This window comes from Aeromonas sp. 84A (assembly GCF_051919345.1).
In the GTDB taxonomy this organism is placed as follows: Bacteria; Pseudomonadota; Gammaproteobacteria; order Enterobacterales; family Aeromonadaceae; genus Aeromonas; species Aeromonas veronii.
On the sequence record NZ_JBQBEW010000001.1, the window covers coordinates 56,795 to 171,179 of the forward strand.

At 60.0% G+C, this 114,385-nt stretch carries 105 protein-coding genes, 1 tRNA gene and 2 pseudogenes (1 of these 108 only partly in view); 40 read left to right on the forward strand and 68 right to left on the reverse strand.

Annotated elements, in window-relative coordinates:
• Window positions 1-40: 40 nt before the first annotated feature.
• On the reverse strand, window positions 41-1,021 hold the full coding sequence (rluD, locus tag ACTG20_RS00290) for a 23S rRNA pseudouridine(1911/1915/1917) synthase RluD (protein ID WP_005339771.1): 981 nt from the start codon (window positions 1,019-1,021) through the stop codon (window positions 41-43).
• A 117-nt stretch (window positions 1,022-1,138) separates the two neighbouring features.
• Between rluD and ACTG20_RS00295 the strand changes: the two genes are divergently transcribed.
• Window positions 1,139-1,894, forward strand: a complete 756-nt coding sequence (locus ACTG20_RS00295; RefSeq protein WP_005339769.1) for an outer membrane protein assembly factor BamD — start codon at window positions 1,139-1,141, stop codon at window positions 1,892-1,894.
• A 144-nt stretch (window positions 1,895-2,038) separates the two neighbouring features.
• On the opposite strand, the gene ACTG20_RS00300 is transcribed toward ACTG20_RS00295, so the two are convergent.
• From ACTG20_RS00300 to yqhD, 7 genes are all read right to left on the reverse strand, one after another.
• A complete protein-coding gene (locus ACTG20_RS00300) occupies window positions 2,039-3,367 on the reverse strand; it encodes a CoA-disulfide reductase (RefSeq protein ID WP_194494710.1) in 1,329 nt (442 codons plus the stop codon).
• A 98-nt stretch (window positions 3,368-3,465) separates the two neighbouring features.
• Window positions 3,466-4,866 carry an L-cystine transporter gene (locus ACTG20_RS00305; RefSeq protein WP_005339766.1) on the reverse strand — a complete coding sequence of 467 codons (1,401 nt, stop codon included), beginning with the start codon at window positions 4,864-4,866 and terminating at the stop codon, window positions 3,466-3,468.
• 133 nt (window positions 4,867-4,999) lie between these two features.
• Window positions 5,000-6,286: an L-cysteine desulfidase family protein gene (locus ACTG20_RS00310; RefSeq protein WP_194494711.1), complete on the reverse strand. Its 1,287-nt coding sequence runs from the start codon at window positions 6,284-6,286 to the stop codon at window positions 5,000-5,002.
• A 278-nt stretch (window positions 6,287-6,564) separates the two neighbouring features.
• Window positions 6,565-7,344: a substrate-binding periplasmic protein gene (locus tag ACTG20_RS00315; RefSeq protein WP_194494712.1), complete on the reverse strand. Its 780-nt coding sequence runs from the start codon at window positions 7,342-7,344 to the stop codon at window positions 6,565-6,567.
• A 98-nt stretch (window positions 7,345-7,442) separates the two neighbouring features.
• Window positions 7,443-8,927 carry a Re/Si-specific NAD(P)(+) transhydrogenase subunit beta gene (gene pntB, locus ACTG20_RS00320; protein ID WP_005339759.1) on the reverse strand — a complete coding sequence of 495 codons (1,485 nt, stop codon included), beginning with the start codon at window positions 8,925-8,927 and terminating at the stop codon, window positions 7,443-7,445.
• Between the two features lie 11 nt (window positions 8,928-8,938).
• The gene (gene pntA, locus ACTG20_RS00325; protein ID WP_194494713.1) at window positions 8,939-10,465 is read right to left on the reverse strand and encodes a Re/Si-specific NAD(P)(+) transhydrogenase subunit alpha; all 1,527 of its coding nucleotides are present in this window, start codon (window positions 10,463-10,465) and stop codon (window positions 8,939-8,941) included.
• Window positions 10,466-10,972: 507 nt separating this feature from the next.
• Window positions 10,973-12,136 (reverse strand): alcohol dehydrogenase, encoded by a 1,164-nt coding sequence (yqhD, locus tag ACTG20_RS00330; RefSeq protein WP_194494714.1) that lies wholly within the window; start codon window positions 12,134-12,136, stop codon window positions 10,973-10,975.
• A gap of 157 nt (window positions 12,137-12,293) precedes the next feature.
• On the opposite strand from yqhD, the gene ACTG20_RS00335 reads away from it, so the two are divergent.
• The gene (locus tag ACTG20_RS00335) at window positions 12,294-13,196 is read left to right on the forward strand and encodes an AraC family transcriptional regulator (protein WP_005339751.1); all 903 of its coding nucleotides are present in this window, start codon (window positions 12,294-12,296) and stop codon (window positions 13,194-13,196) included.
• Window positions 13,197-13,213: 17 nt separating this feature from the next.
• Window positions 13,214-13,726 (forward strand): lipocalin family protein, encoded by a 513-nt coding sequence (locus tag ACTG20_RS00340; RefSeq protein ID WP_019446574.1) that lies wholly within the window; start codon window positions 13,214-13,216, stop codon window positions 13,724-13,726.
• A gap of 65 nt (window positions 13,727-13,791) precedes the next feature.
• On the opposite strand, the gene ACTG20_RS00345 is transcribed toward ACTG20_RS00340, so the two are convergent.
• Together ACTG20_RS00345 and ACTG20_RS00350 are read right to left on the reverse strand one after the other, a co-directional pair.
• On the reverse strand, window positions 13,792-15,684 hold the full coding sequence (locus ACTG20_RS00345; RefSeq protein WP_194494715.1) for a methyl-accepting chemotaxis protein: 1,893 nt from the start codon (window positions 15,682-15,684) through the stop codon (window positions 13,792-13,794).
• A 207-nt stretch (window positions 15,685-15,891) separates the two neighbouring features.
• The gene (locus ACTG20_RS00350) at window positions 15,892-16,389 is read right to left on the reverse strand and encodes a lactoylglutathione lyase family protein (protein ID WP_064338952.1); all 498 of its coding nucleotides are present in this window, start codon (window positions 16,387-16,389) and stop codon (window positions 15,892-15,894) included.
• A gap of 100 nt (window positions 16,390-16,489) precedes the next feature.
• Here ACTG20_RS00350 and ACTG20_RS00355 point away from each other — a divergent pair, with 100 nt between their 5' ends.
• Window positions 16,490-17,362, forward strand: coding sequence for a LysR family transcriptional regulator (locus ACTG20_RS00355; RefSeq protein WP_194494716.1), 873 nt, complete (start codon window positions 16,490-16,492; stop codon window positions 17,360-17,362).
• Window positions 17,363-17,506: 144 nt separating this feature from the next.
• Here the strand turns inward: ACTG20_RS00355 and ACTG20_RS00360 are convergent.
• Window positions 17,507-17,583 (reverse strand) — tRNA-Trp (locus ACTG20_RS00360).
• Window positions 17,584-17,784: 201 nt separating this feature from the next.
• Here ACTG20_RS00360 and ACTG20_RS00365 point away from each other — a divergent pair.
• The 5 genes from ACTG20_RS00365 (at window position 17,785) to ACTG20_RS00385 (ending at window position 20,694) form a co-directional block, all read left to right on the forward strand.
• Window positions 17,785-18,327 (forward strand): hypothetical protein, encoded by a 543-nt coding sequence (locus ACTG20_RS00365; RefSeq protein WP_194494717.1) that lies wholly within the window; start codon window positions 17,785-17,787, stop codon window positions 18,325-18,327.
• A gap of 99 nt (window positions 18,328-18,426) precedes the next feature.
• Window positions 18,427-18,621: a hypothetical protein gene (locus ACTG20_RS00370; RefSeq protein WP_133249581.1), complete on the forward strand. Its 195-nt coding sequence runs from the start codon at window positions 18,427-18,429 to the stop codon at window positions 18,619-18,621.
• On the forward strand, window positions 18,602-19,522 hold the full coding sequence (gene pyrB, locus ACTG20_RS00375) for an aspartate carbamoyltransferase (protein ID WP_005339735.1): 921 nt from the start codon (window positions 18,602-18,604) through the stop codon (window positions 19,520-19,522). The genes ACTG20_RS00370 and pyrB overlap by 20 nt, the downstream gene beginning before the upstream one ends.
• A gap of 15 nt (window positions 19,523-19,537) precedes the next feature.
• The gene (gene pyrI / locus ACTG20_RS00380) at window positions 19,538-20,002 is read left to right on the forward strand and encodes an aspartate carbamoyltransferase regulatory subunit (protein WP_005339730.1); all 465 of its coding nucleotides are present in this window, start codon (window positions 19,538-19,540) and stop codon (window positions 20,000-20,002) included.
• Between the two features lie 200 nt (window positions 20,003-20,202).
• The gene (locus ACTG20_RS00385) at window positions 20,203-20,694 is read left to right on the forward strand and encodes an arginine repressor (RefSeq protein ID WP_005339728.1); all 492 of its coding nucleotides are present in this window, start codon (window positions 20,203-20,205) and stop codon (window positions 20,692-20,694) included.
• 131 nt (window positions 20,695-20,825) lie between these two features.
• On the opposite strand, the gene ACTG20_RS00390 is transcribed toward ACTG20_RS00385, so the two are convergent.
• From ACTG20_RS00390 to arcA, 4 genes and pseudogenes are all read right to left on the reverse strand, one after another.
• Entirely contained in the window at window positions 20,826-22,232 is a 1,407-nt protein-coding gene (locus ACTG20_RS00390) for a YfcC family protein (protein ID WP_439987403.1), read from the reverse strand.
• A 123-nt stretch (window positions 22,233-22,355) separates the two neighbouring features.
• Window positions 22,356-23,360 (reverse strand): ornithine carbamoyltransferase, encoded by a 1,005-nt coding sequence (gene argF, locus ACTG20_RS00395; RefSeq protein ID WP_005339721.1) that lies wholly within the window; start codon window positions 23,358-23,360, stop codon window positions 22,356-22,358.
• Window positions 23,361-23,439: 79 nt separating this feature from the next.
• A pseudogene (gene arcC, locus ACTG20_RS00400) lies at window positions 23,440-24,365 on the reverse strand (carbamate kinase).
• Between the two features lie 62 nt (window positions 24,366-24,427).
• Window positions 24,428-25,648 carry an arginine deiminase gene (gene arcA, locus ACTG20_RS00405; RefSeq protein ID WP_005339718.1) on the reverse strand — a complete coding sequence of 407 codons (1,221 nt, stop codon included), beginning with the start codon at window positions 25,646-25,648 and terminating at the stop codon, window positions 24,428-24,430.
• Between the two features lie 747 nt (window positions 25,649-26,395).
• Between arcA and ACTG20_RS00410 the strand changes: the two genes are divergently transcribed.
• The 3 genes from ACTG20_RS00410 (at window position 26,396) to ACTG20_RS00420 (ending at window position 27,687) form a co-directional block, all read left to right on the forward strand.
• The gene (locus ACTG20_RS00410) at window positions 26,396-26,572 is read left to right on the forward strand and encodes a hypothetical protein (RefSeq protein WP_005339717.1); all 177 of its coding nucleotides are present in this window, start codon (window positions 26,396-26,398) and stop codon (window positions 26,570-26,572) included.
• 97 nt (window positions 26,573-26,669) lie between these two features.
• A complete protein-coding gene (locus ACTG20_RS00415) occupies window positions 26,670-27,317 on the forward strand; it encodes an AAA family ATPase (protein WP_005339716.1) in 648 nt (215 codons plus the stop codon).
• Window position 27,318: 1 nt separating this feature from the next.
• On the forward strand, window positions 27,319-27,687 hold the full coding sequence (locus ACTG20_RS00420) for a hypothetical protein (RefSeq protein WP_005339715.1): 369 nt from the start codon (window positions 27,319-27,321) through the stop codon (window positions 27,685-27,687).
• A gap of 738 nt (window positions 27,688-28,425) precedes the next feature.
• Here ACTG20_RS00420 and hemN read toward each other — a convergent pair.
• From hemN to ACTG20_RS00440, 4 genes are all read right to left on the reverse strand, one after another.
• Window positions 28,426-29,799 carry an oxygen-independent coproporphyrinogen III oxidase gene (gene hemN, locus ACTG20_RS00425; protein WP_100647075.1) on the reverse strand — a complete coding sequence of 458 codons (1,374 nt, stop codon included), beginning with the start codon at window positions 29,797-29,799 and terminating at the stop codon, window positions 28,426-28,428.
• 31 nt (window positions 29,800-29,830) lie between these two features.
• A complete protein-coding gene (locus ACTG20_RS00430) occupies window positions 29,831-30,271 on the reverse strand; it encodes a DUF2489 domain-containing protein (protein ID WP_005339712.1) in 441 nt (146 codons plus the stop codon).
• Between the two features lie 11 nt (window positions 30,272-30,282).
• Window positions 30,283-30,870 carry a Der GTPase-activating protein YihI gene (yihI, locus tag ACTG20_RS00435; RefSeq protein ID WP_194494719.1) on the reverse strand — a complete coding sequence of 196 codons (588 nt, stop codon included), beginning with the start codon at window positions 30,868-30,870 and terminating at the stop codon, window positions 30,283-30,285.
• A gap of 836 nt (window positions 30,871-31,706) precedes the next feature.
• Window positions 31,707-32,324, reverse strand: a complete 618-nt coding sequence (locus tag ACTG20_RS00440) for a c-type cytochrome (protein WP_005339710.1) — start codon at window positions 32,322-32,324, stop codon at window positions 31,707-31,709.
• A 142-nt stretch (window positions 32,325-32,466) separates the two neighbouring features.
• Here ACTG20_RS00440 and yihA point away from each other — a divergent pair, with 142 nt between their 5' ends.
• Complete coding sequence (gene yihA, locus ACTG20_RS00445) at window positions 32,467-33,123, forward strand: ribosome biogenesis GTP-binding protein YihA/YsxC (RefSeq protein WP_026034975.1); 657 nt, start codon at window positions 32,467-32,469, stop codon at window positions 33,121-33,123.
• 776 nt (window positions 33,124-33,899) lie between these two features.
• Here yihA and ACTG20_RS00450 read toward each other — a convergent pair.
• From ACTG20_RS00450 to ACTG20_RS00490, 9 genes are all read right to left on the reverse strand, one after another.
• Window positions 33,900-34,160: a DUF1488 domain-containing protein gene (locus tag ACTG20_RS00450; protein WP_019445781.1), complete on the reverse strand. Its 261-nt coding sequence runs from the start codon at window positions 34,158-34,160 to the stop codon at window positions 33,900-33,902.
• Window positions 34,157-34,978 carry a shikimate dehydrogenase gene (gene aroE / locus ACTG20_RS00455; RefSeq protein ID WP_194494720.1) on the reverse strand — a complete coding sequence of 274 codons (822 nt, stop codon included), beginning with the start codon at window positions 34,976-34,978 and terminating at the stop codon, window positions 34,157-34,159. The genes ACTG20_RS00450 and aroE overlap by 4 nt, the downstream gene beginning before the upstream one ends.
• A gap of 103 nt (window positions 34,979-35,081) precedes the next feature.
• A complete protein-coding gene (gene hemF, locus ACTG20_RS00460) occupies window positions 35,082-35,990 on the reverse strand; it encodes an oxygen-dependent coproporphyrinogen oxidase (RefSeq protein WP_194494721.1) in 909 nt (302 codons plus the stop codon).
• Between the two features lie 112 nt (window positions 35,991-36,102).
• Window positions 36,103-36,663 carry a Sua5/YciO/YrdC/YwlC family protein gene (locus tag ACTG20_RS00465; RefSeq protein WP_194494722.1) on the reverse strand — a complete coding sequence of 187 codons (561 nt, stop codon included), beginning with the start codon at window positions 36,661-36,663 and terminating at the stop codon, window positions 36,103-36,105.
• A 135-nt stretch (window positions 36,664-36,798) separates the two neighbouring features.
• Window positions 36,799-37,302 (reverse strand): 5-(carboxyamino)imidazole ribonucleotide mutase, encoded by a 504-nt coding sequence (gene purE, locus ACTG20_RS00470; RefSeq protein ID WP_005339704.1) that lies wholly within the window; start codon window positions 37,300-37,302, stop codon window positions 36,799-36,801.
• Window positions 37,303-37,376: 74 nt separating this feature from the next.
• Window positions 37,377-37,934, reverse strand: a complete 558-nt coding sequence (locus ACTG20_RS00475) for a DNA topoisomerase family protein (RefSeq protein ID WP_005339702.1) — start codon at window positions 37,932-37,934, stop codon at window positions 37,377-37,379.
• Window positions 37,935-37,989: 55 nt separating this feature from the next.
• The gene (locus ACTG20_RS00480) at window positions 37,990-38,463 is read right to left on the reverse strand and encodes a DUF494 family protein (RefSeq protein ID WP_194494723.1); all 474 of its coding nucleotides are present in this window, start codon (window positions 38,461-38,463) and stop codon (window positions 37,990-37,992) included.
• Window positions 38,456-39,571, reverse strand: a complete 1,116-nt coding sequence (dprA, locus tag ACTG20_RS00485; RefSeq protein WP_194494724.1) for a DNA-processing protein DprA — start codon at window positions 39,569-39,571, stop codon at window positions 38,456-38,458. Before dprA ends, ACTG20_RS00480 begins: the two co-directional genes overlap by 8 nt.
• A gap of 1 nt (window position 39,572) precedes the next feature.
• Window positions 39,573-40,664, reverse strand: coding sequence for a LysM peptidoglycan-binding domain-containing protein (locus ACTG20_RS00490; protein ID WP_005339696.1), 1,092 nt, complete (start codon window positions 40,662-40,664; stop codon window positions 39,573-39,575).
• A 108-nt stretch (window positions 40,665-40,772) separates the two neighbouring features.
• On the opposite strand from ACTG20_RS00490, the gene def reads away from it, so the two are divergent.
• From def to ACTG20_RS00515, 5 genes are all read left to right on the forward strand, one after another.
• Complete coding sequence (gene def / locus ACTG20_RS00495) at window positions 40,773-41,285, forward strand: peptide deformylase (protein ID WP_005357510.1); 513 nt, start codon at window positions 40,773-40,775, stop codon at window positions 41,283-41,285.
• Between the two features lie 12 nt (window positions 41,286-41,297).
• Window positions 41,298-42,242 carry a methionyl-tRNA formyltransferase gene (fmt, locus tag ACTG20_RS00500; RefSeq protein WP_194494725.1) on the forward strand — a complete coding sequence of 315 codons (945 nt, stop codon included), beginning with the start codon at window positions 41,298-41,300 and terminating at the stop codon, window positions 42,240-42,242.
• Window positions 42,243-42,302: 60 nt separating this feature from the next.
• Window positions 42,303-43,595: a 16S rRNA (cytosine(967)-C(5))-methyltransferase RsmB gene (gene rsmB / locus ACTG20_RS00505; RefSeq protein WP_005341964.1), complete on the forward strand. Its 1,293-nt coding sequence runs from the start codon at window positions 42,303-42,305 to the stop codon at window positions 43,593-43,595.
• Between the two features lie 79 nt (window positions 43,596-43,674).
• The gene (gene trkA / locus ACTG20_RS00510; protein WP_005339689.1) at window positions 43,675-45,051 is read left to right on the forward strand and encodes a Trk system potassium transporter TrkA; all 1,377 of its coding nucleotides are present in this window, start codon (window positions 43,675-43,677) and stop codon (window positions 45,049-45,051) included.
• A 96-nt stretch (window positions 45,052-45,147) separates the two neighbouring features.
• Window positions 45,148-46,590, forward strand: a complete 1,443-nt coding sequence (locus ACTG20_RS00515; RefSeq protein WP_042054858.1) for a TrkH family potassium uptake protein — start codon at window positions 45,148-45,150, stop codon at window positions 46,588-46,590.
• Between the two features lie 241 nt (window positions 46,591-46,831).
• Here the strand turns inward: ACTG20_RS00515 and typA are convergent, their stop codons facing one another.
• Window positions 46,832-48,643: a translational GTPase TypA gene (typA, locus tag ACTG20_RS00520; RefSeq protein WP_005339679.1), complete on the reverse strand. Its 1,812-nt coding sequence runs from the start codon at window positions 48,641-48,643 to the stop codon at window positions 46,832-46,834.
• A 351-nt stretch (window positions 48,644-48,994) separates the two neighbouring features.
• Between typA and glnA the strand changes: the two genes are divergently transcribed.
• The 5 genes from glnA to add all read left to right on the forward strand — a co-directional run bounded on the left by glnA (window position 48,995) and on the right by add (window position 54,808).
• Complete coding sequence (gene glnA, locus ACTG20_RS00525; protein WP_005339672.1) at window positions 48,995-50,404, forward strand: glutamate--ammonia ligase; 1,410 nt, start codon at window positions 48,995-48,997, stop codon at window positions 50,402-50,404.
• A 115-nt stretch (window positions 50,405-50,519) separates the two neighbouring features.
• A complete protein-coding gene (locus ACTG20_RS00530; protein WP_440007943.1) occupies window positions 50,520-51,095 on the forward strand; it encodes a DUF4124 domain-containing protein in 576 nt (191 codons plus the stop codon).
• 86 nt (window positions 51,096-51,181) lie between these two features.
• Complete coding sequence (gene glnL, locus ACTG20_RS00535) at window positions 51,182-52,237, forward strand: nitrogen regulation protein NR(II) (RefSeq protein WP_005356202.1); 1,056 nt, start codon at window positions 51,182-51,184, stop codon at window positions 52,235-52,237.
• 9 nt (window positions 52,238-52,246) lie between these two features.
• Entirely contained in the window at window positions 52,247-53,665 is a 1,419-nt protein-coding gene (glnG, locus tag ACTG20_RS00540) for a nitrogen regulation protein NR(I) (RefSeq protein ID WP_021231490.1), read from the forward strand.
• A 141-nt stretch (window positions 53,666-53,806) separates the two neighbouring features.
• A complete protein-coding gene (gene add / locus ACTG20_RS00545; RefSeq protein ID WP_075116081.1) occupies window positions 53,807-54,808 on the forward strand; it encodes an adenosine deaminase in 1,002 nt (333 codons plus the stop codon).
• 151 nt (window positions 54,809-54,959) lie between these two features.
• Here add and rmuC read toward each other — a convergent pair whose 3' ends face one another.
• Both rmuC and ACTG20_RS00555 read right to left on the reverse strand, forming a co-directional pair.
• A complete protein-coding gene (gene rmuC / locus ACTG20_RS00550) occupies window positions 54,960-56,300 on the reverse strand; it encodes a DNA recombination protein RmuC (protein ID WP_194494726.1) in 1,341 nt (446 codons plus the stop codon).
• Window positions 56,297-56,512, reverse strand: coding sequence for a hypothetical protein (locus tag ACTG20_RS00555; RefSeq protein WP_021231493.1), 216 nt, complete (start codon window positions 56,510-56,512; stop codon window positions 56,297-56,299). Before ACTG20_RS00555 ends, rmuC begins: the two co-directional genes overlap by 4 nt.
• 140 nt (window positions 56,513-56,652) lie before the next feature.
• Here ACTG20_RS00555 and ACTG20_RS00560 point away from each other — a divergent pair, with 140 nt between their 5' ends.
• On the forward strand, window positions 56,653-57,174 hold the full coding sequence (locus ACTG20_RS00560) for a ferredoxin-type protein NapF (RefSeq protein ID WP_194494727.1): 522 nt from the start codon (window positions 56,653-56,655) through the stop codon (window positions 57,172-57,174).
• 54 nt (window positions 57,175-57,228) lie between these two features.
• Here the strand turns inward: ACTG20_RS00560 and ACTG20_RS00565 are convergent, their stop codons facing one another.
• From ACTG20_RS00565 to ACTG20_RS00590, 6 genes are all read right to left on the reverse strand, one after another.
• Entirely contained in the window at window positions 57,229-57,681 is a 453-nt protein-coding gene (locus ACTG20_RS00565; protein ID WP_033114760.1) for an Rrf2 family transcriptional regulator, read from the reverse strand.
• A 344-nt stretch (window positions 57,682-58,025) separates the two neighbouring features.
• Window positions 58,026-58,865: a PfkB family carbohydrate kinase gene (locus ACTG20_RS00570; protein WP_042062429.1), complete on the reverse strand. Its 840-nt coding sequence runs from the start codon at window positions 58,863-58,865 to the stop codon at window positions 58,026-58,028.
• A gap of 106 nt (window positions 58,866-58,971) precedes the next feature.
• Entirely contained in the window at window positions 58,972-59,943 is a 972-nt protein-coding gene (locus ACTG20_RS00575) for a LysR substrate-binding domain-containing protein (RefSeq protein WP_005356189.1), read from the reverse strand.
• Between the two features lie 183 nt (window positions 59,944-60,126).
• Window positions 60,127-60,855: a glutamine amidotransferase-related protein gene (locus tag ACTG20_RS00580; RefSeq protein WP_150390114.1), complete on the reverse strand. Its 729-nt coding sequence runs from the start codon at window positions 60,853-60,855 to the stop codon at window positions 60,127-60,129.
• Between the two features lie 83 nt (window positions 60,856-60,938).
• Window positions 60,939-62,435 carry a CoA-acylating methylmalonate-semialdehyde dehydrogenase gene (locus ACTG20_RS00585; protein WP_194494728.1) on the reverse strand — a complete coding sequence of 499 codons (1,497 nt, stop codon included), beginning with the start codon at window positions 62,433-62,435 and terminating at the stop codon, window positions 60,939-60,941.
• A gap of 80 nt (window positions 62,436-62,515) precedes the next feature.
• Window positions 62,516-63,847, reverse strand: a complete 1,332-nt coding sequence (locus ACTG20_RS00590; RefSeq protein ID WP_194494729.1) for an aspartate aminotransferase family protein — start codon at window positions 63,845-63,847, stop codon at window positions 62,516-62,518.
• A gap of 186 nt (window positions 63,848-64,033) precedes the next feature.
• Between ACTG20_RS00590 and ACTG20_RS00595 the strand changes: the two genes are divergently transcribed.
• From ACTG20_RS00595 to ACTG20_RS00620, 6 genes are all read left to right on the forward strand, one after another.
• Entirely contained in the window at window positions 64,034-64,576 is a 543-nt protein-coding gene (locus ACTG20_RS00595) for a cupin domain-containing protein (protein WP_005339643.1), read from the forward strand.
• Window positions 64,577-64,699: 123 nt separating this feature from the next.
• Window positions 64,700-66,196 carry an aldehyde dehydrogenase gene (locus tag ACTG20_RS00600; RefSeq protein WP_042054867.1) on the forward strand — a complete coding sequence of 499 codons (1,497 nt, stop codon included), beginning with the start codon at window positions 64,700-64,702 and terminating at the stop codon, window positions 66,194-66,196.
• A 126-nt stretch (window positions 66,197-66,322) separates the two neighbouring features.
• Window positions 66,323-66,493 carry a hypothetical protein gene (locus ACTG20_RS00605; protein ID WP_005341999.1) on the forward strand — a complete coding sequence of 57 codons (171 nt, stop codon included), beginning with the start codon at window positions 66,323-66,325 and terminating at the stop codon, window positions 66,491-66,493.
• 125 nt (window positions 66,494-66,618) lie between these two features.
• Window positions 66,619-67,515 carry an EamA family transporter RarD gene (gene rarD / locus ACTG20_RS00610; protein WP_439987404.1) on the forward strand — a complete coding sequence of 299 codons (897 nt, stop codon included), beginning with the start codon at window positions 66,619-66,621 and terminating at the stop codon, window positions 67,513-67,515.
• Between the two features lie 180 nt (window positions 67,516-67,695).
• Complete coding sequence (locus ACTG20_RS00615; protein ID WP_439987405.1) at window positions 67,696-69,315, forward strand: methyl-accepting chemotaxis protein; 1,620 nt, start codon at window positions 67,696-67,698, stop codon at window positions 69,313-69,315.
• Window positions 69,316-69,437: 122 nt separating this feature from the next.
• Window positions 69,438-70,547 (forward strand): YeeE/YedE thiosulfate transporter family protein, encoded by a 1,110-nt coding sequence (locus tag ACTG20_RS00620; RefSeq protein WP_439987406.1) that lies wholly within the window; start codon window positions 69,438-69,440, stop codon window positions 70,545-70,547.
• 79 nt (window positions 70,548-70,626) lie between these two features.
• Here the strand turns inward: ACTG20_RS00620 and ompA are convergent, their stop codons facing one another.
• The 6 genes from ompA to ilvG form a co-directional block, all read right to left on the reverse strand.
• Window positions 70,627-71,721, reverse strand: coding sequence for a porin OmpA (gene ompA, locus ACTG20_RS00625; protein ID WP_111900973.1), 1,095 nt, complete (start codon window positions 71,719-71,721; stop codon window positions 70,627-70,629).
• A 289-nt stretch (window positions 71,722-72,010) separates the two neighbouring features.
• Window positions 72,011-73,531, reverse strand: a complete 1,521-nt coding sequence (ilvA, locus tag ACTG20_RS00630; protein WP_439987407.1) for a threonine ammonia-lyase, biosynthetic — start codon at window positions 73,529-73,531, stop codon at window positions 72,011-72,013.
• 3 nt (window positions 73,532-73,534) lie between these two features.
• Window positions 73,535-75,376, reverse strand: coding sequence for a dihydroxy-acid dehydratase (ilvD, locus tag ACTG20_RS00635; protein ID WP_194494735.1), 1,842 nt, complete (start codon window positions 75,374-75,376; stop codon window positions 73,535-73,537).
• Between the two features lie 143 nt (window positions 75,377-75,519).
• Window positions 75,520-76,464: a branched-chain amino acid transaminase gene (locus ACTG20_RS00640; protein WP_194494736.1), complete on the reverse strand. Its 945-nt coding sequence runs from the start codon at window positions 76,462-76,464 to the stop codon at window positions 75,520-75,522.
• A gap of 12 nt (window positions 76,465-76,476) precedes the next feature.
• On the reverse strand, window positions 76,477-76,755 hold the full coding sequence (gene ilvM, locus ACTG20_RS00645) for an acetolactate synthase 2 small subunit (protein ID WP_005342011.1): 279 nt from the start codon (window positions 76,753-76,755) through the stop codon (window positions 76,477-76,479).
• The gene (ilvG, locus tag ACTG20_RS00650) at window positions 76,752-78,398 is read right to left on the reverse strand and encodes an acetolactate synthase 2 catalytic subunit (protein ID WP_194494737.1); all 1,647 of its coding nucleotides are present in this window, start codon (window positions 78,396-78,398) and stop codon (window positions 76,752-76,754) included. Before ilvG ends, ilvM begins: the two co-directional genes overlap by 4 nt.
• 384 nt (window positions 78,399-78,782) lie before the next feature.
• On the opposite strand from ilvG, the gene ACTG20_RS00655 reads away from it, so the two are divergent.
• From ACTG20_RS00655 to ACTG20_RS00665, 3 genes are all read left to right on the forward strand, one after another.
• Window positions 78,783-80,297, forward strand: a complete 1,515-nt coding sequence (locus ACTG20_RS00655) for a YifB family Mg chelatase-like AAA ATPase (protein ID WP_194494738.1) — start codon at window positions 78,783-78,785, stop codon at window positions 80,295-80,297.
• 127 nt (window positions 80,298-80,424) lie between these two features.
• Window positions 80,425-81,324, forward strand: coding sequence for an acyltransferase (locus ACTG20_RS00660; RefSeq protein ID WP_139742472.1), 900 nt, complete (start codon window positions 80,425-80,427; stop codon window positions 81,322-81,324).
• 6 nt (window positions 81,325-81,330) lie between these two features.
• Window positions 81,331-82,296 (forward strand): acyltransferase, encoded by a 966-nt coding sequence (locus ACTG20_RS00665; RefSeq protein WP_194494739.1) that lies wholly within the window; start codon window positions 81,331-81,333, stop codon window positions 82,294-82,296.
• Here ACTG20_RS00665 and ACTG20_RS00670 read toward each other — a convergent pair.
• Complete coding sequence (locus ACTG20_RS00670) at window positions 82,221-82,727, reverse strand: DUF523 domain-containing protein (protein ID WP_194494740.1); 507 nt, start codon at window positions 82,725-82,727, stop codon at window positions 82,221-82,223. The two genes, ACTG20_RS00665 and ACTG20_RS00670, sit on opposite strands and share 76 nt — an antisense overlap.
• Complete coding sequence (locus tag ACTG20_RS00675; RefSeq protein ID WP_129504937.1) at window positions 82,724-83,374, reverse strand: NUDIX hydrolase; 651 nt, start codon at window positions 83,372-83,374, stop codon at window positions 82,724-82,726. The genes ACTG20_RS00670 and ACTG20_RS00675 overlap by 4 nt, the downstream gene beginning before the upstream one ends.
• Window positions 83,375-83,448: 74 nt before the next feature.
• Here ACTG20_RS00675 and ACTG20_RS00680 point away from each other — a divergent pair, with 74 nt between their 5' ends.
• Both ACTG20_RS00680 and pncB read left to right on the forward strand, forming a co-directional pair.
• The gene (locus ACTG20_RS00680) at window positions 83,449-84,084 is read left to right on the forward strand and encodes a nicotinamidase (protein WP_005357452.1); all 636 of its coding nucleotides are present in this window, start codon (window positions 83,449-83,451) and stop codon (window positions 84,082-84,084) included.
• Between the two features lie 101 nt (window positions 84,085-84,185).
• Window positions 84,186-85,364 carry a nicotinate phosphoribosyltransferase gene (gene pncB, locus ACTG20_RS00685; RefSeq protein ID WP_194494741.1) on the forward strand — a complete coding sequence of 393 codons (1,179 nt, stop codon included), beginning with the start codon at window positions 84,186-84,188 and terminating at the stop codon, window positions 85,362-85,364.
• A 71-nt stretch (window positions 85,365-85,435) separates the two neighbouring features.
• Here pncB and ACTG20_RS00690 read toward each other — a convergent pair whose 3' ends face one another.
• The 9 genes from ACTG20_RS00690 to rph all read right to left on the reverse strand — a co-directional run bounded on the left by ACTG20_RS00690 (window position 85,436) and on the right by rph (window position 95,260).
• The gene (locus ACTG20_RS00690) at window positions 85,436-86,044 is read right to left on the reverse strand and encodes a thiol:disulfide interchange protein DsbA/DsbL (RefSeq protein WP_005339604.1); all 609 of its coding nucleotides are present in this window, start codon (window positions 86,042-86,044) and stop codon (window positions 85,436-85,438) included.
• A gap of 229 nt (window positions 86,045-86,273) precedes the next feature.
• The gene (locus ACTG20_RS00695) at window positions 86,274-87,263 is read right to left on the reverse strand and encodes a serine/threonine protein kinase (RefSeq protein WP_194494742.1); all 990 of its coding nucleotides are present in this window, start codon (window positions 87,261-87,263) and stop codon (window positions 86,274-86,276) included.
• Between the two features lie 103 nt (window positions 87,264-87,366).
• Window positions 87,367-88,818 carry a cytochrome c oxidase accessory protein CcoG gene (gene ccoG / locus ACTG20_RS00700; RefSeq protein ID WP_005357450.1) on the reverse strand — a complete coding sequence of 484 codons (1,452 nt, stop codon included), beginning with the start codon at window positions 88,816-88,818 and terminating at the stop codon, window positions 87,367-87,369.
• Window positions 88,819-88,973: 155 nt separating this feature from the next.
• A complete protein-coding gene (locus tag ACTG20_RS00705) occupies window positions 88,974-89,237 on the reverse strand; it encodes a YihD family protein (protein WP_005339598.1) in 264 nt (87 codons plus the stop codon).
• A 30-nt stretch (window positions 89,238-89,267) separates the two neighbouring features.
• The gene (locus ACTG20_RS00710; protein WP_005339596.1) at window positions 89,268-90,422 is read right to left on the reverse strand and encodes a GGDEF domain-containing protein; all 1,155 of its coding nucleotides are present in this window, start codon (window positions 90,420-90,422) and stop codon (window positions 89,268-89,270) included.
• Between the two features lie 127 nt (window positions 90,423-90,549).
• Window positions 90,550-90,939: a Cu(I)-responsive transcriptional regulator gene (cueR, locus tag ACTG20_RS00715; RefSeq protein ID WP_005356117.1), complete on the reverse strand. Its 390-nt coding sequence runs from the start codon at window positions 90,937-90,939 to the stop codon at window positions 90,550-90,552.
• The gene (locus ACTG20_RS00720; RefSeq protein ID WP_439987409.1) at window positions 90,940-93,369 is read right to left on the reverse strand and encodes a heavy metal translocating P-type ATPase; all 2,430 of its coding nucleotides are present in this window, start codon (window positions 93,367-93,369) and stop codon (window positions 90,940-90,942) included.
• A gap of 179 nt (window positions 93,370-93,548) precedes the next feature.
• Window positions 93,549-94,202: an orotate phosphoribosyltransferase gene (pyrE, locus tag ACTG20_RS00725; protein WP_005356114.1), complete on the reverse strand. Its 654-nt coding sequence runs from the start codon at window positions 94,200-94,202 to the stop codon at window positions 93,549-93,551.
• 341 nt (window positions 94,203-94,543) lie between these two features.
• Complete coding sequence (rph, locus tag ACTG20_RS00730; protein WP_439987410.1) at window positions 94,544-95,260, reverse strand: ribonuclease PH; 717 nt, start codon at window positions 95,258-95,260, stop codon at window positions 94,544-94,546.
• 147 nt (window positions 95,261-95,407) lie between these two features.
• Between rph and ACTG20_RS00735 the strand changes: the two genes are divergently transcribed.
• Window positions 95,408-96,271 carry a YicC/YloC family endoribonuclease gene (locus tag ACTG20_RS00735; protein ID WP_194494744.1) on the forward strand — a complete coding sequence of 288 codons (864 nt, stop codon included), beginning with the start codon at window positions 95,408-95,410 and terminating at the stop codon, window positions 96,269-96,271.
• Window positions 96,272-96,384: 113 nt separating this feature from the next.
• Here the strand turns inward: ACTG20_RS00735 and ACTG20_RS00740 are convergent, their stop codons facing one another.
• The gene (locus ACTG20_RS00740) at window positions 96,385-97,290 is read right to left on the reverse strand and encodes a LysR substrate-binding domain-containing protein (RefSeq protein WP_019446199.1); all 906 of its coding nucleotides are present in this window, start codon (window positions 97,288-97,290) and stop codon (window positions 96,385-96,387) included.
• A gap of 120 nt (window positions 97,291-97,410) precedes the next feature.
• On the opposite strand from ACTG20_RS00740, the gene ACTG20_RS00745 reads away from it, so the two are divergent.
• The 3 genes from ACTG20_RS00745 (at window position 97,411) to ACTG20_RS00755 (ending at window position 100,539) form a co-directional block, all read left to right on the forward strand.
• A complete protein-coding gene (locus ACTG20_RS00745; protein ID WP_194494745.1) occupies window positions 97,411-98,538 on the forward strand; it encodes an S-(hydroxymethyl)glutathione dehydrogenase/class III alcohol dehydrogenase in 1,128 nt (375 codons plus the stop codon).
• Between the two features lie 48 nt (window positions 98,539-98,586).
• A complete protein-coding gene (fghA, locus tag ACTG20_RS00750; protein WP_042079752.1) occupies window positions 98,587-99,423 on the forward strand; it encodes an S-formylglutathione hydrolase in 837 nt (278 codons plus the stop codon).
• A gap of 186 nt (window positions 99,424-99,609) precedes the next feature.
• Complete coding sequence (locus ACTG20_RS00755) at window positions 99,610-100,539, forward strand: LysR family transcriptional regulator (protein WP_194494746.1); 930 nt, start codon at window positions 99,610-99,612, stop codon at window positions 100,537-100,539.
• Here ACTG20_RS00755 and ACTG20_RS00760 read toward each other — a convergent pair.
• The 7 genes from ACTG20_RS00760 to ACTG20_RS00790 all read right to left on the reverse strand — a co-directional run bounded on the left by ACTG20_RS00760 (window position 100,536) and on the right by ACTG20_RS00790 (window position 103,838).
• Window positions 100,536-100,751, reverse strand: coding sequence for a hypothetical protein (locus tag ACTG20_RS00760; RefSeq protein ID WP_033114723.1), 216 nt, complete (start codon window positions 100,749-100,751; stop codon window positions 100,536-100,538). The genes ACTG20_RS00755 and ACTG20_RS00760 overlap by 4 nt on opposite strands.
• A 69-nt stretch (window positions 100,752-100,820) precedes the next feature.
• On the reverse strand, window positions 100,821-101,150 hold the full coding sequence (locus ACTG20_RS00765; RefSeq protein ID WP_194494747.1) for a hypothetical protein: 330 nt from the start codon (window positions 101,148-101,150) through the stop codon (window positions 100,821-100,823).
• On the reverse strand, window positions 101,143-101,601 hold the full coding sequence (locus ACTG20_RS00770; protein WP_033114721.1) for a DMT family transporter: 459 nt from the start codon (window positions 101,599-101,601) through the stop codon (window positions 101,143-101,145). The genes ACTG20_RS00765 and ACTG20_RS00770 overlap by 8 nt, the downstream gene beginning before the upstream one ends.
• On the reverse strand, window positions 101,601-102,041 hold the full coding sequence (locus ACTG20_RS00775; protein WP_042010297.1) for a DMT family transporter: 441 nt from the start codon (window positions 102,039-102,041) through the stop codon (window positions 101,601-101,603). The genes ACTG20_RS00770 and ACTG20_RS00775 overlap by 1 nt, the downstream gene beginning before the upstream one ends.
• Entirely contained in the window at window positions 102,038-102,553 is a 516-nt protein-coding gene (locus ACTG20_RS00780) for a VOC family protein (RefSeq protein ID WP_042010294.1), read from the reverse strand. Before ACTG20_RS00780 ends, ACTG20_RS00775 begins: the two co-directional genes overlap by 4 nt.
• On the reverse strand, window positions 102,553-102,918 hold the full coding sequence (locus tag ACTG20_RS00785) for a carboxymuconolactone decarboxylase family protein (protein ID WP_042010292.1): 366 nt from the start codon (window positions 102,916-102,918) through the stop codon (window positions 102,553-102,555). Before ACTG20_RS00785 ends, ACTG20_RS00780 begins: the two co-directional genes overlap by 1 nt.
• A 197-nt stretch (window positions 102,919-103,115) precedes the next feature.
• Complete coding sequence (locus ACTG20_RS00790) at window positions 103,116-103,838, reverse strand: head GIN domain-containing protein (protein ID WP_194494748.1); 723 nt, start codon at window positions 103,836-103,838, stop codon at window positions 103,116-103,118.
• A gap of 363 nt (window positions 103,839-104,201) precedes the next feature.
• Here ACTG20_RS00790 and ovoA point away from each other — a divergent pair, with 363 nt between their 5' ends.
• Window positions 104,202-106,352 (forward strand): 5-histidylcysteine sulfoxide synthase, encoded by a 2,151-nt coding sequence (gene ovoA / locus ACTG20_RS00795; protein WP_194494749.1) that lies wholly within the window; start codon window positions 104,202-104,204, stop codon window positions 106,350-106,352.
• Window positions 106,353-106,431: 79 nt separating this feature from the next.
• Here ovoA and ACTG20_RS00800 read toward each other — a convergent pair whose 3' ends face one another.
• The 6 genes and pseudogenes from ACTG20_RS00800 to ebgA all read right to left on the reverse strand — a co-directional run.
• Entirely contained in the window at window positions 106,432-107,382 is a 951-nt protein-coding gene (locus ACTG20_RS00800; RefSeq protein ID WP_058056266.1) for a bile acid:sodium symporter family protein, read from the reverse strand.
• A gap of 293 nt (window positions 107,383-107,675) precedes the next feature.
• Entirely contained in the window at window positions 107,676-109,121 is a 1,446-nt protein-coding gene (locus ACTG20_RS00805; protein WP_194494750.1) for an amino acid permease, read from the reverse strand.
• 166 nt (window positions 109,122-109,287) lie between these two features.
• On the reverse strand, window positions 109,288-109,626 hold the full coding sequence (locus ACTG20_RS00810) for a tRNA-binding protein (RefSeq protein WP_005342042.1): 339 nt from the start codon (window positions 109,624-109,626) through the stop codon (window positions 109,288-109,290).
• Between the two features lie 76 nt (window positions 109,627-109,702).
• Window positions 109,703-111,148 carry an amino acid permease gene (locus ACTG20_RS00815; RefSeq protein ID WP_194494751.1) on the reverse strand — a complete coding sequence of 482 codons (1,446 nt, stop codon included), beginning with the start codon at window positions 111,146-111,148 and terminating at the stop codon, window positions 109,703-109,705.
• A 103-nt stretch (window positions 111,149-111,251) separates the two neighbouring features.
• On the reverse strand, window positions 111,252-111,707 hold the full coding sequence (locus ACTG20_RS00820) for a beta-galactosidase subunit beta (protein WP_194494752.1): 456 nt from the start codon (window positions 111,705-111,707) through the stop codon (window positions 111,252-111,254).
• Window positions 111,704-114,385 (reverse strand): annotated as a pseudogene (gene ebgA, locus ACTG20_RS00825) (beta-galactosidase subunit alpha) (it continues 391 nt past the right edge of the window). Before ebgA ends, ACTG20_RS00820 begins: the two are co-directional and overlap by 4 nt.

Sequence of the window (114,385 nt, forward strand, 5' to 3'; positions counted from 1 at the left end):
CCGGATGACGCCAGAAACCGACGCAGCAGGCCCGATCACATCAGTTCCAGACCAGATCGTCCGGATTGGCGAGAGTATCCGCGCGCAGCACTTCCATCAGCTCCACCATGTCTTGCGGTGTAGCTGAGTGCCACTGCATCACTTCCCCCGTGATGGGGTGAGCCAGTTGCAGCATGGTGGCATGCAGCGCCTGACGGTTGAAGTTGCGCAGTGCCTGAGTCAGCTCGGGGGTCGCGTTGCGCAGCGGGCGCAGACGGCCACCGTAAGCGGGATCTCCCACCAGCGGGTGTTTGATGTGCGCCATGTGGACACGGATCTGGTGGGTACGGCCGGTCTCCAGACGCAGACGCAGACGGGTATGGCCACGGAACTTCTCGTGAACCCGGTAGTGAGTTACGGAAGGACGACCATTGGGCACCACGGCCATGTGGGTACGCTGGGTCGGGTGACGGCCGATGGGCGCATCAACGGTGCCGCCGGCGGTCATGTGACCGATGGCGATCGCTTCGTACTCACGGGTGATCTGGCGCGCCTGCAGCGCTTCCACCAGATGGGTCTGGGCGGGTACGGTTTTGGCAACCACCATCAAGCCTGTGGTGTCTTTATCCAGACGGTGCACGATACCGGCGCGGGGCACCTCGGCAATGCCGGGGTAGCGGTGCAGCAGGGCGTTGAGGATGGTGCCATCCGGCGTACCTGCGCCCGGGTGAACCACCAGACCGGCCGGTTTGTCGATCACCAGAATGTGTTCATCTTCATAAACGATGTTGAGCTCGATATCCTGGGCATCCCAGCGGGTATCATCTTCCAGCTCGACATTCACATGCACCTGTTGCCCGGCCAGAATCTTCTCGCGCGGGGTGTTGGCAACCTGACCGTCCAGGGTCACTCTGTCCTGTAAAATCCACTCCTTGATGCGGGTGCGGGAGTAGTCTGGAAACAATTCGGCCAGGGCCTGGTCGAGTCGCTGCCCGAATTGGTGATCCTGGAATTCGCCTGTCAGTTCAATATGCTGGCTCATGTATGGTCTCTTGAGCGGGGGGTATCAATTCGAAATAATCCGGGTATTCTAGCTTTTCTTTTAGCCAAGCATAACGGATACTTTGCCAATTTCGTGGAAATGGACCGGATGTTGTTGATGGGAAAGAAGTCTCACCTGCTGATGTCGCTCGCCTTGGTCGCTACCTTGATCACAGGCTGTTCCAGCACCAAACCCAAGGTACCCGACGAACCGCCGGAGACCCTGTACCAGAAAGCACGCCTCAAACTGGACGTTGGCAATTACGTGCAAGCCACTGAATTGCTGGAGGCTTTGGACTCTCGCTACCCGTTCGGCGCCTACTCTAATCAGGTGCAGCTTGACCTCATCTATGCCTACTACAAGCAAGATGATACCGCTCAGGCGATCGCCAATATCGACCGTTTTATCCGCCTCAATCCGGCGCATAAAAATATCGATTACGTCTTCTATATGCGCGGCCTGACCAACATGGCGGCGGATTACAATTTCTTCCAGAGCCTGTTCGGTATCGGTCGTGACGACAAAGACCCGGCTTATGCCCGTCAGGCATTCCAGGACTTCAAGACCCTGCTGCAGAACTACCCCAACAGCGTCTATGCCGCCGATGCCCGCGCCCGCATGATTGGCCTGAAGAATCGTCTGGCCCGATATGACCTGAGCGTGGCCGAGTATTATGTGAAGCGTGATGCACTGGTTGCGGCCGCCAACCGGGCCAAGCTGATTGTCGAAACCTACCCCGACACAGCCGAAACCGAGAAGGCGCTGGAGATCATGGTCGAGTCTTACGACGCCCTGAAGATGCCGCAGTTGGCCAAGCATGCCCGCGAAGTGCTGGCCAAGAACTACCCGGAGAACCGCCTCGGCCGTGGCTGAGTGATACGGATAAACCGGTAATAAAAAACCGATGCCTTGGCATCGGTTTTTTTATCGCTGCAATTTAGCCACTGATATTACCCGCAGAGGCTCTGCAGACCAGGGCAGCGTAACGGCGCCTTCCCAACGCCGTCATCGCAACGCTTACTTCGCGACGTTACCCGCCACGTTCAGGGCATCCCAGGTGCGGGAGAAGGGCGGCGCGTAGGCAAAGTCCAGCATGCCGAGCTGCTCGGTGGTCACCCCCATGGTGATGGCCACTGCCAGCGCGTCGATGCGGTGGACCGCCCCCTTGCGACCGAGGATCTGGCCGCCCAGCAGCCGCTTGCTGCCCGCCTCATAGACCAGTTTGACGTGAATGTCGGACTGACCCGGGCAGTAGTTGGTGTGGCACTTGTCCTTGATCACCACGGTGCGATAGTCGATGCCCATCGCCCTGGCTTCCTGCTCGGAGAGGCCGGTTCGGCCCGCCTCCAGCCCCAACACCTTGAGCGCGGCAGAGCCGAGAGTGCCCGGGAACGTCTGCTCGGCACCGGCCAGGTTCTCACCCACCATGCGCCCCAGCTTGTTGGCGATGGTGGCGAGCGGCACATAGACCTGCTGCTGCTTCACGCTATGCCAGACGCTGGCACAATCACCGGCCGACCAGACGTTGGCCAGCGAGCTGCGCCCCTGACGATCCACCTTGATGGCGCCGTTGCCGAGTCGCTCGATGCCGGTATCGGCCAGAAACTCGGTGTTGGGCTTGACCCCGGTGCAGACCACCACGATATCGGCCTCGTACTCGCCCTGGCTGGTACGCACGCCGGTCACCCGGCCATCCCCCAGCAGTGCTTCAACTCGCTCACCCAGATGGAGGGAGACCCCCTGCTCGCGCAGTTCGATTTCGATGTGCTGGGTGATCTCGCCATCAAACGCGTCGGGGATGACTCGATCCGCCAGCTCGATGAGACGCACCTCTTTGCCCTGATGGACCAGCGCCTCGACCACCTCCAACCCGATAAAGCCGGAGCCGATCACCACAGCGCGGCGATTACTCTTGTCTTGCACCGCAGCTTTGAGCGCCAGCCCGTCGGCCATCCGGCGCAGACCGAATACCCCTTGCTGCTGCAGACCGGGGATGGGGGGCATCACTTCGCGGGCACCGGTGGCGATCATCAGCCGATCGTAGCGGTCGGTGAAGGTGTCGCCGTTGTGCTCCACCACCAGAGTCTGGGCAGCCGCGTCAACGCTCAGCACCCGATGACCTATCTTGACCTCGATCCCCTTGGCGGCGAACTGCTCGGGGGTGAACTCGGCCATGTAGCCGGGCTCCTGAAACTCATCGCCGACAAAGTAAGGCAGGCCGCAGGCACCGAAAGAGATCACCTCGGAGGCCTCATACACCACGATTTCGGCATCTTTGGCCAGACGGCGCGCCTTGGCGGCCGCACTCATACCGGCAGCTTCGCCACCGATGATCAGAATTCTCATTGTTTTTCCTCTCAATGGCGCAGGGAGGGCATGCCCTCCCTGCGGTCTATGACGGGAAAGAGTCACCCCTTTCCACGAGCAGATCAACCGACAGCAAATCAGACGGTGGACTCTTCGCCGTCCAGACTCACTTCGTGATCGCTGTTGAACACATGCATGTCGGTCTCGCCCATCAGGCGGCTGGTGACCGTCCCTGCGGTGATGGAGCCGGAGACGTTGAGCGCGGTACGGCCCATGTCGATCAGCGGCTCGATGGAGATGAGCAGACCGGCCAGCGCCACCGGGAAGTCAAGCGCGGAGAGCACGATCAGCGCAGCAAAGGTGGCGCCACCGCCAATGCCGGCCACCCCGAAGGAGCTGACGGTGATGATGGCGATCAGAGTCATGATAAAACCGGGATCCATCGGGTTAACCCCGACGGTCGGGGCAATCATCACGGCCAGCATGGCCGGATAGATACCGGCACAGCCGTTCTGGCCGATGGTGGAACCAAAGGAGGCGGCGAAGTTGGCGATCCCCTCAGGAATACCCAGCGACTTGGTCTGGGTCTGCACGTTCATCGGGATGGAGCCCGCACTGGTGCGCGAGGTGAAAGCAAACGCCAGCACCGGCGTGATCTTCTTGAGGAAGCGCAGCGGGTTGATGCCGACCATGCTCACCAGCAGCAGGTGCACGACAAACATGATGGCGATGGCGCCGTAAGAGGCCATCACAAAGCTGAGCAGGTTGAGGATGTCAGCATAGTTGGAACCGGAGACCACCTTGGTCATCAGCGCCAGCACGCCGAACGGGGTCAGGCGCAGCACCAGAGTCACCATTCGCATCACGATGGCATGAGCCACAGCCACGAAGTGGCTGAAGCTGGCGAAGATCTCCGGCTTCTTGCGGGCGATGCCGGTAGCGGAGAGGCCGATGAAGATGGAGAAGATCACCACAGCGATGGTGGAGGTCTTGCGCGCCCCGGTCATGTCGAGGAAGGGGTTGGCGGGAATGAACTCAAGCATCATCTTGGCGAACGACATGCTCTCGACGCTGCCGAGGGTGGTCTGCAGCGCGGCGCCACGAGCGCTCTCGGCGGCACCGGAGGTGAGCCCTTCAGCAGTCAGGCCAAACAGGTTGGACATCAGGATGCCCGCCCCGGCGGCGATGGCGGTGGTGAAGATCAGCACGCCTATGGTCATGGCGCTGATCTTGCCCAGCGCAGTGCCGCCATTGAGCTTGAGAATGGCGCTGATGATGGAGACCATGATCAGCGGGATGATGATCATCTGCAGCAGCTTCACATAGCCGCTACCCACAATATCCAGATAGTCGATGGTCTGAACAATGACGGACGAACCAGCACCGTAAAGCAGTTGCAACGCGGCGCCGAACAGAATACCGAGCCCCAGACCGGCAAATACCCGGCGGGTGAAGCTCACATGTTTTTCCTGTAACCGGTAGAGAAAGAACAGCAAGATGGCGGCGATGGCCAGATTGCCGATAACGCTAAATGTCATGGTATGACTCCCCAAAAAGCGGGCTTGGGCCCGAGAAACAAGAGCAAGCGCCATGCTTGCCCTGGCAACCGTGTCAGACGGTCTGCGCCGTCGTGACAAGAACAAGGGGGTCTATCGCCCCCTTGTCACAGATTCACTGCTTCTGCTGTTTCGCTCGCATGATGTTGATGATTTCGATGTCGGTATCCAGCATCCCCTCTTTGGAGAGGCGGCCCAGATTGGCGATGGTCTGATCCACGTCATCGGAGACGATCCCCTCGCTCTGGGGCACATGCAGGTTGTTGATGGCCATCAGCGAAGACTTAACCGCCGCCGAGGTGGAAGTGGAGACCTTCATGGAGCAGGCGCTGCCCGCGCCGTCGCAGATGATGCCGGAGACATCGCCAATCATGTTGTTGATGCAGTGGCTGATCTGCTGATACTGGCCGCCCAGCAGCCAAGTAATGGCGGCACCGGCACCCATGGCGGCGGTACTGGCGGCGCAGAGGGCCGACAGCTTGTTCTGATAGGTCTTGATGTAGATGGCCACCAGATGGCTCATCACCAGTGCCCGGGTCAGCTGCTCGTCGCTCGCCTTGAGGAAGCGGGCGGCCGCGACCACCGGCATGGTGGCGGCAATGCCCTGATTTCCGGAACCGGAGTTGGACATGGCGGGCAGCATGGCACCATCCATCCGCGCATCGGAGGCGGCGGAGGAGAGGCGCATAGCCAGGGTCATCAGGTCATCGGAGAGCAGCTTGCGCTCCACCTGCTCGGTGAGGATCTTACCGATCTTCAGGCCGTAACCCTGCAACCCTTCGTCCGCCAGCGCCTGATTCATGGTGGCGGCCTCGCGGATAAAGTCGATCTCCGCCAGCGGCACTTCCAATGCAAAATCGACGATCTCCCTCAGGGTCATGGCCGGTTTGGTGGATTTGGCCGGCTGGATCTGCACGCCGGGGGCACTGGCCTGCTCCATCAGCACCTCGCCATCCTTCTCCATCAGGATGATGCGGGTGTGGTCGGTGCAGATCACCACCCGGGCGCTATGGCCCTCCACTTCGGCCAGCACCTCGGCGTAGAGCACGTCCGGCACATCCTTCACATCCACCTTGATGACCGGCAGCAGCGCCTTGGCCGCTTCCACCTGTTCTGGTGTGAGGGTCTTGAGCACCTCCAGCCCGGCATCTGGGTTGCCCCCTGTGATGCCGACCGCAGCAGCGACCGGCAGACCGATCATGCCGGTGCCCGGCACCCCGACTCCCATGCCGTTCTTGAACAGATTGCCACTGACCCAGACGCTGATGCGGGTCGGGGTCACCCCCAGCAGCTTGCGGCAGTTGGCCGCCGCCAGCGCCACCGACATCGGCTCGGTACAGCCCAGGGCCGGCACCACTTCACGCTTGAGCAGGGTAACAAAGTCGGTCCATTGTGGTTTCATCTGTGCATTCTCATCTTGGTAGTGCAATACCTGTCATCGCCACAGGCAACAGCATGGTAAAAAAGGGTGACACTGGGTCAGCATCAAGCAGGAACGCGTCGCCGTGGCGTCGCGAGAGAGGTGGCCGTCTGATGACAGCCCATACCAATCAACTTAATTTGATTTTAATATCAATAAAATCAAATTAAGTTGCGCAACATCGCTTTTTCAGCGCCATTATGCCCATCTTTTAACAAAGCGCGACAAATTGTGATGTAACGCACAGACGGAGGGGCTGCCTAGAGATGGTAGCGGGCCAGTAGTTGCTTGTAGGCAGCAGTTTTTTTGAATGCCTTGAGGGTGGAAGAAAAGCGGATGGCCAGCTGGTCGTGGCCTGGCTTGTGGGTAAACGCGAGGAAATTGCGGTTGTCGTCGGTCAGCAGGCGCATGCCATGATCCACCTGATCCTGCAGCCCCTGAGTGTGCAGCAGATAGTGACCAACCCGTTCGTTGAGCACTACCCCGTCCAGCCGACCGGCCATCATCAGATGCAACTGCTTGACGGCATTCCCCTCACCGGTCATCGGTACCCGTATCACCTCGGGATCGGTCAGAAAATCGGAGCTGTAGGCATAGTCTTCCTGAATACCGATCCGCAGCCCTTTGAGATCGGAGAGCTGCCTGAAATCCACCGGGCGAGCTGCCGGATAGAAGAGCACTTCGCCGCTGTAAGAGAGCGGCTCTTCAGGGTAGTGAAGCCAGTGCTGACGGGAAGGCTCAAAGAAAACGTCTAGCACAGCATCCCCCTGCCTGAGACGGGCCTGCTGCAATACCCGCTTCCAGGGCAACACCCTTATTTCGGTGCGATAACCCATCTGGCGCAACACGGTACAGGCCAGATCGAGATCGGCGCCAGCCAGCTCGCCATTGTCACCACGCATCACATAAGGGGGCCACAGCTCGGTCAGCAGCGTCAGAGTCGGCGGCTCGTTCGTCGCCACGGCCGAACCAGCACCAAACAGGGAGGCCAGCAGCCAGCCGTACAACCCGATCCTTCGCCAACCCTGACACCACATCATGGAGATCCCTCATGGTCCGTATGGATTGAGGATATACAAGGGATGGGCAATAAAAAAGGAGGCCGAAGCCTCCTTGATATTCACTCTCTAAATGGCACTTACAGTGCTTTCAGGATTGCCTCGACGCTGGCCTTGGCATCGCCAAACAGCATCTGGGTATTTTCCTTGAAGAACAGCGGGTTCTGGACACCGGCGTAGCCAGTATTCATGGAACGCTTGAAGCCGATGACGTTCTGCGCTTTCCATACTTCCAGCACCGGCATACCGGCGATCGGGCTGCCCGGATCTTCCATCGCGGCTGGGTTAACGGTGTCGTTGGCACCGATCACCAGCACGGTGTCGGTGTCGGCGAAATCGTCGTTGATCTCGTCCATTTCCAGAACGATGTCATACGGGACTTTCGCTTCCGCCAGCAGCACGTTCATGTGGCCAGGCAGACGACCGGCAACCGGGTGGATACCGAAACGCACCTTGACGCCACGATCACGCAGCTTCTGGGTGATTTCAGCCACCGGATACTGGGCCTGCGCCACCGCCATGCCGTAGCCCGGGGTGATGATGACGGAGCTGGAGTTTTTCAGCAGGTCAGCCACTTCCTCGGCGCTGGTTTCGCGGTATTCGCCCATCTCCTGATCAGCCGTGGAGGCCACGCCATCGGAGCCGAAGCCACCGGCGATCACGGAGATGAAGGAGCGGTTCATCGCCTTGCACATGATGTAAGAGAGGATCGCACCGGAGGAGCCCACCAGGGCACCGGTGACGATCAGCAGGTCGTTGGAGAGCATGAAGCCCGCCGCTGCCGCCGCCCAACCGGAGTAGGAGTTCAGCATGGAAACTACCACCGGCATGTCGGCGCCACCGATGGAGGCAACCAGATGCCAGCCGAAGGCGAAGGCGATCAGGGTCATCACCAGCAGGGCGAAGGTAGAGCCGCCCGCGTTGACGAAGTAGACCATCAGCGCCAGAGAAGCGACCACGGCCAGCAGGTTCAGCTTGTGGCGGTGCGGCAGCATCAGCGGCTTGGAGGAGATGAGACCACGCAGTTTGCCGAAGGCAACCACGGAACCGGTAAAGGTTACGGCACCGATGAAGACGCCCAGGAAGATCTCGACCAAGTGGATGTTCAGCATGGCGCCGGTCAGGTGCTCGACCTGAGCAACGCTGTTGGCCTGCTCGAACGCCGCACGGGCGGCTGCCAGCGTGGCATCCAGATTGGAACCGACGGAGACGACAACCTCAGCAGGGGCAGAGGGGTGCAGATCGATGAAGCTGTTGAAGCCCACCAGCACTGCCGCCATACCCACGAAGCTGTGCAGCACGGCCACCAGCTCGGGCATCTCGGTCATTTCGACCTTGAGCGCCAGACGCACGCCGATGGCACCGCCGATCACCATGGCCAGGATGATCCAGTGAACGCCACTGGTCTCCGGGTTGAATACGGTGGCGAGCAGGGCGATAGCCATACCCGCGATACCGAACAAGTTGCCATGCTTGGCCGTTTCTTGCTTCGACAGTCCCGCGAGACTGAGGATGAAGAGCACGGCGGCAACGATATAGGATGCTGTTACCAGTCCTTGAGACACGTTAAACCCCCTTAATCCTTACGGAACATCTTCAGCATGCGCTGAGTGACGGTGAAGCCGCCGAAGATGTTGATACTGGCAATCAGCACGGCGATGAAGGCCAATGCGGTAACCAGAGTCGACCCTTGCCCGATCTGCAGCAGGGCACCGACCACGATAATGCCGGAGATGGCATTGGTGACCGACATCAGCGGCGTGTGCAGGGCGTGCGATACGTTCCACACCACGTAGTAACCGACCACACAGGCCAGGATGAATACGGTGAAGTGGGAGAGGAAGGCTGCCGGGGCAACGGAGGCGATCCAGCCGAAGGCGGCGATGCCGAGGGCACCGAACACGAACTTCTTGTTGGAAGGCTTGGCCTCTTCCTTCTTGGCGGCTGGTTTGGCGGCGGCCGGTTTCTGCGGGGCAGCAGAGACGGAGATGGCGGGCGGCGGGAAGGTCACTTCACCGGCCTGGATCACCGTCATGTTGCGCTGAACCACGTCCTCGAAGTCGATGGCGACGTTGCCGTCCTTCTCCTTGCACATCAGCTTCATCAGGTTGACCAGGTTGGTACCGTAGAGCTGGGAGGATTGGGCAGGCAGACGACCCGGCAGATCGGTGTAACCAATCACCTTGACGCCGTTGTCGGTGACATGCAGCTCACCCGGCACTGTGTATTCACAGTTACCGCCAGCCTGAGCGGCCATGTCCACGATGACGGAGCCCGGCTTCATGCTGTCGACCATCTCTTTGGTGATCAGCTTGGGAGCCGGCTTGCCCGGGATCAGGGCGGTGGTGATGATGATATCCACCTCTTTGGCCTGCTGGGCGAACAGCTCCATCTCGGCCTTGATGAACTCATCGGACATGACTTTGGCGTAACCATCGCTGGATGCGCCGTCTTCGCCACCGAAGTCCAGCTTGAGGAATTCCCCACCCATGGATTCGATCTGCTCGGCCACTTCCAGACGGGTATCGAACGCACGCACGATGGCGCCAAGGGAACCGGCCGTACCGATGGCAGCCAGACCGGCAACACCGGCACCGATCACCAGTACCTTGGCAGGCGGCACTTTACCGGCTGCGGTGATTTGACCGGTGAAGAAGCGACCGAACTGGTGCGCAGCTTCAACCACGGCGCGATAGCCACCGATGTTGGCCATGGAGGAGAGGGCATCGAGGGACTGGGCACGGGAGATCCGCGGCACCATATCCATCGCCATCACATTGATGTTGCGCTCGGACAGCTTCTTGACCAGCTCAGGGGTCTGGGCAGGCCAGATGAAGCTCACCAGAGTGGCGCCATCTTTAATTTGTGCGATCTCGGCATCGGTCGGCGCATTGACCTTGAAGATAAGGTCGGCTTGCCAGACATTCGGCACCACGCTGGCACCGGCAGCCTCGAAGGCGGCATCATCGAAGCTGGCCGACAGGCCTGCGCCGGTCTCGATGGCGACCTCGAAGCCGAGCTTTTTCAGCTGCTCGACGGTAGCCGGGGTCGCTGCGACCCGGGTCTCACCGGCGAGACTCTCTCTCGGTATTCCAATCTGCATGACTATTCCCTGATGGTTAATAAACAATCGCTGCCCAGTGTCTCACTTCTGACGAAACAAGACATGACCAAAGTGCAGGTCCAGGGCTCTTTGTTATGAAAATCAGTAGGCTTTACCTCAACCTCCTGTCATGGTCAGGCCCCCGCTTTTCAGGCGCGAAGGTGATTAGTATCAAATTTTGGAGTTTTATTACAACCGCAGTCCCGACGGCACTCGTACAGAATTCAGCCCATCCCTGGCTACGATTAAAAAAAACAAACCAAATTAGAGGCTTATACCAGTAAAAACGGCTGAAAAAAGTGATCCAACCAGTCAAAAAAAATGTTTTACCGGCCCTCTATCTTAGCGTTTTTTGTTCTTACGAAATCCGCTTTCGTCGCACTTCTCGCAGCGAAACGCCGAAAAGTAACATTTTCCCAACAAAAGCGGGGCCACTCAGCCGCCAGCTGGCGGGAGAGGACCCCGGCAATTCAATCGTTTCGCCCGTTTGGCACCGATTGGCGGCCCTTACCAGGCCGCTTCATAAATATGCTGACTCTGCACCAGATCGATGTCGCTGTGCTCGCCCAGACGGGTCATGCCGTGCTCACCCAGCTTGCCGATCAGGGTGTCGATACCCAGATCTTTCAGACCGTAGTCGCGCAGTCGGGTCTTGACCCCCATCCGCTCGAAGAAGTCGCGGGTCGCGGCGATGGCATCGTCGATGCGCTCCGCTTCGCTGCCGCTGTGCAGACCCCACACCCGCTCTGCGTATTGCAGCAGCTTGGCATGTTTCTGTTTGCGCTTGGCCTGCAGCAGGGCAGGCAGCACCACCGCCAGAGTCTGGGCGTGGTCGAGGCCGTGCAGGGCAGTCAGCTCGTGACCCAGCATGTGGGTGGCCCAATCCTGCGGCACACCGGCACCGATCAGGCCGTTCAACGCCATGGTGGCGCTCCACATGATGTTGGCGCGTACCTCGTAGTTCTGCGGCTCGGCCAGCGCCTTGGGGCCCTCTTCGATCAGGGTCAGCAGCAAGCCTTCAGCGAAGCGATCCTGCACCTTGGCATTAACCGGATAGGTGAGGTACTGCTCCACGATGTGGACGAACGCATCCACTACCCCGTTCGCCACCTGACGCTCGGGCAGGGTGTAGGTGAGCACCGGATCCAGCACGGCGAAACGCGGCATCACGAACGGCGAGAAGAAGTGCACCTTGTCGCCACTGCTGCGACGGGTGATGACGGCGCCCATGTTCATTTCGGAACCGGTCGCCGGCAGGGTCAGCACGGAACCGAGCGGGATGGCTGAACGCACTTCGCTGCCGACGGTCTCGAGAATGTGCCAGGGATCCTTGGCCAGATCGTAGTGCGCGGCAGCAGCGATAAACTTGGTGCCATCGAGCACGGAACCACCACCAACGGCGAGCAGGAAGTCGACCCGCTCGGCACGGGCCAGCTCCACGGCCCCCATCAGGGTCTCGTAGGCCGGGTTCGGTTCGATGCCGCCAAATTCAAACAGGGTCATGCCAGCCAGCTCGTTACGGATCTGTTCCAGCAAGCCGCTGCGTACCACGCTGCCGCCGCCATAGGTGATCATGACGCGGGCATCGCTCGGGAGCTGCTCCCGCAACTGGGCGATCTGCCCTTGGCCGAACAGGATTTTGGTCGGGGTATGGAGAGTAAAATTGTTCATCGACATTGCCTTCTTCTGATAGTCAGGGCGGCCTGGCCGCGAAATCGTGATTGCATTTTTCTCCAGAACCACCCTATCATCAAGACAACATCCTGCTTGATTCTTGCCTATTTCTACAAAGCAGCGAAAACCGGAACTGTCGAATCAAAGAGCCCCCATGCAAAACCGTTACAGCGACCTCGCAACCAGATTGACCCGCCACGTCACCGCCCCCGGCATCACCCCATCACCTGTGAAACAGGTCAACCTCATCTATACCACCGAACACCATGGCCGCACCCCGGTGCTCTACCAACCGCGAATGATCGTAATCCTGCAGGGGCACAAGGTGGGTTATCTGGCGGATCAGGTGTTTCGCTACGACCCCAACCACTATCTGCTGATGACCCTGCCGCTCCCCTGCGAGTGCGAGTGCTTCGCCTCCCCCGAGCAGCCGCTTATCGGTTTTACCATCGAGATCGATCTGGTCACCCTGCAAGAGCTGCTGCTGGAGCTTGGCGATGCCCTGCCCGCCCCCGCGCCGCAAAAGAGCGGCGTCCACTCGGTCCCCCTGTCGGAAACCATGTTCTGCGCTGCCGAGCGACTGATCGAGCTGATGGACAACCCGCTGCACGCCAGGGTGCTGGGACCGCAGACGGTGCGGGAGATGCTGTTCCACGCCCTCACCGAGGGGGGCGGCCCGGCGCTGCAAGCGCTCGCCAATCGCCACAACCATGTGGGCCAGATCGCCCGGGTGCTGCGTATGATAGAGTCCCGTTATGCCGACAACCTCACCATGGAGGAGCTGGCGCGGGAGGTGAACATGAGCGTCTCCGCCTTTCACCACCACTTCAAGGCGGTTACCGCTACCTCGCCGTTGCAGTACATCAAGTCGTTTCGCCTGCACAAGGCGCGGATGATGATGCTGCACGATGGCATCAAGGCGGGCACCGCGGCAGCCAGAGTCGGTTACGAGAGCAACTCCCAATTCAGCCGGGAGTACAAGCGCTTCTTCGGCAGCACACCGACGGATCAGGCCTCCCGCTTCCGGGATGGTCAGTTGCGCATCATCGAGGGATAACAAGAGAGGGATTACTTATGCGTTCACTGCTTTGCCTGTTCACCGCTTTGCTGCTGACGGCCTGTACCGGGATTGCCGACGGCATTCGCCCCGTTACCGGCTTCCAGCTCGACCGTTATCTTGGCACCTGGTACGAAATCGCCCGCCTCGACCACAGCTTCGAACGGGGGCTGGAGCAGGTGAGCGCCACCTACAGCCTGCGGGATGATGGTGGCGTCAAGGTGCTCAACCGCGGCAAGCAGAGCGATGGCAGCTGGCGCGAAGCCGAGGGCAAGGCCTACTTCGTCGGCAACCCGGACGAGGCGCGGCTCAAGGTGAGTTTCTTCGGCCCCTTCTACGGCGGCTACAACGTCATCGACCTCGATCCCGATTACCAGCTCTCGCTGGTGACCAGCTACAACCACGACTACCTCTGGATCCTCTCCCGCTCACCCAACCCGCCCAAGGCGAAAGTGGATGCGCTGGTCGCCAAGGCGAAGTCGCTGGGCTTTGCCACCGACCAGCTGATTTGGGTCAAGCAGAACCCTTAAGCCAGTCGTGAAATAACAAAGGGCAGCCCGCGGGCTGCCCTTTCTGTTGCTGGAGTGGCGGGATGTTAAAGCCGGAAGCGGCCAATCTCCTGCTCAAGCCGCTCGGTCAGCGACTTGAGTTCCGCCGCCTGCGCCGCCTCGTTGCCCGCCTGCTCGGCCAGCTCTTGCGAGACGTGGCGGATATTCTCGGTATTGCGGCTGATCTCGCCGGTCACCGAGGTCTGCTCCTCGGCCGCTGCGGCGATCTGGGTCGCCATGTCGCTGATGGAGCCGATCGCCTCGTTGATCCGGGCAAGGCTCTGGTTGGCCGCTTCCGCATCCTCGACGCTGGTACCCGCCAGCTGACGGCTGGTCTCCATGCCACCCACGGCACGACGTGTGGTCTGCTGCAGGGTCTCGATCATCTGCTGGATCTCGTCGGTGGAGTCATGGGTACGACGTGACAGCACCCGCACCTCGTCCGCGACTACCGCGAAGCCTCGTCCCTGCTCACCGGCCCGCGCCGCCTCGATGGCCGCGTTGAGCGCCAGCAGATTGGTCTGCTCGGCGATGCCGCTGATGGTCGCCAGAATGCCGCTGATCTTCTGGGCATGGCTGTCGAGCTCATTGATGATCTGGCTGGCATCGGCCACTTCGTCCGCCAGACCGGTAATGCTGCGCTGACTCTGGCCAACCTGGGATTGGCCGGCGACCGCCAGTGCGACCGCATCGGTGGCGGTAGTGGCGGCAAACTCGGCGTTACCGGCGATCTCCTGGGTAGCGGAAGCCATCTCGGTCACCGCGGTCGCCACCATTACGATCTCGTCCTGCTGCTGGCGCACCCGCTGACTGCGGGCCTGCGCCCCGGCCGCCTGAGCGCGAGACTGTGCCGCCAGCTCGACGGTCACATCCCGCAACCGGCTGACGATACCGTGCAACCGCGCCACAAACTGGTTGAAGTTCTGGGCCAGCTGACCCACCTCATCCTTGCTGTGGGTGTTGATGTGAACGGTGAGATCCCCCTCGCCGTGGGCAATGTCGTGCAGGGCGTGCGCGACCCGACCGAGATCGGCGAACAGGTATTTGAAGGTAGCGGTGAGCAGGCCACTGAACACCAGCATCAGCACCAGGGTCAGCCCCACCAGCTCCCACAGCAGACTGCTGAGCGGCGCTTCCAGCACATCGCGATACATCACCATAGCCAGCAGCCAGTCGGTGCCCGGCACCGGTTGTACCGCCAGCAGCACATCCCGCCCGTCGAGGGTGGCGGCGTGCAGCTCGCTGTTTTCGCGGCCCCATTGCTGGAAGGTGGCGGCCGAGAGTCCCGGCGCCAGCTCGGCGATGGGCTTGAGCGCCAGATCCTTCTGCGGATGGCCGACGATGAGGCCGCTGCTGTCGAGCAGCATGGCGTAGCCCTCACCCTGCACCTTCATCGCCAGCACTTCGTCGATCAGCTTGTCGAGCGCCAGGTTGGCCCCCACGGCACCAACCAGCTCGCCCTGATGGCGCACCGGCTCGGAAAGAGTGACCACCAGCTTCTGCATGGTGACGCTGACATAGGGGGCGGTGACGATCAGCTGACCCGCCTTCACCGCATCCTGATACCAGGGGCGCTCGCGCGGGTCATAGTTGCCGGTGTTGAGGGAGGGATCCTGCCGGGTCATCACCCCCTGCGCGGAGCCAAAATAGGTGAGCCCGAAGCCGCCGGAGGTATAGGCCTGCTTCAGGTGGGGCACCAGCTCGGCTTGGGGGTTATCGCTGATCAGGTTGACCAGCGCATGGACGGTGTTCTTGCGATCCGTCATCCATTCGCCGATGGCGACCGAGTAGGCGTGGCCATAGTTGACCGCCTCGCTCTGGATGGCGCTCATGGTGCGGGATTTTAGGGTGTGAAAGGCAACGATGCCGAGCAGTGATGCCATCAGCAGCACTACGCCAAGACTGGTGGCCAGCAGCTTGCCGCGCAGAGAGAGGGTCATGACGACGAATCCTTGTTGTTGTGTCAGGCAGGGAAAACCCTGATGTATCAAAGGCTATCGGCCGCAATATGAACAGACTTTAGTGAATCTGTATATTTTCCCATCTATCAACAACAGAACACGCTATTCGTGTGAACCAGATCGCTATTCCATGCTACTGACTCTTGTAACAACAAAGCAGCAGGCCGCCCGAAGGCGGCCTGTCACTCACCCCTGATATGCACCGGCGGAGTAGGTCAGCTCATAGCTGTGGCTGTAGATCTCGACGATATTGCCGAAGGGATCTTCCATGTAGACCATGCGGTAGGGCTTCTCGCCCGGGTAGTACTCGCGCACCGGCATCCGCTGCTTGCCGCCCGCTGCGACGATGCGCGCCGCCAGCCCCTCGACATCCGGATCCTGCACGCTGAAGTGAAACACCCCGCTCTTCCAGAATTCGAAGTTGTTCTCACGGCGCTCGCTGTTGGGAAACTCGAACAGCTCGATGCCGATCTTGTCGCCGGTGGAGAGATGAGCGATACGGAAAGAACCCCAACCCGGGCCGAACACGTCGTTGCACATCACGCCGATGGCGGAGTCATCCTCGCTGATGGTGGTCGCCGGCATGATGAGATACCAGCCCATCACCTTGGTATAGAACTCGACTGCCTTGTCGAGGTCAGTCACCGTGATGCCGATGTGGGAGAAGTTGCGCGGGTAAGTCATAAGTCACCTTGAAATTGTGTGTGGGAAACAGGTGACATGATAGGAAGGGGCGACATAATGAAAAATAAGGTCAAACTAATGGAAGGCATAAATTAAATTTATGGTTAATCCACTCTGGCTCCATACCCTGGTGGTGGTGCATGAAACCGGCAGTTTTACCCGTGCCGCCGAGCGGCTGGATCTCACCCAGGCCGCCGTCAGTCAGCATATCTCGCGCCTCGAGGCCGAATTTGGCACCCTGCTGCTGCGCAAGCCCCGTCAGCTGGAGCTCACCCCGCGCGGGCTGGTGCTGCTCGACTTCGCCCGCCAACAGGCGCAGGCCGCCGAACAGCTGCGGGCACGCCTCTCGGACGATGACCCTCACCACGGCGCCATCACCCTGTCCACCCCGGGCAGCATTGGTCTGCTGCTCTATCCCCTGCTGCTCGACCAGCAACAGGAGCACCCCGGACTCACCATCCAGCACCGCTTTGCCCCCACCCCCGACATAGTGCAGGCGATACTGGCAGGGCGCAGCGATCTGGGACTGGTGGATCAACCGCCGGAGCACCCCAGCATCGCCGCCGAGCCTTTCGCCCGCGAACCCCTCTGCCTGGTGGTGCCCAACAATGGCGAGGAGCCGAGCTGGCTGCACCTCTGTCAGCTCGGCTTTATCGACCACCCGGATGGCCGCAGCATGGCACAACGCCTGTTGGGACGACGCTACCCCGGCCAGCGCGTTGACGAGATCCCGCTGCGCGGCTTTACCAACCAGATCGGCCTGATCCTGGAGCCGGTCGCCCGCAGCCTCGGCTTTACCGTGCTGCCTCGCTTCGCCGTCACCGCCTTTGCCCAGCAGGAGAAGATCCGGGTGATCCAGAGCAGCATTGAAGTGATCGACACCCTCTGGCTGATCTACCGCGCCGAGTGGCCGCTCCCCGCCCGCCACCAGCGGCTGGTCACCGTGCTGAAACAGCGGGTTGCTGCACATTGAACGCTCTTGCGGCAGACATCGAGATCAATGTGGCCACAGTCACCGAGGGCTAGCGGCAAGAAGGAGAAGAGAAAGGAGAGAAGGATAAATTGACGAACGCCGGAAATGCGAAAGGCCAGCTCAATGAGCTGGCCTTTCTGAAAATGGCAGGGGCGGCAGGACTCGAACCCGCAACCATCGGTTTTGGAGACCGCTGTTCTACCAATTGGAACTACGCCCCTGCAACAAACGAGGCGTAGTATACAAAGTGGAGATCAAAGGTAAAGGCTTTTTTTACGCTTTCGATGCGATTGCACAAATCCCGAACAAGTCGCGGTTATTTGTGCAGCGAAGCGGGATAACTTGCTGTATTTGCAGCCCTGCCGGGGTAGGAATGGGACATAAATGGGGGTAGGGTGAAATCAGGTACCGGGAGGCCACTTATGCTCAATTACCGACTGCTCCAACAACTGGCGCCCCTCAACTTCAGGGATGAACGCAAAACAGAGTCTCTGCCCGCCTATCTTGAACGGGTCGCGCCGCTGGTGCCCTTTATTCCTGAAAATGTGCTTTCCCAGTGGATTTACCGTCATTGGCGCGGTTTTGAGTCCAACTGGAGCTTTATCGATCTCGCCAGCCATCAGTTCACCTGTGAAAGCTGGCCCACCGCGCAACTGGTGGATCAGGTGGACTCCCGCCATATGGAGGTAATCGAGCGCTGGGGGGAGATGCTGCGCAGCAATCGCTATGTGCGCCGCTCCTGGCTCGGCGAGAAGATGCTGAGCGACGGCACCTGGCCCGAACCTGTCATCGTGCTGGCGCCGGAGGAGGGTGCCAGCTACCCGAACGGGCAACCGCTGCCCCGCCCCTACTGCCTGCTGGAAGGGCACCACAGACTCGGTTATTTGCGCGCTATGGCCCGCGATGGGGAATCGCTGCAAGAGACGCACAAGGTGTGGATTTGTCGTCATGTTTCAGCAACTTAAACGTTTTTCATGCTGAAATTGGCATCGGAAATAAAATTTTGACAATTAAAAAAGCGGCCCTATAATCTGTCCGGTTTTGAAAAAGGTCGGGACGAAACGATGCAGTTTTTGATTCAGAAAACAGCCTTGCAGACGGGTGGTGCGCACCAGAGCGGCCCCGTTGTTTCCGGTTCCCACCCCAAAGATCCCCAGTTATTTTTAAAAAAAGCCCCTGTTTCAGGGGCTTTTTTTTGTGCCCGAAAAACCTCCAATGATGTCAAAGGGAATGCAGACGATGACCAATCCACTCTATAAGAAACATGTCATCTCCATTTCGGACCTGACCCGGTCAGAAATGGAACTGGTAGTCTCAACCGCACAACGGTTGAAGGCTGAACCTGACACCAGCCTGTTGAAAGACAAGCTGGTTGCCAGCTGCTTCTTCGAAGCCTCCACCCGCACCCGCCTCTCGTTCGAGACCGCGGTACAGCGCCTTGGCGGCAACATCATCGGCTTCGCCGACGGTGGCAACACCAGCGCCAAGAAGGGTGAGACGCTGGCTGACTCCATCAAGATCATCGGTTCCTACTCGGATGCGGTGGTGATGCGCCACCCGAAAGAGGGCGCGGCCCGTCTGGCCTCCGAGTTCTCCCGCGTGCCGGTCATCAACGGCGGCGACGGCTCCAACCAGCATCCGAGCCAGACCCTGCTCGACCTGTTCACCATCCATGAGACCCAGGGTCGTCTGGACAACCTCAACGTCGCCTTCGTCGGTGACCTGAAATATGGCCGCACCGTGCACTCGCTGGCTCAGGCCCTCAGCCTGTTCAACTGCCGCTTCTTCTTCATCTCCCCGGAAGCGCTGGCGATGCCGGACTACATCTGCGAAGAGCTGGAAGAGAAGGGTATCCAGTTCAGCGTCCACCAGACCATGGAAGAGGTGATGCCGGAGCTGGACATCCTCTACATGACCCGCGTCCAGAAAGAGCGCTTCGACGAGACCGAATACAAGCACATGGCCGCCAAGTTCATTCTGGAGCTGGCGACCCTGGAAGGGGCCAAGCCCACCATGAAGATCCTGCATCCCCTGCCCCGTGTCGACGAGATCGATGTGGCGGTCGACAAGACTCCCCACGCTTGCTACTTCCAGCAGGCGGAGAACGGGGTCTATGCACGCCAGGCGCTGCTGGCACTGGTACTGAACGAAACTGTCTGAGCTTAGGGGAATATCATGTCTGACAAGAACCAACTGCAAGTCGAAGCCATCCGTCACGGCTCCGTCATCGATCACATCCCCGCTGGCCAGGGCATCAAGATCCTCAAGCTGTTCCAGCTGGTCGAAACCCAGGAGCGGATCACCGTCGGCTTCAACCTGAAATCCGGCGCGCTGGGCAAGAAGGATCTCATCAAGATTGAGAACACCCGCCTGACCGAGCAACAAGCCAACCAGCTGGCGCTGTTCGCCCCGAAAGCGACCGTCAACATCATCGAAGACTTCAATGTGGTGAAGAAGCACCAGCTGGAGCTGCCGGAGTTCATCGCCGGGGTGTTCCACTGCCCCAACTCCAACTGCATCTCCCACAACGAGCCGGTGGACAGCTACTTCCGGGTGCGCGAAGTGAAAGGCGTGGTACGGATGAAGTGCAAATATTGCGAGAAGTCCTTCACTCAGGACATCGTCAGCGAGCGTTACTGATATCTGATTGGGCCCCGCGGGGCCCATTTTTGAACCCTGTCACATCACCGAATTTCCAGTCAGCTATAATTTGCCATCGCAAGATGGTAATGCCCGCTCATTCCCTGCATATAGATGGATTATCAGTGTTTTTGGCTGATAACTGACTGCTATGGCAGATATCGCGCGCTTACCTCCGGTCATCATCAAAGGAATTCGCCGTGGTCAAAACCCTCAGTCGTCCCGTTGCCCAAGAGCCCGATCTGGCCCAGCTGGATGCCTGTCGCCAGATCATCGGTCAGCACTGCTACAGCACCCAGGAAGAGATCCGCCGCGAGCTGTCGGAGCGCGGCTTTGCCGACATCAGCCAGTCCACCATCTCCCGCCTGCTGCGCCGCCTCGGCGTGGCCAAGGCCCAAAATGCCAACGGCAAGAAGGTCTACACCCTGGTCGACGAGCAGCTGGAACCCGCCGGCAGCACCCGCTCGATCCACGACATGGTGCGCGAAGTGGTACACAACCAGCAGATGGTGCTGATCCACACCACTCCGGGAGCCGCCACCGTGGTGGCCCGCCTGCTGGATCGCAACGCCAATCCCGAGATCATGGGCGCCGTCGCGGGCAATGACGTTGTGCTGGTCGCACCGCGCCATATCAGCCGTACCCGTCAGGCCCATGCCGCCGTGGTGCGCACCTTGGCGCAGGCCCGCTAACTCCTTCCATCCAATACATCGAGGCGACCTGCGGGTCGCCTTTTTGTTGCCTGCGACTTTGTGTCCATCACTTCTTGCGCCCATAAAAAACGGGAGCCCGCAGGCTCCCGTTTCATCTTGCTTGTTATCCCTCAGGAGAGCATGGCGCCCAGGCTCAGGCAGACCACGATCAGCACGGTCAGGATACCGAGCAACGGAGCCACCCACTTCAGCCAGCGCACATAAGGCACCTTGGCGATGGCCAGACCGCCCATGACCACGGCGGAGGTCGGGGTCACCAGGTTCACCAGACCGGAGGCAGACTGGTAAGCAGTCACCACCAGGTCGCGGCCCACGTTGGCGAAGTCGGCCAGCGGCGCCATGATCGGCATGGTCAGTACAGCCAGACCGGAGGAGGACGGCACCAGGAAGGAGAGCACCACTTCCAGCACGAACATCACGTTGATAAAGACGATGGTGGAGAGGCCGGTCACGATCCCTTCTGCACTGTGCAAAATGGTGTGAGTGATCATGCCGTTATCCATCACTACCACGATACCGCGGGCGATACCGATGATCAGCGCCACACCCAGCAGGTCGCGGGCACCGTCGATAAAGTTGGAGGTCAACTCCTCCTCGCTCATGCGGGAGATAAGACCAACGATGATGGCGGCAGCCAGGAACACGCCGGAGATCTGCGCCATCCACCAGCCCAGCACGGCCACACCATAGATCATCACGGCGAAGGCGGCGACGAAGATACCCAGCACGATTTTACGGGTCAGGGTAAACTCCAGCATCTGGTCGCTCTTGTTGCCAAGGAAGTGGGCACGGTTCTCTTCCCACTTGTCAGCCACCAGAGATTTGCTCGGATCGCTGCGCACCATCTTGGCGTAACGCATGACGTAGGCAACGCAGAGCAACCAACCAGCCACCAGCATGGCAACGCGCAGCCAGATACCGTCGGTGAAGGAGATACCGGCGGCATTGGCGGCAATAACGGTCGCAAACGGGTTGATGGTGGAACCGAGAGTACCGATACCGGCGCCCAGCAATACGGTTGCCGCGGCGACCACAGGGTCGAAGCGGGCGGCCATCATCACCGGCACCAGCAGGGTGTAGAACGGCAGCGACTCTTCGGCCATCCCGTAGATGGTGCCCCCTGCGGCGAACAGCGCCATCAGGATCGGGATCATCCACTCTTCGCGGCCGCGCAGGCGGTCGGTCACACGTTCAATACCGGCATCGATGGCACCTGTCTTGGTCACAATGCCAAGAAAACCACCGATGATCAGGATAAAGAGGGAGACGTCGATGGCGCCTGCCTCATAGGTGTCGTGGTTGTAGAGGCCATCGATAGGTGCCAGCAGCACGTCGACGATCCCCTGGGGATTCCCCTCCACCAGTTTGTAGGTACCCGCCACCGGCACTTCTTTGCCGAGGGCTTCGTTCATGGTCATCTCATATTTGCCGGCCGGCACTATCCAGCTCAGGGCGGCCACCAGGGCGATCAGCACAAACAGTATCGTGTAGGCTGACGGGAACTTGAATTTGGTCATGGTCCAGCTTCCTTCTGTGGGTGTGGTATCCATGCAGGCTGCGGGTTGTAGGGTTAGAGGTATTATGCCGCTGTCACATGGTCGAAAAGCCGGGGGTCGCCCCCCGGCACCACTACTGCGACCTTAGTCGCCCAGCGTAGCAACCATCACTGCCTTGATGGTGTGCATCCGGTTTTCGGCCTCGTCGAACACGATGCTGTGCTCGGATTCGAACACGTCCTCGGTCACTTCCAGGCCTTTCATGCCATATTTGTCAGCCACTTCCTTGCCCATGGTGGTCTCGTCGTTGTGGAACGCCGGCAGGCAGTGCATGAACTTCACATCAGGATTCTTGGTGGCATTGATGACATCCATGTTGACCTGATATGGAGTCATCAGTTTGACGCGCTGATCCCAGGCTTCTTTCGCTTCACCCATGGATACCCAGACGTCGGTGTAGAGGAAGTCAGCACCCAGCACACCCTCTTTCACATCTTCGGTCAGGGTGATGCGTGCGCCGGTCTCTTCGGCGATCAGGCGGCACTTGGCAACCAGCTCCTCTTCCGGCCAGAAGGCTTTCGGCGCGACCAGACGGATGTCCATGCCCATTTTGGCGGCGCCGACCATCAGGGAGTTACCCATGTTGTTGCGGGCATCACCCAGGTAGGCAAACTTGATTTGATCCAGACGCTTGCCCTTGCCGTGCTCCAGCATGGTCATGAAGTCGGCCAGGATCTGGGTCGGGTGAAACTCGTTTGTCAGGCCGTTCCAGACCGGGACTCCGGCGTAGGCGCCCAGCTCTTCCACGATCTCCTGACCGTAGCCGCGGTATTCGATACCGTCATACATGCGGCCCAGTACACGGGCGGTGTCCTTCATGGACTCCTTGTGACCGATTTGGGAACCGCTTGGGCCAAGGTAGGAGACCTGAGCGCCCTGGTCGAAGGCCGCTACTTCAAACGCACAGCGGGTACGGGTGGAGGTTTTCTCGAAAATCAGGGCGATGTTCTTGCCGACCAGATGCTTGCGCTCGTAGCCACCGTATTTGGCTTTCTTCAGGTCGATGGCCAGGTCGATCATGTATTGGATTTCGCGCGGGGTGAAGTCCAGCAGTTTCAGGAAGTTACGGTTACGCAGATTAAAAGCCATGATGAGTTCTCTCTATATATGTTTCAGACCAGTTCGGGCAGTAGTGTTGACTACGCATTCTCAGTACAGATATCGGTAATTACGCATGTACGGTGCGGGTGGCGACGATATTGGTGCCGGCTTCACCCTTGAGGATGGCGAGGCCATCTTCCAGCGAGCCGATGCCAACCATGCCGCCGGTCGCTTTGACAAATTCACAGGAGGCTTCGACTTTCGGCCCCATGGAACCTGCATCGAACTTGACCCCGGCCAGCTCGTCAGGGCTGGTGACCCGCAGCGGACGCTGGGTCGGTTTGCCCCAATCCAGATAGACGGCATCGGCATCGGTCAGGATCAGCAGGGCGTCGGCCTTGATCTGCTTGGCCAAATAGGCGGCAGACATGTCCTTGTCGATGACGGCTTCGATACCGGTCAGGCTCTGGCCATCCCAAGTCACAGGGATGCCGCCACCACCGGTACAGATGATGAGGTGGCCCTGGGCAATCAGGGTTTCGATGGCATCGCCTTCCACGATGCGCTGGGGCAGCGGGGATGGCACTACACGGCGGAAGAACTTGCCGTCAGCCTTGACCACCCAGTGCTTCTCTTCTGCCAGGGTGCGGGCTTCAGCCTCTTCGTAGACGGGGCCGATAAATTTGGTCGGGTTGGCGAATGCCGGATCCTTGGGATCGACCTGCACCTGAGTCAGCAGCGCGGTGACGTTGCGGCTCGGCATCAGGTTTTTCAGCTCCTGGATCAGCATGTAGCCGATCATGCCCTGGGACTCGGCACCAGCACATCCAGCGGATAGGGGGATACCTTGGTGTAGGCGCTGTTTTGCAGGGCCAGCAGGCCGACTTGCGGGCCGTTGCCATGCACCAGCACCACGTTGTACTCCTGAGCGATCAGGGCGATGGTCTTGGCGGCAGTTGCAATGTTCTTGCGCTGGATATCCGCTTCCAGTGGCTCACCACGACGGAGCAGTGCATTGCCACCCAGAGCGACGACGACAGTTGGTTTTTTCATAGTGGTTAATCTCGAGTTTGGTTCTGTGTGGCGCCAGCTTCTGCCGGCGCCACGCCGTCTCATCAGATGCTGTCGCGTTCCATCGGGCAGCTCATGCAGCGGGCGCCGCCACGGCCACGGCCCAGTTCATCACCCGGGATGGAGAGAACTGTGATACCGGCCTTGTCGTACTTCTCGTTGGTGTAGGTATTGCGCTCGTAACCCACCACCACGCCGGGACGTACGGTCAGCACGTTGTTGGCGTCGTTCCACTGCTCGCGTTCGGCTTCGAAGCTGTCACCACCAGTGGTGATGATCTTCAGCTGATCCACGCCCAGCGCTTTCTCGATAGCGGTGACGAAGTAACCCTCTTCCTTGATGTTCATGCCGGTAGCGCCGCCCGGAGTCAGGCTCCAGCACTGCACGTCCTTGCGGATCACTTCCGGATAGACGGAGAAGGTATCGATATCCATGTGGGTCATGACGGTATCCAGGTGCATGCAACTGCGGTGTTTCGGCAGCTCCATGGCGATGACCTGTTTGGCCTGACCATGTTTGAACAGGCTACGAGCCAGATGCTCGACACCTTGCGGGGTGGTGCGCTCGGACATACCAATCAGCACGGCGCCGCGACCGATAACCAGTACGTCGCCACCCTCGATGGTGGAGTTGTCGTAGTCACGCTCCTCGTCACCGAAGTACTTGATGAAGTCCTGACCGGCAAACATCGGGTGCCAGCGGTAGATAGCCTTCACATGGTTGGTCTCGCGGCGACGAGCCGGCTTGGCCATCGGGTTGATGGAGACGCCACCGTAAACCCAGCAGGAGGTGTCACGGGTGAAGAGGTGGTTGGGCAGCGGTTCGATGATGAAATCGGTCGGAGCGTGCATGCCCACTACCATGTTGACGCCGCTGTAGGGCATCTCGGAGTAAGTCAGGCCGCCGGAGAGAATGCGGGCCAATTCGCGATGCGGCATGTCAGCCAGGAAGCAGCGCACGTCGTTGGCAAAAGAAGAGCCGAGGCGGTAGTCGGAGACCTGATGTTGCAGCAGCCAGGTTTTGGCTTCCGGCACATCCAGGGTTTCCGCCAGCAGATTGGTCAGCAGGAAAACTTCGACATTCTGATCGCGCAGTACCTGAGCGAATTTGTCGTGCTCCTGACCGGCGCGTTCAACTGACAGGACGTCATCGAACAGCAGATCCTGGCAGTTGGAAGGAGTCAGACGCTTCAGACTGAGGTTGGGGCGGTGCAACATGACACGGCGCAATTGGCCAACTTCAGAACCTACATAAAATTTGCTCATGATTATATTCCGTCTAGCAGTGGTCCCTGCGAGTGATTGAATAGATTCCTTCTATTCATGCTCGTGGCTAAGGCGGGATATTCTTTATGTAGGGTAATCGGCTTATGTTCTATCCTGCCCTTGCCTTTCGAGACCGAGGTTAGCCCTGCAAATCGCGACAAACTTAGACATTGATCACATTCACTCAGAACTGAATATATTCACCATCCAATCTATGACCCCGGTAGCAAATTGCGCATTTTCCAAACAAATAGCACCGAATAACCATGCAAAACCACCCTGCTATATTTCAGATTGATTCATTTTTTATTCATGCCAGTTCACTGGAGTGATTAAATGCAAATAACAAAAACCGTTAAAAATCATTACTGTAAATAACTTTACAAATAGAATTTGAATATTACTCCCTAGGTATTGAATACATCGCCGTGACGGGAGGAATGCGGGAGAAATAAATACTCACATCGACCACATTCACTGCATAAATCTTTTCTTGTTCCAGATCATGGCATTGATGCCAACCCCATCAGGCTCGGCCTTATAAGTCATCACCTCTTTGTGCAGTTCAACTTAATATGCACAAAGTCCGCATCAAGGTGGGCAGCCATCCTCGTCGGTCATCACAACGCCTTTTGATACTTTTTTCATTAATTGAATTTATTCGTCTCACCTTGCGCTGGCGCCAACCTCGACTTAACTCAGAAAGTGATCCAGATCACACAGGAATGGCACTACCAAGGAGTTGTTATGAAGATGAAACCCATGCTGTTGCTCGCGACTTTGCTGCTCTCTGCGCTCCCCACCCTCAGTCAGGCTGAAGGAGCCCCTGCCATGCCCATGGTGGTATGCCATGTCGACAAGGCCCCTCAAATGCTGGTGCCTGACTATGTCTGCCGCTGGCAGGGAGGCAGCGTTCATTACTAGTCGAAACAACGAGAGGAGCATCACTCCTCTCGCCTTGTGATGAGACAGGCCCCTCCTATACTGAAATCAGCGGTTTTCTCATGGATAGGGGAACGTCATGATCTTGTTGGTCGGTGGAGAGAAGGGGGGGAGTGGCAAGAGCTGCCTGGCACAAAATCTGGCGGTCTACCTCAGATCCCAATTTCAGGGGGAGGTATTACTGGTCGACTGCGACCCTCAGCGCACCACCTCTGACTGGATTCAGGAGCGCAATGACAACCCGGAGCTGCCACAAATCAACTGCGTACAGCTCTATGGTAATATTCGCAACGACCTGCTCAGCCTGAAAAACCGCTACGACTACGTCATCGTCGATTGCGGCGGGCAAGATAACCGGGCTCTGCGCTCCACCATGGCTGTCGCCACCCACGCCCTGATCCCCTTGCGCCCGAAACGTCGCGACCTCAAGACCCTGCCCCACATGGAAGATCTCATCACCACCTGCAAGATGGTCAATCCGACCCTCAATGCAGCCGTAGTGCTGACCCAGTGCCCCGCTCTGCCCAATCAGGTAAAACGCATTCTGGAAGCAAAAGAGGTTTGCTCCTCGTTCGGTGTCGACGTCCTGAACGCCATCACCTATGGCCGCAACGTCTATGACGACAGCGAAGAGAAGGGACTGTCGGTGATGGAGATCGAGCCGGATGGCAAATCCGCCGAAGAGATCCGGGCCATCGCCAAAGAGTTCCTGCAAGTGGGGGTGTGAGATGGGTCTGGCCGATCTGAAGAAAAAGCACCAGTTGCATCACCAGAAGAAGTTCACCGTCGACGAATTTATCGAAGATGCGGAGTTCTACGCCAAGGGCAAACCCAAGGTGGTCAGCCTTGAACTGGGCCTGCATCGTGACGAGGCGTTGTCGGCGCTGGCCTTTATCGAGAGTGGCGAGCACCTGAAGCCCAGCTACAAAAAGGCCACCTTCTCCATGAGCACGGTGGCCATCGACGAGCTGGGGAATCTGACCCAGCAAGATGGAATGAACAAGTCCCTGTTGCTGCGCCTCTTTACCCACTACTTCTCTTCGCTGACTCCTGAGGAGCGCCAGACCATCTATGAGCGACTCAACCAGCGCTCATAATTTCTCCATTCAGCCGCTCTTTGTGTGCCTCGCCCACTCACCCCGAATGACCATCATCAGACGGCAAAATCTGTTTCTGAAGCAACCAAAACGCCGTGTAAGAGATCTGCCATTCCAGATGTAAGCCAACAGCCGAAAAGATCCCCGAGATAATCGGAAGATAAGATCTTAAAACATGAAGATGATTGACTTAACTAGCTGTTTATAAATGAAAAAATCGAAAAATATGACTTTCGAAATAGCTAATGACAAAAACGTTTTCCAATCTGGCGTTGTAGCCGGTTAGAAAATCCTTATAGTTACTCATGCACGGACGCAATGAAGTCGGTCAGGAAGACTGGCTGCTAGGGTTGGGCAAATGGACTCACCACAGGATGTGGTAAAGGACACCTCCCAGGACGGAGAAAGTGCGACGGGACAGGATGACTCGTCAGGCCAAGATGGCTAAAGGACACCCCAAAGGATTGGGAAGGGGAAACCTAAAGGAAGAGGTAAACAGTCAGGGATTGCAGGGAGCAACTTCGTTCAAGGATCTGAGCGATACGACTACCGGGGGCGACGCAAGTCGCCCCCATCTTTTTATCTGCGTTTCACCGCGACCATTGCTTGATTCCCAATTGCTTGCCTCAGCGCAGAGACATCTTACCAGAACCTTCCCGACCCGCTGCTTAAGCAAAAATACAGATGAGAAGGGCGCCACGATGGCGCCCTTCTCTGTTTTCTAATCGGCAAACAAGCTTATATCACGCGAGAGAACTGCTGCTGGCGCGCCTTGTTGCGCAGATAGACATCGAAGCACATGCAGATATTGCGGATCAGCAGCTGCCCCGTGGAGGAGACCTCCAGACCATCCTCCGTCATACGCACCAATCCATCGTTGATGAAGGTCTGCAGCAGCTTGAGATCGTCGGCAAAATACTCTCTGAAATTGAGCCCGTGCGCCTGTTCGACAGCGGCAAAGTTCAGGCGGAAATCACAGATGAGCCGCTTGATCACCTCACGGCGGATCAGATCATCCTGATTGAGCGAGCAGCCTTTCCACTGGGCATGACCCAGCTCTGCAACCTGTGCGTAATAAGCCTTGAGCTCTTTCTGGTTCTGGGAATAGGCATCACCGATCATGCTGATGGAGGAGACCCCCAGCCCCAGCAGATCACAATCTCCCTGGGTGGTATAGCCCTGGAAGTTGCGGTGCAGCTTGCCCTCGCGCTGCGCGACCGCCAGCTCGTCATCGGGTTTGGCAAAATGGTCCATACCGATGAACTGATAACCCTGGCCAGTGAGGAAGGCAATGGTGTCCTGCAGCATGGCCAGTTTCTCCTGCGGCGCAGGCATATCCACCTCTTTCAACTTGCGCTGGGCGGCAAAGCGGCTCGGCAGATGGGCATAGTTGAAGATGGAGAGGCGCGCCGGATCCGTCTTGAGCACCTCTTCCAGCGTATGGTGGAAGCTGGCACGATCCTGATGCGGCAGGCCATAGATAAGGTCGAGGTTGGTCGAGCGGAAGCCAAGTTCACGGGCCCGCTCCAACATGGCTTTAATAAAGTCGTTGTCCTGCTCGCGGTTGACCGCAACCTGCACATCCTTGTTGAAGTCCTGCACCCCAAGGCTGATGCGGTTGAAGCCGACGTCTCGCAGCACATCCAGCATGGTAATGGCAATCTCGCGCGGATCGACCTCGATGCTGAACTCCCCCTCTTCGGCGAAATGGAAGTGCTCACGCAGCATGGCCATCAGGCGGCGCGTTTGCGCTTCATCCAGATAGGTGGGTGTACCGCCACCCCAGTGCAGCTGGGTGACCATACGGTGCTTGAAGAGCGGGGCTTGCGCCTTGATCTCCTGCTCCAGGTAGTCGAGGTACTCGTCAGCCTTGTGCTGATGGCGGGTAATGACCTTGTTGCAGCCGCAGTAGTAGCAGAGCTTGTGACAGAAAGGGATGTGCACGTAGAGCGACAGATTGCGCTCGGGATACTGGCTGGCAGCGCGGACAAAATCCGGATAGCCGAAGCTCTCGTTAAACTCCAGCGCAGTGGGATAAGAGGTGTATCGCGGGCCACTGTAGTTATATTTTTCGATCAGGGCCTGATCCCACACAATCTGTTCTGCTTGCACGCTCGCTTCCTCTCTTGTTGTTATTGTTGGCTCACCGACCTAACTGAAAATCCTTCAGCTGGGCAACATCCTTGAGGATCTGAGCCTCCAGCTCGGCCTCGTAGCCGCTTCGTTCGAGATCCATCTTCATCACTTCATTGCGCTTGAGGGCGCGTCTGGCCTCATGAGTCGGCATATCTTTCACCTTCTCATACAGCCCGTACAGACCCGGGAACTCGGCAACGAACGCCCGCCCCCCCTTGATCTGCAACGCATCCAGCAGATTGGTCAGCCGAATGGCGCCTTCGGAGTAATCGCACTGCCCCTCCTGCACCGCATGGGCAATGACCCGCACGCTCTCCAGAATTCGTTCATTGCGAGCAGTAATAGCCTGCCACTGCATCGCTTGCTGTCGTCTCAGTCTGGCCAGCAGCATGCCTGCATAGATGGCCAACCCTGACAAAATCAGGCCGCCCAACAGGGCGGCCAGCATCCATCCACTCATCACTTTTTCTTCGGCTCAGGCTTGGGTTCCGGCTTGAAATCGACCTGGTTGAAACGGTCCCACAGCTCCTCTTCGGAAGCTGGTTTCTGCTCGTCGAACTCGGCGTCATCGCCATCATCAAACGGCAGCTCGTCATCTTCATCATCGTCGTTGTCGATGATGCCCAGCTCATCCATCAGCTCCTGATAACGGTCGACGCGCTGATCAACCCAGGCTTGCTCGGCCGCTTCCAGAGTTTCACCGGCATCCAGACGATCCAGCAGATCATTCAAGCGGTCATCGTTTTCGATGGAAGCCAGCTCCTGCTCGGGCGTCATCACCAGCTTCTTCTCTTTCACCGCCTTGAGTGCTGCCGGCTTCTTCTGTTTGTCATCCACCACCAGAACTACCGGCTTGCGGGAACCGATACGCGGATCTTTGGACTGGCTGTTGCCAGACTTGCTCTTCGGCTGTTCAACTTGCTGACGAGAACCAGCCTTCAGGCCCTTGCGCTTGGCAGCCCGTTTACGCTCACGGCCTTCCTGAGCACTGACATCAGATTCTTTGCGCTTGCCAGTAGGCTTGCGAGTGGGTTGTTTGGCAGACATGAATGGCTAACTCCGAAAATAACTGGTTTGACCCGTACCCGGGATGATCTCACCCGGTGGGATACGATGCGAGGAACAGTAAGGCTGGAACAAGAGCAGGATCCCGCACCAATCCGGCCCAATCAGGCCACTGAACACCGCAGGATCGGTATCCTCTGGGCATGTTGCTGGTATTTTGACACAGAATGGCTAATCGGGTTAATGACCCAAAAGAAAAAAGGCAGCCGAAGCTGCCTTGATATGTTCATGCGTGCGCCATCCTGAATGGCAAAACAATCTGTTTCGTCCTCTCCGTGACAACTTGTCGCCGCATCATATCGTTGTGTGGTCATCCTGACCTTATATTGGTCGTTCCTGAATGTGCGTGTGCCTGTTTGACCCGTCTCGACCGCATCCTGCCATCGTGCCGGGGAGTCTGCATCCCGCAACCCCATCCCGCTCCGGAGATGGTCACCATCCTGATCCTTCAATCCTTTGCCAGCTCATCCGAGCCCATGGCATCCCGCCACGCCAGCCATCCTCTGCTCACAACACCCTGTCGTGAAACCGCCACCCAATCCGTGGGTGAATCCATTAAGCCTACTGTACCAACTCTATAAAGCGGCTCAATCTACTCAAAACATTCTCAACATGTCGAAAAACATCAAAATTAATATAACCCGTTGATAAATAATGGTTATTTAATATTTTATGCAATTTTATGAGCCTTGGCCTGCCTTGAGAATGGGAGATCTCTTACAGAACGGGGGGATTAAACCGAGAATTATCTGAAAGCCATAAAAACAACGGGGAGCCCAGGCTCCCCGTTTCAACTCAAATCGACCGTATCGACTATATCAGTGCAGACCCGCCACATATTTGGAGAGGGCTTCGATATCCTGATCAGTCAGTTTCTTGGCAACGTCCCGCATCATGCCGTTCGGATCGTTGTCACGCGTCCCGGCACGGAATGCGGTGAGCTGAGCCTTGATATAGGCAGGATGCTGGCCGGACAGGTTTGGATACTTCGCCTGTTCGACACCAGAGCCACGGGGACCATGGCAAGCCGTACAAGCTGCCAGACCGCGACTCATGTCACCACCCATATAGAGTGCCTTGCCCGCTTCGACCACGTCGTCAGGGACAGCGATAGGGGTAACCTTCAGGCTGGAGAAATAAGCCGCCAGGTCATCCATGTCCTGTTCCGACAAAGGTAACGCCATCGGCCCCATCACTGGCGCAACCCGGCCAATTTGACCAGAAGCGGCAGCCTTCAGTTCAACTAACTGCTTTTTGATATATGATGCGTGCTGACCAGCAATTTTGGGGTACATATCAACCAGGCTGTTTCCGTCCGGTCCATGACAAGCCGCACAAACGGCAGCCTTGGTCTGTCCCGCAGCGGCATCGCCCTTGGCTTGTGCCATCCCCGTTACGCCAACCATCAGAGCAAGAGTAATGACTAGGTTCTTCATGGCGTTCCAACTTTTCGTTATTAGGCTTCCAGATCCCATGCCGCTGAAGGCATGTTAAAATAAACGCGTTTAAGCGACGCTATTTTACACCATTTTACAAAAAAGTAACTCTATAACCCTCTATCTCCATGGGGAATTTACGTTGGATACACAAACTCTGAATTTCAATAAGGTGCATTTTGTGACCAGCGCACCCGACATCCGTCACCTGCCAAATGATGGGGGTGTCGAGATCGCGTTTGCCGGCCGTTCCAACGCCGGTAAGTCATCTGCATTGAACACCTTAACCAAACACAAGAACTTGGCGCGCACCAGTAAGACACCCGGTCGTACCCAGCTGATCAACCTGTTTGAGCTGGAACCGGGCAAGCGTCTGGTCGACTTGCCGGGTTATGGTTATGCGCAAGTTCCGCTGGAAATGAAGCTCAAGTGGCAAAAGTCACTGGCAGAGTATCTGCAGCGCCGTGAGTCATTGAAAGGTTTGGTGATCCTGATGGACATCCGCCACCCGCTCAAAGATACCGACATGAACATGCTGGAGTGGAGCTCGCACCGTCAGTTGCCCGTCATGCTGCTGCTGACCAAGGCTGACAAATTGAGCCCCGGCCCGCGCAACAACCAGGTGATCAAGGTGCGCCAGGCCGTTGCCAACCTCGGTTCCCAGATCCAGGTCGAAGCGTTCTCCTCCCTCACCAATATCGGTGTGGAGAAGCTGGCGCAAACCCTGACCGAATGGTACGTCAGTGGTGACGATACCGACCTGCTGGATGCTGATGAACAGCAACCTGCCGAGGAGTAATCTACTCCTCGCTCTCCTTGCAATTGGCGGAGCACTCCTCCGCTGATTGAAAGGGTTTCAGATTGCCGCTTTCACCTGCCTCACGACAAACACCCTGCATTCGCCTCCCCAGTTATATCCATTACCGCTTACAGTTCATATAGATAGATCGTTAATTCATGGTGGAAATTAACTTAAGGAGGCGTTGATAACGTTTTCAAATCTGTTCTTTCACAACGAACCAGAATTACAAAAAGAGACCAAAATGAAATTTAATTACAAAATCTAACCGAGAGGGATAAAAATGAGGCCGGACGACAGTGATGCCATCCAGCCTGAAATAATAAGTTCAAAAAATTGGGAAGAAGCTGAATCTTGAGTACCAGACGACAGGTATTCCTCAAGAAGCAGCCTCATTCTATCAAATGCATCGCTAATTTAAAGCATTTACTCTAAATGCCGCGCATAAAAAAACACCCCGACGAGAACCTCATCGGGGCAGCTATTCAGCCACATTCAATTACGTGAAATAAAAGGTCTGAAAGATAGAACATCTTACCTCTGTACCCTACGCAGACAACTGTACAGCAAAGCAGCAGAAAGTGAAAGTAATTTATGTAATTTAGTTTCACAACTTACAGATTAAGAAAAAATCTTTTACTTTCATGCAGATAAAAAAATCCCCAGTACGAATACCGGGGAGTTATAAAGGTGACTAGCTAGCACTTCCTCAACTATCTAGTTAGTCAGCGCCATTTCAAAGTAGTTCCGCTACAAAACAAAAAAACTTTGAAAAATCAGAGGTAGATAGCGCCATCTTCAGCAAACTCTTGTTCTTCAATGAGTTTTTCCGCCATATCTTCAATATCAAAACGTACACTTTCGAAGGCTCTGACGATGTCATCCTCTCTCGTCAGCGCCAGACCTGTCATTCTCTCCAGTCGCCGCTGGCTGATGTAACAATCTATCAGCGCCCCCATCTGCTGGGCAGGAAAACGCACCCGCTGTTCGTCAGCCTGCCACTCCATCAGGTCGGGAAACAGAATACCCTGGTTCATATCACCCCCAAGTTACGCTTCAACTCTCTCAATACCTGTTTAGTCCCGGGACGAATTCCGCGCCACACGGTAAACGCTTCGGCGGCCTGTTCCACCAGCATGCCGAGTCCATCCATGGTTTGACGGGCCCCGTGCTGTTTGGCCCAACTGATAAACGCCGTATCCGAGGCGCCATACATCATGTCGTAGATGGCAATATCAGTGTGGATCAGGGCAGGGGCCAACGGCGGTAGCTCTCCTTGCAGGCTGGCAGAAGTCGAATTGATGACGAGATCGAACGGCCCTGCCAGCTGCTCATAGGTCTGAGCAGTCACAGGCCCCAGATCGCAGAATTCGGCAGCCAACTGTTGCGCTTTTGTGTGGGTGCGGTTGGCGATCACCAGCTCGCTCGGCAACTCAGCCAGCAGCGGCGCCAATGCACCACGAGCCGCGCCACCGGCACCCAGCAGCAGGATCCGACTATCCACCAGCGTCACACCATGGGACTTGAGATCGGCGACCAGACCGGCGCCATCGGTATTATCCCCCAGCAACACGCCATCATCGGTCAGCTTGATGGTATTGACCGCGCCCGCCCGCTTGGCCCTCGGGCTCAAGCGATCGACCAGAGTGAATGCCTGCTCCTTGAAGGGAACGGTGACATTGCATCCCTTGCCCCCTTGGTCAAAGAAGGTGCGCAGGGCTTGGGCAAACTCGTCGACGGCGGGTTCAGCCAACCCATACTCCAGCTCTTGCTGGGTTTGTCTGGCAAACAGGGTGTGAATGAAGGGGGACTTGCTGTGGCGCACCGGGTGGCCAAAAACCAGATAACGATCCATCAAAGAGTTCCATCAGAGGGCAATATTCCGATTTAACGGGTTTTCGCACTCGGGAACAAGCCGAATATCGGCCAGTAAAAAGGGGCCATCATGGCCCCTCGGGTCACAGCCACTCTCGCGGCGTGAGGTAATCGGTGTAGAGCAAGGCTTCAGGAGTGCCCGCCTCCGGCTGCCAGTCATACTCCCAACGTGCCAGCGGTGGCATCGACATCAGGATCGACTCGGTACGTCCGCCGGTCTGCAGCCCGAACAGGGTGCCACGGTCATACACCAGATTGAACTCCACATAACGACCGCGACGATAGAGCTGGAACTCCCGCTCCCGCTCGCCATAGGGCAGTGCCTTGCGTCGTTCAATGATCGGCAGGTAGGAATCGAGATAACCTCGACCTACCGCCTGCATAAAGGCAAAGCAGTCGGCAAAAGGCCAGCGACTCAGATCGTCGAAGAAGAGACCGCCCACCCCTCGCGTCTCGTTGCGGTGCTTGAGGAAGAAGTAGCGATCGCACCAGGATTTGAACTCGGGGTAGATCTCATCACCAAAGGGCTGGCAGAGATCATGGGAGACCTGATGCCAGTGCTGCACATCCTCGGCAAACGGGTAGAAGGGCGTCAAATCGAAGCCACCGCCAAACCACCAAATGGGCTCTTCACCCTCTTTCTCGGCGATGAAGAAACGGACGTTGGCGTGGCTGGTAGGCACATAGGGGTTGTGCGGATGGATCACCAGCGACACGCCCATAGCCTCAAACTTGCGACCGGCCAACTCTGGCCGATGTGCTGTAGCAGAGGCAGGCATGGCATCGCCATAGACATGGGAGAAGTTGACGCCCCCCTGCTCGATCACCGCGCCGTGGCGCAGCACACGGGTGCGACCACCGCCACCGCCTTCACGGCTCCAGGCATCTTCCACAAAGTGTCCACTGCCATCGGCCTGCTCCAGACCACGGCAGATCTCGTCCTGCAACTGCAACAGGAAGGCCTTGACCTGGGCCACATCCGGTTTGCTCATCTTGTCTCCAGTCAGGCAGGATCGTGAACGCCCTGTCCATTTTTATAGTTAAATCAATCAGATGAGCTCACCGCTCAGCGGATTGATAGCAAATCATGACGTATCCGCCTGCTCAGGAGGGGCGAATAATGGTGCCGGTTCGGGCGTCCTTGATCTCGGAGGGGTTAGCTTGACCACCCACTTCACCGGGCAGGATATAGGCTAACTTGCTTGCCAGCCGCTCACCAATATCGGCCACCCGACGGGCAGGCTCCTCACCGGTCAGGTTGGCGCTGGTAGAGACCAGCGGCTTGCCAAAGGCGCGACACAACGCCTGCACCTGAGGATGAGCCGTCACGCGTACCGCCAGGGTCTCGAACTGCCCGGTCAGCCAGGCCGGCGTCGTTGCACGGGCAGGCATGATCCAGGTAAAGGGGCCGGGCCAGCTGGCTTCAACCCGAGCCAATTGCTCACCGCTAAGTTGGCTCAGATCGATGTAATCCTGCAATTGCGCCAAATCGGCAGCAATCAGGATCAACCCTTTCTCTACCGGACGCTGTTTGATGGCCAGCAGTCGCAGCACCGCCACTTCGGAGTCGGGATCACAACCCAGACCAAACACCGCCTCAGTCGCATAGGCAATCACCCCTTCCTGCTGGAGGGCCGCAACTGCCTGTTCAAATTCATTTGGCATAGGAAAAATGCGGCAGCCAGGCTGCCGCCTCGTCACTTAGTAGCAAGTTGAATCCATACGGCGGCGACCACAACAAAGTGACGTTTTGCTGTAGCACAGGAAAAATACGACACATCCGGATCGCCAACCGTTCACTTACTTGAGTTGAGCCTGCAGGGCGGCATCCTTGGCCATCACCTCTTCGGCATTCTTCTGGCGTTCGGCCCGAACCTTGGCCGCCAGTTCATCATCGGCTACTGCCAGCATCTGGGCTGCCAGATAACCTGCGTTCTTGGCACCAGCTTTGCCGATCGCCACGGTCGCCACCGGTACACCACCCGGCATCTGCACGGTGGAGAGTAGCGCATCCAGCCCCTTGAGCGGGCCACCATCGATGGGCACCCCGATCACAGGACGAGTCGTGATGCCGGCTACGGCACCCGCCAGATGCGCCGCTAGACCGGCAGCACAGATAAAGACCTTGCAGCCACGGGCCTCGGCATCGGTCACATACTGATGGGTCGCAGCCGGCGTGCGGTGCGCGGAGGTGACTTTGACTTCCACTGCGATATCAAATGACTTGAGCACCTCGAGGGTAGTCTGCATCACGGGGAAATCAGAATCAGAGCCCATCAATACGGCAACAAAGGGTTTATTCATGGTGGGAATTTCCTTACTCCAAGTGGGGGGTTGAAGTTCACCGAAAACGTTTCAATCCGGTTGCGGCGGCGGGATTATACCTGCTCACTTTGGTGGCCGCATTTCTTTTGCGGACAGACCCAACGCAGCGTTCCCCTCACTTTTTTCTCTACCATGATGCCCCAACCACACGCGGGACAAGGCATGGGGATCGGCTTGTCGTTCACCACATATTTGCAGTGTGGATAGCCATCACAGGAGTAAAACTGCTTGCCATAGCGGGAGGTCCGGCTCACCAGATGACCCTTGCCGCACTCGGGGCAGAGGATCTGGGTATCGTCACTCTCCTGCAGGGATTCGATGTGCTGACAGGCCGGATACTGGGTACAACCGACAAACAGACCATAACGCCCCTTCTTGATCGCCAGCGGCTCTCCGCAATCGGGACAGGCAGAGCCTTCGAGCACCTTTTCGATGTCGCGGCCGGATGGCGTCAGGGAGCGTATGTAATCACAGGCAGGATAGGCAGAACAGCCGAGAAAGGGGCCATGTTTGCCCTGGCGGATCACCAGCTCGGCCCCGCACTGCGGGCACGGCTCGCGCTCGAAGGCATGTTCGTGGGCTGAAAAGAGGTGATGATCGATTTTTGACATGGGCCGCGCCTTGAAATCCAGATGGCCTGAATTCTACCAGCGCGGCACCGGACTGTCAGTGAATGACGCCGTCTGACTCATCAAACACCAGCTCTTCCATCTGCTGGTAGGCATTTTCACTGCCCGGTACGTTAAACAGCACCATCATGACGACCCACTTCAGGTCATCCAGCTCGATATCCGGCTTGTCCAGTTCGAGCAGACGCTCGATACAGATCTCGCGGGTTTCGGCATTCAGCACCTGGGCCTGTTCCAGAAAGAGCAGAAAGCCGCGGCACTCGGTGCTGAGGCGCACCAGCTCTTGCGGAGCATAGATACGCATCGAGCCTTGCGCGCTGGCGGTGACATAGACCTCCCGCTCGCTATCGTGCAGATTGGCCAGTCGCTCCAGCCAGTCGAGTGCCTTGTCGATCTCTTCTTTATCGAAACCGGCCCTGCTCAACTCGTCGGTGAGCTCATCCTGCTCGACCATCACATCTGCATCGCTGTGGATGTAGGTCTCGAAAAGGTACATCAATACATCAAACATGATTCGCCCTCCTCGCTCTGACGTATCCACCGGCTACCGCCATCACTGCACCGGCCAGCTCCAGCTCTACCAACCTGCCCAATACCACTTCGACAGGAAGCTGGGCCCGCTCGGCAACGGTATCCACGCTCGTGGTCTCATAATCTACGTTATCCAACAAATCGGCATAAGGCAATTCGCTATTATGCGGTTGCTCAGATGATGTAACCGACGGATCTGGCCGTGCGACCCACTCTGGCAACTCTTCCACTATATCGGCCGCACTCAGCACAAGTTTGGCCCCCTGCTGAATTAATCTGTTGCACCCTATCGCCTGGGCATTTTGCGGGGCGCCGGGTACCGCAAACACTTCGCGCCCCTGTTCAAGCGCATAGCGAGCGGTGATCAGCGAACCGCTCTGCTCGGTCGCCTCCACCACCAGAGTTCCCAGCGACAGACCACTGATAATACGGTTGCGACGAGGAAAATGTTCAGCCAGCGGTCCTTTATCCAGCGCCAGCTCGGAGATAAGCAAACCACCGCTCTCCAGAATCTGGCCTGCCAGCCCCTGGTGGCGTTTGGGGTAGAGGCAATCCAGCCCGGAACCCAACACGGCAAGGGTGATACCGCCACCAGCCAGCGCTTGCTGATGGCAGACACCATCGATACCGAGCGCAAGGCCCGAGGTGATGGCCAGCCCGCATCCAACCAGCTCGCTACAGAGGCGGGAGGCATTATCTTTGCCTGCATAGGTAGGATGGCGTGTCCCCACCATTGCCAGCTGGGGTAGCGACAGCGCAGCAAGATCGCCACGACAGTAGAGCAACAGGGGTGCCGCGGGAATTTCCCGCAACAAGGGTGGATAAATCGGGTGATCTTGCGGAATAAGGAGATTGTCAGGCAAAGCGGCCCAAGCCAGGCTCTGCTCAACCACCGGCGAGGGCCAGCGCAGTTGTTTGATCTGCTCTGACGACAACCCCATACCATGCAGCTGCGCTTCATCGCTCTGGAACAGGGTCTCAATACTTCCCCCGGCCCGTTCCAGCAGACGTGCAGCGGTCACCGGACCGATGCCGGTGACCGCATCGAGAGTTAGCCAGAGCGCCAGACGTGCGTCGGGGTAGTTCACGTCAGAAGTGAGTGACCTGATAACCCGCACTCACCATGTCGTTACTCTGCATGATGAGACCGTAACTCAGCTTGTCATACACCTTGAACAACATGACGCGGGCAATCGCTTCAGAGGGCAGTGGTGCCTTCTTGTTGCTGCTGTAAAACACCCGGTTAAAAACCGACGAGAGCTCCTTGTACTGTACATCGCCATTCTTGGTAACCAGAGCAGCACCGGGCCGTCTGACATCCAGTACATCCCCGGCGACTAGCTGATCGCGGCCGCCTCGGTTGATCAGTACCACATCAAACTTGCCACCGCCCCGGGTCTTGTTCGGCAAATCGATGATATAGCCCGGTGTGATGGCAGGTGCCGCTTTCGGTGTGAAGACGGCGGGCATGTTCTCCTGAGCCGGCAGCGGCATCACCTTGTCGCCCTGCAGCACTTCGCGCTGGTTATGAGTCAGAGTCACCTCGGTCCGATCGCCATCAAGACGCGCCACGGCCCGCACCACACCGGCAAAGATCGCCTCCTGGCCCAGCAGTTCACCGGTTTCGCGATCCTTGTAGACCACTCCGGGGTGATAAATGCCATAAACCTGCCCCGGCGTCAGGGAGCCCTGCACATAGAGGGTGTCCCCCTCCAGCATGCCGATATGTTTCTGATCCGACCCCAGCAGATAGGGCAGGGTTTTCTGCTGCTGGCTGTCAGCCAGAATATGGTCGGTTTGCAGGAAGGGGCCGATCTCGCTGATAGGCAGGGTCGGAATGGGGTTGGCTTTGTTCTCGTAACGGGTTTTCGGGCCGAGACGGATGACTTGCTTGCCACCCTGCATCGCCTTGCCGAGTCGGGGTTCACCATTGACCCAGCTCAGATGCAGTACATCACCGGGGTAGATCCAGTGAGGATTGGCTATCTGCGGATTGATGTTCCAGAGACGGGGCCAGAGCCAAGGTTCGGAAAGATACTTGCCGGAGATATCCCACAGGGTGTCGCCTTTTTGCACTACATAACTTTCGGGGTAACCCGCTTTCAGCCTGAGCTGATCGGCCAATGCTGCCTGACTCACGGTCACCAGCAGGCAGGCGAGGATGGTTTGCTTCAGATACATAACACTCCCTGTTACTTCTGTACGCAAAGTGTTGCTGTTTTTTGTCGGCGTAAATGACTAGAATTACGCCAATATTGACTGCATTTATACGAAACTAAAGAAAAAACTATGGCCATTCTAGATGTATTGCGTTTTCCCGATGAGCGCCTGCGCACCGTTGCAGCCCCTGTCGAGACCTTTACACCCGAGTTACAACAGATTGTAGATGATATGTTCGAAACCATGTACGCGGAGGAAGGCATTGGCTTGGCCGCGACTCAGGTCGACATTCACCAGCGCATCATAGTGATCGATGTCTCTGAAAACCGTGAAGATCCTCTGGTATTGATCAATCCGGAGGTCATCGAGCAGTGCGGCAGCACCGGCATTGAAGAGGGTTGCCTCTCCGTGCCCGGCAGCCGTGCTCTGGTGCCTCGCGCTGAACAGATCAAAATCCGCGCCCTGGATCGCAACGGCAAGCCGTTCGAGCTGGAAGCGGACGATCTGCTCGCCATCTGCATCCAGCATGAGATGGATCATCTGGTCGGCAAGCTGTTTGTGGATTACTTGTCCCCGCTCAAGCGCCAGCGCATTCGCCAGAAGCTGGAAAAGATGGCCCGTGAAGATCGCAAAGTCCTCTGAGGATCTGCCCCATTGAATAAGCTGAAACTGATTTTTGCCGGTACTCCCGACTTCGCCGCCCGTCACCTGGCGGCGTTGTTGTCTTCCGACCACGAGGTCGTTGCCGTTTATACCCAGCCTGACAAGCCCGCTGGCCGTGGCCAGAAGCTCACCGCCAGCCCGGTCAAAGAGCTGGCACTGGCCCACAACCTGCCGGTTTACCAACCTGCCTCTCTGCGCAAGGAAGAGGTGCAAGCCGAACTGGCCGCCCTTGGCGCCGACCTGATGGTGGTGGTGGCCTATGGCCTGATCCTGCCCAAGGTGGTGCTCGATACCCCGCGGCTGGGCTGCATCAACGTCCATGGCTCCCTGCTGCCCCGCTGGCGCGGTGCCGCACCGATCCAGCGCTCTATCTGGGCGGGCGATGCCGAAACCGGCGTCACCATCATGCAGATGGATGTGGGACTGGATACCGGCGCCATGATCCGCAAGGTAAGCTGCCCCATCGCCGCCGACGAGACTTCCGCCAGCCTCTATGACAAGCTGGCCAAGCTGGGCCCGCAAGCACTGGTCGACACCATCAATGCCATGGCCGCCGGTGAAACCGCTGCCGAGGTGCAAGATGATGCGCTGGCCAACTACGCCGAAAAGCTCTCCAAGGAAGAGGCCCGCATCGACTGGTCGATGGAGGCTGTTGCCATCGAACGCTGCATCCGCTCGTTCAACCCCTGGCCCATCAGCTGGTTTGAAGTGGCTGACCAGACCGTCAAGGTATGGCAAGCCGCCGTCATGGACAGCGACCACGGCCAACCCGCCGGCACCCTGCTCAAGGCCGACAAGCAGGGGATCGATATCGCTACCGGCAAAGGGGTACTGCGCCTGCTGACCCTGCAACCGCCCGGCAAGAAGGCGATGTCCGTTTCGGATCTGCTCAACTCTCGCCGCGACTGGTTTGAACCCGGCACGCAATTGAATTGAACTGGATTGAATTGACACAAGCGGGGCCCAGGCCCCGACTTGCGCATCTAAGGTAACTCTATGAAAACACGTGCACAGGCCGCTCTCGTTATTCAACAGGTGCTGGATCAGGGTCAATCCCTCTCCGCTGTTCTGCCTGCTGCCCAGGAGAAGGTTGCGCCCCGTGATCGCGCTCTCCTGCAAGAACTCTGCTATGGGACCCTGCGCTGGCTGCCCCGCCTCGATGCGGCAGTCAACGAGATGATGGACAAGCCGCTCAAAAACAAGAGCCGCATTTTCCACTACCTCATCCTGGTCGGTCTCTATCAGCTCATCTACACCCGCATTCCGGCTCACGCCGCGGTGGCCGAGACCGTCAACGCCGTCAAACTGCTCAAGGGCACCTCCCTGCGTGGCCTCATCAACGGCGTGCTGCGCAACTTCCAGCGCAGCGCCGAAGTCATTCTGCTGCGTATCGACCGCGTTCCCAGCATTCGCCTCGGTCATCCGGAGTGGCTCACCAAGCGCCTGCGTCAGGCCTATCACGATGAGTGGGAATTCATCATGGAGGCGAACAACCAGCGCCCCCCCATGTGGATCCGCAACAACAGCCAGCGCCAGAGCCGCGATGCCATGCTGGCTCGCATGGCCGAAGCCGGCATCAATGCCGTGGCCGGTGAAGAGGGCGAGGATTGCATCCTGCTGGAGCGTCCCTGCGATGTGACCAAGCTGCCCGGCTTCGAGGTCGGTGACTGCTCGGTACAGGATGGTGCAGCACAACAGGCCGCGGCACTGCTCGACCCGCAACCGGGTGAGTGGGTGCTGGATGCCTGCGCGGCCCCCGGCGGCAAGACCGCCCACCTGCTGGAGCGTCAGCCCAAGCTGGCCGGAGTGGTCGCCGTCGATGCCGACGAGAACCGCCTCAAGCGGGTGCAGGAGAACCTGGATCGCATCGGCCTGACCGCCAAAGTGATCCACGGCGATGCCGCGGCACCGGAACAGTGGTGGCCGGAGGGGCAGTTTGACCGCATCCTGCTGGATGCCCCCTGCTCCGCCACTGGTGTTATCCGTCGCCACCCCGACATCAAGTGGTTGCGCCGTGATCAGGACATCCGCGAGCTGGCCGAGCTGCAGCGCCGCATTCTCAATGCCCTCTGGGGCAAGCTGAAGAGCGGCGGCACCCTGCTCTACGCCACCTGCTCCGTCCTGCCGGAAGAGAATCGCGACCAGATCCGCGCCTTCCTTGCCGCGACCAAAGATGCCAAATTGGTACCGTTGCACGAACAGGACACCCCGGACTGCCCGGGTCGCCAGTTCCTGCCGGGTGAAGCCGAGATGGATGGCTTCTACTACGCCAAGCTGGTCAAGCTGTGACGCTGACATGCTTCTTCCGGGGCAATCGCCATGCAGGCGAAATACCCCTTTACTGCCTCAACGCGAGTAGACGTTCCCTATGAAAATCATCATTTTGGGAGCCGGCCAGGTCGGCGGCACTCTGGCCGAGAACCTGGCCGGAGAGAACAACGACATCACCATCGTCGATACCGACAGTGAGCGCCTGCGCGAACTGCAGGACAAGTTTGACCTGCGGGTGGTCAACGGTCACGGCGCCCACCCCAAGGTGCTGCGCGAAGCGGGTGCTCAGGATGCCGACATGCTGGTCGCCGTCACCAACAGTGACGAGACCAACATGATCGCCTGTCAGGTGGCCTACTCCCTGTTCAACACCCCGAACAAGGTGGCACGGATCCGCTCGCCAGCTTATCTGACCGAACGGGATCGCCTGTTCCTGCCGGAATCGGTACCGGTTGATCACCTGATCGCGCCGGAGCAGCTGGTGACCGACTATGTGCGTCGCCTAATCGAATACCCGGGTGCCCTGCAAGTGGTTGATTTTGCAGGTGGCCGCGTCGGTTTGGTAGCGGTCAAGGCCTACTACGGTGGCCCGCTGGTAGGCAACGCCCTCTCCACCCTGCGCGAGCACATGCCCAACATCGAGACCCGGGTAGCGGCCATCTTCCGTCAGGGCCGCCCGATCCGTCCGCAAGGCACCACCATCATCGAAGCGGATGACGAGGTCTTCTTCGTCGCCGCCGCGGGCCATATCCGGGCCGTGATGTCGGAGCTGCAGCGCCTCGAGAGCCCCTACCGCCGCATCATGATCGTCGGTGGTGGCAACATCGGCGCGGGTCTCGCCCGCCAGCTGGAGAAGCGTTACAGCGTCAAGCTCATCGAGCGCAACCAGAAGCGGGCGGAACAGCTCTCCGAACTGCTGGAGAACACCATCGTCTTCTGTGGCGATGCGGCGGATCAGGAGCTGCTGGCCGAGGAGCATATCGATCAAATCGACGTCTTCATCGCCGTGACCAACGAGGATGAGGCCAACATCATGTCGGCGCTGCTCGCCAAGAAGATGGGCGCCAAGAAGACCATGGTGCTGATCCAGCGCGGCGCCTACGTCGATCTGGTGCAGGGTGGCTCTATCGATATCGCCATCTCGCCCCAGCAGGCCACCATCTCGGCCCTGCTGACCCACGTGCGTCGGGCCGATATCGCCAACGTCTACAGCCTGCGCCGCGGCGCTGCCGAGGCGATCGAGGCGATTGCCCACGGTGACGAGAACACCTCCAAGGTGGTCGGCAAGACGGTGGGCGAGCTCAAGCTGCCGCCGGGCACCACCATCGGTGCCGTGGTGCGCGGGGATGAGGTGCTGATCGCTCACGATCGCACCAAGATCCAGCAGGATGACCACGTGGTCATGTTCCTGGTGGACAAGAAGTACATCCCGGAAGTGGAGCGGCTGTTCCAGCCAAGCCCCTTCTTCCTGTAACGTCTTCATGCCCACAGGCTGTCAAACCAGACCCGGCTCAGCTCCCCCAAGGGGATGGTCCGGGTCTTTTGTTAATCAACGACCAGGTTATCGAACATGATCAAGCTGCGTCCCATTATCTTCACCCTCGGGCTGGTGCTCTCCAAGCTGGCGCTCTTCATGTGGCTGCCCACCTTGCTGGCACTGCTCACCGGGTCAGAGGGATTTGTCGAGTTTCTCAAGTCCGTGCTGATCACCCACGGCGCCGCCCTGCTCTGCCTCCACTACGGTCGCAAGGCGGAGTTTCATCTGGGGGTGCGGGAGATGTTCCTGCTCACCACCTCGGTCTGGGTGGTAGCCTGCGCCTTCGGCGCCCTGCCTTTTGTTTTCATCACCCACATCAACTTCACCGACGCCTACTTCGAGACCATGTCGGGGGTAACCACCACGGGCTCCACCGTGCTCTCCGGCCTCGACAACATGGCCCACAGCATCCTGTTGTGGCGATCCATCCTGCAGTGGCTGGGCGGGGTCGGCTTTATCGTGATGGCGGTAGCCGTGCTGCCCTACCTCAACGTCGGCGGTATGAAGCTGTTCCAGACCGAGAGCTCTGACTGGTCGGACAAAAGCGCCCCGCGTGCCAAAACGGTCGCCAACAACATCGTCGTGGTCTATCTAGTGCTCTCCATGCTCTGCTTCATGGCCTACTGGGCCAGCGGCATGAACATGTTCGAGGCGATCAACCATGCCATGACCACTCTCAGTACCGGCGGCTACTCCACCTCCGATCAATCCATGTCCCACTTCTCCAATTCGGCACACTGGATTGGCACCCTGTTCATGTTCCTCGGCGGCCTGCCCTTCCTGCTCTATGTGCAGAGCCTCAACCACAGGGATTACAGTCTGTTCAAGGATGCCCAAGTGCGCGGCTTCTTCTGGCTGGTGGTCTGGGTCACCGTCATCATGACCTTCTATCTGTGGGAGAGAGACCTGTTCGGCTTCTGGGATGCCCTGCGCATCAGCTGCTTCAACATCGTCTCGGTGCTCACCACCACCGGCTACGGCCTTGGTGACTTTGGCACTTGGGGGCCGCTCGCCAGCATCGTCTTCATCGTGCTGCTGGCGCTGGGGGCCTGCTCAGGCTCCACTGCGGGTGGTCTCAAGATCTTCCGGGTACAGGTGGCATTCGCCCTGTTCAGAAAGCAGATGCGCCAACTGATGCACCCTTCTGCTGTCTTCCCGCAGAAGTACAACGGCCGGACGGTCAATGACGCCATCATCCGCTCGATGATCTCCTTCGTGCTGGCCTACTTCGCCATCATTCTGGTGATAGCCGCACTGTTGGGCGCCATCGGGCTTGACCCCCTGACGGCCATATCCAGCTCCATCACCGCTGTCGCCAACGTCGGCCCGGGTATGGGCCCGGTGGTCGGCCCCAGCACCAACTTTGCCAGCCTGCCGGAATCGGCCAAATGGCTTTTGTCATTCGGCATGCTGCTGGGACGACTGGAGATCCTGACTGTCGCCGTGCTCTTCTTCCCCTCCTTCTGGCGCCAGTAACCCCTTACTGCAAGCCAGCAAAAAGCCGCAGCGTTCATCCGCTGCGGCTTTTTTATCTCACCCATCCCCACGACCTTCGCTCAACGCTCATCAGCCCCATTACCGGATAGCCTGAACGAGCTCATCAGGATGGCCAGAGCGGATCACAGGCATAAAAAAACGGACCCAAACCAGAGGTTTGGGTCCGTTTATCAGTGAACCGTCAGCGGCCGCGAGGGCTGCCGAGACTCAGCACATGGCATTAACCACGGCCAGAGCGCTTACGATCCAGCTCGGTCAGCAATTTCTTGCGGATACGGATGTTCTTCGGAGTCACTTCTACCAGTTCGTCGTTGTCGATGAACTCGAGAGCCTGTTCCAGAGTCATGCGGATCGGCGGAGTCAGCACTTGAGCTTCGTCGGTACCGGAGGCACGCATGTTGGTCAGCTGTTTGCCTTTCAGGCAGTTAACAGTCAGGTCGTTGGAACGGGAGTGGATACCGATCACCTGGCCTTCGTACACTTCGGTCGCGTGACCGATGAACAGACGACCGCGGTCTTGCAGACCGAACAGGGCGTAGGTCAGAGCCTTACCGGTTGCGTTGGAGATCAGCACGCCGTTCTGACGCTCGCCGATGCTGCCACCCTTGTGCGGACCGTAGTGGTCGAAGGTGTGGTACAGCAGACCGGTACCTGAGGTCATGGTCATGAACTCGGTCTGGAAGCCGATCAGGCCACGGCTCGGGATCATGAAGTCCAGACGGACACGCCCCTTGCCATCCGGGGTCATGTTGGTCATTTCGCCCTTACGCAGACCCAGTTGCTCCATCACGGAACCCTGGTGCGCTTCTTCAACGTCCACAGTTACGGTTTCGAACGGTTCTTGCAGAACGCCATCAACGGTACGCAGGATTACTTCCGGACGGGATACCGCCAGCTCGTAACCTTCGCGACGCATGTTTTCGATCAGGATGGAGAGGTGCAGCTCACCACGACCGGATACACGGAACTTGTCCGGATCATCAGTCTCTTCCACGCGCAGGGCCACGTTGTGGACCAGCTCCTGGTTCAGACGCTCCAGAATATTGCGGGAGGTCACGAACTTGCCCTCTTTACCGGCAAACGGAGAGGTGTTGACCTGGAAGGTCATGTTCACGGTCGGCTCGTCAACGGAGAGCGGCGGCAGGGCTTCAACGGCACCGTTGTCACAGATGGTGTCGGAGATTTTCAGCTCGCCCAGACCGGTGATAGCGATGATGTCACCCGCTTGCGCGTCGGTAACTTCAGTACGGGACAGACCCAGGTAACCCAGCACCTGACCGACTTTACCGTTACGGGTCTTGCCGTCAGCACCAACGATGGTGACTTGCTGGTTGGTCTTGACGCGACCACGGGTGATACGGCCGATACCGATAACGCCCACGTAGGAGTTGTAGTCCAGCTGGGAGATCTGCATCTGGAAACCACCTTCGGCATCAGCCTTCGGCGCTTCAACGTTGTCAACGATAGCCTGGAACAGCGGCTCCATGTTCTCGGACTCGACGTCCTGATCCATGGTGGCCCAACCGTTCAGTGCAGAGGCGTAAACAACTTTGAAATCCAGCTGTTCGTCAGTTGCGCCCAGGTTGTCGAACAGGTCGAATACCTGATCCATTACCCAGTCAGGACGAGCACCCGGACGGTCAACCTTGTTGATGACCACGATCGGCTTCAGACCCTGAGCGAACGCTTTCTGGGTCACGAAACGGGTTTGCGGCATCGGGCCGTCAACGGCGTCAACCAGCAGCAGCACGGAGTCAACCATGGACAGTACGCGCTCTACTTCACCACCGAAGTCGGCGTGACCCGGGGTATCAACGATGTTGATGCGGTAGTCATTCCAGCGGATCGCAGTGTTCTTGGCGAGAATGGTGATGCCACGTTCCCGTTCCAGATCATTGGAGTCCATGATCCGTTCCTGGCCTTCCGTGGAGCGGTCCAGGGTGCCGGACTGCTGCAGCAGCTTATCAACCAGAGTCGTTTTGCCGTGGTCAACGTGCGCAATAATCGCAATATTGCGTAAATTCTCTAACATTCTCGCCTCAATCACCGGGTAAAATTGGGCGCTAATTGTACTCTTGCCTTTGTGATCTGCCTAGCAGAATTGCAGTACATTCGCGCATAACAACAGATCTGGATCATAGACCTCTCTGACAAACCCTGCTTAGATGGGCGGTGACCGTATTTCGCGCACCATTACAGTGCACCAAAACGATCCGCCATCGCACTAAATTGATGCAACGCGAGTCGAGATCGCCTGTTTTTGGGGAGCCTCTTCTGCGAGATTGCCCTGAAATCAAGCTGTCACAAACTTGGCACGATACTGGCTTATGTGAATACGACGACGCATTCACCCAGAGAGTTTTAACACCGGAGGTTACTTAGCATGTCAGCCCAGAACGTTTTGGCCCTGATCCAGGAACACGAAGTCAAGTTTGTTGATCTGCGCTTTACCGACACCAAGGGTAAAGAGCAGCATGTATCCATCCCTGCTCACCAGGTTGATGAAGATTTCTTCGAAGACGGCAAGATGTTCGATGGTTCCTCCATCGGCGGCTGGAAGGGCATCAACGAATCCGACATGGTACTGATGCCGGACGCAGCCTCCGCCAAGCTGGACCCGTTTACCGAAGAGACCACCCTGAACATCGTTTGTGACGTGCTGGAGCCTGCCACCATGCAGGGCTACGACCGCGATCCGCGCTCCATCGCCAAGCGTGCAGAAGATTTCCTGAAGTCCAGCGGCATCGCTGACACCGTGCTGTTCGGGCCGGAGCCGGAATTCTTCATGTTCGACAACATCACCTTCTCCAACACCATGGGCCACAGCTTCGTGAAAATCGAATCTGAAGAAGCCGCATGGAACTCCGGCACTGCCTATGAGCATGGCAACAAGGGTCACCGTCCGTTCGTGAAAGGCGGTTACTTCCCGGTTGCACCGGTCGACTCCTCCCAGGATATCCGTGCCGCCATGTGTCTAGTGCTGGAAGAGATGGGCCAGGTTGTTGAAGCTCACCACCACGAAGTGGCCACTGCCGGTCAGAACGAGATCGCTACCCGCTTCAACACTCTTACGCTGAAAGCTGACGAAGTACAGGTACTGAAGTACGTGATCCACAACGTGGCCCACGCCTACAACAAGACTGTTACCTTCATGCCGAAACCCATGTTCGGTGACAACGGCTCCGGCATGCACTGCCACCAGTCTCTGGCCAAGAACGGCGTCAACCTGTTCGCTGGTGACCTGTACGGCGGTCTGTCCGAGATGGCGCTGCACTACATCGGCGGTATCATCAAGCACGCCAAGGCCATCAACGCCTTCGCAAACCCGACCACCAACTCCTACAAACGTCTGGTTCCGGGTTATGAAGCACCGGTAATGCTGGCCTACTCTGCCCGCAACCGCTCTGCCTCCATCCGTATCCCGGTGGTACCGAGCCCGAAAGCCCGTCGTATCGAAGTGCGCTTCCCGGATCCGGCTGCCAACCCGTACCTGGCCTTCGCAGCCCAGCTGATGGCCGGTCTGGACGGTATCATCAACAAGATCCATCCGGGCGATGCCATGGACAAGAACTTGTACGACCTGCCGCCGGAAGAGGCTGCAGAAGTGCCGACCGTTGCCGGTTCTCTGGACGAAGCCCTGGCTGCTCTGGATGCTGACCGCGAGTTCCTGACCCGCGGCGGCGTGTTCAGCGATGACTTCATCAACTCCTATCTGGAACTGAAACAGCAGGATGTTGACCGTGTGCGCATGACCCCGCACCCGCTGGAGTTCGAACTGTACTACTCCGTCTAAGTCTCAGCAGACTGTCCGTTTAAATCTGGTCAGCTTGCTTAATCGTGACAAAACCCGCCATCTGGCGGGTTTTTTCTCTGATAGGATTAAGCAAAATACCGTCAAGGAGAGATGGATGAACAACAAGCATGGCATAGGGGTGCTCAGCCTCCTGTTGCTGACCTCGTTCGCTGCGGACGCGGCCAAGGTCTACTCCTGGGTCGATGGCAATGGCATCACCCACTCGGATGCGCCACCACCCGGCAAAAACGCCAAAGAGGTCGATCTGCGGGTCGCCCCGCTGCTGGGCAGCAGCGCGCCCAGATCGGTGCAAGTGGATAACTTCAACAGCCTGACCGGCGCCGATGCCAAGAAAGAGAAAGAGGCGGCCAAGCTGACTATCGAACTGCTCTCCCCGGAACAGGGCAGCACCCTGCGCGACAACACAGGCAACATCGTCTTTCAGGGCACCATCAGCCCCAAACCTCCGACCCAGTATGATGTGCGCCTGACCCTGGATGGCAAAGCCGCCCCCATCGTCAGCAACAGCCTCTCTGTCCGCGTCGAAAACGTCGATCGCGGCGCCCACGAAGCTCAGCTCGAGCTGCTCGCCAAAGACGGTACGATCCTTGCTAAATCCAGTGCAGTCACCTTTTACCTGCATAGAGCGAGTGTGACGCCGGCTCCCAAACCCACCCCCAAAGCCGACTAGGGGTGATATAGCGCACCGATGCGGGTAAACTCTATGCACCATATCGGTGCATAACAGGTGTGTAGCACCGTTTTAGGGAGAAACCTGTGCCAACCCGCTCGGACAACGCCAAAACACTCTTGGATAATTTGCTGACCGCCGTGATCCTGATGGATGAGCGGCTCTGCATCCAATTCGTCAACCCGGCGGCTGAACAGCTGCTCTCTCTCAGTGAACGCCGGCTGATCGGCATCGAACTGCCCCATCTGCTGGAACATATCTCCCTCGATTTGCAGCGGCTCAAGCAGTGCCTCGTTTCAGGGCAAGGCTTTACCGATAGCGAAGTGACTCTGGTGGTAGAGGGAGAACCGCGACTGGTGGAGCTGAGCGCAACCCCGATGGCCGACCACGAACAGCGTCTGCTGGTGGTGGAGCTGCGCAAGATCGACCAGCAGAAGAAGATCAGTCAGGAGCAACAGCAACATGCCCAACAGCTGGCGGCCAAGGAGCTGGTGCGCGGGCTGGCCCACGAAATCAAGAATCCCCTCGGCGGCCTGCGCGGCGCGGCCCAGTTGCTGCAAAAAGAGCTGCCGGATCCGGCGCTGCGCGAATATACCGGCATCATCATCGAACAGGCCGATCGGCTGCGGGTACTGGTCGATCGGCTGCTCGGCCCCCAGCGCCCCGGCCGCCACCAGATGCACAATGTCCATTCGGTGCTGGAACAGGTACGCCGACTAGTGGAGCTCGAACTCCCTCCCTCTGTTCGCATCGAGCGGGATTACGACCCCAGCATCCCCGAATTCGAGATGGAGCCGGATCAGCTGCAGCAGGCGTTTCTCAACATAGTGCGCAACGCGGCCGAAGCACTGGGGGATCAGACCGGGCTTATCCGCATCAAGACCCGCACCGCGTTCCAGATCACCATCCACGGCCAGCGTTACCGGCTGGCAGCGGAGATCAAGATCATCGACAACGGCCCCGGCATTCCCGATGCCATTCGCGACACCCTGTTCTACCCGATGATCACCGGCAAGGAGGGGGGCACCGGGCTCGGCCTCTCCATCGCCCAGAACCTGATCGACCAGCACAAGGGGCGGATTGACTGCATCAGCTGGCCGGGCCACACCGAATTCACCATTTTTCTACCGCTTCGCAAGTAAGGGAACCCCATGACCGCCAAAGTGTGGATCGTCGATGACGACAGTTCTATCCGCTGGGTGCTGGAGCGCACTCTCGGCAGCGAAGGCTTCAACTGCGAGAGCTTTGCCGATGGCGAAGCCCTGCTGCACGCCCTTGAGCTGCGCTCGCCCGATGTCATCCTCTCCGATATCCGGATGCCCGGCATCGATGGTTTGAGCCTGCTGGAGCAGATCCATCGCCGTCAGGCCGATCTGCCCATCATCATCATGACCGCCCACTCGGACCTCGACAGCGCGGTCAACGCCTACCAGCGCGGCGCCTTCGAGTACCTGCCCAAGCCGTTCGACATCGACGAAGCGGTTACCCTGGTGCGCCGCGCCGAGAATCACCTCAAGGAGCAGCGCACCAAGCGCAAGTCTCGTCAGCAAGAGACCACCGCCACTCCCGAGATCATCGGTGAAGCACCGGCGATGCAGGAGGTGTTCCGTGCCATCGGCCGCCTGTCACGCTCCAGCATCTCGGTGCTGATCAACGGCCAGAGCGGTACCGGCAAGGAGCTGGTCGCCCATGCGCTGCACAAGCACAGCCCGCGCGCCCACAAGAACTTCATCGCCCTCAACATGGCTGCCATTCCGAAAGATCTCATCGAATCCGAGCTGTTCGGTCACGAGAAAGGGGCCTTCACCGGCGCCAACAACATCCGCCATGGCCGCTTCGAGCAGGCCGACGGCGGCACCCTGTTTCTCGACGAGATCGGCGACATGCCGCTGGATGTGCAGACCCGGCTGCTGCGGGTCTTGGCCGATGGCCAGTTCTATCGAGTCGGCGGCCACCAGCCGGTGCAGGTGGATGTACGGATCATCGCCGCCACCCACCAGAATCTGGAGAAACGGGTCGCCGATGGCGAGTTTCGCGAGGATCTGTTCCACCGCCTCAACGTCATCCGCATCCACATCCCCGCTCTCAAGGAGCGCCGTGAGGATATTCCCCAGCTGGCCCGTCACTTCCTGTTGCGCGCCGCCAAAGAGCTGAATGTGGAGGCCAAGAGCCTGCACCCCGATACCCAGGCCTATATCAGCCGCCTGCCCTGGCCGGGCAACGTGCGCCAGCTGGAGAACGTCTGCCGCTGGCTTACCGTGATGGCTTCGGGGCAAGAAGTGCTGGTCGGCGACCTGCCTGCCGAGCTGCTCACCCCCATCACCCACAACGCCGAACCGGGCCAACCGGCGTTGCCCGGTTGCTGGCAGCAACAGTTGCAAGAGTGGGTGGCCAGCAAGCTGGCGCTGGGAGAGACAGACATCCTGGCCGATGCCATGCCCCAGTTCGAGCGGATCATGCTGGAGACGGCGCTGGAACACACCCACGGCCACAAGCAGGAGGCGGCGCGCCTGCTCGGTTGGGGCCGCAACACCCTGACCCGCAAGCTGAAGGAACTCGATCTCTCCTGAGTCCCCGGGAAAAACGATTCCCATCACGCCCTGACAAATCACCGTCCGCCAGAACCCCGTTTAACCATAAACGGGGTATCTTTTTTGAAAGCCCCGCCTAGAATGGCAGGCTTTCAAACCTGACTCGACGAGGGCGCCCCCATGATTGACAGATCTCTCCCCCTGACCGACCTGCACCGCCATCTGGACGGCAACATCCGCCCGCAAACCATCCTCGAGCTGGGTCGCCAACACAATATCCAGCTGCCCGCCTTTGAGCTGGAGGCGCTGCGCCCCCACGTACAGATCGTCGAAAACGAGCCGAGTCTGGTTGCCTTCCTGAAGAAACTGGACTGGGGTGTGGCCGTGCTGGCTGACTACGACGCCTGCCGCCGGGTCGCCTACGAGAACGTGGAAGATCTGCTGCGCGCCGGTATCGACTATGCCGAACTGCGTTTCAGTCCGGCCTATATGGCGATGGCCCACAAGCTGCACCCGCAGGGCGTGGTAGAAGCCATCATCGACGGCGTAGCCGCTGGCAGCCGCGATTTCGGCATCAAGACCAACCTGATCGGCATCATGAGCCGCACCTTCGGCACCGAGCAGTGCAATCAGGAGCTGGCCGCCTGTCTGGCCCACCGCGACAAGCTGGTTGCCATCGATCTGGCCGGTGACGAGCTGGGCTTCCCGGGCGAACTCTTTGTCGACCACTTCCGCAAGGTGCGCGATGCAGGCATGCGCGTCACCGTACACGCCGGTGAAGCCGCTGGCCCCGAGAGCATGTGGCAAGCCATTCGCGAGCTGGGCGCCGAGCGTATCGGCCACGGCGTCAAAGCGATTCAGGATCCGGCCCTGATGGCCTATCTGGCCGAACATCGCATCGGCATCGAATCCTGTCTCACCTCCAACGTCCAGACCACCACGGTGGCGAGCCTGACCGAACACCCGATCCGCCAGTTCCTGGCTGCCGGTGTGCTGGCCTGCCTCAACACCGATGACCCGGCGGTGGAAGGGATCGACCTGCCCCACGAATATGAGGTGGCCGCTCCGGCCGCTGGCATGACGGCGAGCGAGATCCGCACTGCCCAGCAGAACGGCCTGACCCTGGCCTTCCTGAGCGATAGCGAGAAGGCCGAACTGAGCGCTCGCGCCGCCAGCCGCTGATCCACACCGGCACTGCAAATAAAAACGGCCCACTTCGGTGGGCCGTTTGCTTTGCGGATTTCTGATAATGGGTAAGCACTTGGCCAGCTGGCAGATAGCAAAAGGCCCAAACCGGGTTTGGGCCTTTTGCTGATGTCGGTGCAGGGGAAAACTACTCCCGCTCCTTGTCGCGCTCCAGCGCCCGCTCCACCAGCGGCTCGGGCAGACTCTTGGTCACCTCCACCCCCAGCTCGCGGAAACGCTCGACCTGGGCAATCAGGTTGCCACGGCCGTTGACCAGCCGTCCCATTGCCTTGTCGTAACTCTCCTGCGCCTTGTGCAGGCTGCCGCCCATCTGCTGCATCTCCTCCACAAACAGCCGCAACTTTTCGTAGAGGCGACCGGCCCGCTCGGCAATCTGGCGGGCATTCTGGTTCTGCCGCTCGTAGCGCCACAGGTTCTCGATGGTGCGCAGCGCTACCATCAGGTTGGTGGGGCTCACCAACAGGATGTTGTTGTCGAGACCGTAACGCACCAGCGAGGCATCGGCCTCCATGGCAGTGAGGAAGGCGGGCTCCACCGCCACGAACATCAGCACATAGTCGAGGGTGCGCACCCCGGGCAACTGCTGGTAATCCTTGCGGCCCAGCTCGCGGATATGGTTGCGCACCGAGGCGACGTGCTCCTTGAGCGCCACTGCCTTCTCCAGCTCGTCCTCAGCGTTGTACCAGCGCTCGTAGGCGGTCAGCGACACCTTGGCGTCGATGATGATGTCCTTCTCCTGCGGCAGGTGGACGATCACGTCGGGCTGGTAGCGCTTGCCCTTCTCCACCTCGATATTGACCTGGGTGTGGTACTCATGACCTTCGCGCAAGCCGCACTCACTGAGGATCCGTGCCAGCACCACTTCCCCCCAGTTGCCCTGCTGCTTGCTATCGCCCTTGAGGGCGCGGGTCAACGCCGCCGCCTCCTCGGTCATACGGGCATTGAGCTCGGCAAGGCGCTCCAGCTCGAACTTGAGGCTGTGGCGCTGGGCCGTCTCTTGAGCGTGGGTCTCCCCCACCTGACGGCGAAAGCCCTCCAGTTGCTCTTTGAGCGGTGTGAGCAGCAGATCGAGGCTGTTCTGGTTCAGTTCGCGGAAGTTGCCGGAGTTTTGCTCGAAGATCCGGTTGGCAAGGTTCTCGAACTGCTGGCTGAGGCGCTGCTCCGCCTCCTGTTGCAGTTGCAGCTTCTCGGCGGCAGCCAGCCGCTCGCTGCGCAGGGTCGCTTCCGCATCCTTGAGGCGGGCGGTGAGCTTGATCAGCAGGGTCTGCTGCTGATCCAGCTTCTGCTGGCCCTGCATCCGCTCATCCTGCAACTCGTCGAAGCGATCCTGGAGCGCCTGATAACGCTCCTGCGCCAGCAGCAGCTCCTGAGCTTGCGCCGTGGCAGCCCGCCGCCCGATCAGCCAGCCAAGCCCGAGGGCCAGTGCGGCGGCAGGCAGCAAGATCCCCCAGAGTCCGGGGTCAATCATTTGCGGCTCCGCTGACGCAGGAAGAGTTCGAGATAACGGTTAACCAGGATCCAGATCACCACGTAGATGAGGTAGGCGGCCAGCACCACCCACTTGTGGGTGTTGACGCCGGTATCGAGCTCGGCGAACTCGATATCCTTGATGCGGCAGTAGGCCCACATCAGCAGGGGAAAGACATAGAGCAGGGACGCACGCCAGAGAAATAGCCACATATGTTTTCATTCAACCACGTAAAAAGACCCGCCTAGCTTACACAAGGGCAACTGCGCTTGCGATCCTGACGGCCGCTATTCTCTGGCCTGCTTCCCGAAACTTCGATAAAATTAACCCCTAATAGGTATCAGGGGCGAGCATGACTCACTATTTCCTCCGTTGGCTGACACAAGGTTGGCAAGCTTCCCGCAAGCCCGCCGTGGTTTGCCATGAAGCGCGCCCGCCGTGGGCGATCGAGGAGTCCCAGTACCTCAGCCTCTGCACCCGCTGTGGCGAGTGTTTCAAGGCCTGCCCGCGCGGTCTGCTCAAACCGGCCACTCAGGAGGAGTACGAGGGGAGCCCTATTGCCGGCACCCCGGTGCTCGATCTCGCCTGCGGCCAGTGCAGCTATTGCGGCAGCTGCGCCAGAGCCTGTCCGACCGGCGCACTCGACCTGCAACTGGGCCGTCAGGTGCAGACCCGGGTACAGATTGAAGAGAGCTGTCAGGCCCGTCAGGGCTTCTACTGCCTGCTCTGTGAAGATGCCTGCCCCCAGCAGGCAATCAAGGCCACAGCCGATGGCATCAACGTCAACATGGATGCCTGCAATGGCTGCGGTGCTTGCGGCCTCGCCTGTCTGCACGGCGCCATCACCCTGATCCGCCAGCCGGGCAATCGCTGACAAGCAAAAGGGGCCTTCAGGCCCCCTTTCTTAACTATTCTTGTTTCCTGCCCATCAGGCCATCGCCAGAATGGACTCCTGCTCGATGCCCAGCAGATGACAGAGACGGTTCGGATCGCGTACCGCATCGGCCAGGGTGTACTCGCCCAGCACTTCGAGGAAGGCGTTCATGGCGCGGCGCAGGATGCCCTGAATGCGGCAGCCACCGGAGAGACGGCAGTTCTCGCGCTTGCAGTCGACCGGACAGAGCACGTGCTCCATGTCCATCACCACATCGCGCAGGTTGATGGAGACCGCGGAGCGACCGAGCCGGATACCGCCATGCTTGCCACGCACCGTCTCGATGTACCCCTTGATGCCGAGCTGGTGCACTATCTTGACCACGTGGTTGCGAGAGATGCCGAAGGTATCGGCCACTTCGGTAATGGTCGACAGGCGATCCCCCGGCTGAACCGCCAGGAAGGTCAGGGTACGCAGGGCGTAGTCGGTAAATCGTGTCAGTTGCATGGTCGCACTTGCCTCTTACTACAAGCCAGGAATCAGGACGACAACGTTGAGCTAAGAGGCAGGAGACAACCGGTTTGCCTCTGTTTGCCAATTGGTTCGTCAGAGGGGGCCTGTCTCTTAATCTGAGTTGCGGAGTGACAGGTTAAGAGCAGCACAACCGGGTGTCGATGAAGATGCACATAAATCGACACTTTCTTTGATTGATCGCAAACTTGCCGGGTTAGCCCGGCGTTTGCCCGCTTTATGGCGGGTAAATCTCCCGAATAGTCCCCTTCGCCAAACCCCTTCGACCAGCAGCCAGATGGCCCGCGAACCGCCCCTCAATCGACCGCCAGCAAGGTGGTTCAGTGAGGCTGTTTCAGCCAGTTTTTCAGGGCAACCGAGGGGATGGAGCTCTCGGAGGCGACGGCAAACGCCCCCCAGTCCACCGCGCACTGTAGCGCATCCTTGATCGCCATGCCCCGCGCCAGACCATGGATCAATCCGCCGGCGAAAGCATCCCCAGCCCCCGTAGTATCGACCACCGAGACGGGCCGAGCGGCGACCCTGATCTGCTCCTCGCCATGGATGGCCACTGCGCCCGCCTTGCCCTCAGTCAACACCAGCCATTCGAGCTGCTCCCCCGCCAGCTGGCGGGCATGCTGCCAGGGGTCGCTCACCTCGCCGAGATCGGAGCGGGAGGCTACCAGCACATGGCAGGGACGGCGCGCTTGGCCGCCCTTGGGATACTGGGCTACCACGAAGCTCTTGCCGAGCATCTGGCGCATGTAACTGATGATGGCGGTACCGGGATAGTTCACATAGAGGCAATCCACCCCCTCCAGCGGCAGATCGCCGGGCAAGTCGGGACGCCGCGGGCGGCGCAGTATGGTGCGCTCGCCAGTGGAGTCCACCAGGATCAGCAGCTCGCCGGTCTCGCCGCCAAAGCGTTCCACATGGCTGCAATCCAGCCCGTAACCGGCCGCCTGCTCCAGCAGCCAGTCGCCGGTCTCGTCCAGCCCGATACGGGAAGCAATGGTCACCTCGTGGCCCGCCCACACCAGCCCGATGCCGGTGTTGGCCGCGCCGCCCCCCAGCCTGCGCCCCTGATCCACATATTGCAGCCGGGCCCCCGCCACCAGCGGTTCGGAGAGGGAGAGCACATGATCACAGTTGAGATTGGCAAGCAGCAGAATGCGGGACATAGAGACCTCGGACGATGGAGATAGCCCAAAAGAGACAGGCTGAACCCCGAGTAGAGCCCAGCCTGACAGAAGAGACAACCGGCAGCGATCGGGAATCCGATCGGGATCAATAGATGGGCAGTTCCACCCCGGCCAGCAGCTCATCGATGCGCGCCTGACTCGGCTGCTGCATCACACTCTGGATCACCTCTTTGGTGAGGTGGGGCGAGAAGGAGCTGATGAAGTCATACATGTAGTTCTGCAGCAATATGCTCTTGCTGAAACAGATCTGCGCCGGACAGGGTTTGAACAGGTGCTCCAGATTGATGGAGACCAGCCCGGGGCTGTCGGTGTCGTTGGCCACCAGCGAGGAGATGATGCCGATGCCAAAGCCCAGCTCCACGTAGCGCTTGATCACCCCGGCGTCCATCACCGTCATGTAGTAACTAGGGGTGAGACCGGCAGCATGGAATACCTCGTCCTGCACCTGACGACCAGTGGCGCCACTCTCGTAGCTGAGAATGGGGTAGTGACAGAGCTGCTCCAGGGTCGGCTTCTTCACCTTGGCCAGCGGGTGATCCTGCGGCACCACCAGCGAGAGGGTCCAGAGGTAGGCGGGCAGCGCGATCAGCTCCTTATCGAAGCCAATCTCGTGGGCAACGATGGAGAAATCGGAGTAACCCTTGCTGATCTGCTCCTTGCTCGCCGACATCACCGGATGGAGGTGGAACGAGATCTTGGGGTACTTCTTGGTGAAGTAGGTAACCGATTTGGGCAGCAGGTAGCGGGCGATGGTGTGGGTGGTGTGAATATTGAGGGTGCCCACGGTCGGGTCCAGATACTCGCGGGAGATCGCCTTGATCTTGCTCTCGATATTGAGCATCGCCTCGGCACACTTGATGATCTCTTCCCCCACCGGCGTAATGCGGTGCAGGTGCTTGCCACGGCGCTCGAAGATCCGCACCCCCAGCTCGCTCTCCAGCAGGCCAATCTGCTTGCTGACCCCCGGCTGACTGGTGAAGAGCGCATCGGAAGCCACGGACACATTGAGGTTGTGGTCCCGGATCGCGATCAAATACTTCAATTGCTGTAGTTTCAAGGCGTCACACTCTCACACTGGTTTGGCTCAGACAGGTTTGGCTCAGGCAGGGACGGCAATCAAGCCAGACAAACAGGCCGCCACATGGGCGGCCAGTGTACCATCCGATCCCGACATCTCAGCGCTTGATCCTTCATTTTGCTACAAAATCTAGCATCCGAAGGGGTGGCTGACAAACCGGGTTCAGGCCGCGCCAGCCCGCAGCGGCAGGATCCCCAGAAACTGCAGCAGCCACTGCATCATGGTCGCCGAATCCACCTCCCCCTCCAGCGAGGAGAGGCTGCTCTGATAACGCTCATCGGGTAGCAGGCCGCGGCGTCGCTCGATCAGCGCCCGGTTATACTCCACCGAGAACTCCGGATGTCCCTGAATGGCCACTATGTTGTTCCCCTGCAGGAACATGAAGTTGGGACAAAAATCGTTGCCCGCCAGCCGGGTTGCTCCGGGGGGCAGCAGCGCCACCTGATCCTGATGGCTCGCCAGAATGCGGATATGATCCCGCGCTGGCGCCATCCAGGGCTCATCTACCAGCATGGGGTGCACCGACACACCCAGCCCCCACCCCTTGGTAGACTTCACCACCTCGCCACCGAGCGCCTGGGCGATCACCTGATGACCGAAGCAGACACCTGCCAGCTTGACGTCGGCATCGTGCGCCTGGCGGATCCACGCCCGCAGTGCCTGAATCCAGGGAATATCGCTGTAAGCATCGTGGCGCGAGCCGGTGATGAGCCAGGCATCGCACTCGTGCAGATCCTCCGGCAGCTCCCCATCGAGAGCCGACCAGACCCGAAATTCCAGTTCGGGGGCCAGGGCCGCAAAGCCCCTGATAAACATCTCGGAGTAAACGGGGCCAAAACGATCCGCCAGATCGGGATCGAGCCGGTCACAATCGAGAATTCCCAATCGCATCTGTTGTTCCTTTACAGAGTTAGCCCCCGCCAATCATTGACCGGCGGGGGCAAGAGGTTAGGCCATGAGCACGCGCCAGCGCGTCACTTCATGGTCGGCATGGAGAACTCGGCACCACTGCGCAGGCTCTGGGGCCAGCGCGCCGTCACCGTCTTCATCCGGGTATAGAAGCGAACACCGTCCGGCCCGTGCATGTTGAGCGGCCCGAAGATGGAGCGCTTCCAGCCGCCAAAGCTGTGAAACGCCATCGGCACCGGAATGGGAACGTTCACCCCTACCATACCGACCTGCACCCGCGCCGTGAAGTCCCGCGCGGTGTCGCCGTCGCAGGTAAAGATGGCGGTGCCGTTGCCGTACTCATGCTCGTTGATGAGTCGCAGCGCCGTCTCGTAATCCGGCACTCGCACGATGGAGAGCACAGGGCCAAAGATCTCCTCGCGGTAGATGCGCATCTCGGGGGTCACCTCGTCAAACAGGCAGCCCCCGATAAAGTAACCCTCGTCGTGGCTCAGCGTGCGACCATCGACCCGCAGCGCGGCCCCTTCGGCCACCCCCTGATCCACGTAGCCACGCACCTTGGCCAGATGCTCCTTGCTGATCAGCGGCCCCATCTCGTTCTCCGGGCTCTGGCCCAGACCGGGGCCCACCCGCAGCTGTTCCACCAGCGGCGTCAGTTTGGCTACCAGCGCATCGGCGGTCTCGTCACCCACCACCACGGCTACCGAGATCGCCATGCAGCGCTCGCCCGCTGCCCCATAAGCAGCCCCCATCAGGGCGGAGACCGCCTGATCGAGATCCGCATCCGGCATCACCACCATGTGGTTCTTGGCACCGCCCAGCGCCTGCACTCGCTTGCCGTGGGCCGAGGCGGTGGCATAGATGTACTGGGCAATGGGGGTGGAGCCGACAAACGACACGGCACCGACCCGCGGATCGGTCAGCAACACATCCACCACCTCCTTGTCACCGTTCACCACGTTGAGCACTCCATCCGGCAGACCGGCCTCCTTGAGCAGCTCGGCCATCCGCAACGAGAGGGAGGGATCCTTCTCGGAGGGCTTGAGAATGAAGGTGTTGCCGCAGGCGATGGCGACCGGGAACATCCAGAGCGGCACCATGGCCGGGAAGTTGAACGGGGTGATACCGGCGCAAACCCCAACCGGCTGCATCATGGAGTAGCTGTCCACACCGCGGCCGACGTTGAGAGAGTGTTCCCCCTTGAGCAGATGGGGAATGCCGCAGGCAAACTCCACCACCTCCAGCCCGCGGGTCAACTCACCCTGCGCATCGGAGAAGACCTTGCCGTGTTCGCGACTGATGAGCTGGGCAAGCTCGTCCCTATGCTGCTCCATCAACTCCTTGAAGCGGAAAAAGACCCGGGCCCGCACCAGCGGCGGAGTTTGCGACCAGTCGGCAAAGGCGCGCTCGGCGATGGCGATCGCCTCCTGACACTCGGCGGAGCTGGAAAGCCCCACACTCCCCTGCTGCTTGCCACAAGCGGGATTGAAGATGGCCCCCTGGCGCTCGCTGCGACTCTCCTGCGGCTGGCCGTTGATGAAGTTGCTGACCCTGTATGTCATGTATCCTCCGTGATAACTGATGTGGTAAATGCGCTGAGCAAAACAACGCAAGGCCCCGCAGTGCGGGGCCATCAAATGGGTTAAGGTTGTGCCTGCAGGGCATCCTGCAGCAGGGTGAAGAGATCGTCGATCTGGCTGCGCTCGATAATGAGAGGTGGCGACAGAGCGATGATGTCGCCGGTCACCCGGATCAGAGCCCCCTTCTCGAAGCAGCGAACGAACACCTCATAGGCGCGCTTGCCCGGTGCATCCGGCATGGATTCCAGCTCGATACCCGCCACCAGCCCGTAGTTGCGTACATCCTTCACATGCTTACAGCCCTTCAGCGAATGGGCCGCCTCCTCCCAGTAGCCAGCCAGATCGGCGGCGCGGCTGAGCAGGTTCTCGTTGCGATAGATCTCGAGGGTCGCCAGACCCGCAGCAGCAGCCACCGGATGGCCGGAGTAGGTGTAGCCGTGGAACAGCTCTATGGCCCCCTTGCCTGTCGCCAGCATGTCGTCATAAATGTGCTTCTGCACCAGCACCGCGCCCATGGGGATGGCGCCGTTGGTCAGCCCCTTGGCGCAGGTGATCATGTCAGGGATGACATCGAACTCCTGTGCGGCGAAGGGGGAGCCGAGGCGACCGAAACCGGTGATCACCTCGTCAAAAATCAGCAGGATGCCGTGCTTGGTGCAGATCTCCCGCAACCGCTTGAGGTAGCCTTTGGGGGGCATCAGCACACCGGTGCTGCCGGCGATGGGCTCGACGATCACCGCCGCAATATTGCTGGCATCGTGCAGGAAGACGATCTTCTCCAGCTCGTCGGCCAGCGCCAAATCCTCCTCGGGCAGCCCTTTGGTGAAGGCGTTCTTGGCGATGTTGAGGGTATGGGGCAGATGATCCACCCCGGTCAGCAGGGAGCCGAACCACTTGCGGTTGCCGGGAATGCCCCCCACCGAGATGCCGCCAAAGCCGACCCCGTGATAGCCACGCTCGCGGCCAATCAGCCGGGTGCGGGTGCCCTGACCGCGAGCCCGCTGCCAGGCCAGCGCGATTTTGAGCGCGGTATCGACCGACTCGGAACCCGAGTTGGTATAGAAGACGTGGCCAAACCCCTTGGGAGCGATCTCCACAAGCCGGTTGGCCAGCTCGAACGGCAGCGGGTGGCCCATCTGGAAAGTGGGGGCAAAATCGAGGTGAGAAATCTGCTGGGAGACCGCCTCGGCAATCTCGCGCCGACCATGGCCCGCGTTGCAACACCAGAGTCCGGCTGTGCCATCCAGTATCTTGCGGCCATCCTCTGAGTGATAATACATCCCCTCTGCCGACTTCAGGATGCGCGGCGCCGCCTTGAACTGCTGGTTGGCGGTGAACGGCATCCAGAAGGCGGACATGTCGGAGGGCGTATTGATGTCGCTGATCGGTTTCATGGTCACCTCATCCTTAAGGTGTTTAGCAACTGTCGGCCAATGCCTATTAAATTAAACACCTGAATCCATAAAAAAGGGCCCGTTATCGCCCTGTCTGGTGCCACCCCTAGCTAGACGCATCAGCAGGGTGGTATAAGATATTTAACACAATTTTAATAATAGTAAACAGTCAAGGAGTGTCTATAGATGGATATCGGTCACCGCCTCAAGGCGGTTCGCACCAAGGCAGCCCTCTCCCAGCGCGAGCTGGCCAAGCGCTCCGGTGTGACCAACGGATTTATCTCCCAGATCGAGAAAAATCAGGTGAGCCCCTCTGTCGCCTCCCTGCGCAAGGTGCTGGAAGGCATCCCCATGTCGCTGGCCAGCTTCTTCACCGAAGAGACTGAAATGGGCACCGAAGTGATCTTCCGCGCCGCCGATATGCCGGATCTCGGCACGCATCCCATCAGCTACCGGCTGGTCGGGCACAGCCGAGCCAACCGCGCCATCGGCATGTTGCAGGAGGTGCTGCCACCGGGCGCCGACACCGGCGACGACATGCTGAGCCACGAGGGTGAAGAGTGCGGCATCGTCATCAAGGGCGAAGTTGAAGTGACCGTGGGCGAGCAGATCTACCTGCTGGGCGCCGGGGATGGCTACTACTTCGACAGCCGCACTCCCCACCGTTTTCGCAATAGCGGCGAGCAGGAGTGCGTGCTGATTTCGGCCAACACCCCCGCCAGTTTCTGACATTCAGGCGCGCGTCGGCAGGGGGCAATGTTTAATGAATTGTTACAAGATGGATTTACAAGCGGCAGGATGTTTAGCATATTGATACGCGGAATCTGACTTTTGCCGGTTCAAGGAGTGAACATGAGTGACCTGACCCTGGCCCAGTGGCAACACAAGGCCGCCCATCTGACCCTGCCCTCGCAAGCCTTTATCAACGGCAGCTATCGGGATGCCGTCAATGGCGCCACCTTCGATTGCATCAACCCGGCCAACGGCAAGCTGCTGACCAAGGTGGCAGCCTGCGATGCCGCCGATGCCGAACTGGCGGTACAGGCTGCGCGTGACGCCTTCAACGACAAGCGTTGGAGCGGCCTGCCGCCGAAACAGCGCAAACAGATCATGCAGCGCTTCGCCGAGCTGATGCGCCTCAACAAGGTGGAGCTGGCGCTGCTGGAGTCGCTGGATATGGGCAAGCCCATCGGCGATGCCATGGGCTATGACGCCCCCGCCGCCGCCAACTGTATCGCCTGGAACGCCGAAGCGATCGACAAGATCTACGATCAGGTCGCCCCGGTGGAGGAGTCCGCCCTGGCGCTGGTGACCCGCGAAGCGCTCGGGGTGGTTGCCGCCATCGTGCCGTGGAACTTCCCGCTGGTGATGGCCTGCTGGAAGCTGGGCCCGGCGCTCGCTACCGGCAACTCGGTCATTCTCAAGCCTTCCGAAAAATCCCCCCTGACCGCCCTGCGTATCGCGGGTCTGGCCAAGGAGGCGGGTATTCCTGACGGCGTGTTCAACGTGCTGCCGGGCTTTGGCCATACAGTAGGCGAGGCGCTGGCCATGCACATGGACGTGGATTGCATCACCTTCACCGGCTCCACCAAGATCGGCAAACATCTGGTGGAATGCTCCGGCAAGTCCAACCTCAAGCGCGCCTTTATGGAGTGCGGCGGCAAGAGCCCCAACATCATACTGGCGGATGCGCCGGATCTGGACGCTGCGGCCAAGAGCGCCGCTGGCGCCATCTTCTACAACCAGGGCGAGGTGTGCACCGCCGCCTCTCGGCTGCTGGTGCAAAACAGTATCAAGCCGCAATTTATGGAGCGACTGCTGGCCCATGCCCGCGAGTGGATCTCGAGCAACCCGCTCGACCCTGCGACCCGTATCGGCGCCATGGTGGATCACATCCAGATGGAGCAGGTGCTGCGCTATATCGAGATTGGCAAGCAGGAGGGGGCCAAGCTGCTGCTGGGCGGCAACCGCACCAATATGGAGAGTGGCGGCTTCTATATCGAGCCCACCATCTTTGACGACGTGACTCCGCAGATGCGCATCTTCCGCGAGGAGATCTTCGGCCCAGTGCTGGCGGTGACCGGTTTCGATACGCTGGAAGAGGCCATTGCGCTCGGCAACGACACCGACTATGGGCTGGCGGCGGCGATCTGGACGGCGGATCTCAACAAGGCGGTGAAAGGTTCCCGCGCCCTGCGCGCCGGTACCGTGTTCGTCAACAACTGGGACGGCGGTGACATGACCATGCCATTTGGCGGCTTCAAACAGTCCGGTAACGGTCGCGACAAGTCACTTCATGCGCTGGAGAAGTACACCGAGCTGAAAAGCACCTGGATTCAGCTGGAATAACACGACAAAGCAGCAGTATCGGATCAAAAAGGGGGAGAAATCCCCCTTTTGCATTTTTGGCCTTCCATCACCGGGCTCAATCCTTATAATGATAAAAAAGCCAACATGTTAAATATAAAGACAAAAATGCTATTTTTTCTGGGAAGCGTACTTTTTCTGGTGATCGGTTTGCCCCTGCTGTTCTTCGTGCTGGGGCACGGCGAGGCCTACGTGACCTGGGGCCCCTGGATCTCCGCCATCGCCCTGATGTTGTGGTTGTTGATGGACGTCGACAAGATCCGCCGCGGTAAAGGTTGATCGGCCAGCCACACTCCTCCTATCCCTCAAACTTTGTTTATTCGCTTCTTTACCCGCAAAAGGATCGCTACACTGATTTTTTGCGATGTTTTCCCGCATCCAACGCTTCAGTAAAGGTCATCCGCATGCCGCAACAGATCCAGCGTCAGGGCATCATCTACGCCCTGTGCGCCTATACCCTTTGGGGCATAGCCCCCATCTATTTCAAGACCATCTCTGCCGTCCCGGCCGCCGAGATCCTGACCCACCGGATGATCTGGTCCTGCGTGCTGCTGATGGTACTCACCCTGGCAGGGCGCCAGTGGCACAAGGTGCAGGCGGTGCTGCGCCAGCCAAAAGTGCTGCTCACCCTGGCGTTTACCTCGGTCACCGTCGGCGGCAACTGGTTGCTGTTCATCTGGGCCATCAACAACGGCCATATGCTGGATGCCAGCCTCGGCTACTACATCAACCCGCTGTTCAACGTACTGTTGGGAATGGTGTTTCTGAGCGAGAAGCTGCGCCGCCTGCAGTGGTGGGCGGTGGCGCTGGCCTTTGCCGGGGTGGCGATCCAGCTTATCGCCTTCGGCTCCTTGCCCTGGATTGCGCTGGTGCTGGCGTCGAGCTTTGCCATCTATGGGCTGGTGCGCAAAAAACTGGCCCTCGATGCCCTCACCGGTCTGCTGATCGAAACCATGATCATGCTGCCGCCAGCGGCCATCTATCTGTGGGGCTTTGCCGACAGCCCCACCAGCCATCTCACCCAGAACGATTGGCACCTCAACCTGCTGCTGATCGCCGCAGGCGCCGTCACCACGGCCCCCCTGCTCTGCTTCACTGCCGCCGCGACCAGGCTCAAACTCTCCACCCTGGGCTTCTTCCAGTACATAGGCCCCAGCCTGATGTTCATCCTCGCGGTCACCCTCTATGGGGAAGCGCTGGCGATGGACAAACTGCTCACCTTTGCCTGCATCTGGAGCGCGTTGGTGCTGTTCAGTCTGGATGGGCTGCGCAGCGGCAAAGCCGCGCCAAACCGGACCTGACACCGCCTCACCACCAGCGACCCCGGCTCATCAGCCGGGGTTCTTTTTCGTGCCACCAGCGGTTTTCAGACTGTGACTTCCCCTTCTCCAGAGCCGACTCGCTATCAACAGGCCATACCCGAGTCGCACCATCCCGCCAGAGAGCTATGCTATCCATGAACGGAGCCGAATGGAGGCAACATGCTCAAACACATTCACGACAGATCCCTGCTTTTTGGTCAGGTTCTGGGGATCATGGTCATTATCACGCTGATCTCCATCAGCTTTTTCGGGCTTTATTCGGTCCGGAGCGCAGCCGATCAGATGGGACAGGGGAAGGATGTGGTAGCCGATATTCTGCCGCCCCCCCTCTACCTCATCGAATCCCAGTTGCAGGTCTACACCCTGCTCCATGCCAAACCGGAGGAGCGGGAGGCCCTGCTGCAAACCCTCGTCCGACTGCAGCAAGAGTTCGAGAGCCGTAACCGCTTCTGGCAAGAGAGCAGCCTGAACGAGCCCCTCAGGGAGCTGCTGCTGGGGGAGCAAAAAGTGCAGGGGGAGCTGTTCTGGCAGTTGCTCAACGACAAGTTTGTCCCCGCCATCAAGGCGGGGGATCTGGCGCAGGCGGGCGCGCTTGCAGCACGCCTGCACACCCTCTATAACGCCCACCGGCTAGGGGTGGACGCCACCGTCATCCGCGGTAACGAGTATGCCGCCGAGCAGATGGCTCATCTCGCCAACACCACTCGACTCTGCTACGGCCTGCTGTTGTGCGCTGCACTGCTGGGGGCCGGGCTCATCTTCTGGCTGGGACGCCCCACCCAACAGCGGCTGCTGGCCGCAGGCAAGGCCACCGCCGCCATCGCCGAAGGGGAGTTGAACCGCCCCATGCCGGAGCCGGGCCTTGATGCCATCGGCGAGCTGATCCGCCAGATCGGGGCCATGCGTGACCAACTGGCAACCCTGGTGGAGTCGCTGCAACGCAGCGCCAGTACGCTGGATGATCGCGCCACCAGCCTGACCGCCATGGCACAACGGCACACCGATGACAGTCAGGCTCAGGTCGGGGCGGCCCACCATATCGAACAGGCCATCGAGCAGCTCACCCACTCCATTGAACAGGCGGGTAGCCAGCTGCATCAGGTGGGGGAGCAAACCCTGCAGTCAGCAGAGCGGGCACAAGAGGCGACGATCGCCATCCACACCGTGGAACAGGTGATCGGGGAGCAAGTCACGGGAGTGAAGCAGGTCTCCCAGACCATTTCGGATCTGGCTGGCCTCTCGCAGCAGATTGCCGGGCTGGCGGGTGCCATTCACGATATTGCGGAGCAGACCAATCTGCTGGCGCTGAACGCGGCCATTGAAGCGGCGCGGGCAGGTGAACAAGGGCGCGGTTTTGCCGTGGTGGCCGATGAAGTACGCTCGCTGGCGACCCGCACCGGCAGCGCCACCACCGAGATAAACACCATCATCGGCAAGATCCAGGATGTCAGTCTGCGCGCCGCCAGCGAGATGGATACCGAGCTGGCCCGGGTCGAACAGGCGGTCACTCACACGATGACAGCGCGCCAGAGCGTCGCCCGGATCGCGCAGAGTTGCGAGGAGATCAACCAGCGCATCGCTCGGGTCGATCAGTTGATGAGTGATGAGACCCGGTTGGTGCAGGGGATCCACCATCAGGTCGGCGAGATGTCGCGGTTGGCGGCCGAAGCCAACCAGAGCGCCAGTCAGGCCGCCGAAGAGGCGACCATGGTCGCCCAGCACGCCCGCATCCTGACCAGACAGACTCACCACTTCCATCTCGACACCACCCGCCATTGATCCCCGGCGCTGACGGGAGTCAGCGCCCCCCTTTTTCTCTGCATTGACTAAATGGGTAGCATTGGACTCCACGAGGGAATAGGATCCGCCCCTCTGAAAACCAACTGCAAGGATCAACAGACATGAATCGAAAATGGTCGCTCCCCATCGTGGCAATCGCGGGGGGAGCGTTACTCTGGCTTGGCAACACCTTTGGTATGAAATGGGCTCTGATGGCCCTGATCGGATTCGGCTTCGGCTTCACCCTCTCCTTCAGCCGCTTCGGCATCGTCTTCGGTTGGCGCGAAATGCTGACCAAGCGCAACAGTTACTATGTGCGGGTTCACCTGCTCACCATCGCCATCGAAATTCTGCTGTTCACCACCTTCCTCTCTTTTAGCCACGCCCTGTTTGGCGATGCCATGGTGGGTAACGTGATGGCTATCGGCATTCCCTTCATCGTCGGTGCCTTCCTGTTCGGCATCGGCATGCAGCTGGCAGGCGTCTGTGCCACCGGCACTCTTTATTGCTGCGGCGAGGGACAACCCCGCTTCTGGCTGGTACTGATCTGCTACGGCATCGGCACCCTTATCAGCAACCAGTTCCGCCCCGAACTGGAGGCCACCTTCTCCAGCCATGTGGTGCTGGCCAAGGATTTGACCGGCAATATCTGGAGCGGCATGCTGCTCAACCTGGCGCTGGTCGCCGCGCTGTTCCTGCTGTTTCGCAACAGCGAACTCAAGCGTACCGGCGAGCTCAAGCCCCTCTTCAGCGGCGGCAATCTGTTCTGGTGCGATGGCCGATTCACCGTGCTGACCGGCGGCATCATCATCGCCCTGCTCAACTCCACTGTCGTCGCTCTGCACGGCTCGGCCTGGACCATCACCGGCGCCGTCTATGACATGGCGCTGCGCGGCGCCTCTCTGTTCGGCCTGTTCGAGGGCAACCCCAAGCTGGCCCAGCCACTCTTCATCAATCCCATGGTCGGCATGTTCTGGCTCGGCATTCTGGGGGCCATGCTGGCGCGCTGTTTGAGCGGTGGCGGCAACTTCGCCCCGATGCGGATCGGCAACAGTCTGGCCTCCATCATCGGCGGCCTGTTGATGGGGATGGGCGCCATGTACGCCGCCTGCAACCTCGGCGGCTTCTTCGATGGCACCGCCTCTGGCAGCCTGCACGGCTGGGTCTGGATGCTGATGGCCCTCGCTGGCAGCCTCATCGGCATCCGCCTGCGCCCGCTGTTCGGGCTCTGAGGCACGACATCGTAAACACCCCATAAGAAACGGGAGGCCAGGCCTCCCGTTTTAACATTTATCGCTCCCGTCGCTCTGCTTATTGGACAGGCTGGGAAACCCCTTCCAGATGAATTTCCACCCGGCGATCAGGTGCCAGACAGGCGATCAGCTCTTGCTTGGAGCGGCTGGCACAGCTGCTGCCAGTGACCGGATTGGCCTTGCCACGCCCCTCGACTCGTACCTTGTCGGCATACAAGCCTTTGGATACCAGATAGCTGGCCACGCTCTGGGCACGTTTCTCAGAGAGGGCCAGGTTGTAGTTGTCGGAACCGATGCGGTCGGTATAACCGATGACAGTTGCGACACCATCTTTCGGATTGGCCGCCACAATCTGGCTGAACAGGGCATCGAGCGCCTGATTGGCAGCCGGTTTCAGGGTCGCCTTGTTGAACTCGAACAGCACATCGGAACTCAGACTGAAGGTTTTGGGCTCAACCACGGCTACAGGTGCCGGTTCGGCGGCCGGAGCGGGCGCCGGTGCAGCGACCTCGCCACCTTGCTGACCGAAGCGATAGAGCATTCCGAACGAAATCAGTCCGTTATCCATCTCGATACCGGAGCGATCGAGAGAGGCATCTCCCAGCGGCGTGGTGTACTGGTACTCCAGACGGGCAGCCCAGTCACGATCGATGGCATATTCGGCACCCAGCGCACCAACGAAGGCGGCGCCATGCTTCTTGCCGGTCTCGCTGGTATTGGCGAAGCTGATCTCGCTATCCGTCCAGGCATAGGCACCGCCCAGTCGGCCATAAAGATCGAGCACATTCGTTGCCGGGAAGCTGATCTTCATGGTGGCCTGAATCATCTGGCTCTTGGCTTCGGTCTTGAGGGTATTGGCGCCAGTGCCCGAAGTGGTGTCATATTTGCCAAGCCAGTCATAACCCAGCTCGAAGCCCAGATTGGGGTTGAGCTGGTAACCGGCGAACAGACCCAGACCCAGATCATCCGTGTTCTCGCTGGTATTACCCAACGTCTGGGCAATCGACTCGGCATACTGGTTGTGGTCAACGCCATAGTAATTGGACCAACCGGCCTTGCCACCGACATACCAGGTATTGTCCTGAGCGGCGGCCTGCACGGCTCCGGCCGCCAGCAAACCACTGACCAATACGGCAAGCATGGATTTATTCATATTTTCGCCTCTGCAATAAGTCGTTATGGGCGCCTGAGTGCGCACTTTCCCTGTGTGAAGCCGTCAGGCGGCCTCTCCGCTATTCAGGGTATCCCATCCGAACGCAGCCTCAAATGACCAAGCCATCAGGAGTGTGAGCTTGCCAGCAATATCCGGCGTAAAAATCACCAGCATACTGGTTCACATGGTTTTACCAGTTAAACCATGACCTTGCGTCGTACGGAGTGGACCTATCCACACGCAGCAATAGAAAAGGGAGGCATAACGCCTCCCTTGAAGCCCCCCTTGCTCAACTGGCCAGAAACAACCGGTAGGCGGGGTCATCGCTCACCTCTTTCCAGCCGTAGCCAATCTCGTGCAGATAGTCGTGGAAGGCGGTCACGTCCTCGTCCGGCAGCTCGAAGGCGCAGAGCACCCGGCCGTAGTCGGCACCGTGGTTGCGGTAGTGGAACAGGCTGATATTCCAGCGACAGCCGAGGGTCTCCAGAAAGCGCATCAGGGCGCCCGGCTGCTCCGGAAACTTGAAACTGTAGAGACGTTCACCGAGGGGCCGGGCCGGGCGGCCGCCAATCATGTAACGCACGTGGTTCTTGGCCAGCTCGCTCTCGGTCATGTTGACCACCGGATAGCCGTTGCCACCGAGCTGATCGATGATCTGGCCCAGCTCTTCATCACCACCGGTGAGGCGCACCGAGACGAACAGCGACGCCTGCTCGGCATCGGCGTAGCGGTAGTTGAACTCGGTCACCATGCGGGGGCCGAGCTGACGGCAGAAGTCGAGGAAGGCCCCCTTGCGCTCGGGGATGGTCACCGCCAGCATACCCTCACGCTTCTCGCCGATCTCGCAACGCTCCGACACGTAACGCAGGCTGTGGAAGTTGACGTTGGCACCGGACAAAATGGCCGCCATCCGCCCCCCTTTGACCTGCTCCCGCTCGCTGTAGGCCTTGAGGCCCGCCAACGACAGGGCGCCCGACGGCTCGGCGATGGCGCGGCAGTCATCGAAGATGTCTTTCAGCGCGGCGCAGATCTGGTCGTTGGAGACGGTCACCACCTCGTCCAGATACTGGTTGCACAGGCGGAAGGTCTCCTCGCCGATGCGCTTGACCGCCACCCCGTCGGCAAACAGCGAGACCCGCTCCAGATTGACCGGCTCGCCGGCCGCCAGCGCGGCCTTGAGACAGGCGGAACCCTCCGCCTCCACCCCGATAACCTTCACATCCGGCAGCAGCTGTTTGATGTAGACCGCCACCCCGGCGGCCAACCCGCCGCCGCCCACCGGCACGAACACGTGGGTGAGGTGGGTATCCTGCTCCAGCAGCTCCTTGCCGATAGTGCCCTGCCCAGCGATCACCTCGACGTCGTCAAACGGCGGGATCAGGGTGTAGCCCTCCAATTCAGCGAGGCGGCGACTCTCGCCGTAGGCCTCGTCGAAACTGTTGCCGAACAGCATGACGTTGCCGCCCTGACGGCGCACCGCGTCGATCTTGATGTCCGGCGTGGTCTTGGGCATCACTATGATCGCTTTAATACCGAGCTTGGCGGCCGACAGGGCGACCCCCTGCGCGTGGTTGCCGGCGGAGGCGGCGATGACGCCACGCGCCTTCTGCTCCTCATTCAGAGTGGCGATCTTGTGGTAGGCACCGCGCAGCTTGAAGGAGTGGACCGGTTGCAGATCCTCCCGCTTCAGGCTGACATGGTTGCCGAGCCGCTCGGAGAGTTTCTTCAGGGTTTGCAAAGGGGTCACCCGCGCCGCCTCATAGACGGGGGAGAGCAACACCTTGCGTAGATAATCCGCCGCAGAGACCATGATTTATTCCCCCAGCATCGAGCGATCGCGAACCGCGCCTTTATCGGCGCTGGTAGCGAACATAGCGTAGGCACGCAGGGCAAAGGAGACCTGACGCTGACGATCGAGCGGCTTCCAGCCCCGAGCCTCGACGGCGACGCGGCGGGCAGCCAGCACACTGTCGGCCACCTCCAGCACCATGCTGCGGGCCGGGATATTGATACTGATGATGTCGCCATCCTCCACCAGACCTATGGTGCCGCCGGAGGCCGCCTCCGGCGAGACGTGGCCGATGGAGAGGCCCGAGGTGCCGCCGGAGAAGCGACCATCGGTGATCAGGGCGCACGCCTTGCCCAATCCCATGGATTTCAGATAGGTGGTGGGGTAGAGCATCTCCTGCATGCCCGGCCCCCCTTTCGGCCCTTCGTAGCGGATCACCACTACCTCGCCTGCTTTCACGGTACCGTCAAGGATGCCGCTCACAGCGCTCTCCTGACTCTCGAATACCCGGGCCGGGCCACGGAAGGTGAGGTTCTCCTCATCCACCCCGGCAGTCTTGACGATGGCACCGTTGACCGCGAGGTTGCCGGAGAGTACGGCAAGGCCGCCCTCCTGGCTGTAGGCGTTGTCCAGCGAGCGGATACAGCCTTCTGCTCTGTCCAGATCCAGCTCTGGCCAGCGGCAATCCTGACTGAACGCCTTGGTGGTGCGGATCCCGGCCGGGCCAGCGCGGTAGAAGTCCACCACCTCCTGACTCGGCTGGCGGCTGACGTCATATTCATCGAGCTGTTCAACGAGGGAGCAACCCAGCACGGTACGGGTATCCCCATGCACCAGACCCGCTTTTTCCAGCTGGCCCAGAATGGCGACCACGCCACCGGCGCGGTGCACATCTTCCATATGGTATTTCTGGGTGGAGGGCGCCACCTTGCACAGCTGGGGCACCTTGCGGGACATGCGGTCGATATCGGCCATGGTGAAGTCGACGCCAGCCTCCTGCGCCGCCGCCAACAGGTGCAGCACGGTATTGGTGGAGCCGCCCATGGCGATATCCAACGCCATGGCATTTTCGAACGCCGCCTTGGTGGCGATGTTGCGCGGCAGGGCGGTCTCGTCATCCTGCTCATACCAGCGCTTGGCCAACGTCACGATGCGCTGGCCCGCCAGCTTGAACAGCTGCTCGCGATCGGCGTGGGTTGCCAGCATGGAGCCGTTGCCCGGCTGGGAGAGACCCAGCGCCTCGGTCAGGCAGTTCATGGAGTTGGCGGTAAACATGCCGGAACAGGAACCGCAGGTGGGGCAGGCGCTGCGCTCCACCTGTTCGCTCTGGGCGTCCGACACCTTGGGATCGGCGCCCTGGATCATGGCATCCACCAGATCCAGCTTGATGATCTGGTCGGAGAGCTTGGTCTTGCCCGCTTCCATCGGGCCGCCGGAGACGAAGATCACCGGGATATTGATGCGCAGGGCAGCCATCAGCATCCCCGGGGTGATCTTGTCGCAGTTGGAGATACAGACCATGGCGTCGGCGCAGTGGGCGTTGACCATGTACTCCACCGAGTCGGCAATCAGCTCGCGCGATGGCAGGGAATAGAGCATGCCGCCGTGGCCCATGGCGATGCCGTCATCCACGGCGATGGTGTTGAACTCCTTGGCAACCCCCCCCGCTGCTTCGATTTCGCGCGCCACCAGCTGGCCCAGATCCTTGAGGTGAACGTGGCCCGGCACGAACTGGGTGAAGGAGTTGACCACGGCGATGATGGGCTTGCCGAAATCCTGATCGGTCATTCCGGTGGCACGCCACAGGGCGCGTGCCCCGGCCATGTTACGTCCGTGGGTGGTGGTGGCGGATCTCAACTTCGGCATGTCTCTACTCCCTGAATGCCCATATGGGCTCGATGCGTTATGCAGTGATGATACGAGTGGATCGGAATCGATCCTGGTGAAGACTCCTCTGGGAAGTTCTCACCGGAAGCGACTCGGGGAGGCATGACGCCTCCCCTCTCTCATCAGTCGTTGACGGGCGTCAGCCAGCCCCACTTGTCTTCGGTCTTGCCATTGAACAGGCCGAAGAAGGCGTTTTGTAGCTGCTCGGTCACCGTGCCACGGCTGCCAGCGCCCACCTTCATCCGATCGACGGAGCGCACCGGGGTCACCTCGGCGGCGGTGCCGGTCATGAAGATTTCGTCTGCGACATAGAGCGCCTCGCGGGGCAGCGCCTGCTCACGCACCTCGTAACCCAAGTCACGCGCGAGCGTCATGATGGTGTCGCGGGTGATGCCGGGCAGGATGGCTGCGGTGGCAGGCGGGGTAAACAGCACGCCATTCTTCACCAGGAACAGGTTCTCCCCCGCCCCTTCGCTCAGGTAGCCGTTCACATCCAGCGCCAACCCCTCGGCGAAGCCGTTGCGCTTGGCCTCGCGGCTGATCAGCTGGGAGGAGAGATAGTTGCCGCCAGCCTTGGCGCCGGTGGGAATGGTGTTGGGAGCGAGCCGGTTCCATGAGGTGACACAGACATCCACCCCGTTTTTCAGCCCCTCTTCCCCCAGATAAGCGCCCCACGGCAGAGCGGCGACCATCAGGTCAGCCTTGGCATCCAGTGGCGGATGCAGCCCCAGCCCCACGTTGCCGACAAAGGCCAGCGGGCGCAGGTAACCGCTCTTCAGGCCGTTCTCGCGCACCACGGTGCGGCAGGCTTCATTCACGTCGGCCTCGCTGTAAGGGACGTCCATCCAGTAGATTTTGGCGGAGTCGAACAGGCGGCGGGTGTGCTCCTGCAGACGGAAGATGCAGGTGCCTTTGGGGGTGTCGTAAGCGCGCACACCCTCAAACACCGAGGAGCCGTAGTGCAGGGCGTGGCTCATCACGTGCACCTGGGCATCCTGCCAGGGCACCATCTTGCCGTTGAACCAGATGTATTGGGGGTGAGTGGCGGATTGGGAAGGCTGTGACATTGGCTTGGCTCCTTAAGCTCTGATCCGGGGTTGCTGTTCCAGTGCATCGACCCGGGAGACGTCCACCAGCTTCACCAGCTGGCTCCACAACTGCTGGATGGGACGCACCGACTCGACAGTAACCGTGATCCGCAGCTGTTGGCAATCCTGCTCCATATTCAAGGCACAGAGATTGAAGCCGCGGTGACGCACCACCCGCAGCACCCGCTCCATCACTTCGGGTCTGGGCTGGGCATGGATATGCAGGGTGTGCTGTGCAAATGCTGGCTGGGCAAGGGTGTGCGGGTTCATGGGCGTTGCTCCATCATCTTGTGGTTGGCGACTCCCGGCGGAACCAGGGGCCAGACGTTTTCTTCCTCTGAAATAGCCACATGCAGCAGGTAGGCACTCTCGCTTGCCAGCAGGCGATCGAGGGCTCCGGCTATCTGCTCCTTGCATGTGATGGTTTCGCCGGGGATGCCGAAAGCAGCAGCCAGGGCGACGAAATCGGGGTTGTCGGAGAGGATGGTCTCGCTGTAGCGGCCGTCGAAGAACAGCTCCTGCCACTGGCGCACCATGCCGAGGCGCTGGTTGTCCAGCAGCACCATCTTCACCTTGAGTTGGGCGCGGCGGATGGTGCCGAGCTCTTGCACGTTCATCATGAAAGAGCCATCACCGCTCACCAGCACCACTTCATCCTCCGGGCGCGACATCTTGGCCCCGATGGCGGCCGGCAGACCGAAGCCCATGGTGCCGAGACCGGCGCTGGAGAGATGGTTGCGCGGACTGGTGAAGCGCATGTGCTGGGCGACCCACATCTGGTGCTGACCCACGTCGCAGGCCACCACGCTGCTCTCCGGCAACTTGGCAGAAAGCTGCTTGAGCAGCGCCGGGGCGTAGATGGCCTGACCCGGGTGGTCGTAGCGAAACGCATATTCGCGAGCCATGGCGGCGCAGTGTTCACGCCAGGGGGCGATCTCGAGAGTCATGGCGAGGCGCGGCAGCACCTGTTTGAGATCCGTGGTGATACCCACCTCGGCGGCGCGGCGCTTGCCGAATTCGGCGGCGTCCACATCGAGATGGATCACCTTGGCCTCGGGGGCGAACTCTTCCAGCTTGCCGGTCACCCTGTCGTCGAAACGGGCCCCCACCACCAGCAGCAGGTCGCACTGCTGCACCGCATAGTTGGCCGCCTTGGTGCCGTGCATGCCGAGCATGCCCAGATAAACGGGGCTATCGGGATCGAGCGCGCCAATCCCCTTGAGAGTGGTGACCGCAGGCATGCCGGTGGCGGCGGCAAAATCACGCAACTGCTGCTCGGCATTGGCCATACCCACCCCGCCACCGACGTAGAGCACCGGGCGCTCGGCGGCAGCCAGCAGGGTGCGGGCTGCGGTCAGTTCCGAGGGATTGAGCGCCTCCGGCTCTTCCACCGCAAACAGCGGGCTCTGGGGCGGCACGGCAGCCAGTTGTACATCCTTGGGGAGATCGATCAGCACAGGTCCGGGGCGCCCTTCGGTGGCGATGGCGAAGGCTTCTGCCAGCACCCGCCCCAGATCGGCGGCATCAGTCACCATAAAGGAGTGCTTGGTACAGGAGAGAGACATGCCGAGCACATCGACCTCCTGAAACGCATCGGTACCGATGGCGGCACAGGGCACCTGACCGCTGATGGCCACCAGCGGCACCGAATCGAGCAGCGCCTCCGCCAGACCGGTTACCAGATTGGTAGCGCCGGGGCCGGAGGTAGCGATGCAGACCGCCACCTGACCGGATGCGCGGGCATAGCCCACCGCCGCCATGGCGGCGCCCTGCTCGTGGCGGCAGAGCTGATGGGCCAGACCACCGTCATACAGGGCATCGTAGACCGGCATGATGGCCCCGCCCGGGTAACCAAACACCTGGGTCACACCCTGTTTCTTGAGAGCCTGTACCAAAAACTGCGCGCCGTTCATGTGGAAAATCCTGTCCTTTGGTCGAAAAAAAACCCCCGAGCTGTGAGGCTCGGGGGTCGCTTGTTTCGTTCTGTCCGGTGGTGGGTCTATCCCTTGTTCCGTGCAGCTAAACGAGCCCCGAGCGGTGAGATAATAATCACCACTAGGATCACAATAATGCTGACGAAACGTGAGGCCATGTTCATAGTTACAACCGGAAATCCTGTGAAATTGGGGCGGTTTCTACCGCGAATGGCTATTAGAACTAGCACGGTGATTTTTATTGGGCAAGCCTTTTTTCTGTGACAACCCACTGATTTTGGCTATTCCTCAGCCGGAACTCTGGAATAAAAAACCAACAACAAGCAGTTAGTCAGAACATATATCAACTCAAGGACGGGATTTATGTCATTAGCTGTGGTTTATAGCCGTGCCAGCCTCGGGATCGCGGCCCCGCAAGTTACAGTGGAAGTTCACCTCTCCAACGGCCTGCCCGCCTTCAACATGGTCGGCCTGCCGGAAACCTCGGTGAAGGAGTCGCGAGATCGGGTGCGCAGCGCCCTGCTCAACGGCAATTTCGAGTTCCCGAGCAAACACATCACGGTCAATCTGGCCCCCGCCGATCTGCCCAAGGAGGGAGGCCGCTTTGATCTGGCCATCGCCATCGGTATTCTTGCCGCTTCCAAGCAGATACCTGCAAAATATCTGCTCGATCACGAATTTTTAGGGGAATTGGCCCTGACCGGAGAGATCCGCCCTGTGCTCGGGGTGCTGCCCGCCGTGCTCGCCTGCCGGGATGCGGGGCGCACCCTGCTGGTGCCGCGAGAGAACGGCCCCGAAGCCTCCCTCATTCAGGATGCCGAGGTGCGCACCGCCCACCAGCTGCTGGCAGTCACCGCCTGGCTGGCAGGACAATACGAACTGCCGCTGCCGAATCCCCAAAGCGCGGAGAGCCTGCCCGATGTACCGGATCTGCAGGATGTGATCGGCCAGTCACAGGCCAAGCGGGCACTGGAGATCGCCGCCGCCGGCAGCCACAACCTGCTGTTCATCGGCCCGCCCGGCACCGGCAAGAGCATGCTGGCCAGCCGACTGCCCGGCATCTTGCCGCCGCTGAGCGAGCAGGAAGCGCAGCAGACCGCCGCCATCCACTCCATCGGTGGCCTCACCCCGCGCGCCGGTCACTGGCACCACAGGCCATACCGCACGCCGCACCACAGTGCCTCGGCAGTGGCGCTGGTGGGCGGTGGCAGCCACCCGCGGCCCGGCGAAATATCGTTGGCCCACAACGGGGTGCTGTTTTTGGATGAATTGCCCGAGTTCGAGCGCAAGGTGCTCGACTCCCTGCGCGAGCCGCTGGAGACGGGCCACATCACCATCAGCCGGGCCGCCCGTCAGGTGGATTTTCCCGCCCGCTTTCAGCTGGTGGGGGCCATGAATCCCAGCCCCTGTGGCCACTATGGCGACGGCCAGACCCGCTCCAGCCCGGATCAGATCCTGCGCTACCTCGGCAAACTCTCCGGCCCCTTTCTCGACCGCTTCGATCTGACTGTGGAAGTGCCACTGCTACCCAAGGGGAGCCTGACCGGCAAGGCGGAGCGGGGGGAATCGAGCCAGCAGATCCGCGATCGGGTACTGGTGGCACGGGAGCGCATGCTGAGTCGCAACGGCAAGCTCAACAACCTGCTGGATAGCCGTGAGATAGAGGATATTTGTCGACTATCACCGCAAGATGCCGAATTTTTGGAGAATGCCATCCAGAAGCTGGGGCTCAGCATCCGGGCCTGGCATCGCATCCTGCGGGTGTCACGCACCATCGCCGATCTGGCCGGGCAACCCGCCATCGGCAAGGAGCATCTTATCGAGGCGCTCGGTTATCGCGCCATGGACAGGCTGCTGTCGCGATTGCGCAGCAGCTGACAGAAGGGAAAGGGTGAGTCCAACCCCCGTAACGGCTCTGAATGGTCTCACGGGCAATCGGCTGATATTATGGCCACAGATCTGACCACTTGATGGCCCTTTATCGACAGCAAGACGGACCCGACTCATGCCCAACAAGCTGACAGAGCGACTGCGCGGCAGCCTCTCCACCCTGCTCTATTTTTTCAACACCCTCTTCTGGTTTGTCCCCATCTTCTCGCTGGGTCTGCTCAAGCTCCTGCTCCCCCTCAAGGGGTGGCGCACCCTCTGCAACTGGCTGCTCGATGGCTGTGCCAGCTGCTGGATCGGTTTCAACAATCTGATCCAGAAAACCATCATCAAAACCCCTTTCGAGGTGGTCGGAGTGGACAAAGGGCACCGGAATGAGTGGTATATGGTGATTGCCAACCATCAATCCTGGGTCGACATACTGGTACTGCAGCGGGTTTTTAACCAAAAAATCCCCTTCCTGAAGTTTTTCCTCAAGAAAGAGCTGATTTGGGTACCTTTTCTCGGTCTGGCATGGTGGGCGCTCGACTTCCCCTTCATGCGGCGATATTCCAGGAAATTTCTGGAAAAACATCCCCATCTGAAGGGAAAAGACATTGAAACGACCCGTAAGGCCTGCGCCAGGTTCCGCCACATTCCGGTGAGTGTGATGAACTTCGTCGAAGGCACCCGCTTCACCGGCAGCAAGCATCAGAAGCAGGGCTCGCCCTATCGTCATCTGCTGCTCCCGAAAGCGGGGGGCATCGCCTTTACTCTGGCCGCCATGGGTGATCAGTTGCATCAACTGGTGGATGTCACCATCGCCTATCCGGACGGCATTCCCAGCTACTGGGACTTCATGTGTGGCCGGGTCGGGCAAATCAAGGTTCAGGTCCGCTATTTGCCGATCGACCGCAAGCTGGTGGGGGATTACTTCAATGACCCCGAGTTCCAACAAGAGTTTCAACAGTGGTTGAACGGGATCTGGCACGAAAAGGACCAGACCCTGAGCCAACTGCTGGCAACCAAGGCGCAGTAAACATTCATGCTATCCCTGCTTCCCGGCCCGCTGGTGCTGATCATCAGCGCGGGCCTGACCATCCTTTTCACCGCCTTGTGCGCCAGTCTGATCCTGCTGGTGTCGCTGGCCAAACTGTTGCTGCCGATCCCGGCCTTTAGCCGCGCCTGCAGCCGGCTCAACAACCGCTTCATGAGACTGTGGCTGGCCTGCAATGCGCTGGTGATCCGCCTCACCACCCGCATTGACTGGCAGGTGGAGGACAATACCAAGCTGCGCAAGGATGGCTGGTATCTCATCATCAGCAACCATATGAGCTGGACCGATATCGTGGTGCTCGGCCACCTGTTCCGCGATAGGCTGCCGGTGCCCAAGTTCTTCATGAAGCACGAGCTCATCTACATCCCGCTGCTGGGGCTCGCCTGCTGGGGGCTCGATATGCCCTTTATGCGTCGCTACTCACGGGAGTTTTTGCTGAAGAACCCGCACCTGCGCGGCAAGGATATCGAGACCACCCGCAACGCCTGCGAGAAGTTTCGCCATATCCCCACTACCGTCATCAATTTCGTGGAAGGAACCCGCTTCACCGAGCAGAAACGGGATGCGACCCGCTCCCGCTACCGCCATCTGATGCCCCCCAAAGCGGCGGGGCTGGCCTTTACGCTGGCAGCCATGGGGGAGCAGTTCGACAGCCTGATCAACGTCACCATCCGCTATCCGGACAACGCCGAGACCCCGTTCAAGGACTTCCTGATGGGGCGGGTAAAACATATTCAGGTGCGGATCGAGGAGCTGCCGGTGGATGAGGCGCTGATTGGGGATTACTTCAACGACAAGCAGTTCAAGCGCGGTTTTCAGGAGTGGCTAAACCAGCGCTGGCAGGAGAAGGACGAGGTGCTGGAGGGGTGGCAGAGCGGTCAGGCGCCGCTGCCGGTTGCCGCCAAATCCGGGGAGGAATCCAAAGAGAGCGCAGAAGCCAACTCGGCCAACTGATCTTCGGAAAAGACTGCAATCCCGTGGCGGCGCAGCAGGGCAGTGGTCTTGCCCTCGCCCGCCACAGAAACACCTTCGAAGCGGCCGTTATAGATACGGCCGCTGCCACATGAGGGGCTCCCCTCTTTCAGCAGGGCGAAGCGAATGCCCTGCGTCTGACAGATTTCCAGCGCCAGCTCGGCGCCACGGTCGAACTCGGCAGTCACATCCAGCCCGCTCGCCGTCACTACCAGCTCGCCCTGCCGCTCGGCAGGGGGGCGTGGGGTCGGCAAACCGCCAGCCACTTCGGGGCAGAAGGCCAGCACCCGCCCCTCGGCACCCAGCGCACTCAGCCAGTCGCTGACGATTCCCTTGCTCTGACCGTCGTAACGCACCGGCTGACCCAGCAAGCAGGCACTCACCAGCACCTTGTGTACGCCGGTCTCACTCATGCTTCCGCTCCATGCATCACCTGATCGAACATCACGCAGCAGGGGCTCTCCAGCCGGTAGAGGATAGCGGGACGCTGTTTGCCGGTGCGCTTGCGGCCGGTATCCACCAGAATGTCGGCGCGATGGATCCGCTTGCGAAAGGCGGCCGTATTCATGGGTGTTTGCAGGATGATTTCGAAGGCGCGCTGCACCTCGGAGAGGGTGAACTCGGGCCCCAGCAGTTGCAGCGGCAGGGTGCTGTAACGGCTCTTGATCCGCAGCCGCTCCAGTCCCTTGGCGATAAGCTGGACATGGTCGAAGGCGAGGCTCAGCCCCGGCAGGTTGGCGAGCGGATGCCAGCAACCGTGGATCGCCTCCACTTCCGGATCGACCAGACAGAGATAGACCAGGGTCGTGGACCAGCCGCGGGGATCCCGCTCCAGATTGCCGAGGGTGCAGACCTGCTCACTGTAGCAGTCACCCAGACCCCACTCCGCCAGCAGACGGCGCTGGGCGGCATCCAGATCCCGATCCCGGGTCTCATCGATGCGCAGCGCAGGCAGTTGCCAACAGTGGGCAAAGGGGGGGCGATCGCGGGTCTCAAGCAGCAGCTCGAGCCGCTCCTCATGCAACCGCAGCACCACCATATCCAGACTCATTCTCAGCATGCCGATCGCCCTGCTCGCCTTCCATTAATGTTTGGTAGATAATATCACACGAATAGTATGTGCAGGAGCCAATCATGGGAACCGTCGCCAGCCTGGATATTGATGCGCAGAAGGGCTTTACCCCCCTCTGCCCGAACGAACTGCCCGTTGCGGGCGGTGATGATATTGTGGCTGCGCTCAACGCTCAGGCCACCCTCGCCACGCTGCGGATCGGCAGCAAGGACTCTCACCCCGCCAATGCCGACTGGGCCGTTTCTGACCCCGCCGGCATGCTGCTGCCGCTGGATCTGCCCAACGCCGACCTCACCTGGCCGGTGCACTGCGTACCGGGCAGCAAGGGCTTCGAGCTGCTCGACGGCCTGCCCGCTCCCATCGACTATGACTTCTTCGTCTGGAAGGGGGTCGAACCGGATCTCCATCCCTACGGCACCTGCTTCCACGACCTGGCCGAACGGCGCAGCACCGGACTCATCGAATTCCTGCAAGCCCGCAAGGTCGATACCGTACTGGTCGGCGGCCTCGCCACCGACTACTGTGTCAAAACCAGCGTGCTGCAACTGCGCCGCGCCGGTTTCCGGGTGATCGTCCATCTCGATGCCTGCCGTGGCATCGCCCCCGCGACGGTTGCCAGCGCCCACACCCAGATGATTGAGGCTGGCGCCGAACTGGCCCAGACCCTGATCGATGTACAACGCCTGCTGGACGCCTGATATGCCACCGATTCTTACCAGCCTGCTCGACACCGACGCCTGCACGTTACATATGCGGCAGGGGAGCTCCATCGTGCTCACCAGTCTGCGAGGAGCCTGATATGCCCCCAATCCTCACCAGCCTGCTCGACACCGACGCCTACAAGCTGCATATGCAGCAGGCGGTGTTCCATCGCTATCCGGATGCCGAGGTGGTGGCCGAGTTTCACAGCCGCAATGAAGAGGATCTGCTGCCCATGATGGGGCAGATCGAGGAGCAACTGCGCCTCGCCGGTTCCCTGCGACTGACCAGGCCAGAGCTCGATTTTCTGGCCGAGCGTCCCTTCTTCACCCCTGACTACCTCGACCACCTGCGCCGCAAGCCGCTCGACGCCTCCCTGCTCAAGGTGTTCGAGCAGGGAGGCCGCATCAATGTGCGGGTCGAGGGCCCCTGGCAGGATGTGATCCTGTGGGAGATCCCGGTGCTCGCCATCATCAGCGAGATGCGCAACCGCTTCCGCTACCCCCAGTTCGGCGTCAGCCACGCGCTGGAGCGGCTCGATCAGAAGATCGACAAGCTGGAGAAGGAGCTGAGCAGCGACGAGATGAGCGAGTTTAACCTCATCGACTTCGGCACCCGCCGCCGCTTCTCTCACGCGGTACAGGATGCGGTAGTGGGTCGCCTCAAGGAGCGGCTGCCAGCGTTTCGCGGCACCAGCAACTACATGCTGGCCCAGAAGTACAAGCTGCCTGCGGTCGGCACCCAGGCCCATGAGTGGTTCCAGGCGCACCAGCAGCTCGGCTTCCCGCTGGAGCACAGCCAGCGCGCAGCCCTCACCAGCTGGCTGGACGAGTTCACCGACCATCTCGGTATCGCCCTGACCGACTGCATCACCATGGATGCCTTCCTGCGGGACTTCGACTTCGAGCTGGCCAGCAGCTATCAGGGCTTGCGTCACGACTCCGGCGATCCCGTGGTGTGGGGCGAGAAGGCGATCAGCCACTATCAGCGTCTCGGCATCGACCCGACCGACAAGACCCTGGTCTTCTCCGACGGGCTCAACCTCGACAAGGCGGTGCAGCTGTTCCGCCACTTCCGTGGCCGCATCAACACCAGTTTCGGCATCGGTACCAAGCTCACCTGCGATCTGCCCGGTGTCAGCCCGATGAACATCGTCTTCAAGCTGATCGAGTGCAATGGCGGCCCGGTCGCCAAGATCTCCGACAGCCCGGGCAAGACCCTCTGCCGGGATGCAGAGTTTATCCGCAACCTCAAGCAGGCGTTCCACGTCGGGGTCTGATCTTCCCGACAACCAGAAAACAAAAAGCCCGCCGGTTCGCACCGGCGGGCTTTTTATCAACTCAAAAAGTATCAGTCTTTCTTGGCCAGCAGGAACTGCACCAGCTTGTTGAACTGCTCTTGAGATGTGATGGATTCAATCTTCACCATGTACTTGCCGTTCACCAGGAAGGCCGGTACACCACGAATGTTGTAGCTCTCGGTGTTGCGATCGAACTGGGAGACCATGCCGGAGACGGCGAAGCTGTCGACGGCACCGTCGAACTCTTCAGCCGGTACGCCGTTGTCCACGAAGATCTTCTTCACATCGTCACGGCTCATCGGCGGCTGACGTTGGGTGTGGATCTTGGTGAAGATGGCCGGAGTCAGCTTGGCTTCGGCATTGAGCAGGCTGGCAACGGCATAGGCACGCTGCATCTCGGGGCCCATCTCGCGACCGAGGAAAGCAACCGGGTTCTTCTTGAGGGGCACACCCTCTGGCAACCCGGCCTTCAACTGTTCAACGATCGGTTCGAAGGTAGCGCAGTGCGGGCAGTAGTAGGAGAAAAACTCCATCACTTCCGGCTGGGCACTGCCAGTCTGTTTGACCACATCGTAGTTGACGCCTTCCTTGAACTCGGGGGCGGCGTGAACCATGGGGATCATCAGCATGGCAGCAAGGAAAAATAGAACTTTTTTCATGATGTTTCCTGTTAAGGGATCACTGTGAGGCACGCCCGGCGAACCGAAGCAGTGCCAAGCCTATTGTTTCGCCATGCTGACGTCAATGGTCAGGGCCGGAGATCGAGTCCCCCTTGCCGCGCAAGATCCCTTCTATTTCACCAGTTTGGCATCAGGCTCAACGGTGGTGCCTTGAGTGCCTCCGGCTAATCGTGCCAAAGGTGGGGCTATCTGCTGGCCGCCGGATAAGTTACCACCCCGGCATCAGGGTCAACGGCGGTGCCTTCAGCGTTTCCAACTGATCGTGCAGGGTCGCAATCTGTTGACGCCAGTAGTGATCGGTATTGAACCAGGGGAAGTGACGGGGGAAGGCGGGATCTTCCCAGCGCCGCGCCAGCCACGCCATGTAGTGAACGATGCGCATCGCCCGCAGCGGCTCGATCAGCGCCAGCTCCCGCGAGTCGAACTCCATAAACTCCTCGTAGCCCGCCAGCAGGGTGTCGAGCTGGATCTGCTGCTCGTGGCGCTCGCCGCTCAGCATCATCCAGAGATCCTGAATCGCGGGGCCGGTACGGCAATCATCGAGGTCGACAAACATGGGGCCATCGCGCCACAGGATGTTGCCCGGGTGGCAGTCGCCATGCAGGGAGATCTGCGCCACATCCAGGGCCATGGCGTCGCTCACATGCTTGATCAGCTCGTCGAGTACCCCGAAGAATTGCTTCGCCAGCCCGCTTGGCAGCCACTCGCCAGACGCCAGCAGCTGACGCGGTTCGTGCAACATGCTCTCCACATCGAGCCGCACCCGATGATGAAACGGCTTGCTGGCGCCGATCTGATGAATGCGACCGAGGAAACGCCCCACCCACTCCAGCTGGTCGAGGTTATCCACCTCGAACTGGCGGCCACCGACGCTCTGCCAGATGGCAAAGGGGTAGCCCTCGTGCTCCAGCAGGGTCTCGCCCGCGAAGGCGAGCGGTGCAGCGACCGGGATCTCCGCCTCTGCAAGGCGGGTGGCAAACTCGTGCTCCTCGAGGATCTGGGCCCAGCTCCAACGGCCGGGACGGTAGAACTTCACCACATAGCGGCGACGATCCTCATCCTGAAACTGGTAGACCCGGTTTTCGTAGCTGTTGAGCTCGATAAGGCCGGAGTCGAGCCGCAGGCCACTGAGATCGAGCGCATCCATGATGAGGTCGGGATTGAGGTCGGAATAGTTGAAACGCATGTCATCCACCATAAGAAAGGGGCGCCGTTGCGCCCCATTCTATCACTACTGCCCGCCATTGCCGTGCTCGCTGGTGACAGGACTGTTGCCACGCCCGGCCCGCAGTCACGCGCAGTTACAACCGGCTGATAAACTTGCTGCCCTGGCGCAGGTTGCCCTTGCTGTCATCGGGCGCCGCCCCCTCCCGTTTCAGCACGAACTGGATATCCAGCGCCGGCCGTTTCAGGTTGTAAGGATCGACCGCCAGACTGACCGGCAGGGTGTAGATCTCACCCGCCTTCAGAGTCACTTCACGGGGGCCGAACCACTGATACTCGGGCAAGCCCTCCACATCCAGCTGGTAGGTCTGGGACTGCAGGGTCTTGTTGAGGATCTTGAGGGTGTAGGTGTTCTCAATCAGCCCCTCGCTATTTTCGCGGAACAGCTGGTTGCGATCCCGCAAGATATCGAGCCCCATCGGCATGATGGACATGGCGTTGTAGACAAATACCCCCAGCATCACCGCCATCACCAACCCGTAACCAATCAGCTTGGGCCGCGCCACATGGGTCGAGTCGTTGGCCAGCTTGTGCTCTGTGGTGTAGCTGATGAGCCCTTTCGGGTAGCCCATCCGCTCCATGGTCTGGTCGCAGGCATCGACGCAGGCGCCGCAGTTGATGCACTCGTACTGCAGGCCATCGCGGATGTCGATACCGGTCGGGCAAACCTGCACGCAGAGATCGCAGTCGATACAGTCACCCAACCCCATCGCCTTGGGATCCGCCTTGCGGGAACGGGCGCCACGGGTCTCGCCACGCTTGGTGTCATAGCCGACGATGAAGGTGTCCTTGTCGAACATGGCGGACTGGAAGCGGGCGTAGGGGCACATGTGGATACACATAATGGCGCGCATCCAGCCTGCGTTGCCGTAGGTGATGATGGTGAAGAAGATCACCCAGAACAGCACCCATCCGCTTGCCTGCAGGGTGAAGAGGTCTGGCACCAGTTCAGTCACATCCTGGAAGTAGGCGACGAAGGTCAGGCCGGTCACCAGCGAGATCGCCAGCCAGGCCAGATGCTTGGCTCCCTTGCGGGCCAGCTTCTCGCCGCTCCAGGGCGCCTCGTCCAGCTTGCGCCGTTTGTTGGCGGGCCCTTCCAGCTTCTCTTCAAACCAGATGAACATGAAGGTCCAGACCGTCTGCGGGCAGAGATAGCCACACCAGACCCGACCGAGGAAGGTGGTAATAAAGAAGAGTCCGAAGGCGGCGATCATGAAGAGCCAGGCGAGCAGGGTCAGATCCTGCGGCCAGATGGTGGCGCCAAAGATATGGAACTGCTGGTGACCGAGGTCGAACAGCACCGCCTGTCGCCCGTCGTAACGCAGCCAGGGCAGCAGCACGAACAGCGCCACAAAGAACCAGCCCATGGCCTTGCGCATCCGCTGCCAATACCCTTTCTGGGCCCGCACATAGATGCGGTTGCCCGGGTTGAATCTGTCGTCGCTGGCTTTGAACGTATTGGGGTTGAAGGTCCCGGTTACGCCCTTGTCGGTGACGTCCTTGATATCGATTTTATCGTGGTCGGCCATTGCAAGACATCGCTCCCTTATTTGTTATGGAGCGGATTATATCTTAAACAGCATGCTAATTGTGTGGATTAGATGTATCTAATATTGGGGTTGGATCGCAATTTTCGGCAACAAAAAAGCGCATCACCCCGAGGTGATGCGCTTCCGCTAAAGATTCACTTGATTCCGCGTGCTTTGAGCAGTGCCTCTTTGAAATCGGGCACATGATCCTTGGCCAGACCGGGGATCATCGCCTGCTTGTCGGATTCCCGCATCTTGAGGTGATAGATCAGCATGTCGTCGGTCAGCTCGGACAGAGGCCCTTCAAATCCCGCTTCTTGGGCCAGTTTGGCAACAAACTGCACCAGGCTGAGATCCTGTTCCTTGATCCAGGCAGGCTGCAACAACTCCAGCAGCTCTTCGATACGATGACATTGCATAGACAACCTCTTTAATCTGTCACGTTAAATTCAGGCAACCTTACCCATCAAGGCTACTTCGATTCGATCCCGCCCATTATGCTTGGCCTGATAGAGTGCCGCATCCGCTTTTTGGATCAAATCGGCGATTTTCATGCTGTTGTCCGGTATCAGTGTCGCAACACCAAAACTACATGTGACCCGACCGGAGACCAGTGACTTCTGGTGCGGGATGGCCAGCTCCTTGAGCGCCTGCCGCACATTGTCCGCCACCTGCAATGCCCCCTGCATGCCGGTGCAGGGCAGCAGCAAGGCGAACTCTTCGCCCCCGTAACGGGCCGCCAGATCGTCCTCGCGCCGCTCCACCTCGGCCAGCAAGCCCGCCACCTGTTGCAGGCAGTCATCCCCCAGCTGATGGCCGTAAAGATCGTTGAACTGCTTGAAGTAATCCACATCCACCAGCACCAGCGACAACGGCGCCCGGGCGCGGTGACAGCGCCGCCAGGCCCGCTCCAGAGAGTCGTCGAGATGGGCGCGGTTGGCGATGCCGGTCAGGCCATCGAGGCGGGAGGTGAGACGCAAATGCTCGGAGACCGCCTTCAGTTCGGCCACCAGCTCGGCGTTGGAGAAACGGTGGTGGAGCGAGGCGATCTGATCCCGCCGCATCCGGCGCAACAGGGTCGGCAGAAAGACAAACAGATAGCCCGCCAGCATGCAGGAGACAATCCGCTCCTGCTCGTTGCCATTGCCCAGCTCGAACAGCATCGCCATGCCCAGCGGCAGGGCGGAACCATAGAGGGTACGGCGGCTGCCAAACAGCATGATGGCGCTGCCGGTAAGAATGAGGCTGGAGAGCATCATCATGGCGGCCCGGTAGGTATCGGGCAGCTTGTCCATGTAGAGCAGCACCCCGAGGGCCCAGATGATGGAGGTGATGGTGGCTCCGATAAAGAGCTCCCGCTCCAGCACCGGCAACGGCGTCTGGTGCAGGCGGGCTCGGCGCCAGCGCAAGTGCCAGCCCCGACCCAGTAGCCACAGGAAAGTGCCTGCCAGCCAACCGAGCGCTTCGATGGCGGGTAGATAGTCGTGAAACAGCAGACTCCAGCCAAATGCCAACACGCCCAAACAGGGGAGACTGAACGATGCATGGGTATAGAGCTGGGCCATGATGGCCTGCTTAACCTGGCGTGTCACACTCTGGGTCAACTGAGTACTCCTGTACAAGAGCCGAGCAGTCTACCATTACCCCCTGACCCGCAACAATAAAGCGCCGCTTATTAAGAAGTTAATCAATCAACAACGATTTCTTCTGCGCTGGCAGGTGAGTCCTTGCTCACCCCTTCTCCAGCTCGTCGAGGATCGGGCACTCGGGATTTTCATCCCCGTGGCAGCAGCAGACCAACCCTTCCAGGGAGGTAAGCATGGCCTGCAACCCGGCGATGCGGGCGCGCAGATCGACGATCTTCTCCTGCGCCAGCTTCTTCACCTGGGCACTGGTTCTGTGTTCGTCCCGATAGAGCGCCAGCAGCTCCTGACACTCCTCCAGATTGAAGCCGGTCTCCCGCGCCCGCTTGACGAAACGCAGCTCCCGCAGCGCCCCCTCGGTGTAGCTGCGATAGCCGTTGTCACTGCGTACCGGGGCTGTGATGAGGCCAATGCTCTCGTAATAACGGATGGTCTTGGCGGTCAGCCCAGTGGCCTTGGCAACCTTGCTGATGTTCATTTATGCCTCCTTACTGATCGGGTTGGATGCTGGCCCGTGCGCCGCCCTGGGCTGCCAGCGTTTCAATAACAGGGAATTGCTCAAAACGGTGATGCTGCTCAGGGCCATGGCCGCCCCCGCCAGCTCGGGGCTGAGGTAGCCCAGTGCCGCCAGCGGAATGCCGATGATATTGAACACGAAGGCCCAGAACAGATTCTGCTGTATGGTGCGCCAGGTCGCCGCCGAGATGTCGATGGCATCGGCCACCAGCCGCGGGTCGGATCGCATCAGGGTGATGGAAGCTGTCTCCATCGCCACATCGGAGCCGGAGCCCATGGCGATGCCGACGTCCGCCGCGGCCAGTGCCGGGGCATCGTTCACCCCGTCCCCCACCATAGCCACCAGCCCGCGGGTTTGCGCCCGCAGCGCCCCCACTTTCTCCACCTTGCCCGCTGGCAGCACGGAGTCAAAGGCCCCGTCCAGCCCCAGCTTGGCGGCAATATGGGCCACGGGGGCCGGCGCGTCGCCGCTCACCAACCAGCTGGCAATGCCGCGCTGACGCAGAGTGGCGATGGCCTCCGGGCTCTCGGGACGCAGGGTATCGGCCAGTGCCGCGATCCCCGCTACCACACCGTCAATGGCGACCCAGATCCGGGTCGCCCCGTCGGCGGCTTGTTCATCCTGTTGCGGCGGTTCAATGCCGAGCTGGGCCAGCAGGGAACCATTACCGATGGCGACTGTGTGACCCGCTACCTGACCCACTATACCGGCACCGACCCGCACCTCGACCGCGTCGGGCTGAGGCAGTGCCACCCCGCTGCCGACCGCCTCCCGCATCGCCAGAGCCAGCGGGTGTTCGCTCGCCTGCTGCAGGGCGGCGGCGAGGCGCAGTTGTTCGTCATTGCCGCTCCAGCTGGCCAGCACGGGCTTGCCTTGGGTCAAAGTGCCTGTCTTGTCGAAGATAAGCGCCTTGATGGCGTGGGCCTTCTGCAGGGTATCGACATCCTTGATCAGAATGCCGTGACGCGCCGCCACCCCGGTACCGGTGACGATGGCCGCTGGTGTGGCCAGCCCCAGCGCACAGGGGCAGGCGATCACCAGCACCGCCACCGCTGCCAGCAGCGCCTGAGCAAAGTCGTTGCTGATGGCGTACCACACCAGCAGGGTGAACAGGGCGATGGCCATCACCACCGGTACGAACACGGCAGAGACCTTGTCCACCAGCTGTTGCAGCGGGGCCTTGCCCATCTGGGCGCTCTCCACCAGCGCGATGATCTTGCTGAGGCTGGAGTCCTCTCCCACGGTAGTGGCTTCAATTTCCAGCACGCCGGAGCGGTTGATGGCGCCACCCAGCACCTTGTCGCCCACACTGCGCGGTACCGGCAGGCTCTCGCCGGTGAGGATCGATTCGTCCAGTTCGCTGGCGCCGCTCACGATTTTGCCGTCCACCGGCACCCGCTCACCCACCAGCACCCGCAGCCGATCACCGCGCAGCACCTCGTCGATGGCGACGCTCTGCCAACTCTCGCCACGCCAGACGGTGGCGGTTTCCGGCCGCAGCGCCATCAGTTCGCGAATGGCGGACTGGGTGCTGCGTCTGGCCCGAGCTTCCAGCAGTTTCCCCAACGAAATCAGGGTAATGATGATGGCGCTCGCTTCGAAGTAGAGCTTGCCGCTGGCGGCCATCCCCAGCGTCAACAGCAGATAGAGGCTGTAGAAGTAGGCCGCACTGGTACCGGTAGCCACCAGCACATCCATATTGGCGGCGCGGTTCTTGATGGCGAGCCAGGCACCGCGATAGAAACGGGCCCCGATCCAGAACTGCACCGGGGTGGCGAGCAGCAGCTCCAGCCAGGCGGGCAGATGCCAGGGGAACAACCCGGCCATGGCCAGCATCCCCACCAGCAGCGGCAAGGTGAGCAAAGCCGAGACGATGACACGGGTTTGCGCCTGACGGGCTGTGGCGGCTTCCTGCGCTTCCCGCTCCAGCAACTGCTGGCGGCGGCCGCTGGCGGAACCTTGTGCCAGCTGGGCGCCGAAGCCGAGCGCTTCGATCTGTTCGCGCAAAGCGGCCGGGGTCTGCATCCCGGGGACCAGTACGATCCGGGCCTGTTCGATAGAGAAATTGACCTCGGCCGAGATAACGCCGGGCAGCGCGGCCAGCATTTTGTTCAGGCGGGCCGAACAACCGGCACAAGTCATGCCGGTAATTTGGAACAAAAAGGTCTCGCTGCCGTAGTCGTAACCCTGCGCCTTGATGCTCTCCAGCACCGCAGACAGGCGTTCAGGGCTGGCCAGCTCGATGGCAGCCTGCTCCAGCGCGAAGTTGACGGTGGCCGATACCCCGTCGAGTTTGTTGAGACTGGCCGCGATACGGCCTGCACAGTTGGCGCAGCTCATGCCGCTCAGCGGCAACTGCAGATGAATCGGTGATTGAAGATGAGTGGTCATGTTGTTCCTCCCCGGAACCCGTCGGCACCACAAAACGCCGACTGGCAAACCCTAACCTTTACTGTAAGGGTAAGCTCAAGCCACTTGATCCACTTTTTGCAGATGAAAAAAACGGCGCCCGTTTGCTGCCAGAGAGCAAACGGGCGCCGCATTCAGCTATTGCGCGGTGTGAGCGGAGTTCAGATACCGTACTGGGCGCGGTAAGCCTTCATGGCAGCCAGTTGCGCCGCCAGCTCCGGCTGTTCGGCCTGCTTCTCTTCCAGATAGGCGATGAGATCGCTCATCTGGATGATGGCGATGATGTGGGCGCCGTAGTCACGCTCCACTTCCTGAATGGCGGAGAGTTCGCCCTTGCCCTTCTCCTGACGGTCCAGCGCGATCAGCACGCCCGCCAGCGAGGCGCCGTTGGCCTGGATCAGATCCATGGATTCGCGGATGGCGGTACCGGCGGTGATGACATCGTCCACCAGCATGATGCGACCTTTGAGCGGGCTGCCCACCAGATTGCCGCCCTCGCCGTGATCCTTGGCCTCCTTGCGGTTGAAGCACCAGGGCACGTCCACATCGTGCTGCTCCACCAGCTGCACCGCGGTAGCGGAGGCGATGGGGATCCCCTTGTAGGCCGGGCCAAACAGCACATCGAACTCGATGCCGGCATCCATCAGAGCGGCGGCATAGAAGCGGCCGAGACGGGCCAGATCGCGGCCGCTGTTGAACAGACCGGCGTTGAAGAAGTAGGGGCTTTTACGACCGGATTTCAGGGTAAATTCACCGAATTTGAGGACCTGTTTCTCCAGGGCGAACTCGATAAATTGACGCTGGTAGGCTTTCATTCTGGCTCCTTGCTTGGCTTGTCGTTGTCTTGTGTGGGGGTATAAAAAAACGCGGTCAATGCCGCGTTTGCAGGATCTGTTGACGCTTCGTCACAGCCGCGACGGAGTCGGTTTTTGCGCAGAACTAGGCATGAGATGCGAAGTTTGGTAATCCAAACGAGGCATCGAATAACGACGTTATGCACAAAAACCGCCCCGTCCCTACGGGTTGCGTGGCAAAGGATGCCATGCGTTGTTGCAGGACTTGCCAAGGGAATAACCATTGGCGGCATCCTGCGCCTAGCCTGGCATCCTTTGACACTGCAACGCGACTTGTGCCGAAACATCAACAGGTCCTGGTATCAGGAGAGCGACTGCTTCTGCAGCGCGATGATGTCGGCGATGCCGCCCTTGGCGAGCGCCAGCATCTCCAGCAACTCTTCATGGGTGAAGGGCTCGGCCTCCGCGGTGCCCTGCACCTCGATGATGCGACCATCTTCGGTCATCACCACGTTCATGTCGGTCTCGGCGGCGGAGTCTTCGATGTACTCCAGATCGCAGATGGCTTCGCCCTGATACATGCCGACGGAGACGGCGGCGATCATCTGCTTGAGCGGGCTCTGCTTGATCATGCCCTTCTCGACCATCCAGTTCAGCGCATCCACCAGCGCCACGCAGGCACCGGTAATGGAAGCGGTGCGAGTGCCGCCATCGGCTTGCAGCACGTCACAGTCAACTGTGATGGAGTGCTCGCCCAGCGCAGTCAGGTCTACCGCAGCGCGCAGGGAGCGGGCGATCAGACGGGAGATCTCCAGAGTACGGCCACTCTGCTTGCCGGAGGCCGCTTCGCGGTTCATCCGGGTGTGGGTGGAGCGCGGCAGCATGCCGTATTCGGCAGTCACCCAGCCCTGGTTCTTCCCTTTCAGGAAGCGCGGCACGCTGGTGTCGACGCTGGCGGTGCAGAGCACGCGAGTGTTACCGAACTCCACCAGCACTGAGCCTTCTGCATGTTTGGTGAAATTGCGGGTAATGGTAACCGGGCGAAGTTGCGCGGCACTGCGATCGCTTGGACGTGACATGGAACGGACCTCTGGGCTGGCTCAAATTGGCGGGGGATTATAAGTGATCCCGCCCCAAATATCAGCCGCTAAAACCACGGCATCGGCTGACGAGCAGGGCCGGGCTGAGTATACTGGCCGCACACTTCATCAAGCCCGGAACAATCAATGATTCACAGCATGACCGCCTACGCCCGCAAGGAATTCAAGGGCGACTGGGGCACAGCCGTTTGGGAAATTCGTTCGGTCAACCAGCGCTATCTGGAAACCTACATTCGCCTGCCGGAGCAACTGCGCAGCCTGGAACCGGTTCTGCGTGAGCGTTTCCGCGCCAAGCTGCAGCGCGGCAAGGTGGAGTGCAACCTGCGTTTCGAAGCCGCTCAGGCCGCTGCCAGCCAGCTGCACATCAATGAAGAGCTGGCCAAGCTGATCATCGACAGCGCCAACTGGGTAATGAAAGAAGCGGGCCAGGGCCAGCTCAACCCGGTCGACGTGCTGCGCTGGCCGGGTGTCATGGCTGCCGCCGAACAGGACATGGACGCGGTCGCCACCGATCTGCTCGGCGGTTTTGACCAGACCATGGAAGATTTCCTCGCCTCCCGCGCCAGCGAAGGGGCCAACCTCAAGGCGCTGATCGAGCAGCGTCTGGCCGGTATTCAGGTGGAAGTGAAGAAGGTGCGCGTCCACCTGCCGCAGATCATCGAGTGGCAGCGCCAGAAGCTCACCGACCGGCTGGCCGAAGCCAAGGTTGAGCTGGATCCGGCCCGCATCGAGCAGGAGATCGTGCTGCTGGCCCAGAAGATCGACGTAGCCGAAGAGCTGGATCGTCTGGAGATGCACATCAGCGAGACCAACAAGATCATGAAGAAGGGTGGCGCCTGCGGTCGTCGTCTCGACTTTATGATGCAGGAGTTCAACCGCGAGTCGAACACCCTCGGCTCCAAGTCAATCAATGCCGAAGTGACCCAGTCCGCCGTCGAGCTGAAAGTCCTTATCGAGCAGATGCGCGAGCAGATCCAGAACATCGAATGATGGGTCGCTGACTATCCGGTTGTTGCCTGCATAAAGAGCCCTTGATTCCTCCAGGGCTCTTTTATTTTCAGGCCATGAGATTTCCACCAGTGAGCCAACGAGCGAGAGACGCCCTAGCCTATCGGCATCACCAGCGCCGGTTGGTGCGGGTCACTCAGCCGCTCGGCCAGATAGTCCACCAGCAGCCGCACCTTGGGGGAGAGGTGGCGGTTGTGGGGATAGAGGGCCCAGATCCCCTCCGCCGGGGCCCGCAGTTCCGGCAGCAGCTCGATCAGCTCCCCCCGGGCCAGATGGTCACTCACGTAGTAGTCCGGCAGCTGGATGATGCCGATCCCCTTGAGCGCCGCATCCAGCAGGGCATGGCCGCTGTTGCACTGCAACAGGCCGCGCACCCGCACGCTGTGGGGGCGGCCATCCAGGGTGAAGTGCCACTCGTCGCTATTGCCCACCAGACAGGTGTGGCGGGTCAGCTCGGAGAGGCTGTTGGGCATGCCGTGGCGGGCGGTGTAAGCCGGTGAGGCGCAGACATAGGGCACCCGCTGTGCCAGCTTGCGCGCCACCAGCGTCGAATCCTTGAGATGGCCGAGCCGCAGCGCCAGGTCGTAGCCCTCGTGCACCAGATCCAGCAGCTGGTTGGTGAGGTTGAGGGTCACCTCCAGCTGGGGGAAGCGCACCATAAAGTCGTTCACCAGCGGGGCGATGCGGCTCTCGCCGTAGGAGACGGGGGCCGTGATGCGCAGCGACCCTTGCGGCACCGCCTGATGACGCCCCACCGCCAGCTCCGCCTCGTAGAGGTTGTCGAGCAGCTGACGGCAGTGGCGATAGTAGATCTCGCCAAGCTCGGTGAGCCGCACCTGACGGGTGGTGCGTAGCAGCAGCTTGGCCTGCAGCCTGTCCTCCAGCTGTGCCACCTGACGGCTCACTTGCGCCACCGACACTCCCAGCTTGCGCGCCGCCGGGGTAAAGCCCCCCTGCTCCGCCACGCTGACAAATTCACAGATCCCTTCCCAGCCGAACATTATTACCTGTGTGTAAAAGTGATTTGAGATTTGCCCTCATTATCACCAAATCGGCGGGAAACTACACTGAATGTCCGAACTCATCTCTGTTCACCCTGCTCAACAAGAAGGATGTCATTCATGGCACAGGTTCAAAGCATCAAGTGTAAAGCCGCCATCGCCTGGGGTCCGGGTCAGCCCCTCTCCATCGAAGAGATCGAGGTCATGCCGCCACAAGCGGGCGAGGTGCGGGTGCGCATCGTCGCCACCGGCGTCTGCCACACCGATGCCTTCACTCTCTCCGGTGAGGATCCGGAAGGGGTCTTCCCCTGCATTCTCGGTCACGAGGGGGGCGGCATCGTCGAATCGGTCGGCGAAGGGGTCACCAGCGTCAAGGTGGGGGATCACGTGATTCCGCTCTACACCCCCGAGTGCGGCGAGTGCAAGTTCTGCAAATCCGGCAAGACCAATCTCTGCCAGAAGATCCGCGCCACCCAGGGCAAGGGGCTGATGCCGGACGGTACCACCCGCTTCTCGAAAGATGGCCAGCCCATCTATCACTACATGGGCACCTCCACCTTCAGCGAATACACGGTACTGCCGGAGATCTCCATCGCCAAGGTGGACCCGGCCGCCCCGCTGGAAGAGGTCTGTCTGCTCGGTTGTGGCGTCACCACCGGCATCGGCGCCGTGATGAACACCGCCAAGGTGAAAGAGGGTGAGAGCGTCGCCATCTTCGGGCTGGGGGGCATCGGCCTCTCGGCGGTGATCGGGGCTCGTCTGGCCAAGGCCGGTCGCATCATCGCCATCGACATCAACGAGAGCAAGTTCGAACTGGCCCGCAAGCTGGGTGCCACCGACTGTATCAACCCGAACTATTACGACAAACCGATTCAGGAGGTGATCGTCGAGCTGACCGACGGCGGCGTCGACTTCTCCTTCGAGTGCATCGGCAACGTCAAGGTGATGCGTGCGGCGCTGGAGTGCTGCCACAAGGGCTGGGGCGAGTCGGTCATTATCGGCGTCGCCGGAGCGGGTCAGGAGATCAGCACCCGTCCGTTCCAACTGGTGACCGGTCGGGTCTGGCGCGGCAGCGCCTTCGGCGGGGTTCGCGGTCGCAGCGAACTGCCGAGCTATGTGCAGCGCTATATGCAGGGTGAGTTCCGCCTCGATGACTTCATCACCCACACCATGGGGCTTGAGCAGATCAACGAGGCGTTCGAGTTGATGCACCAAGGCAAGAGCATCCGCACCGTCATCCACTACTGAGCATGATCACCCCGCCCGCCATCGTGGGCGGGGTGCAGGAGTCCTTCGATGAATCTGGAGATTATCAGCAGCAACAAGAGCTTCGGCGGCTGGCACAAGCGCTATCGCCACCACGCCAGCGTGCTCGGCTGCGAGATGAGTTTTGCCATCTATCTGCCGCCCCAGGCCCTCACCGGCCAGAAGGTGCCCGTGTTCTACTGGCTCAGCGGCCTCACCTGCACCGATGAGAACTTCATGCAGAAGGCGGGCGCCCAGCGCATCGCCGCCGAGCTCGGCATCGCCCTGGTGGCGCCGGACACCAGCCCCCGCGGCGATGGCGTAGCGGACGATCCCGGTTATGACCTCGGCATGGGGGCAGGCTTTTACGTCAATGCCAGCCAGAGCCCCTGGCAGGCGCACTACCAGATGTATGACTACGTCACCCGCGAACTGCCTGACTTGATAGAGACCCACTTCCCGGTCTCGACCCGCCGCGCCATCAGTGGCCACTCCATGGGCGGTCACGGTGCGCTCATCGCCGCGCTGCGGGAGCCCGGTCGCTACCGCTCGGTGTCGGCATTCAGCCCGATCTGTCACCCGAGCCGCAGCCCCTGGGGCCAGAAGGCGCTCGGCGCCTATCTCGGCAGCAATCCGCTGCTGTGGCAGGAGTGGGATGCCTGCCAGCTGCTGCGCCACCAGCCGGTCACGCCACTGCCCACCCTGGTGGATGTGGGGCTGGATGATCCCTTCCTCGCCGAGCAGTTGCATATCGATGCGCTGGCCGAGGTGGCGGCCAGCAAGGAGTGGCCACTGGAGCTCAACCGCCACGAGGGCTATGACCACAGCTACTACTTCGTGGCGAGCTTTATCGAGGCGCACCTGCGCTTTCACGCCCGCCACCTCTGATCAACACAGGCCCGTGACGGGCCTGTTTCAGTTGGAGTTGTGGTGATCGGACAAGATTAGCCTTGCTGCTCGTGGTAACGGCATGCCAGAGCAGAGCATCAGTGGCAGCAGCCTCCGCATGATACCCGCTTGCCCTGGCCAAGGTCGGCCGATTACCCTTGAGGATTGCGATGGAGGAGGAATCCCGTGAACTACGACGTTTCGTTGTTGGAGATAAAGCTGTTTCTGATGACCACCCGGTTTGGCAGCTTTTCAGATGTGGCGCGTCGGCAGGATATGACCCCTTCGTCCGTCTCGCGCAAGATGGCGCAGTTGGAGGAGAAGGTGGGCTCCAAACTGCTGCACCGCCATACCCGCTCCATCTCCCTCACCGAGGAGGGGGTCGCTTTTGCCAAACAGTGCGCCGAGATCCTCCAGCAGTATGAGCGGGTGGTCGGCCAGATCGAGCAGCGGGCGGATACCCCGAGAGGCACCATCCGGATCAGCGCGCCGGTCGCCTTTGGCCGGCTGCACATTGCCCCCTATCTGACCGAGCTGCTGGAGCGCTACCCCCTGCTCAAGGTCGAGTTGCAGCAGACGGATCACTATGTCGACCCGGCGGCCGAGTCGATCGACCTGCTGATCCGCATCGGGATCTCGCAAGACTCCTCCCTGCGAATGAAGCAGTTTGGCCAGCAGCACTACGTGATGGCGGCAAGCCCCGACTACCTCAATCGCCATGGCGAACCGGCCAGTCCGGATGAGCTGGTGCAGCACAACTGTCTGGTCTTCAAGGGGAGCAACGGCCTGCAACGCTGGTTCATCGGCCAGGAGCAGCTGCAACCCTATGAGGTGAGCGGCACCCTCTACAGCAACAATGCCGATACTCTGGTTGCCGGCGCGGTGGCGGGTGCCGGGATTGTGGTGTTCCCCACCTGGCTCATCGGCGAGGAGCTGAAAACCGGGCGGCTCAAGCCGATCATGACCCGGTTCACCGTCTCCACCAGCGTGGAGCAGCAGGTGATCAGCGCGCTCTATCTGGAGACCGACCAGCTCGCTGCCAAAGTGAGGGTGGTGATCGATTTTCTGGTGGGAAAATATGGCACTCCCTGCTACTGGGATACCAGACAGGTTTAGCCAGACAGCCTGCCGGTCAACTTGTGCAGCGCCGGCAGCAAGACAAAGACGGCACAGGCCACGATCACGCTGTCGATGAGCAACACTGCGACTGGTGCGGCGGGGTCGAGCTGCCATCTCGCCAGCAGCGGCGCCATCCAGCGCGGAATCAGCAACGTCAGCGGAAAGATGATGGCCAGCACGTGCAGGTATTCGCCAAGCTGTTTCTTCATAAAGCCTCTGATGTTGTGGCAGCCAAGCCAGTGGCAAGAGTGGTATCCCCTTCACCACTGGCGAGCCAGCTACAGCGTGGTGATGTCCCGGGTGCAGATAAAGCGGGCATCCGTGGCAAAGGCCTCAAACTGCCGGATAACCTGCTGCATCTGCGCACTCAGGATCTCCTGCAGAAATTGCGTCTCCGACTCGATGCGGATCACTTCGAAGTAGTCCCACGGCGACGCACTCTGCTGCCCCAGCATCTTCAGCCCCTTGAACACCTCGAACGAGGTGACGCTGTTGAGCCGGTTCACGGTGGGCAGATCGACCTCCCGTGCCCACGCCAGATAATCCGCCTCGTTCGTCCCCGGTTTCAGATTGAAAAAGACCATCAGGGTTGTTGCCTGTTCACTCATTTACTTGTTCCTGTTGTCGGTTCGCCAGATAGATGCAGAGTAGCGCCGCAGCGACGGCCATCATGGCGGCAAGGCGCCAGTAGTTGAGGGGGATGGGGGCATTGCCCAGCCAGCCCATGGTATCGATCACCAGACTCATCACCATCTGGCCCAGAATGGTGGCCACAGTGGCGATGGCGACCCCTACCCGTGGAATGGCCGCGACCATCACCACCATGTAGACAATGCCGAACAGGGCACCGGCCAGCTGCCACTTCGGCACGCTGAGCAGGGTCGCCTGATAGGGCGGCTCAAAGAAGAAGATCAGCAGGGCGGTCACCACAGTGCCCATGGTGAAGGTGAGCAGCGAACTCTGCACCACTCCAACCCGCGATCCCAACTGACCATTGATCGCCGCCTGGGCGCTGAGCGCCATGCCGGAGACGATGGCCAACACGATAATCAGCACCATCAGTTTGCTCCCAGATAGGTAAACAGCAGCGCCAGCGCGATGCAGCCAAGTGCCACCAGCCGCAGGGGACGGGTTGCCCGTTTCGGCATGCCAAACCAGCCGAAGTAGTCGATGGCAAAGCTCTTGGTCACCTGCCCCAGCAGGACGCAGATCATCGTCATCGCTACCCCCAGCATGGGGGTCGAGAGAGTGAGTGCCACCACATAGACGGGGCCGAGCAAGCCACCGATGAGCTGCCATTTCGGCACCCCATGCCACCCTGTGGATGTCCCCCGTACAGTGAAGAAACGGATCAGCCAGAGCAGTGCAGCCCCCACGCCGAAGATGCTCAGGGTGGCCCACAGATGGCCCACCTGTTCACCAAGCGGGCCCAGCAGGCCCGCTTCGAAGGAGAGGCCCATGCCGGCCATCACGATGAGCAAAACCGGGAGCGCGTTCATCGTGGATCAAACAGGGCGACGGGTGATTGACGGCTATAGGCCTTGCCCTGCGGATAGGAGACCAGCTCCAGTTGCATGCCCCATGGCGCAAGAAAATAGACCCAGGACTCCCCTGCAGTCGGCCCCTCCGTCATGCAGGTCGGTTCGCCCAGCACGGCGATCCCCTGCTCCTTCAGGTAAGCCACTGCCGCCGCCATGTCGTCCACATAGAAGGCGAGATGATGGCCACCAATATCGGCGTTGTTGGGAGCCTTGAGGTTGCGCTCGATATTGCTGGCGTACTCGAAGATCTCCAGATTGATCCCTTTGGCATTCATCACCGCAATGCGGGTGATCTCGGCGCGGGCATTCACGTTGAGGTGCTCCGCCATCCAGTTGTCACTCGCCACAAAAGGCCCGAACTCATAGGCCAGCTCGAAATCGAAGTGGTCGCGAAAAAAGGCGATAGCCTCTGCCAGATTGGGCACGGTAAAACCGATATGATCCGGCTTTTTCAGTCCTGGAATGGCCATCAGATATCCCCCCGCTCGTGGCGCAATTTGTTGAGCGCCCCCATGGTGGTCGCCCCCTTGTTGAAGCCGGTATAGACGGATGCAAAGACGATCAGCTCTTCAAGCTCCTGCCAGGTCGCCCCCTGCTTGAGAGCCATATCGACATGAGCTGCGAAGGGGTTGCCTTCACCGCTGACGTTGAGGGCCATCTGGTCGATGGCGATGGTGATGAACGCCTTGGTCTTCTGGTCGAGCTGCGGCATGCCCCAGGCTTCACCAGCCACGCGAACCGTCATGTCGCCCCAGGTCGGGTTAATGGATTTGAGCCCGCTGACCAGAGCCTGATCATCGAGCACGGCATTTGCAAAAGGTAATGATGTAGTCATCAGTGACGCCTCAGTAGTAGATAAGTTCGCCGTAGCGGATGAGGCGCATTATTAGGGAGCGGGATGTATTGAAAAACCGGCGGGCCGGAACATCACTTATGCAGGATCTGCACAAATGGCACGGTGAGTTGCGCCATGTTGGAAAAAGCAAAACAGGCCCGTTGCGGGCCTGTTCCAGTTGTGGTGATCGGTTGATATCAGCTGCCCACGCGGGTCACCCCGCCGGAGCCCATGATCTGCTGCTCCACCTTGGGATCGCCCCAGTAGGCGATGTTGCCTGAACCGGCGATGCCGACTTTCAGCGTCTCCTGCGCCCGCACCGCCACATCACCGCTGCCGGCGATATTGACCTCTACCTCGTTGCCGCGCATCTCGCTCCCGAGCACATCGCCAGCACCGGCAATGTTCAGCTCGATAGCCTGTGCCGAACCGCTGCCCAGCTCCAGACTGCCGGTGCCAGCGATATTCCCTTCCAGCCGTTTCAGCTCCAGCTGACTGGCGACGATGTCACCGGTACCGGCCACCGACAGCACCAGCTCATCGCCCTTGAAGCCGCTCAGATCGCCGTTGCCGGTCCCGGCCAATGCCAGTTCGTTCAACACCGGCAAGGTGATGGTCAGCTCCAGCGGCTCGGTAGGCTCGAGCCGGTAACCCTCCTTCACCTCGATCTCCAGCTTGTCGCCGCTCTCGGTCAGCACCAGATAGGGCAGCAGGTTCTCCTGCCCCTTGATCAGGATACCGCGCGGCTCCCCCGCTACCAGATGGAGGGTGGCAGGCACACCCGCCAGCACCCGGGTCACCCCGTCACCGAGCGTCTGCTGGCGCTCGACCACAGCCCCCGTTCCGGTCACTCTGGTCTGATCCAGCCAGTGACAACCACTGAGCCCTGCCATCAACATGACAACCATCATCCATTTCATCGCTACTCTCCTCCTTATGTGTTGGCCATCCAGGGCCAATTGGTTTTCATGCTATGCAAAGCGCGAGCCAAAAATTAACCTAATGATTCAAAAGGAAATAACTTTTTCACCCAGAACAGAACGAAGAATTAAGAGAGCCATTTAGACCATATTTTGGTGAAAATAACCATTCTCGAACGGATATGATTGTGGCTGATTGGCGGGTCGTCCTGCCGGTCACTATGCTGACAGCCCGTGGAAGTTTTTAATTGTCCTGCCGGTCTGTTGAGCCAATAGTGGTACTTCGTGCGTACCAAGCTCTCCATTGCGGTAATGTCATTACCACTGTCTTGTCAGTCTTCACTGCCAACAAGGAGTCAGAGCGTGACCCAAGCAAGCCCTCTCTATGCCACCGCCACCGGTCTGCCGGAACCGACTCGCACCCCGCTGCTGACCGGCAGCGATCCCGAGCAGAAACGGCGCGAGCTGCTCACCTACTTTTGCCAGACCTTCGATCTCTACGATTCGCTGTTCGACTGTCTGGCCGATGAGCGGGCCTGGTTCAACAAGGCGATCCCGCTGCGCCATCCGCTCATCTTCTACTACGGCCACACCGCCGCCTTCTTTATCAACAAGCTGCTGGCGGCACGCCTGATCGATCAGCGGCTGGATGCCCGCATTGAGGCCATGGTCGCCATCGGGGTGGACGAGATGAGCTGGGACGATCTGGACGAGACCCACTACGACTGGCCCAAGGTCAGCGAGCTGCGCAGCTATCGAGCCAAAGTTCGTACGCTGGTGTGCGACTTCATCCGCCAGATGCCGCTCACCCTGCCCATCGACTGGCAGAGCCCGGCCTGGGTGATCCTGATGGGGATAGAGCACGAGCGTATCCACCTAGAGACCTCCAGCGTGCTGATCCGCCAGCTGCCGCTCGCCTGGGTGCGACCGCAGCCTTATTGGCCCGCCTGTACCGAAACCCGCCACCGCATTGATCAGGTGCCCGCCAACAACCTGCTGCCGGTGGCTGGCGGCAAGGTGCGCCTTGGCAAGCGGGACGCCACCTACGGCTGGGACAACGAATATGGCGAGCGCCATATCGAGCTGGCCCCGTTTCAGGCCAGCCGCATGCTGGTGAGCAATGCCGAGTACCTCGCCTTCGTCCAGGCGGGCGGCTACGGCCAGCAACAGTGGTGGGATGAGGAAGGGTGGGGCTGGTGCCAGTACGCCAAGGCGCAGATGCCCACCTTCTGGGTCGGCGACCCCGCCGAACCCGGGCAATTGCAACTGCGGCTGATGACCGGGCAGGTCGCCATGCCCTGGGACTGGCCGGTCGAGGTAAACCAGCTGGAGGCGGCCGCCTTCTGCCGCTGGAAGGCGGCCCAGACCGGACTCCCCATCCAGCTGCCGAGCGAGGCGGAGTGGATGCTGCTGCGCGATCAGCTACCCGGCGATCAGCCGGACTGGACACAGGCCCCCGGCAATATCAATCTGGCCCGCTTCGCCTCCTCCTGCCCGGTGGATGCCTGCCCGCAAGGGGAGTTTTTCGATCTGGTGGGCAATGTCTGGCAGTGGACCAGCACCGCCATCGATGGCTTCGACGGCTTTAAAATCCACCCGCTCTACGACGACTTCTCCACCCCCACCTTTGATGGCAAGCACACCCTGATCAAGGGGGGCAGCTGGATCAGCACGGGTAACGAAGCGCTCAAATCATCCCGTTACGCCTTTCGGCGTCACTTCTTCCAGCATGCGGGTTTCCGCTATCTGGTCTCCCGTTATCAGGAACCCGTTATCGTGAATCCCTATGAAACCGACACGCTCGTCGCTCAGTACCTCGACTTCCAGTACGGCCCGAGCCACTTCGGGGTAGCCAACTACGCCAAGACGCTTGCTGATCTTGCTGGCGAGCTGTGCAGCAACCACCAGCGGGCACTGGATATCGGCTGTGCCACCGGCCGCGCCAGCTTCGAACTGGCTCGCCACTTCCAGCATGTGGACGGGGTGGACTACTCGGCCCGCTTCATCGATGTGGCGCTGGCCCTCGCCAGCCAGGACAGCTTCCGCTACGCCATTCCGCTGGAGGGTGAACTGGTGGAGTATTGCGAGGCGCGCCTGTCGAGCCACGGGCTGGGGGCAAGTCAGGCTGAGCGCATCCACTTCAGTCAGGGGGATGCCTGCAACCTCAAGCCCAAATATGACCACTACGATCTGGTGCTCGCCTCCAACCTGATCGACCGGCTGCGGGAGCCCGCTCGCTTCCTGCGGGACATAGCACCCCGGCTTCGCAGCGGTGGCCTGCTGGTGCTCACCAGCCCCTATACCTGGCTGGCGGAATATACCCCGCCCGCCAACTGGCTCGGCGGCATTCGCGAAAACGGCGAGGCGCTCACCACCTATCAGGCGCTGCAACGGCTGCTGGCGGCGGAGTTCGAGGAGCACTGCCCGCCGCGGGATGTGCCCTTCGTCATCCGCGAGACTGCCCGCAAATACCAGCACACGGTGGCGCAGCTGACCGTCTGGCGCAAACGCTAATCCGCCGGTCGGCATGCAGATGAGAAGAGGGAGGCCAACGGGCCTCCCTCTTGTTATGGCAGTAAAAACGGCGCGAGTATCAATGCCCCTGCTCGTGATAGCGGCGCGCCAGTACGGCGCAGACCATCAGCTGGATCTGGTGGAAGATCATCAGCGGCAGCACCATCACCCCGACGCTGGCGGCGGGGAACATGACGTTGGCCATCGGCACCCCGTTGGCGAGGCTCTTTTTCGAGCCGCAGAAAACGATGGTGATCTCGTCCGCCTTGTCGAAACCGAGGCGACGGCTGATCCAGACGTTCCAGCAGAGCACCAGCGCCAGCAAGACGCAGCTCAGCAACACGATACTGGCCAGATCGTACCAGCCAACCTGGTGCCAAATCCCCTGTACCACCGCCTCGCTGAAGGCGACATAGACCACCAGCAGGATGGAGCTCTGATCCAGCTTGCCGATGAGCGGCCGATGGCTGTCGACCCAGCGGCCAATGAGCGGGCGCGACAGGTGGCCCACCACGAACGGCAGCATCAGCTGCATCATGATGGACTGGATGGAGTGCCAGGTGTCGATCCCCTCCCCTTGCACGTGGATCATCATCCCCACCAGCACCGGCGAGAGGAAGATGCCGAGGATGCTGGAGGCCGAGGCGCTGCACACCGCCGCCGACACATTGCCCCCTGCCATCGAGGTAAAGGCGATAGCCGACTGCACGGTGGCTGGCAAAGCGCAGAGATAGAGGAAGCCGAGGTAGATGGCCGGGCTCAGCCAGCTGGGCACCAGCGGGGTGAGCAGCAGCCCGAGCAGCGGAAAGAGCACGAAGGTGCTGAGCATCACCACCAGATGAAGCCGCCAGTGACCGAGGCCCGCCAGCAGGTTCTGGCGCGACAACTTGGCGCCATGCATGAAGAACAAGAGCGCCACCGCCAGCTTGGTCAGCAGACCGAACCAGACGGCCACCTGCCCCTCGCAGGGAAAGAGGGAGGCCAGGGTGACCACCGCAATCAGCACAACAGTAAAGGGATCCAGACGCACGAAAGGTCTCCATCAGAAGGGCATCCTGCAGCCGTGGCGACAGTCAGGATTGGGGAGGACAAGAAACAGAGCGGGAGATGTCTGGCACCTCCCGCTAAAACGAACCTCCAGCTTACCCCGATAACGGAGAGGCGCAACGTTGTGCAGCGGTTAATTGTTCATCAATGCTTAACGCCTTTGCTTTGTCGAATAGCGGAAGTTGATGAGCCGCGGCCAGATAGCGCCAAACCGGCGCGAAATGGATAAAAAAACGGGCGACCCAGGCCGCCCGTCTCGCTTTTTCGTTCTGCCGATCAGCGCTGGCTGGCCAGCTTGCCGTTGCCGGTTTTCTTCTCATTGCCGGCGAGCTTGCGAGCCTGCCGCTTCTCGAAGCGGGAGATCCACCAGTAGGCCAGCGCCGAGAAGACCGCGGTCATAAAGACGTTGATGAAGAAGGCGCGCACCAGATCCACCCCGGCCGGGAAGGCGGAGGCACTCATGCTCACCACGAAGATGGCGATCAGCACCGACACCACGCCCATCCCGAACTTGCGCGACCCCATACGGAAGTCACGGGGGGTATCGTCATGTTTCCAGCGGAACACGAAGTAGGCCACCATGATGAAGATCGGCGGCAACATGGCGGTGCCGGCGGTAAGGTTGATGGCGGTGTTCATCATCTGCTGCACCGACTCGGAACCGAAGCCGTTGACCACCAGCATCACGAATACAAAGGCAAACTGCCACCAAGCGGCGCGCACCGGCACGCCGTGCTCGTTGAGCTGGGTGGTCTTCTCGCCGTAAACCCCCTGCGGGATCTCGGAGAAGTGGATCTTCACCGGCGCCGAGGTCCACATCATCATGGAGCCGAACATGGCGATGAACAGCACCACGCCGACGAAGCGGCCCACCAGCGCCTCGGAAAGCCCGAAGTACTGGGCCATGCCGGTGAAGATCTCCACCATGCCGCCGGCATAGGTGAGGCTCTCGCGCGGTACGAACACGTTCACCAAAAGGGAACCGACCGCATACATGGCACCGATGACGATACCGGCACTGATGATCACCTTGATAAAGGACTTCTGGCCGCCCTTCACGTCATTGAGGTAGGCCGCTGCCGTCTCGGCACCGCCCGCCGCCTGGAAAATCCAGCACATGATTCCGAGGGTCGCCCAGTTGACGGTGGGAGTCATCGCCTCCAGGGTGATGGGCTGGGCCGGCACATGATCGCCACTCAGAGCCATCAGGGCACCCAGCACATAGATGGCGAACAGGGCAAACACCCCGTAGGCCACGATCTCGGCAATTTTGCCGAGCCAGCTCGCCCCCTTGGTGGAGATATGGGTCGCCGCCGCAAACAGCACGATGGAGATGATCGAAGTGACCATGGGCGAGAAGCTGTACTCATAGCCCAGCATGGCGTAGGAGGCGTAGGCGATGACGTTGGGCAGCAATGAGACGAACCAGAACAGGTTTACGAACCAGTAGAGAAACGAGCCCAGATAGGCCATCCGGGTGCCGAGCGGTTTTTTAAGCCAGTCGTACATCCCCGACTCGGAGTTTTTGTTGGCCGAGACGAACTCGGCGATGATGAAGACGAACGGGATGAAGTAGACGATGGTCGCCAGCAGGAAGATGGGGGCGGAGCTGAGCCCCAGCTCGATGTTGTTGTTGACGATGTTTCGCACGTTGAACACGGCGGCAAAGGTCATCGACAACAAGGCAAACTTGCCTATGGTGCCGCGTACGGATTCAGACATGGTGTCCTCCAGTGGACTTGCGCTCCCTGCGGGTAACGCTGTGACTCTGTGATGTGTTCGGCAAGGGTCTGTCGGCCCCGCGCTTTACTCTCTTTTTATGATCGGGCCGCGTGGACGGCCTCGTTGGTGAACCGGTGCCGTCTCCCGCACCGGCTCGCAATACCATTCAGACGATCGGGGTGCCCGGCGCCATCGGCACCCGCGGTTGCAACAGTACGCTCTGGCTCTCGTCCGGGGTCTCGGCGCAGAGCAACATGCACTCGGATCGCTCGCCGCGCATCTTGGTGGGCTTGAGGTTGGTCAGTACCACCACCTCGCTGCCCATCAGTTCCTCTTCGCTGTAGTAAGGCACCAGACTGGTGACGGTCTGCAGCGGCCGCTCGCCACCCACGTCGATCTGGACGATGTAGAGTTTGTCGGCCCCGGGGTGGCGCACCACCTCCAGCACCTTGCCCACCTTCATCTCGACCCGTTTGAATTCGGCAAACTCGATCGTCTCGCTCATTCTCTTTTCCTTTTCTGGTTCAACGGTTTGCGGGTGGCCAACGGCCACCCGGTTTGATTGGAATTCAATGCAGTGGCTATGGCGTCTGCATGGCAACCTGCGCTGTCGGCTGGGCCTCTTTGGCACGCGCTTCGGCGCTGAGGGAGGCCTCGTATCTGTTGTATTTCCACCAGGCGAAGCCGAGGAAAATCACGATCCCACCGACGTTGTAGAAGATGATGGTCATGATGTCGGCGCCGGTCGGGAAGGTGGAGGCGAGGAAGCCCACCGAGAAGATGGCGATCAGCACCGACACCACGGCGATGCCGGTGGTACGCGAACCCATCCTGAAATCCCGCGGCAGGTGGTCGAGCCTCAGGCGCAGATTGAGGTAGGCCAGCATGATGAACAGCGGCGGCAGCATGGAAGCGGCGGCGGTCATGTTGATGACGGTGTTCATCAGATCCTGCGCTGTGTTGGAGCCCAGGGTCGGGATCACCATCAGCGGCAGCACGATGAGGTACTGGATCCAGGCTGCACGGGCGGGCACGCCGTTCTCGTTCAGCTCGACCGTCTTCTTGCCGAAGATGCCGGCCGGGATCTCGGAGAAGAAGATTTTCACCGGGGTCGCGGTCCACATCAGCAGGGAGCCGAACATGGCGGTGAAGGAGACCAGCCCGACGAAGCGGTTCATCAGGATCTCCGGCAGGCCGAAGTAGGCTGCCAGCCCCTCGAACACCTGCACCGAGCCGCCGGTGTATTTCAGGGTGTCGCTGTGGACGAACACGTTGATCAACAGCGATGCAATGGAGTAGAGCACCCCGATAAAGATCCCGGCGACGATGATCACCTTGACGAAGGACTTGGAGCCACCTTTCACGTCATTGACGTAGACCGCCACCGACTCGGCGCCACCGGCTGCCATAAAGATCCAGGTGGTGATGCCGAGGAAGGCCCAGCTGAAATCGGGGACCATGGCCTCTACCGTGATGGGGTCAGCCGGTTGCACGCCGCCCACCAGTGCCGCACCCGCCAGCAGAATGTAGGAGAGGGTCAGCAGCAGCATCAGGGACGAGGTCACCGAGGTAATGGGGCCGAGCATCTTGGCGCCGTTGGTGGAGACATAGGTGGCAAAGGCAAACAGCACCATGCTCAATGCCGTGGTCGCCACCGGGGTGAGAATGTACTCGTAGCCGAGGAAGGCATAGGAGGCGTAGGCGATGACCCGCGGCAGCAGCGAGGTGAAGAAGAAGAGGTTCACGAACCAGTAGGTGTAGGCGGAGATGAAGGCCCAGCGACCGCCGAGGGAGCTCTTCACCCAGGCATAGACGCCCGCTTCGGAGTTCTTATTCAGTGACACGAACTCCGCAATGATCAGGCAAAACGGAATGAAGTAAAAAATGGTGGCCAGAAAGAACATCGGGGCCGAGGCCAGACCGATCTCGATGTTGTTGTTGATGACGTTGTTGAAGCTGAATACCGCCGCGAAGGTGAGCGACAGCAGACCAAACTTGCCTATCGTATTGCGTTTGGAATCAGACATGGTGCATCTCCAGACCTGTAGTTATTGCAGCGAAAGGGCGGGGTATGATTTGTAGGGTGAGCCCCGCCCTTCCGGCTTTTATCAGTGCAGAACCGGCAGCTTGTTATTTGTTTTTGAAGTAGCCGCCTTCGACGGTGACCTTGATGATCACCTTGCGCACCGGCGCATCGCCGACGAAGCGGTAGGCCTCGTCGTTCTCGAAGATCACCACCTGCCCGTTGCCGACCTGCTGGCGCTCACGCACCTCACCGGCCAGCCACTCGCGGTCGGTGGTATCGTCATAGGCCTGCTCGACCGCCAGCTCCGATTTGGGGGCCCACTCCACCATCTCTGCTCCTTCCAGGTAGTAGTGGACGTCGAAGTAGCGGCGCTGCCCCTCGAACAAAGAGGTGGCCGGGCTGGCCCCCTCCTGCAAGCGGTAGGTGAGGGAGTCACCGATGGAGTGGCAGATACCGGGCTTGAGGTTCGGCAGGTTGTTGATGGCCTCCACGCAGCGGCCCCACTTCTTGCCCTCCCGGTAGATGTTTTTGAACAGGGTCAGGTTGTCCAGGGTGATCATGCGAGGTTCCTCCCGCCGTTGATGGTGAGATCGAGCCCGGCCAGCGCAGCCGGATTGAGGTTGCCACGGGCGATGGGCAGCAGGGTCAGACCGAAGCTGAACGGCTCGAAGCGCACCCGCCAGGAGTCCAGCACCTCGGAGCCCCAGGAGTTGGAGCCCAGCCCCAGCACCTTGTGATCCAGATTGAGGGTGAGATAACCGCTCGGTTCCAGCTCGTTGATGTGCTGCGCCGCGTGGATATGCTCCCAGCTGTAGGGCCAGACGCTCAGGTTGATGGGGGCATCGGGTCGCACGTAGAGACCGGCGCCGTGGCGGTTAGTCAGGGTCGCCCAGCGCACCTGCTGGCGGTTGCCGTTGTCCTGCGGGAAGGGGTAGTGCTCCCACATCTCGCCGACTGTGCTCTGGAAGCTGTCGATCCAGTTGCTCTGGCGGCTGTCCTGATAGTTTTCACCCGGCCCCATGCCGTAGTAGTGCACCCGGTCGAGATCCTGACGAATGCCCAGCTCGAAGCCGATCTTGGGGATGATGTCGTCATAACCGCCGTAGGGCTGGCCGGAGAGTGCCACGTGCAGCTGGCCATTCGGGCTCAGGGTGTAGACGTAGCGGCAGCGCATGCCGAAGTCGAACACCGGCGGCGCGATCAGGCTCTCGACCGTCACCTCGACCGCGTCACCCAGCTGACGCCAACTCAGAGTGCGGAAGTGCTCCTGCATGATCTGCAGGTGGTTCGGGTGCCACAGGCTCTCGTACTCCTGCTTGTGGTTGTCGATCATCGGCTTGAAGAAGGTGAGGCGTGGGGCTCGCTCGATGAGCTCGATACCATCCTGCTGCCAGCTCACCAGCTTGCCGTCGAGGCGCGAGAAGCGCAGGGCAAAGCCGCTGCCGCTCAAGGTCAGGTCGAGGCGCTCGTCGGCAATCTGCAGCGCAGTAGCGTTGGGGTTGGCAAAGGGCTGCAGCTGGCGAGTCGATGCCTTCAGTTGGAACTGGTACTGGCCCAGCTCGTGCTCCGCCGCGCTGTAGCGGGTGGCATTGGCCTTGATGACCCGCAGCTGGACGAAGGTTTCCCGCCCATCGAGGGATGGCAGTTCGAGCTGCAACTCTGTGGTGGCACCGGGGGCAATCCCTTCCAACCGGATTTGCTGGCTGCCCAGCAGTTCGCCCTCGGCTTTCATCTCGACCAACAGGCGGATATCGTCGAGAGTGGAGAACCAGTAGCGGTTTTCCACCGCCAGCTTGCCGCTCGCCAGATCCAGCGCCCGCACCTTGACCGGGCAGATCACCTGCTTGTATTCACGCAGGCCAGGCCCCGGGGTCTGATCCGGATAGATGAGGCCATCCATGCAGAAGTTGTAGTTGTTGGGGTAGTCGCCATAGTCGCCGCCGTACTTGTAGACGGGGCGTCCCTGCTCGTCCTGATCCCATGCCGTGATCGCACCACTCCCAAATGTAGTGACCCTGAATGTGGGGATGGCGGTCGAACACCTGCTGGTACTCGCTAAGCCCCCCCGGGCCGTTGCCCATGGCATGGGCGTATTCGCAGAGGATGCGCGGCTTGGCCATCGGGAACTCGCCGAAGCAGTTCATCTGGGAGACGCGGGAGTACATGGTACTGACCACATCCACCACCTCGGCATCGCGATCCTCTTCGTAGTGCACCAGCCGGGTCGGGTCGATCGCCTTGCAACGCTGGTACATGGCTCTGATGTTGCAGCCGTAACCAGACTCGTTGCCGAGCGACCAGATGATGATGGAGGGGTGGTTCTTCTGAGCATGCACGTGGCGCTCGATGCGATCCACGAACACCGGCTCCCAGAAGGGGTCGTCGGTGATGCGGCTGAGATCGCCGACGTTGGCAAAGCCGTGAGTCTCCACGTCGGTCTCCGCCATCACGAACAGACCGTACTGGTCGCACAACTCGTAGAAGCGCGGGTCGTTCGGGTAGTGGGCGGTACGTACCGAGTTGAGGTTGTGCTGCTTCATCAGCACGATATCGCGTTCAACACGGTCCATGCCGACCGCGCGACTCTTGAGGTGGTCGTTGTCGTGACGGTTCACCCCGTGCAGCTTGAGGTAGTGGCCGTTGACGTAGAAGAGGCCATCCTTGACCTTGATTTCACGCACCCCGACCCGCTGCGGGATCACTTCCAGCAGCTCGCCCTGACCGTTGTAGAGGGAGAGTTGCAGCTGATAGAGGTAAGGATCTTCGGCGCTCCACAGATGGGGATTGGCCAGATCCAGCGTGAAGCGGCAGTCACACTTGCCGTCGATGGCGAGATGGTCGAGCGAGCCGCTGGCGATCTCGCTGCCCTGATCCAGCAGTGACCAGACCAGACGGTGCTCACGGGCTGCCGCCCCCAGATTTTCCAGCTGGATATCGCAGCTCAGGGTGGCGCTTTGATTGTCATCAGCCAGCGCGGTGCGGATGAAGAAGTCCTGCACATGGGTGGCCGGTTTGCCCACCAGATAGACGTCGCGGAAGATCCCCGCCATCCACCACATGTCCTGATCTTCGATATAGGTGGAGTCAGCCCACTGCATCACCCGTACCGACAGCAGGTTCTCGCCAACCTTGGCGTAGGCACTGATATCGAACTCGGCGGTGAGACGGCTCCCCTTGCTGAAGCCGACATACTGGCCGTTCACATAGACCTCGAAGTAGGTCTCCACCCCGTCAAACT

Excerpts from the sequence above, each read along its gene's own strand:
- ACTG20_RS00480 (WP_194494723.1), bottom strand. The coding sequence starts at position 38,463 with ATGTTTGATGTATTGATGTACCTTTTCGAGACCTACATCCACAGCGAT.
- rsmB (WP_005341964.1), top strand. The coding sequence starts at position 42,303 with ATGAAAACACGTGCACAGGCCGCTCTCGTTATTCAACAGGTGCTGGAT.
- ACTG20_RS00315 (WP_194494712.1), bottom strand. The coding sequence starts at position 7,344 with ATGATGTGGTGTCAGGGTTGGCGAAGGATCGGGTTGTACGGCTGGCTG.
- ACTG20_RS00775 (WP_042010297.1), bottom strand. The coding sequence starts at position 102,041 with ATGAACGCGCTCCCGGTTTTGCTCATCGTGATGGCCGGCATGGGCCTC.
- rarD (WP_439987404.1), top strand. The coding sequence starts at position 66,619 with ATGCCGCAACAGATCCAGCGTCAGGGCATCATCTACGCCCTGTGCGCC.
- ACTG20_RS00345 (WP_194494715.1), bottom strand. The coding sequence starts at position 15,684 with ATGACCCTCTCTCTGCGCGGCAAGCTGCTGGCCACCAGTCTTGGCGTA.
- def (WP_005357510.1), top strand. The coding sequence starts at position 40,773 with ATGGCCATTCTAGATGTATTGCGTTTTCCCGATGAGCGCCTGCGCACC.
- ACTG20_RS00515 (WP_042054858.1), top strand. The coding sequence starts at position 45,148 with ATGATCAAGCTGCGTCCCATTATCTTCACCCTCGGGCTGGTGCTCTCC.
- glnA (WP_005339672.1), top strand. The coding sequence starts at position 48,995 with ATGTCAGCCCAGAACGTTTTGGCCCTGATCCAGGAACACGAAGTCAAG.
- arcA (WP_005339718.1), bottom strand. The coding sequence starts at position 25,648 with ATGAGCAAATTTTATGTAGGTTCTGAAGTTGGCCAATTGCGCCGTGTC.
- ACTG20_RS00785 (WP_042010292.1), bottom strand. The coding sequence starts at position 102,918 with ATGACTACATCATTACCTTTTGCAAATGCCGTGCTCGATGATCAGGCT.
- rluD (WP_005339771.1), bottom strand. The coding sequence starts at position 1,021 with ATGAGCCAGCATATTGAACTGACAGGCGAATTCCAGGATCACCAATTC.
- ACTG20_RS00355 (WP_194494716.1), top strand. The coding sequence starts at position 16,490 with ATGGTTAATCCACTCTGGCTCCATACCCTGGTGGTGGTGCATGAAACC.
- pncB (WP_194494741.1), top strand. The coding sequence starts at position 84,186 with ATGCCCCCAATCCTCACCAGCCTGCTCGACACCGACGCCTACAAGCTG.
- ACTG20_RS00615 (WP_439987405.1), top strand. The coding sequence starts at position 67,696 with ATGCTCAAACACATTCACGACAGATCCCTGCTTTTTGGTCAGGTTCTG.
- ACTG20_RS00420 (WP_005339715.1), top strand. The coding sequence starts at position 27,319 with ATGGGTCTGGCCGATCTGAAGAAAAAGCACCAGTTGCATCACCAGAAG.
- ACTG20_RS00640 (WP_194494736.1), bottom strand. The coding sequence starts at position 76,464 with ATGTCACAGCCTTCCCAATCCGCCACTCACCCCCAATACATCTGGTTC.
- ACTG20_RS00335 (WP_005339751.1), top strand. The coding sequence starts at position 12,294 with ATGCAAAACCGTTACAGCGACCTCGCAACCAGATTGACCCGCCACGTC.
- ACTG20_RS00695 (WP_194494742.1), bottom strand. The coding sequence starts at position 87,263 with ATGGTGGATGACATGCGTTTCAACTATTCCGACCTCAATCCCGACCTC.
- ilvG (WP_194494737.1), bottom strand. The coding sequence starts at position 78,398 with ATGAACGGCGCGCAGTTTTTGGTACAGGCTCTCAAGAAACAGGGTGTG.
- ACTG20_RS00760 (WP_033114723.1), bottom strand. The coding sequence starts at position 100,751 with ATGAAGAAACAGCTTGGCGAATACCTGCACGTGCTGGCCATCATCTTT.
- ACTG20_RS00600 (WP_042054867.1), top strand. The coding sequence starts at position 64,700 with ATGAGTGACCTGACCCTGGCCCAGTGGCAACACAAGGCCGCCCATCTG.
- glnG (WP_021231490.1), top strand. The coding sequence starts at position 52,247 with ATGACCGCCAAAGTGTGGATCGTCGATGACGACAGTTCTATCCGCTGG.
- rmuC (WP_194494726.1), bottom strand. The coding sequence starts at position 56,300 with ATGATTGACCCCGGACTCTGGGGGATCTTGCTGCCTGCCGCCGCACTG.
- ACTG20_RS00555 (WP_021231493.1), bottom strand. The coding sequence starts at position 56,512 with ATGTGGCTATTTCTCTGGCGTGCGTCCCTGCTCTATGTCTTTCCCCTG.
- ACTG20_RS00675 (WP_129504937.1), bottom strand. The coding sequence starts at position 83,374 with ATGCTGAGAATGAGTCTGGATATGGTGGTGCTGCGGTTGCATGAGGAG.
- ACTG20_RS00565 (WP_033114760.1), bottom strand. The coding sequence starts at position 57,681 with ATGCAACTGACACGATTTACCGACTACGCCCTGCGTACCCTGACCTTC.
- ilvD (WP_194494735.1), bottom strand. The coding sequence starts at position 75,376 with ATGCCGAAGTTGAGATCCGCCACCACCACCCACGGACGTAACATGGCC.
- ACTG20_RS00295 (WP_005339769.1), top strand. The coding sequence starts at position 1,139 with ATGGGAAAGAAGTCTCACCTGCTGATGTCGCTCGCCTTGGTCGCTACC.
- ACTG20_RS00815 (WP_194494751.1), bottom strand. The coding sequence starts at position 111,148 with ATGTCTGATTCCAAACGCAATACGATAGGCAAGTTTGGTCTGCTGTCG.
- ACTG20_RS00340 (WP_019446574.1), top strand. The coding sequence starts at position 13,214 with ATGCGTTCACTGCTTTGCCTGTTCACCGCTTTGCTGCTGACGGCCTGT.
- ACTG20_RS00595 (WP_005339643.1), top strand. The coding sequence starts at position 64,034 with ATGGATATCGGTCACCGCCTCAAGGCGGTTCGCACCAAGGCAGCCCTC.
- ACTG20_RS00620 (WP_439987406.1), top strand. The coding sequence starts at position 69,438 with ATGAATCGAAAATGGTCGCTCCCCATCGTGGCAATCGCGGGGGGAGCG.
- ACTG20_RS00300 (WP_194494710.1), bottom strand. The coding sequence starts at position 3,367 with ATGAGAATTCTGATCATCGGTGGCGAAGCTGCCGGTATGAGTGCGGCC.
- ACTG20_RS00660 (WP_139742472.1), top strand. The coding sequence starts at position 80,425 with ATGCCCAACAAGCTGACAGAGCGACTGCGCGGCAGCCTCTCCACCCTG.
- ACTG20_RS00765 (WP_194494747.1), bottom strand. The coding sequence starts at position 101,150 with ATGAGTGAACAGGCAACAACCCTGATGGTCTTTTTCAATCTGAAACCG.
- ACTG20_RS00665 (WP_194494739.1), top strand. The coding sequence starts at position 81,331 with ATGCTATCCCTGCTTCCCGGCCCGCTGGTGCTGATCATCAGCGCGGGC.
- typA (WP_005339679.1), bottom strand. The coding sequence starts at position 48,643 with ATGTTAGAGAATTTACGCAATATTGCGATTATTGCGCACGTTGACCAC.
- trkA (WP_005339689.1), top strand. The coding sequence starts at position 43,675 with ATGAAAATCATCATTTTGGGAGCCGGCCAGGTCGGCGGCACTCTGGCC.
- aroE (WP_194494720.1), bottom strand. The coding sequence starts at position 34,978 with ATGGATCGTTATCTGGTTTTTGGCCACCCGGTGCGCCACAGCAAGTCC.
- ACTG20_RS00770 (WP_033114721.1), bottom strand. The coding sequence starts at position 101,601 with ATGGTGCTGATTATCGTGTTGGCCATCGTCTCCGGCATGGCGCTCAGC.
- ACTG20_RS00680 (WP_005357452.1), top strand. The coding sequence starts at position 83,449 with ATGGGAACCGTCGCCAGCCTGGATATTGATGCGCAGAAGGGCTTTACC.
- yihI (WP_194494719.1), bottom strand. The coding sequence starts at position 30,870 with ATGTCTGCCAAACAACCCACTCGCAAGCCTACTGGCAAGCGCAAAGAA.
- ACTG20_RS00580 (WP_150390114.1), bottom strand. The coding sequence starts at position 60,855 with ATGCGATTGGGAATTCTCGATTGTGACCGGCTCGATCCCGATCTGGCG.
- pyrI (WP_005339730.1), top strand. The coding sequence starts at position 19,538 with ATGTCTGACAAGAACCAACTGCAAGTCGAAGCCATCCGTCACGGCTCC.
- ACTG20_RS00735 (WP_194494744.1), top strand. The coding sequence starts at position 95,408 with ATGATTCACAGCATGACCGCCTACGCCCGCAAGGAATTCAAGGGCGAC.
- ACTG20_RS00370 (WP_133249581.1), top strand. The coding sequence starts at position 18,427 with ATGCAGTTTTTGATTCAGAAAACAGCCTTGCAGACGGGTGGTGCGCAC.
- pntA (WP_194494713.1), bottom strand. The coding sequence starts at position 10,465 with ATGCAGATTGGAATACCGAGAGAGAGTCTCGCCGGTGAGACCCGGGTC.
- rph (WP_439987410.1), bottom strand. The coding sequence starts at position 95,260 with ATGTCACGTCCAAGCGATCGCAGTGCCGCGCAACTTCGCCCGGTTACC.
- ACTG20_RS00450 (WP_019445781.1), bottom strand. The coding sequence starts at position 34,160 with ATGAACCAGGGTATTCTGTTTCCCGACCTGATGGAGTGGCAGGCTGAC.
- ACTG20_RS00790 (WP_194494748.1), bottom strand. The coding sequence starts at position 103,838 with ATGAAATGGATGATGGTTGTCATGTTGATGGCAGGGCTCAGTGGTTGT.
- ACTG20_RS00305 (WP_005339766.1), bottom strand. The coding sequence starts at position 4,866 with ATGACATTTAGCGTTATCGGCAATCTGGCCATCGCCGCCATCTTGCTG.
- ompA (WP_111900973.1), bottom strand. The coding sequence starts at position 71,721 with ATGAATAAATCCATGCTTGCCGTATTGGTCAGTGGTTTGCTGGCGGCC.
- yqhD (WP_194494714.1), bottom strand. The coding sequence starts at position 12,136 with ATGAACAATTTTACTCTCCATACCCCGACCAAAATCCTGTTCGGCCAA.
- add (WP_075116081.1), top strand. The coding sequence starts at position 53,807 with ATGATTGACAGATCTCTCCCCCTGACCGACCTGCACCGCCATCTGGAC.
- ACTG20_RS00590 (WP_194494729.1), bottom strand. The coding sequence starts at position 63,847 with ATGAAACCGATCAGCGACATCAATACGCCCTCCGACATGTCCGCCTTC.
- ACTG20_RS00810 (WP_005342042.1), bottom strand. The coding sequence starts at position 109,626 with ATGAGCGAGACGATCGAGTTTGCCGAATTCAAACGGGTCGAGATGAAG.
- pyrB (WP_005339735.1), top strand. The coding sequence starts at position 18,602 with ATGACCAATCCACTCTATAAGAAACATGTCATCTCCATTTCGGACCTG.
- ilvA (WP_439987407.1), bottom strand. The coding sequence starts at position 73,531 with ATGGTCTCTGCGGCGGATTATCTACGCAAGGTGTTGCTCTCCCCCGTC.
- ACTG20_RS00490 (WP_005339696.1), bottom strand. The coding sequence starts at position 40,664 with ATGTATCTGAAGCAAACCATCCTCGCCTGCCTGCTGGTGACCGTGAGT.
- ACTG20_RS00780 (WP_042010294.1), bottom strand. The coding sequence starts at position 102,553 with ATGGCCATTCCAGGACTGAAAAAGCCGGATCATATCGGTTTTACCGTG.
- ACTG20_RS00670 (WP_194494740.1), bottom strand. The coding sequence starts at position 82,727 with ATGAGTGAGACCGGCGTACACAAGGTGCTGGTGAGTGCCTGCTTGCTG.
- ACTG20_RS00655 (WP_194494738.1), top strand. The coding sequence starts at position 78,783 with ATGTCATTAGCTGTGGTTTATAGCCGTGCCAGCCTCGGGATCGCGGCC.
- ACTG20_RS00745 (WP_194494745.1), top strand. The coding sequence starts at position 97,411 with ATGGCACAGGTTCAAAGCATCAAGTGTAAAGCCGCCATCGCCTGGGGT.
- cueR (WP_005356117.1), bottom strand. The coding sequence starts at position 90,939 with ATGAACATCAGCAAGGTTGCCAAGGCCACTGGGCTGACCGCCAAGACC.
- ACTG20_RS00365 (WP_194494717.1), top strand. The coding sequence starts at position 17,785 with ATGCTCAATTACCGACTGCTCCAACAACTGGCGCCCCTCAACTTCAGG.
- ACTG20_RS00310 (WP_194494711.1), bottom strand. The coding sequence starts at position 6,286 with ATGAAACCACAATGGACCGACTTTGTTACCCTGCTCAAGCGTGAAGTG.
- ACTG20_RS00605 (WP_005341999.1), top strand. The coding sequence starts at position 66,323 with ATGCTATTTTTTCTGGGAAGCGTACTTTTTCTGGTGATCGGTTTGCCC.
- purE (WP_005339704.1), bottom strand. The coding sequence starts at position 37,302 with ATGAATAAACCCTTTGTTGCCGTATTGATGGGCTCTGATTCTGATTTC.
- ACTG20_RS00585 (WP_194494728.1), bottom strand. The coding sequence starts at position 62,435 with ATGACATACAGGGTCAGCAACTTCATCAACGGCCAGCCGCAGGAGAGT.
- ACTG20_RS00390 (WP_439987403.1), bottom strand. The coding sequence starts at position 22,232 with ATGACCAAATTCAAGTTCCCGTCAGCCTACACGATACTGTTTGTGCTG.
- pyrE (WP_005356114.1), bottom strand. The coding sequence starts at position 94,202 with ATGAAAGCCTACCAGCGTCAATTTATCGAGTTCGCCCTGGAGAAACAG.
- ACTG20_RS00430 (WP_005339712.1), bottom strand. The coding sequence starts at position 30,271 with ATGCTGGCCGCCCTGTTGGGCGGCCTGATTTTGTCAGGGTTGGCCATC.
- ACTG20_RS00820 (WP_194494752.1), bottom strand. The coding sequence starts at position 111,707 with ATGATCACCCTGGACAACCTGACCCTGTTCAAAAACATCTACCGGGAG.
- ACTG20_RS00705 (WP_005339598.1), bottom strand. The coding sequence starts at position 89,237 with ATGCAATGTCATCGTATCGAAGAGCTGCTGGAGTTGTTGCAGCCTGCC.
- ACTG20_RS00805 (WP_194494750.1), bottom strand. The coding sequence starts at position 109,121 with ATGTCTGAATCCGTACGCGGCACCATAGGCAAGTTTGCCTTGTTGTCG.
- ACTG20_RS00465 (WP_194494722.1), bottom strand. The coding sequence starts at position 36,663 with ATGCCAAATGAATTTGAACAGGCAGTTGCGGCCCTCCAGCAGGAAGGG.
- ACTG20_RS00350 (WP_064338952.1), bottom strand. The coding sequence starts at position 16,389 with ATGACTTACCCGCGCAACTTCTCCCACATCGGCATCACGGTGACTGAC.
- ACTG20_RS00570 (WP_042062429.1), bottom strand. The coding sequence starts at position 58,865 with ATGTCCCGCATTCTGCTGCTTGCCAATCTCAACTGTGATCATGTGCTC.
- ACTG20_RS00410 (WP_005339717.1), top strand. The coding sequence starts at position 26,396 with ATGAAGATGAAACCCATGCTGTTGCTCGCGACTTTGCTGCTCTCTGCG.
- fghA (WP_042079752.1), top strand. The coding sequence starts at position 98,587 with ATGAATCTGGAGATTATCAGCAGCAACAAGAGCTTCGGCGGCTGGCAC.
- ACTG20_RS00690 (WP_005339604.1), bottom strand. The coding sequence starts at position 86,044 with ATGAAAAAAGTTCTATTTTTCCTTGCTGCCATGCTGATGATCCCCATG.
- ACTG20_RS00530 (WP_440007943.1), top strand. The coding sequence starts at position 50,520 with ATGAACAACAAGCATGGCATAGGGGTGCTCAGCCTCCTGTTGCTGACC.
- ACTG20_RS00560 (WP_194494727.1), top strand. The coding sequence starts at position 56,653 with ATGACTCACTATTTCCTCCGTTGGCTGACACAAGGTTGGCAAGCTTCC.
- argF (WP_005339721.1), bottom strand. The coding sequence starts at position 23,360 with ATGGCTTTTAATCTGCGTAACCGTAACTTCCTGAAACTGCTGGACTTC.
- ACTG20_RS00440 (WP_005339710.1), bottom strand. The coding sequence starts at position 32,324 with ATGAAGAACCTAGTCATTACTCTTGCTCTGATGGTTGGCGTAACGGGG.
- ACTG20_RS00720 (WP_439987409.1), bottom strand. The coding sequence starts at position 93,369 with ATGACCACTCATCTTCAATCACCGATTCATCTGCAGTTGCCGCTGAGC.
- ACTG20_RS00475 (WP_005339702.1), bottom strand. The coding sequence starts at position 37,934 with ATGTCAAAAATCGATCATCACCTCTTTTCAGCCCACGAACATGCCTTC.
- ACTG20_RS00740 (WP_019446199.1), bottom strand. The coding sequence starts at position 97,290 with ATGTTCGGCTGGGAAGGGATCTGTGAATTTGTCAGCGTGGCGGAGCAG.
- hemF (WP_194494721.1), bottom strand. The coding sequence starts at position 35,990 with ATGAGCAAACCGGATGTGGCCCAGGTCAAGGCCTTCCTGTTGCAGTTG.
- ccoG (WP_005357450.1), bottom strand. The coding sequence starts at position 88,818 with ATGGCCGACCACGATAAAATCGATATCAAGGACGTCACCGACAAGGGC.
- ilvM (WP_005342011.1), bottom strand. The coding sequence starts at position 76,755 with ATGAACCCGCACACCCTTGCCCAGCCAGCATTTGCACAGCACACCCTG.
- ACTG20_RS00415 (WP_005339716.1), top strand. The coding sequence starts at position 26,670 with ATGATCTTGTTGGTCGGTGGAGAGAAGGGGGGGAGTGGCAAGAGCTGC.